This window comes from Pseudomonas vanderleydeniana, assembly GCF_014268755.2.
GTDB lineage: Bacteria > Pseudomonadota > Gammaproteobacteria > Pseudomonadales > Pseudomonadaceae > Aquipseudomonas > Aquipseudomonas vanderleydeniana.
This window is the reverse complement of sequence record NZ_CP077093.1, coordinates 1151233-1265425: the sequence shown is the minus strand read 5'-3', so window position 1 is coordinate 1265425 and position 114193 is coordinate 1151233. Positions and strand designations below refer to the sequence as shown.

Here is a 114193-nt window from a genome sequence, read left to right as displayed (position 1 = left end):
ACAACACACCGGACAGTCCTCGATATAGGTCTGGTCGCCGCCGGAAAGATCCAGCACGGCCTCGGACTCTTCACCACAGTAGGGGCATGAGTAGTACTCAGTTTCCAGCATCGCGGCCTCCGAAGGTGACTTGTGCGTATAATTGCCGGTCTATTTGCAAGGCCGATTTTTGTCCGAGCCTTATTTTTCCAATCGGGCTTTGTTATTTATCACTCAACCCTCTACTTACCCTAGCCGTTTCCAACAAGAGAGCATGATGGGCGAATTCGATGCCATCCGACCCTACGACGACTCCGAGGTGCCAGCCGTGCTGGCCCGGCTGCTCGGCGACAAGGCGTTTCTGGATATTCTCACGCACTTCCGTTTCCCGCGCCTGGTCGGCGCCTTCGGCTGGCTGCTCAGGCCGCTGATCGCCTACCGGTTGCGCCGTGAGTTCGCCGACGTGAAATGCGTGGCGACCCTGCAGGACAAGATCGAGGTCTACGTCGACAACACCATCGAGCGGGCCACCGACGGCGTGACCTATACCGGCGTCGAGCAGTTCAAGTCCGGCACCGCCTACCTGTTCCTGGCCAACCACCGTGACATCGTGATGGACCCGGCCTTCGTCAACTACGCCGTCTACCACGCCGGCCTGCCGACGCCGCGCATCGCCATCGGCGACAACCTGCTGCAGAAGCCGTTCGTCAGCGACCTGATGCGCCTGAACAAGAGTTTCATCGTGCACCGCTCGATCAGCGGGCGGCGGGAAAAGATGGCGGCCTACCAGTTGCTGTCGGCCTATATCAACCACTCGATCCGCAACGACTGCCAGTCGATCTGGATCGCCCAGGCCGAAGGCCGGGCCAAGGACGGTGACGACCGCACCGAATCGGCCATCCTGAAAATGTTCCACATGAGCCGCAAGGACGAGCCGTTCGCCGAGGTCATCCAGTCGCTGAACCTCACCCCGGTGTCGATCAGCTACGAATACGACCCCTGCGACCTGGCCAAGGCCCGCGAGCTGTACATCCGCGCGACCACCGGCAGCTACAGCAAGGCACCGGGCGAGGATGACGTGAGCATTGCCAAGGGCATCACCGGCTACAAGGGCCGGGTGCATGTGAACTTTGCCGCGCCGCTGAGCGGGGTCTTCGAGGACACCAAGGTACTGGCACAGGAAATGGACCGGCAGATCCTCGGCGGCTACCGGCTGTTCCCGGTGCACTACCTGGCCTACGCGCAATGGAGCGAAGCCGATCCGCAACTGCAGGTGCCAAAGGCCGCCGAACTGTTCCCGGCCGAGGAACTGGGCAAGGCCCAGGAGCAATGGCAGAGCCGCCTGGACGCCTGCCCGGCCGAGCACCAACCGTATCTGGTGCAGCAATATGCAACCCCGGTTCGCAACCAGTACCGGGTGAAGGCCGGGCTGCCGCTGTAATGGCGTAGTCCCACAGTGGTGGCAGGGCTTGCCGGCCTATTCGCGGGCAAGCCCGCTCCCACAGGCCAGCCGGTTGGCTGCAGGCGGTACTCCGACAATTGGCCAAAGGTGGCCATTCACCGGAAAGCCATGCCCAGGCAAGGGTAGGCTCTACAACCGGGTGCTGATCCAGGACACCAGCAGCGCCACCGCCAGGCACGCGAAGCCGAACCGGTAGAAGAACCGGTTCGCTCGCACCACCCGTGAGTCGAGCAACAGCAGCGGCTGATCGATCGACCGCCCTTCACTCTGCATCTCCAGCTGTTCCAGCGCCCGCTGCTCGCGGCGGCGTGTGAGCTGCAACAGCCACGCCCCCGGACAGGCCACCAGCAAGGCAAACAGGTTGAGCCACTTGGCCGGATGACCGGCGAATGCGCTCCAGATCAGTTGCAACGACATCATGAACCCTCAGGTAACCCGCGCCTTTACGAACACCCGACAAACGGCGGGTAGCCGTCGCCGCGCACTCAGGTATGGGAACACCCGTGCGTTACAGTTTCCTGTGTCCGGCTTCATACAATTTACGGATTAATTTGCGCTGTCACCTGAACGTCACCTTAACAGGCCACCCTGTCGCCCTCGATTATTCACGGAGCTTGTCATGCTGCACGCCAACAACCAGGATCGCCTGTACCTGATCGCTCCCAGCGAGGAACAGGAAGCCCTGGTCGACGCCATGTCGTTCAACGTCCAGGACCGCCACTGGCTGGTCTATTGCGCCCTCGGTGGCCATCAGCATGCCGACCTGCCGGAAGCCGACCTGACGACCGGTGTAAGCCTGCTGGACTTTCATATCGAAGCCGCCTGACGAACGGCAGGCCATGACCAGACACGCAATAAAAAGCCCGGCTTCGACAGCCGGGCTTTTTCGTTACCGCACCAGGTTACTGGCTCAGCAGGCGACCGATGCTCGGGTCCTTGAAGACCCGGGTCAACGCGTCGCTCAGCACGTCGCTGATCAGCTTGGTGTTGGTCTGCTCGTTCGGCGCCATGCCGAAGCGCTGGTTCAGCGATGCGCCGTACTGGCCGCTGTAGCGCTGGTTGGCGTTGGTCACGTCGGAACGGAAGTTCGCACCGATGGTGGCCTCGGTCACGTAGGTGGTGTCCTTCGGCGACTGGTAGGTCAGGTCCGACAGGGTCACCGTCAGGGTCGGGGCGTTCATCGCATTCGGCGTCGGGGTGAAGCCCAGCAGACGGACAGCGGCTTCGGCCTGGGCCTGCAGCCTTGGCACCAGGTCGGCGCCCTGGACGGTAATGGCGCTGGTTTCAGGGTAGAGGCCACCACGGGTCCCCAGTACCGGCGAGCGACGACCGTCGACCACCCTAACGACCACTTGCTGACCATGTCCCACCGGGGCGAGCTGGGTAGTGAGCGTGGGTTGCGGGCTAAGCTGCTGAGGACTGTTGGCACAGCCGACCAGGGTCAGGCTGGTCACAGTGATCAAACCGAACAACAGGCGTTGCAACATGCGCATCTCTCCAAGGACTAGGCACAATCAGGCCGTCAGTATAGCCGCGCACGTGCGCCGCTAACCAGACATCGCCCCGCAACGCGCCCGGACAGGGCATCCCGGGCGCTCGTGTCACATTTAATTCACCGTCCTTACACGAGCACGTAACCGCCCTCCCCCAGCATCACAACCATAACGGGACAACCGGTAACGTGATGATGGAATTCCTCTGGCAGCTGTTCTTCCCCCGCAAGCCCAAGCGCAGCTTCGCCCGGCTCGGCGCCGACGGCCGCTGCCAGGCCTTCAAGCAGTGCGACCTGCCTCCGTCGGGTGACGGCTGGGTCGAAGTCGAGGAAATCCGCCTGGCCTGGATGCACCAGCCACTGCCTGCCAGTGCCCGTGTCAGCCCCCGCACGCAGCACTCGCGGCGGGCCCTGCCGTTGACCATCTGACCAGATGGCTAATAAAAGTCATTCAACAGGGTCATTTCTGCGCATTTCTTGGTTACAATCTCCCCCCGATTATAAGGACGTCTCCTGATCGGGCCTCGCAGTACCGCCGATGCACCTGCATTGGTCCCCCGCACCGCCCACAGAGAGCCGCCCACACAGATCGAGTGAAGTCGGCGTGCTTGCTGCTGCACCTGCAACCCACCGTTTTACCGAATCTGCCAGAGCTGCCTTTGTGCTCGTTCACTGAGCTGTTTGCCCGTACGCCAGCCCCTTTCAGGCCGGCATTTGCTTCGCGGGCCCGGTGATAGGCCGCGGCAGCCCTTTTTTGAGGTTCACGTCTTCAAAAGAGCGTGAAAAAACGGGTATTCACTACTTCACGAGAGTGTGGCGAGCAAATGAAAAGTTTTGCCTCTGGAAATGCACCATCAACGTCGCTAGCGACTCGATCAAACAGGACCCGATATTCCCAGGCAGGGGCTTGAGCCTGTCCGACTACGGATTTGGTTGCACGAACGGATGCCCTCGACCATAAGTCGAATTGCCGGAGGTTGCCTGAAATGCGTTCATACGCACCTCAAGCCCACCGACAGCGTCCGCTGAAGTTGCAAAGAATTGCGAAAAATCGGACATGGCGAACCTGGCCATGAGTGACACCGGGCTGAAGTTGCCCTGTCAATTCCTGGCGGCCATGCCGTCAATGTGGTGCTGCAGATTTTGGAGACGCGTTAATGGCGCATAACGAAGCAGTTGATGTGGTCCTGGTTGGGGCTGGCATCATGAGTGCGACCCTCGCGGTGCTGCTCAAGGAGCTCGACCCCGCGATCAAGCTGGAAGTCGTCGAGCTGATGGACTCCGGTGCCGCCGAGAGTTCCAACCCGTGGAACAACGCCGGGACCGGCCACGCCGGGCTGTGCGAGCTGAACTACACGCCACAGGCTGCCGACGGTTCCGTCGACATCAAGAAAGCCGTGCACATCAACAGCCAGTTCGAGGTGTCCAAGCAGTTCTGGGCCTACCTGGCCAAGAAAGACACCTTCGGCTCGTGCAAGTCGTTCATCAGCCCGGTGCCGCACCTGAGCTTCGTCCAGGGCGAGAAGGACATCGGCTTCCTGAAGAAGCGTTTCGAGGTGCTGCACCAGCACCACGCCTTCGCCGAGATGGAATACACCGAAGACCGGGCGAAGATGGCCGAATGGATGCCATTGATGATGCCGGGCCGTCCGGTCGACCAGCCGATCGCCGCGACCCGCGTGCTCAAGGGCACCGACGTGAACTTCGGCGCGCTGACCAACCAGTTGCTCAACCACCTGACCAGCGCCCCGGGCACCCAGGTCAAGTACTGCAAGCGCGTGACCGGCCTCAAGCGTAATGGCAACGGCTGGACCGTGAGCATCAAGGACGTGAACAGCGGCAGCAGCCGTGAAGTCGACGCCAAGTTCGTCTTCCTCGGTGCCGGTGGCGCTGCATTGCCCCTGCTGCAGGCTTCGGGTATCGAGGAAGGCAAGGGCTTCGGCGGCTTCCCGGTCAGCGGCCAGTGGCTGCGTTGCGACAACCCGGAAGTGGTCAAGCATCACCAGGCCAAGGTCTACAGCCAGGCGGCCGTGGGCTCGCCACCGATGTCCGTGCCGCACCTGGACACCCGCGTGGTCGATGGCAAGAAGTCCCTGCTGTTCGGACCCTACGCCGGCTTCACCACCAAGTTCCTCAAGCACGGTTCGCTGTTCGACCTGCCGGGCTCGATCCGTGCCGGCAACATCGGCCCGATGCTGGCCGTGGCCCGGGACAACATGGACCTGACCAAGTACCTGATCAGCGAAGTGCGCCAGTCGATGGAACAGCGCCTGGACTCCCTGCGCCGCTTCTACCCTGAGGCGAAAGCCGAGGACTGGCGCCTGGAAGTGGCCGGCCAGCGGGTGCAGATCATCAAGAAGGACCCGAAAAAGGGGGGCGTGCTGCAGTTCGGTACCGAACTGGTTGCAGCCGGCGACGGCTCGCTGGCCGCCCTGCTCGGCGCCTCGCCAGGTGCCTCGGTGACCGTCTCGATCATGCTGGAACTGATCGAACGCTGCTTCGCCGACAAGGCCAAGGGTGAGTGGGCCGCCAAGCTCCAGGAAATCTTCCCGGCACGGGAGAAGGCCCTGGCTACCGATGCGGCGCTGTATCGCCAGATCAATGCCCAGAACAACATCAGCCTGGAGCTGGTGGAGCCGAGCAGCGAGACCGAAAGCTACGCCTGAGGTCTTCGCAGCATGAAAAACGCCCCGGCCTGTTGAGGTCCGGGGCGTTTTTTTTCGGCTGTGGAAAACTCAGCCGCGAGCGTTGTTGATCAGCTCGATGTAGTCCGGCGCGTTGCGCTGGTCCTGGATCAGGGCGACGAAGTCCTGGCCATGCTCGTCCTTGCCGTCGAGGTCGTAGCCGGCTTCCTTGAAGAACACCAGGAAACGCTCGAAATCATCGATGCGCAGGCCGCGGTAGGCCTTGATCAGCTTGTGCAGGGACGGCGAAGTCGCATCGGCCGGTTCGAAGTCGAGGAACAACTTGATCTGCGCATCGCCGATCTCGTCACCAATCACCTGTTTCTTGTCTTTGCGCATTACCGGCTCCAGCCACAGATATTACACGGGGCGGGCAGTTTACCCCCGCATCTGCTCCGGTCTCAACGAGTACGAACTGATCCGGTATGCAGGTCGGCCCAGATATGACCGTTGGCGTAGCTCAGGAACTGGCAGTACACCGTATCGTTACGCAAAAGGTCCATGACCACCCGGTACTGGGTCAGCGGGTAATACAGGTTGAGGGTCTTGCTCGCCTCGTCGAACATCGGCTTTTTCAGGCTCTTGCTCTCGCCGTCGAAGCTGATCAGCACCTGGCTGACGGTGGCCCCCTTACTCAGCGGCTTGCCCTTGAGGCGCACCAGCAGCGGCGAGGTCACCGGGATCGGCTGCTGGTTGGACTGGCGCTGGCTGCCGATCACCACCGAATACTCGGTGACCTGCAGCAGCTGTTGCTGCTCGGGCTCGGCGCTGCGCAGCGACAGGTCATCCGGCGGCAGGTACTGCGCGTGCAGGGGCGGGCTCGGCGCGGCATCGACGGTCAGGGGCAGTCCGGCGAACATCAACAATGTCGCGGCATGGCGGATCGAAACGGGCATGGCAGGCTCCAGGGCGCTTGGCAGGGCACTCTAGCACAGAGCAAGGCGCTTGCTCGGCAACAAAGACTGTGCTCCAAAGCCTGCGCCGGGCGTCTAGCTGCTTGTAGTCCCGCAACCCCGCGGGAAGTGACTGCGAGCCCGAGCATGCAAGCGCTGTTGAACGAAATCCTCGATGAAGTGCGTCCCCTGATCGGCCAGGGCAAGGTGGCCAATTACATCCCGGCGCTGGCCGATGTGCCGGCCAACCAATTGGGCGTCGCCGTCTACGGCAACGACGGCGAGCTGTACTACGCCGGCGATGCGCAGACGCCCTTCTCGATCCAGAGTATTTCCAAGGTGTTCAGCCTGGTCCAGGCGATCAACCACTCCGGCGAAGCGATCTGGGAGCGCCTGGGTCACGAACCGTCCGGCCAACCGTTCAACTCGCTGGTGCAGCTGGAGTTCGAACGCGGACGTCCGCGCAACCCCTTCATCAATGCCGGGGCCCTGGTGATCTGCGACATCAACCAGTCGCGCTTCGCCGCCCCGACCCTGTCGATGCGCGACTTCGTGCGACGCCTGTCCGGCAACATGCAGGTGATGGTCGACGGCAAGGTCGCCGATTCGGAATACCAGCATCGCGCCCGTAACGCGGCAATGGCCTACCTGATGCAGTCGTTCGGCAACTTTCACAACGATGTGGAGACGGTGCTGCGCAGCTATTTCAGCCATTGCGCCCTGCGCATGAATTGCATCGACCTGGCCCGCGCCTTCGGCTTCCTGGCCAACGACGGCTTCTGCAAGCACAGCGGCGAGCAGGTCCTGACACCGCGCCAGACGCAGCAGGTCAACTCGATCATGGCGACCAGCGGGTTGTACGATGAGGCCGGCAATTTTGCCTACCGGGTCGGCCTGCCGGGCAAGAGCGGCGTGGGGGGCGGGATTGTCGCGGTGGTCCCGGGACGGTTCACCATCTGCGTGTGGTCGCCCGAGCTGAACAGCGCCGGCAACTCGCTGGTGGGGATGGCGGCACTGGAACTGCTGAGCCAGCGGATCGGCTGGTCGGTGTTCTGATCCAGGGCCGTGCGCGATGCACGGCCCTGGCTGGCCGGGCCGGTTACTGGGCGCCCTGCTTGTCGATCAGGGCGGCCAGGGCCTCGTACTCCTGCGCGGTCAGGTCGGTCAGCGGGGTACGCACCGGGCCTGCGTCGTAGCCGGCGATCTTCGCACCGGCCTTGACGATGCTCACGGCATAGCCGGCCTTGCGGTTACGGATGTCCAGGTACGGCAGGAAGAAGTCATCGATGATCTTGCTGACGGTGGCATGGTCATCGCGGGCAATGGCGTTGTAGAAGTCCATCGCGGTTTTCGGGATGAAGTTGAACACCGCCGACGAGTAGACCGGTACGCCCAGGGCCTTGTAGGCCGCCGCATAGACTTCAGCGGTCGGCAGGCCGCCCAGGTAGCTGAAACGATCACCCAGGCGGCGACGAATCGACACCATCAGCTCGATATCACCCAGGCCATCCTTGTAGCCGATCAGGTTAGGGCAGCGCTCGGCCAGCTTTTCCAGCAGGTCGGCGTTCAGGCGGCAGACGTTGCGGTTGTACACCACCACGCCGATTTTCACCGATTTGCACACGGCCTCGACGTGGGCGGCCACGCCGTCCTGGCTGGCTTCGGTCAGGTAGTGCGGCAGCAGCAGCAGGCCCTTGGCGCCCAGGCGCTCGGCTTCCTGTGCATATTCGATGGCCTGGCGGGTGGAGCCACCGACACCGGCGAGGATCGGTACGCTGCCCGAGCAGGTGTCGACCGCGGTTTTCACCACTTCGGAGTATTCACTGGCCGCCAGGGAGAAGAACTCACCGGTACCGCCCGCAGCGAACAGGGCCGTTGCACCGTACGGCGCCAGCCATTCCAGGCGCTTGATATAGCCAGCGCGATGGAAGTCGCCCTGGGCATTGAAATCGGTAACCGGGAAAGACAGCAGTCCGGAGGAGAGGATGGACTTCAGTTCTTGTGGATTCATTCTTCGAACACCCTGGAAAGCACGTTGTGATGAAAACGACGCGACGGCATCGCCAAGTCGTACGTCATCGTACAACTTAAATTATAAAGGTCAACTGCTATCGGTCAGGCGATCTCACAGACTTTTCAGTCCTTGACGTAGGAATTATTCCATCTATGATCAGATTTAACTGTACAAATATACAGTTAAATTGAACAAAACGATGACATATCAAGGAGCTAGAAATGTCAGCCATTGAACGCACGCAGCAGCAGAACCTGCTGCACGACGGCAAGCTGATTGCCGCACTGGACGACCTGTTCAACGAACAGGGCATTACCCTCCCCGGCGACGGCAGCCACATCGTCCTGCTCGCCGAAGGACATCACACCGTCAAGTACCACCGCCCCGAACACTTGCCGAGCGGGCCAGGTAGCGGGCTCAAGGCGTCGCCACAGGTTCGCTTCGAAGGCGGTGAACACACCGCGATCGGCGACGGCACCCTGCTGCGTTTCGCCGAGAACGCCCCGGCCATTCCCGCCTGGCAGGTGCAATTGCATCTGAACAACGGCCTGGCCCTGACCTACGGCCAGGTGATTGCCCTGGGCGGCGACTTCTACGGCATTCCGGATCGGCCAATCGCCGACGGCGGCACCCCGCAGGAACGCCAGGCACGCTTTCGTGCAGCCTTCGACTCGCTGGCCGTACTGCCTGCCTCGCGCGAAGAGGCACAGAAAATCCTGCAAGTGATGAAGACCGAAATCAACGCCGCCAACCAGGCGATCAGGGACGGCCGGCAACCACACGAAGCCTACGATGAACTCGGCGATACCCTGTCGGGCGAATGGAACAGGATCACGGGTGGCGGCAGCATTGCCTCGCCCCTCTTCCCGCTGGGCCGCTACCTGAAGCTGGCCGCCAGCAACTGGGACCACTTCGGCGAATGGGCCCTGCTCGCCTACCAGGCCGGGCATGCGGTGGCGTTGCAGCAGGCCCTGGTGGCCCGCCAGAGCGGCAAGGACCAGGACCTGGAACTGGCCTATGCGATGAACGCCTTTGCCGACCACTTCCTCACCGACCTGTTCTCCGCCGGGCACCTGCGCGTCCCCCGCAAGCAACTGGCCGACAGCGTCACCCCGAGTGACGTCGGCTCGCTGATCTCGCGGTTCATGCACGACGAGGACAGCCAATACGGTCTGAAAGTCGGCAACGCCCGGGGTGAACAGTGGAACTGCTACGGCGACAAGCGTTACTTCGACACCCTCGACAACAGCAACCGTCATCAGGTCAAGCAAGCGGTACAACAGTCGGCGGACGAGGTATTCGCGGCCTATCTCAGCGGAGTCGTCACGCCACTGGAAAGCTATGCCGCCCTGCGCTCGGTGCCGGACCTGGTCAAGGTCGCAGACGGCCAGGACCGGCTGAACTTCGCGCCACTGTTCGCCCTCAAGGGCAAGACCGTGCTGCGGCGCCAGGACGTCAATGACCTCAATGATCGCCATCAAAGCGATAGCTGGTGGGGCTGGAGTACCTATCTGCTGCTCAAGGACTACAAGCCGAACAAACCCGCCGGCTACCTGAACCCGCCCGGCGTGGCCCCGACGATCCAGGCCGATGGCTGGCAGAGCCATACCGCCAGTGAACCGAACTGGTTGCCAGGCAATGCGGTGCGCTACGCCTTCAGCCACGGCAAGGGGCTGGATGAATCCTACACCGGTCCCTGGACCGCCTATGCCGAGCTGACCGATCGTTTCCAACCGACCCTGAACGTGCCGTTCGATGCCGCCGTCGGCGCAACGGCACGCAACGTGTTCCGCCAGTTCCGCGGTGGCTCGCCCGAACTGATCGGCACACTGGGCAACCCGGCCACGACCTTTATCGACAACCATCAATGACAAGGAGATCAGCGATGACCTTTACCGCAAGATTCGAACTGGCGTCCGGCCAGTCGCTCAAGGATATGCCGCTGGAACTGCTGGCCGACGGCGTGGCCGTCGCCCGGGCAAAGGCGGATGAAACCGGGAAAGTGCTGTTCGAGGTGTCAGCGACAGCCACACGCTGGGCGATACGGGTGGATCGGACGATCCTGGGGGCCTAGGCAGCCAGTTGAAAGGCGTTATCGTTTTTTCGCGGGCAAGCCCTGCTCCTACAGGTTGCTGTGATCATGGGAGCAGGGCTTGCCCGCAAAAAAGATAACGCAAGCCTGCTAGTGGCCTATGTGGCTAATTCGCATACTCAACTTCGAGTCCAAGGGTTTGGGTATCCGAACTAACCGTACAGGCCACTAGTTCTGCGCCTCGGCCTCTTCGTGGGCCTGGCGCAACCGCTCGCGGCTGTTGGTCAGGTGCAGGCGCATCGCCGCCCGTGCCGCATCGGAGTCCTGGCGGGCGATCGCTTCGTAGATTTCCTCGTGCTCGCGGCCCAGCCGGTTCATGTAGTGTTGCTGGTCGTCATGGGCCAGGCGCGCGGAGTTCAGGCGGGTCCGCGGGATGATGCTGGTACCCAGGTGGGTCATGATGTCGGTGAAATAGCGGTTGCCGGTAGCCAGGGCGATCTGCAGGTGGAACTGGAAATCCGAGGCCACCGCATCGCTGGCATGGGACACGCTGTCGTTCAGCGCATCCAGTGCCGCGCGCATCGCTTCCAGTTGCTCGGGCGAACGCCGCTGCGCTGCGAGACCGGCCGATTCCACTTCCAGGCTGATACGCAGCTCGAGGATCGCCAGCACATCGCGCAGGGTCACCACCGTGGCCGGGTCGATCCGGAAACCGCTCGGGCTCGGCGTGTCCAGGACGAAAGTGCCGATACCGTGGCGGGTTTCCACCTGCCCCGCCGCCTGCAGGCGGGAAATGGCCTCGCGCACCACCGTGCGGCTGACCCCATGGGCATCCATGATCGCCGACTCGGTAGGCAGCTTGTCGCCGCGCTTGAGTTGACCATCACGGATCTGCTCGGTCAGGACCGTGACCAATTCCTGGGCAAGACTGCGGCGCTTACGAGGTGCGCGGAGCGCGGCGCTCTGGTTTTCCATATCGAACATCTATCTCGGCTGAACGGCTGAGCCCCATCATAGCTCAACCAGGTTGTACGATCACCGTCTGACTATGCGCCGACGGGCTCTTGAGTGACCAGATGTCCCTGTTCGATACGCAAATGCCGCGGATGGAACTTGTTCAGGCTGCTGCGGTGGCCAACGCTGACAATACTCAGGCCGGGGATCTGGTCGATCAATGCCTGGTACAACGCCGCTTCGTCTTCCTCGTCCATGGCCGCCGTGGCTTCATCGAGGAACAGCCATTGCGGGGCATACAGCAGTGCCCGGGCGAAAGCCAGGCGTTGTTGCTCTCCCGGCGACAACATCCGCTGCCAATGATTGCTCTCATCCAGCCGGCCGGCAAGATGCGTCAGGCGGCAGGTCTGCAGCACCTCCTGATAACGCGGGTCCGGATAAGCATCGCCGGACTGTGGATAACTCATCACCTCGCGCAGGCTGCCAATCGGCAGGTAGGGTTTCTGCGGCAGGAACAGCGAACGTGCCGCCGGCAGGCGGATGCTGCCGGAACCTCGTGGCCAGAGCTTGCCCATGGCCCGCAGCAGGGTGCTCTTGCCGCTGCCGGACCGCCCGCTGAGCATCAGCCGTTCGCCCGCAGCCACCGTCATGCTGGCACCGGCCAGCAGGTGCCGGCCATCCGCCAGGTCCAGCGCCAGGTTGCTCACCTGCAGGGTATCGCCCTGGGCCTGCACGTCGATTGCCGCGACGCGTTCCTCGTTGTCGAGCATGGCTTGGCGGAAACTCAACAGACGATCACAAGTGGCTTTCCAAACGGCGATGTTCGAATAGGCGTCGATGAACCAGCTGAAGTTTTCCTGCACGTTGCCAAAGGCCGAGTTGATCTGCATCAGCTCGCCCAGCTGGATCTTGCCGGCGAAGTAGCGTGGCGCGGCAACGATGAAGGGGAAGATGATCGCGATCTGCGCGTAGCCGGCCGTGAAGAACGTCAGCCGCTTGGTCACCCGCATCAGCGCCCAGTAGTTCGACCAGACCTTGCCGAAGCGGCTGCCCAGGCGTTGTTTCTCGTTCGGTTCGCCATCGTACAGCGCGATGCTTTCGGCGTTCTCGCGCACTCGCACCAGGGAGAAACGCAGGTCGGCCTCGAAGCGCTGTTGCTGGTTGTTCAGCGGGATCAGGTTGCTGCCGATCACCCGCGTCAGCCAACTGCCGACGGCCGCGTAGAGAAAGGCGCACCAGAACATGTAGCCGGGAATGGTGAGGCCGAAGACCTCGATGCTGCCCGAGACGCCCCAGAGGATGATCGAGAACGACACCAGGCTGACCACCGTGCGGAACAATCCCAGGGTCAGGGTCAAGGTGTCGCTGGTGAAGTTGTTGAGGTCTTCGCTCAGCCGCTGGTCCGGGTTGTCGGTGTGTCCGCCCGACTCCATCTGGTAGTAGTTCTTGTGCTCGAGCCAGCGCTTGAAATGCTGCTCGGTCAGCCAGCGGCGCCAACTGATGGTCAGCATCTGGGTCAGGTACAGGCGGTAGACCGCACCCAGGATGGCGACGGCGGCAATCACGCCGAAATACAGGATCAGGTGCCAGAAGGCCTCGCTGTTCTTTTCCTGCAGCGCGTTGTAGAAATCCTTGTACCAACTGTTGAGCCAGACCGAGATGCCGACGCTGAACAGCGTCAGCACGACCACGCTGATCAGCAGCAGCCAGGCCTTGCCCTTCTCTTCGCTGCGCCAGTAAGGCGAGGCCAGCTGCCAGACCCTACGAAAGAAATGCCCTTTTACTGCATCGTTGACCGCGGAATATTCAGCGTTCTTAGTCATTCTAAGGCTCGGTTGGCGTAAGAAATTTCACCAACCGATCATAGATGATTCGCCCATGCAGGCGTGCAGATTGAAAGGGTTCCGTTCAGCGCCAGTTCAGCGGCGCACCGGCCGCTTCTGCAACTTGCGCTGCAAGGTCCGCCGGTGCATGCCCAGCGCACGGGCGGTCGCGGAGATATTGCCTTCGTGCTCGGTCAGTACGCGCTGGATGTGCTCCCACTGCAGGCGGTCCACCGACATCGGGTTTTCCGGCACCAGGGTGTCGAGGTCGGCGTGCTCGGACAGCAGCGCCGCCAGCACATCGTCGGCATCCGCCGGCTTGCACAGGTAGTTGCAGGCACCGCGCTTGATCGCCTCGACGGCAGTGGCGATGCTGGAATAGCCGGTCAGGATCAGCACGCGCATCTCCGGGTCCAGCTCCAGCAGCTTGGGCAGCAGCACCAGGCCGGAATCGCCGTCCATCTTCAGGTCCAGGGCGGCGTAGTCCGGCACGTCCTGCTGGGCCAGGATCAGCCCCTCTTCGGCGGAACCGGCGATGCTGACGCGGAAACCGCGGCGGCTCATGGCCCGCGCCATCACACGGGTAAAGGTGGCGTCGTCGTCCACCAGCAACAGGTGCGGCAGTTCCTCGCCTTCGACCTGGATCTCGTCACTCATGCTTCGTCTCCTCGGGCAACACGGGGCAGGCGCAGCTCGGTGAGCGTGCCACCTTCCTCATGACTGTAGAGTTTCACCGAGCCGCCGGCGCGTGTCACGCTGGCCTTGCTCAAGAACAGGCCGAGGCCGAAGCCTTTGCCCTTGGTGGTAAAGAACGGTTTGCCGATCTGCTCGGCAATGGCCAGCGGCACACCGGCGCCGTGGTCGCGAATACTGATGGTGAAGTTCTCCTCGTCCCAGTCGAGTCGCACCTCCAGGCCCTCGGGGCAGGCGTCGGCCGCGTTGTTCAACAGGTTGAGCAGGGCCTGGGTCAGGTCCGGCGGCGGCGCCAGGCGCGGCACCTCGCCCTGGCCGAGGCGCTGGAAGCGATAACTGGCTTCCGGACGCATCAGGTGCCAGCGGTTCAGCGCCTCGTCGAGCCAGACAGTGACGTCCTGCATCTCGACCGCCAGGCGGCGATTGGCCTCGGCCGCGCGCACCAGTTGCTGCAGGGTTTCCTTGCACAGCTTGACCTGATCCTGGAGCACGCTCAGGTCATCCTGGAGCAACGGGTCCGGGTGGTCCTGGCGCATTTCCTTGAGCAGCACGCTCATGGTCGCCAGCGGCGTGCCCAGTTCGTGGGCGGCACCCGCGGCCTGGGTGGCCACGGCCAGCAGTTGCTGGTCGCGCAGCCCTTCCTCGCGGCGCAGGGCGCGCAGTTCTTCCTGGCGCCGCAGTTCCTCGGCCATTTTCGCGGCGAAGAAGGTGATCACTGCGGCCGCCAGGGCGAAGCTCAGCCACATGCCGTAGATCTGCAACTTCTCACGCGAGATCGGCAGGGTTTCCAGCGGGTAGAACTGCACCAGCAGCAGGGTGTACAGCGCCAGCGCGACACCGGAGAGCGCCAGCGAGAAACGCCAGGGCAAGGTCACTGCGGCGATGGTCAGCGGTACCAGGTAGTAGGAAACGAAGGGGTTGGTCGACCCCCCGGAGAAGTACAGCAGGGCACTGTGGATGAACAGGTCGCAGGCCAGTTGCACGGCGTATTCGAGCTCGGTGACCGGCCAGGTGGTGCGCAGGCGCACCACGGTGAAGGCACACAGCACCGCCGAGCAGGCCAGCGTGGTCCACAGCTGCAGCCAGGGCAGCGGCAGCAGTTCGAAGCCGTAGGCGATGCCTACCGAACCGGCCTGGGCAGCCAGCACCAGGATACGGATGAACGTCAGGCGCCAGAGGTTCTGGCGAGTCGCGGACAGCAATTGAAAGGGGGCGAGCATGAGCTCTCCTGATGAGCGCTCCAGGCGGACCCGGCAAGTATACCCAAGCCGGGCACCCGGCTGGGAAAAGTGCGGCAAACGGCCACATCTCCCGACAACATCGGCTTACATATGTATCGAAGTTGTAATTGGGTGAAACCGACGATAACCGCTAGAGTCTCATGGGTTCACGCGACCTCGCCCGCCGATCATCGCGTCCCGTACCCCAAGGAGTTTCTATGCAACGGTTCACTCGCAGCGCCACCCTGCTCGCCCTCAGCACCGCCACCCTGGCCAGCCTGCCGGCGTTGGCTGCCGATGAGCTTCATTACAACCAGGTCTCCCTGCGTGCCGAAGCCAGCCAGGAAGTGGCGCGCGACCTGATGATCGTCACCCTCTACACCGAGGCGCAGAACGCCGACCCGGCGAAGCTCGCCGCGCAGATCACCACCACCCTGAACAAGGCTCTCGGCGAGGCCCGTGAAGTGAAGGCCGTGACCCTGCGCCAGGGCTCGCGCAACAGCTACCCGATCTACGACAGCAAGACCCAGAAGATCACCGGCTGGCAGGAGCGCGCCGAACTGCGCCTGGAAAGTGCCGACTTCGCCGCCCTGTCCAAGCTGACCGGCGACCTGATGCAGACCCTGAAGATGGACAGCATGAACTTCACCATCTCCAACACGGCGCGCAAGACCAGCGAGGACGCCCTGCTCAAGGATGCGGTCAACGCGTTCAAGGCCCGCGCCCAGATCGCCACCGAGGCGCTCGGCGGCAAGAGCTACAAGATCGTCAACCTGAACCTCAACAGCGGCGGTTATCCACAGCCCTACGCCCGTGCGCCGATGATGATGAAGGCGGCCGCGATGGATTCCGCACCGGCACCGGAAGTCGAAGCCGGTACCAGTGAGGTGAAGATGAGCGCCGACGGCGTGATCGAAGTCCTGCAATAAGCCTGGAGAAAGCCCCTCCAGGTGCTTTCTAAGCGGCCCGCAACGGCGGTAACCTCGGTGACCGCCGTTTTTTTTTGCCCGTTGAAAAGCACTCCCAGGGGATTCCATGGAAAGAACCGTATTCAAACCGCTGCTCCTTGCTGCCGGCCTGCTGGCCTGCGCACCACTGGCCCAGGCCGCCAGCACCCTGGTCTACTGCTCGGAGGCCAGCCCGGCCGGTTTCGACCCCAGCCAGTACACCAGCGGTACCGACTTCGACGCCTCGGCGGAAACCGTGTTCAACCGCCTGACCCAGTTCAAGCGCGGCGGCACCGAAGTCGAGCCCGGCCTCGCCACGAGCTGGGAGGTTTCCCCGGATGGCCTGGCCTACACCTTCCACCTGCGCCAGGGCGTGAAATTCCATACCACCGACTATTTCACCCCGAGCCGCGACTTCGACGCCGACGACGTGCTGTTCACCTTCAATCGCCTGCTCGACAAGGACATGCCGTTCCGCAAGGCCTACCCTTCCGAGTCGCCGTACTTCACCGACATGGGCCTGGACACCACGATCAAGAGCATCGAGAAACTCGACGGCAACACCGTGCGCTTCAACCTGAACAATGTCGATGCGGCCTTCGTCCAGAACCTGGCGATGAGCTTCGCCTCCATCCAGTCCGCCGAATACGCCGGCAAGCTGCTCAAGGAAGGCAAGGCCGAAGAACTCAACCAGAAACCGGTGGGCACCGGGCCGTTCGTGTTCAAGCGCTACCAGAAGGATGCGCAGATCCGCTACAGCGCCAACAAGGCCTACTGGAAACCCGAGGACGTCAAGCTCGACAACCTGGTCTTCGCCATCACCCCGGATGCCGCCGCCCGCCTGCAGAAGCTCAAGGCCGGTGAATGCCAGGTCAGCGGCTACCCGCGCCCGGCCGACATCGAGGTGATGAAGCAGGACCCGAACCTGCAGGTGCTGCAACAGGCCGGCTTCAACCTGGGCTTCCTGGCCTACAACGTGACCCACAAACCGCTGGACCAGCTCAAGGTCCGCCAGGCACTGGACATGGCGATCGACAAGCCGGCGATCATCAAGGCGGTGTACCAGGGCGCCGGGCAACTGGCACAGAACGCCCTGCCGCCGGCGCAGTGGTCGTTCGACCCGAACATCAAGGATGCGCCCTACGATCCGACCAAGGCCAAGGCGCTGCTCAAGGAAGCCGGCGTCGCGCCCGGCACCAGCATCGACCTGTGGGCAATGACCGTGCAACGCGCCTCGAACCCGAATGCGCGGATGTCGGCACAGATGATCCAGCAGGACTGGGCCAAGGTCGGGATCAAGGCCAACATCGTCAGCTACGAATGGGGCGAGTACATCAAGCGCGCCAAGAATGGCGAGCACGACGTGATGATCTATGGCTGGACCGGCGACAACGGTGACCCGGACAACTGGCTCGGGGTGCTGTACAGCTGCGCGGCGGTCAAGGGCAGCAACTACGCCAAGTGGTGCAACCCGGACTATGACAAGCTGGTCCAGAAGGCCAAGCTGTCCAGCAACCGCGACGAGCGGGTGAAGCTCTACCAGCAGGCGCAGAAGATCCTCAAGGAACAGGTGCCCATCACCCCGATCGCCAACTCGACGGTGTTCCAGCCGCTGCGCAAGGAAGTACGCGACTTCAGGATCAGCCCATTTGGCCTCACGCCGTTCTACGGGGTAAGTCTCGATAAGTAACAGCAACGCCCCAACCGGGTGCGCCAAACGCCCCGGTTGCCCACTTGCAGTGCGCCGCCTGCACCGGAAAAAACCTGTGCAAACGGTCAAATGCGTCAACTTTTACACAATTGCGACATTCGTGTACGTTCGTGCCACACTTTGAGACTTGCGACCTCTCTGCATCTTGCAATGGGTACAGGGCCTGCATAAGTATCCGCAGGTCGACTCACGAGGTCGTCCTCACAACCAAAAATGACAACAAATCATGAGGCCACCAATGCTTAAAAAAGCAGTCATTCCGTTTTTAGTTGGCGCAGGCCTCTTGGCCAGCGCACCGTTCGCCCTCGCAGCGACCAACCTGGTGTACTGCTCCGAAGGGAGCCCGGCCGGTTTCGATCCAGGCCAATACACCGCCGGAACCGACTTCGACGCCTCTGCCGAAACCGTCTTCAACCGTCTGAGCCAGTTCGAACGTGGCGGCACCGCCGTGATTCCTGGCCTGGCAACCAGTTGGGACATTTCGCCCGATGGCCTGACCTACACCTTCCACCTGCGTGAAGGGGTCAAGTTCCACACCACCGATTACTTCAAGCCGACGCGCAATTTCAACGCCGACGACGTGCTGTTCACCTTCAACCGCATGCTCGACAAGGACATGCCGTTCCGCAAGGCCTACCCGACCGAGTTCCCGTACTTCACCGACATGGGGATGGACACCAACATCGCCAAGGTGGAAAAGCTCGACGACCATACCGTCAAGTTCACCCTCAAGACCGTTGATGCCGCCTTCATCCAGAACCTGGCCATGAGCTTCGCCTCCATCCAGTCCGCCGAGTACGCCGACAAGCTGCTCAAGGAAGGCAAGGCCAGCGACATCAACCAGAAGCCGATCGGTACCGGTCCGTTCGTGTTCAAGAGCTACCAGAAGGACTCCAACATCCGCTACACCGGGAACAAGGAGTACTGGAAGCCCGAGGACGTGAAGATCGACAACCTGATCTTCGCCATCACCACCGACGCCTCGGTGCGGATGCAGAAACTCAAGAAGAATGAATGCCAGGTCAGCGTCTACCCACGCCCGGCCGACCTCGCGCCACTCAAGGCCGATCCGAAACTGCAGATGCCGAGCCAGGCTGGCTTCAACCTGGGCTATATCGCCTATAACGTGATGCCGGTCCTCAAGGGCGAGACCGCCGCCAACCCGCTGGCCGACCTGCGCGTTCGCCAGGCGCTGGACATGGCCGTGAACAAGCCGCAGATCATCGAGTCGGTCTACCAGGGCGCCGGCCAGCTGGCCGTCAACGCCATGCCGCCGACCCAGTGGTCCTACGACACCACCATCAAGGATGCCAAGTACGATCCCGAGAAGGCCAAGCAACTGCTCAAGGAAGCGGGCATCAAGGAAGGCACCGAGATCAAGCTGTGGGCCATGCCGGTCCAGCGTCCGTACAACCCGAACGCCAAGCTGATGGCCGAAATGCTCCAGTCCGACTGGAAGAACATCGGCCTGAACGTGAAGATCGTCAGCTACGAGTGGGGTGAATACCTCAAGCGTGCCAAGGCCGGCGAGCAGCAGGCGATGATCATCGGCTGGAGCGGTGACAACGGTGACCCGGACAACTGGCTGAACGTACTGTTCGGTTGCGACGCCATCAACGGCAACAACTTCTCGAAGTACTGCACACCGAAATACGACAGCCTGATGAAGGAAGCCAAGTCGACCTCCGACCAGGCCAAGCGCACCGAGCTGTACAAGCAGGCCCAGCACATCCTCAAGGATGACGTCCCGTATACACCTATCGCGCACTCGACGGTGTATCAGCCCATGAGCGCTACCGTGAAGGACTTCAAGATCAGCCCGTTCGGCTTGAACTCGTTCTACGGCGTCAGCGTCAGCAAGTAAGGTCCCGCAAAGGCGACGTCCCGGTACGTCGCCTTTGCGCTACCCGCCAGAATTGCAGGAATTGCCCTCTCCCTGACCGTCCAACTTCGGAAGGATGAGTCAGAAGCGCAGTTTTTTCCTACAACTCTCTCAGGCTCTACGCATTTACGGCAGTGACTTGGCGCCATAACGTCAGGGCATTACCGACCAATGCCAACGAGCGGCACTGCTGCATTCGACTGACTGGGTTGGTGATGTCTCCATGCCCCAGGACATGGCAATTGCTCACCAACGACAATAAAAATGGATTGGGATCGTCATGCGCCATACCTTCGTTTTATCCGCTTTCATCGGCACCGCCCTGTGGGCTGGAGCCGCTTGTGCCCAGGCTGCCGGCAGCCTGGTGTTCTGCTCCGAGGGCAGCCCGGCCGGGTTCGACACCGCGCAGTACACCGCCGCTACCGACAATGATGCCGCCGAGCCGATCTACAACCGGCTGGTGGAATTCGTCCGGGGCGAGACCTCCGTCGCACCGGCGTTGGCCAAGAGCTGGGATATCTCGCCGGATGGCCTGGTGTACACCTTCCACCTGCGCGAAGGCGTGAAGTTCCACACCACCAAGTACTTCACCCCGCATCGCGACTTCAACGCCGACGACGTGCTGTTCACCTTCAACCGCATGCTCGATGCCGAACACCCGTTCCGCAAGGCCTACCCCACGGAGTTCCCCTACTTCACCGGGATGAGCCTGAACAAGAATATCGCCAAGGTCGAAAAGACCGGGCCGCTGACCGTGGTCATGACGCTCAACAGCGTCGACGCCGCGTTCATCCAGAACCTCGCCATGAGCTTCGCCTCGATCCTTTCCGCCGAATACGCCGAGCAGTTGCTCAAGGCGGGCACTCCGAGCGAGATCAACCAACAGCCGATCGGCACCGGGCCGTACGTGTTCCAGCGTTACCAGAAGGACACGCAGATCCGCTACGCGGCCAACAAGCAGTACTGGGACCCCAGCCAGGTCAAGCTCGACCAGCTGATCTTCGCGATCAATACCGATGCCTCGGTGCGCGTGCAGAAGCTCAAGCGCGATGAGTGCCAGGTCACCCTGCACCCGCGTCCGGCCGACGTCGCCGCGCTCAAGAGCGACCCCAAGCTGCAGGTGATCGAGAAGCCGGGCTTCAACCTCGGCTACATCGCCTACAACGTTCGCCACAAGCCGTTCGACCAGCTCGAGGTACGCCAGGCGCTGGACATGGCGGTGAACAAGCCGAGCATCCTCAACGCGGTCTACCAGGGCGCCGGGCAGTTGGCGGCCAATGCCATGCCGCCGACCCAGTGGTCCTATGACAGCACCGTCAAGGACGCCGCCTACGATCCGGAAAGGGCCAGGGAGCTGCTCAAGGCCGCCGGTGTCAAGGAAGGCACCGAGATCACCCTCTGGGCCATGCCCGTCCAGCGCCCGTACAACCCCAACGCCAAGCTGATGGCCGAGATGCTCCAGGCCGACTGGGCGAAGATCGGTCTCAAGGTGAAGATCGTCAGCTATGAGTGGGGCGAGTACATCAAGCGCACCAAGAATGGCGAACACGATATCAGCCTGATCGGCTGGACCGGCGACAACGGCGACCCGGACAACTGGCTCGGGACGCTCTACAGCTGTGACGCGATTGGCGGCAACAACTACTCCATGTGGTGCGACCCGCAGTACGACAAGCTGATCAAGCAAGCCAAGATCGTCACTGATCGCGAGCAGCGGACAGTGCTCTACAAACAGGCCCAGCAGTTGCTCAAGCAACAGGTGCCGATCACCCCTATCGCCCACTCGACGGTCAACCAGCCGCTGAGCGCCAAGGTGAATGACTTCAAGGTCAGTCCCTTTGGTCGCAACTCGTTCTCGGGCGTCAGTATCGAACAATAAAAAACCGTGACCCGCGCTGGGGGCGAATTTCGCCCTCACGCAATCTTGCAGCCGAAATTCGGCGAACCACTGCCAAGCAAACGTTTGCGACAAGAAAAAAAGAGTTCACCAAAAACAACCGGCATACCTGAAAAAGCCGGTAAGCAAAAAAAGAAACTAAAGGAGCTTTACCTTGAAACTCTCTCAGAAAGCGTTGTTAGCCTTAGCAATCAGTAGTGCCAGCCTGATGGCCCATGCGGAATCGCAGAGTCAGGAGTTCATTCCGACCGGCCTCAACACCAGCAATGCCCAGAGCGAAGCCAAGGGCTTCATCGATGGCCAGAGCCTGGGCGGCACTACCCGTAACTGGTACGCCAACGAACTGAAACGCCGTGATGACCGCTTCTCCTACAAGAAAGGCGGCGACACCCCGACCCCGACCCCACGTCGTATCAACTGGGTCCAGGGCACCATCCTGAACTACACCTCGGGCTTCACCCAGGGCACCGTCGGCGTCAGCACCGAAGTCGCCGCCTACAACGCCATCGCCCTGGACCGTGACCGCAAGGACATGGCCGGTGGTTCCAACCGTACCCTGACCCACAGCGACGGCGATGCCGTCGGCCAGTGGAGCAAGCTGGGCCTGGCCAACGTCAAGTTCCGCGTGTCGAACACCACCCTGACCGCCGGCCGCCAGAACTTCAGCACGCCGATCGTCGACACCATCGGTAACCGTGCGCTGCCTTCCAGCTTCGAAGGCGTGAGCCTGCACAGCGAAGAGCTGAACAACCTGTCCTTCGATGTCGCCACCTTCGATCGCGTATCACCACGGACCGAACAGAGCCTGTCGAAATTCCGCTCCGAGTACACCAACAATGGTGCAGAAACCGACCACGTCAACACCGCCGGCATCAACTACCAGCCTTTCAAGAGCCTGAAGACCAGCCTCTACGGCGCCCACGTCGAAGACTTCTGGAACCAGTACTACTTCGGCGCCACCCACGACCTGGGCGACAGCTCGGTACTGGGCCTGACCACCGGCCTGAACTACTACAAGACCGTCGATACCGGCAAAAAGAAGATGGGCGAAATCGACAACGACACCTACTCCCTGTCGCTCGGCCTGACCCACCAGGCCCACAGCCTGACCTTCTCCTACCAGGCGGTGAACGGCAACGAGTACTTCGACTACCTGCACGAAACCAACGGCATCTACCTGGCCAACTCCCTGCTGTCGGACTTCAACGGCCCGAACGAGAAATCCTTCCAGATCGCCTACGGCCTCAACATGGCCGAGTACGGTGTACCCGGCCTGAAGTTCAACATCTACCAGGCTCGTGGCTGGGGCATCGACGGTACCCACTACACCGGTACCGCCTATGACGTGCGCAACATGAACGGCGAGCACCACTATGAATACGGCATCGGCGCCTCCTACGCGGTACAGAGCGGCCCACTGAAGGCCACCGCCATTCGTGCCACCTACACCACTCACCGGGCCTCGGAGAACCAGGCTGACGGCAACCTCAACGAGTTCCGCCTGGTCACCACCATCCCGTTCAAGATTCTTTGATTGCGGGATCCCGGTAGGTAGCGACGTTGGGGTCGGCTCGACGAATCGGCCCCAGCGACTAATCTGGCTCAATTGATTACGGAGGGTTTATATGAAGATGCTTTCCCTGCGGGCGGCCGTCGCAGCCAGCCTGCTGACCATAGCCGTTGGCGTTTCGGCAAAACCCTTGGTGGTTTGCACGGAAGCCAGCCCGGAAGGTTTCGACCCGGTGCTGTACACCACCGCCGTCACATCCGACGCTGCGGCCGAGACCCTGTTCAACCGCCTGGTGGATTTCAAGCCAGGCACCGCCGAGATCCAGCCGGCCCTGGCCGAAAGCTGGGAAATCAGCCCCGACGGCCTGCAGTACACCTTCCACCTGCGCAAGGGCGTCAAGTTCCACACCACCGATTACTTCAAGCCGACCCGCGAACTCAATGCCGACGATGTGCTCTGGAGCTTCCAGCGCCAGCTGGACCCGAACCATCCCTGGCACAAGCAGTCCACGGTGGGCTTCCCCTACTTTGAAAGCATGGGTTTCCAGGACCTGCTGAAGAACGTCGAGAAAGTCGACGACATGACCGTACGGTTCACCCTGGCCCGTCCCGAAGCGCCCTTCCTGCTCGACCTGGGCATGGCCTTCACCTCGATCCACTCCGCCGAGTATGCAGGCCAGCTGCTCAAGGCCGGCAAGCAGGACGACCTGAACGCCAAGCCGATCGGCACCGGTCCATTCGTGTTCCAGCGTTATGCCAAGGACGCCCAGGTACGCTACAAGGCCAACCCGGACTATTTCCGTGGCAAGCCACCGGCCGAAGTCCTGGTCTTCGCCATCACCCCGGACAACAACACCCGGCTGCAGAAGCTGCGGGCCAATGAGTGCCAGGTCGCGCTGTACCCGAAACCGGATGACGTACCGAGCATCCAGGCCGACGCGAACCTGCAGGTGGTCAGCATGGCGGCCATGGCCACCGGCTACACCGCGATCAACACCGAACACAAGTACCTGAGCGATGTGCGGGTACGCCGCGCCATCGAGCTGGCGCTGGACAAGCAGACCTACGTCGACACCCTCTACGGCAAGGGCAACGCCATCGCCGCGGTCAATCCCTATCCACCGACCCTGCTGGGCTACAACGACAAGCTGAAGAACCCGCCGCAGGACCTGGAGAAGGCCCGCGCCCTGCTCAAGGAGGCCGGCGTGCCCGAAGGCACGGTGTTCACCCTGTACACCCGCAATGGCGGTGGTCCGACCAACCCGAACCCGCAGCTGGGCGCACAGTTGATCCAGTCGGACCTGGCCAAGGTCGGCATCAAGATCGACATCCGCGTCATGGAATGGGCCGAGATGCTCAAGCGCGCGAAAAAGGGCGAGCACGACATGGTGTCCGCCGGCTGGAGCGGCGACAACGGCGATCCGGACAACTTCCTCAGCCCGCTGATGAGTTGCGAAGCCGCCAAAAACGGCGAAAACTACAGCCGTTCATGCAACCCGCAATTCCAGGCGTTGATCGACCAGGCCCGTGCCAGGACGGAACCGGCCGAACGCGCCGCGCTCTACGAGAAAGCCCTGGAAATCCTGCATGACCAGGTGCTTTGGGTCGACCAGGCGCATCCGAAGATGTTTACCGCCATGCGCAAGAACGTAGAGGGTTATCACATTAACCCGCTGTCCACCAATAACTTCGCCACGACCCAGGTGAAGTAGAAAACACGCCGGAAGCGGCCCTACCCGGGGCCGCGACCAGCACGCCTAACCGGCTGATGAGGTACACCACAAGATGTTTAGTTTTATTGCCCGCCGACTGGGGTTACTGATCCCCACGTTTTTCGGCATCACGCTGTTGACCTTCGCGCTGATTCGCATGATCCCAGGCGATCCCGTGGAAGTCATGATGGGCGAGCGCCGGGTCGACCCGCAGATGCACGCCCAGGCGATGGAACGCCTTGGCCTGAACAAGCCGCTCTACGAACAATACATCGACTACGTGGGCAAGCTGGCCCATGGCGATCTCGGTGAATCCCTGCGCACCCGCACCGGTGTCTGGACCGAATTCACCGCGCTGTTCCCGGCCACCCTGGAGCTGTCCATCTCCGCCCTGCTGTTCGCTGGAGTCTTCGGCCTGCTGGCCGGGGTGATCGCGGCCCTCAAGCGCGGCTCGCTGTTCGACCATGGGGTCATGGGCATATCCCTGGCGGGCTACTCGATGCCGATCTTCTGGTGGGGCCTGATCCTGATCATGTTCTTCTCGGTCGCCCTGGGCTGGACCCCGGTTTCCGGGCGGATCGACCTGCTCTACGACATCGAGCCGAAGACCGGCTTCATGCTCATCGACACCCTGCTCAGCGATCAGCCGGACGCATTCTGGGACGCCCTGCACCACATGATCCTGCCGTCCATCGTACTCGGCACCATCCCGCTGGCGGTGATCGCCCGGATGACCCGCTCGTCGATGCTCGAGGTGCTGCGCGAGGACTACATCCGTACCGCCCGCGCCAAGGGCATGTCGCCGGCCCGCGTGGTGTTCGTCCACGGCCTGCGCAACGCGCTGATCCCGGTACTGACCGTGATGGGCCTGCAGGTCGGCACGCTGCTGGCCGGCGCGGTCCTGACCGAAACCATCTTCTCCTGGCCCGGTATCGGCAAATGGCTGATCGAAGCCATCGGCGCCCGGGACTATCCGGTGGTGCAGAACGGCATCCTGCTGATCGCCTGCATCGTGATCCTGGTCAACTTCGTGGTGGACATCCTCTACGGCTTTGCCAACCCACGTATCCGTCACCAGCGCTGAGAGCCTATTCATGAGTACTCCAATCTCCTCAGCAGCAGTCGACCAGAGCCTGCTGTACCCATCACCCTACAAGGAATTCTGGCAGGCCTTCGCCCGCAACAAGGGCGCCGTCGCCGGCCTGCTGTTCATGCTGCTGGTGGTCTTCTGCGCGATCTTCGCCCCGTGGGTGTCACCCCATGACCCGAGCGAGCAGTTCCGCGACTTCCTGCTCACCCCGCCATCCTGGCTCGAAGGCGGCCAGGCGCAGTTCCTGCTGGGCACCGACGAACTCGGTCGCGACCTGCTGTCGCGGCTGATCCAGGGTTCGCGCCTGTCGCTGCTGATCGGCCTGTCCTCGGTGGTGATGTCGCTGATCCCCGGGATCCTGATGGGCCTGCTGGCCGGTTTCTTCCCGCGCGTTCTCGGGCCGACCATCATGCGCCTGATGGACATCATGCTCGCCCTGCCCTCGCTGCTGCTGGCCGTGGCGATCGTCGCCATCCTCGGCCCAGGCCTGATCAACACCGTGATCGCCATCGCCATCGTCTCGCTGCCGTCCTACGTACGCCTGACCCGCGCCGCGGTGATGGGCGAGCTGAACCGCGACTACGTGACCGCCGCACGCCTGGCCGGTGCCGGCCTGCCGCGCCTGATGTTCATCACCGTGCTGCCCAACTGCATGGCGCCCCTGATCGTCCAGGCGACCCTGAGCTTCTCCTCGGCCATCCTCGACGCGGCCGCCCTGGGCTTCCTCGGCCTCGGCGTACAACCGCCGACTCCGGAGTGGGGCACCATGCTGGCCTCGGCCCGCGACTACATCGAACGCGCCTGGTGGGTGGTGAGCCTGCCCGGCCTGACCATTTTGCTCAGCGTGCTGGCAATCAACCTGATGGGCGACGGCCTGCGCGACGCGCTGGACCCGAAACTCAAGAATGCCGCCTGAGGAGATTCCCATGTCACTGCTAGAAATCAAGAATCTCAACGTCCGCTTCGGCGACAAGAACGCTGTGCCGGTGGTCGATGGCCTCGACCTGAGCGTGAACAAGGGCGAGGTCCTGGCGATCGTCGGCGAATCCGGTTCGGGCAAATCCGTGACCATGATGGCGCTGATGGGCCTGATCGATCACCCCGGTATCGTCACCGCCGACGCCCTGCGCTTCGACGGCAAGGACATGCTCACGCTCAACGCCCGGCAGCGCCGGCAGATCGTCGGCAAGGACCTGGCGATGGTGTTCCAGGACCCGATGACCGCGCTGAACCCCAGCTACACCGTGGGTTTCCAGATCGAGGAAGTGCTGCGCCTGCACTTGAAAATGTCCGGCAAGCAGGCCCGCAAGCGTGCTATCGAGCTGCTGGAGAAGGTCGAGATCCCGGGCGCCGCGAGCCGCATGGACGCCTACCCGCACCAGCTGTCCGGTGGCATGAGCCAGCGCGTGGCGATTGCCATGGCGATTGCCGGCGAGCCGAAACTGCTGATCGCCGACGAACCGACCACCGCCCTGGACGTGACCATCCAGGCGCAGATCATGGACCTGCTGATCAACCTGCAGCAGGAACAGAACATGGGCCTGGTACTGATCACCCACGACCTCGCGGTCGTGGCGGAAACCGCCCAGCGGGTCTGCGTGATGTACGCCGGCCAGGCCGTGGAAGTCGGCCAGATCCCCGGCCTGTTCGACATTCCGGCGCACCCCTACAGCGAAGCGCTGCTCAAGGCGATCCCGGAACACAGCCTCGGCGCCGCACGCCTGTCGACCCTGCCCGGCATCGTCCCCGGCCGCTATGACCGGCCGCAGGGCTGCCTGCTGTCGCCGCGCTGCCCGTACGTGCAGGAAAGCTGCCGCCAGCAGCGTCCGAGCCTGGACCCGAAAGCCAATAGCCTTGCCCGTTGCTTCTACCCGCTGAACCAGGAGGTGGCGTAATGGCCGTCGTTCTTACCGCCCGCGACCTCACCCGTCACTACGAAGTCTCCCGTGGCCTGTTCAAGGGCCACGCCACCGTGCGCGCCCTCAATGGCGTGTCCTTCGAGCTCGAAGCCGGCAAGACCCTCGCCGTGGTCGGTGAGTCGGGTTGCGGCAAGTCCACCCTGGCTCGCGCCCTGACCCTGATCGAGGAACCGTCCTCCGGCTCGCTGAAGATCGCCGGTCAGGAAGTCGCCGGGGCCGACAAGGCCCAGCGCAAGCAACTGCGCAAGGACGTGCAGATGGTCTTCCAGAGCCCATACGCCTCGCTCAACCCACGGCAGAAGATCGGTGACCAGCTCGGCGAGCCGCTGCTGATCAACACCAAGCTGTCGGCCGCCGAACGCCGCGAGAAAGTGCAGGCGATGATGAAGCAGGTGGGCCTGCGCCCCGAGCATTACCAGCGCTACCCGCACATGTTCTCCGGTGGCCAGCGCCAGCGGATCGCCCTCGCCCGCGCCATGATGTTGCAACCCAAGGTGTTGGTGGCGGACGAGCCGACCTCGGCCCTCGACGTGTCGATCCAGGCCCAGGTACTGAACCTGTTCATGGACCTGCAGCAGGAGTTCAACACCGCCTACGTGTTCATCTCGCACAACCTGGCGGTGGTGCGCCACGTGGCCGACCAGGTGCTGGTGATGTACCTCGGCCGCCCGGCGGAAATGGGCCCCAAGGAAGACATCTACGAGCGCCCGCTGCACCCCTACACCCAGGCGCTGCTGTCGGCCACCCCGGCCATTCACCCGGACCCGCTGAAGCCGAAGATCAAGATCGCCGGCGAGCTGCCCAACCCGCTCAACCCGCCCAGCGGCTGCGCCTTCCACAAGCGTTGCCCGTACGCCACCGAGCGTTGCGGCACCGAATTGCCGGAGCTGCGCCAGGTGGACACCCGCCAGGTCGCCTGTCACTACGCCGAGCAGTTCCTGTAAGGCGCAAAAAAAGCGCTCTCCAGAACCTGCGAGAGCGCTGAAACCGCTGCACCGGCCCCGGCTTCCAGGTTGCGCATCAACCTGGAAGCCGGGGCCTTTTTCATGACTCAGGTATCGCTGTCACCTTCGTCGCCGTCATCGCCACCCGGCTCCTCGGTAGTGGAATCGTCATCCCCCTTGCTGCCGCCCTGGCCCTCGTCACCCGGTTCGGCGTCGGACTTGGCGAGCATCTGGCCGCTGTCCTGGACACTGTGCATGCCCCAGAAGCCATCGCCCTGGACGGGAGTCGTGGTGGCCCACGCGGCGCTCATACCCAGTGACAGCATCACCATTACCTTGATCAGCAACACCATGCGTTGAAAGATGTTCATCGTCGCTCCTTCCTGTGGCAGGCAAATCGCGAACACTGGCGCCCGAAAACGGCGCCGACCTTGACTGAACCTAGTCCCGGGCGGGCGACTTCGCCATGGTGGCTACATGAAACTTGGTTTCTTCCTTTAGATCGATTGCGACTAACCCTTAGAACAGGTCATCGACCATCATCCAGAACAACGACCGATCCCACGCTTGGCGTCCGCGCTTGTGACGCACAGCGTCACGGGCTGCATTCCCACGCGGAGCGTGGGAACGATCAAAACAGGTCATCGGCCAGCACGCAGAGTAACGATCACCACACGCTTGGCGTCCGCGCTTGTGGCGCAGAGCGGCACGGGCTGCGTTCCCACGCGGAGCGTGGGAACGATCAAAACAGGTCATTGGCCAGCACGCAGAGTAACGATCACCCCACGCTTGGCGTCCGCGCTTGTGGCGCAGAGCGGCACGGGCTGCATTCCCACGCGGAGCGTGGGAACGATCAAAACAGGTCATTGGCCAGCACGCAGAGTAACGATCACTCCACTCTCGGCGTCCGCGCTTGTGGCGCACAGCGGCACGGGCTGCGTTCCCAGGCGGAGCGTGGGAACGATCATTTGTCTGCCCCATAAAAAACCCCGCTGCCAGGCAGCGGGGTTTTCGTTTACCGCGTGTTCGCCAATGGCGAATCAATGATGCTCGCGGGTGGCGCGGAATTTCACGTCCGGCCAGCGCTCTTCCATCAGCGCCAGGTTGACCCGGGTCGGAGCCAGGTAGGTGAGGTGACCACCACCATCCAGGGCCAGGTTTTCCACGGCCTTGTTGCTGAATTCCTCGAGCTTCTTCTTGTCGCTGCAATCGATCCAGCGCGCAGACCACACGGTGATCGGCTCGTAGGAGCACTCGACCTTGTACTCCTCCTTCAGGCGGCTGGCGACCACGTCGAACTGCAGCACACCGACGGCGCCGAGAATGATGTCGTTGCTGCGCTCGGGGAAGAACACCTGGGTCGCACCCTCTTCCGCCAACTGCTGCAGGCCCTGGCGCAATTGCTTGGACTTGAGCGGATCACGCAGGCGTACGCGACGGAACAGTTCCGGGGCGAAGTGCGGAATACCGGTGAAACCCAGCGCCTCGCCTTCGGTGAAGGTGTCACCGATCTGGATGGTGCCGTGGTTGTGCAGGCCGATGATGTCGCCGGAGTAGGCCTCTTCCAGTTGCTCACGCTCGGAGGAGAAGAAGGTCAGCGCATCGCCGATGCGCACGTCCTTGCCGGTGCGCACATGGCGCATCTTCATGCCCTTTTCGTACTTGCCGGAGCAGATGCGCATGAAGGCGATCCGGTCGCGGTGCTTGGGGTCCATGTTCGCCTGGATCTTGAACACGAAACCTGTGAACTTCTCCTCCACCGGCTCCACCGAGCGCTCGTTGGCCACCCGGGCCAGCGGCATCGGCGCCCAGTCGACCACCGCGTCGAGCACGTGGTCGACACCGAAGTTGCCCAGTGCGGTACCGAAGAACACCGGAGTCATCTGGCCGGTCAGGAACTCTTTCTGGTTGAACTCGTGGCAGGCGCCCTGCACCAGCTCCAGTTGTTCGAGGAAGCGATCGTACTCGTCGCCCAGGTGCGCGCGCGCCTCCGGCGAGTCGAGTTTCTCGATGATCTTCACCTCGGTGCGCTCATGGCCGTGACCCGGGGTGTAGACGATGATGTAGTCGCCCGCCAGGTGGTACACGCCCTTGAAGTCGCGATAGCAGCCGATCGGCCAGGTGATCGGCGCCGCCTTGATCTTCAGCACCGCCTCGATCTCGTCGAGCAGTTCGATCGGGTCGCGGATATCGCGGTCGAGCTTGTTGATGAAGCTGACGATCGGCGTGTCGCGCAGGCGGCAGACGTCCATCAGGGCGATGGTCCGCGGCTCTACGCCCTTACCACCGTCGAGCACCATCAACGCCGAGTCCACGGCGGTCAGGGTCCGGTAGGTGTCTTCCGAGAAGTCTTCGTGACCGGGGGTGTCGAGCAGGTTGATCATGTGCTCGCGATACGGGAACTGCATGACCGAGGTGGTAATGGAAATACCACGCTGCTTCTCCATCTCCATCCAGTCGGAGGTGGCATGGCGGTCGGACTTGCGCGACTTCACCGTACCGGCCACCGCAATCGCCTTGCCCATCAGCAAGAGTTTTTCGGTGATGGTGGTTTTACCCGCATCCGGGTGGGAAATGATGGCGAAGGTGCGGCGTTTCGCGACTTCGGCGGCCTGGTTGGTCATGGGAAATCGCCTGACAGGTGATTCAAAAAAGGGCGCAGATTATAGACCAGACTGCAGCCCAGCGGCCACCGCCAGCCCGACCGACGCCCTGCGTCGCCCTTCCCGCGAGATGGCCAAATGCTGCCAATTGCGGAACCTTTTAAACACCGCAGGCGTCCACTCCCCTGTCATGACCTTTCGTCAGGTGTAGAAAAATCAGTCAGTTAGCCTGACGAGGTCGGCGCTCATGGCTTCTCCCGTGGCCGTTTATCGGCCGGGACGAAGCTGCTTTTCGCGGACACTTTTCCGGCAGCCAGGCATGGCGTTGCCTCACGGAAGAGTGTTCGCCGACCGAAAAAAGGAGTCCATCTGTGGCTAATCGCTATGGCAAGGGGCTTACAGGAGGCGTGATCGTGATCGCCCTCCTCGCCCTGTTGATCCACTGGATCGGCATCAGCACGATCGCGCACTACCAGGCCGATCTGTGGTTCTACCTGCAAGCGCACCTCTACCTGGTGCTCGCCTCGATGTTCGCGGCGCTTCTGGTCGGTATTCCCGCCGGCATCCTGCTCAGTCGCCCGGCCATGGCCGCGCGCGCCGAACGCTTCATGCAAGTGTTCAACATCGGCAATACCGTGCCGCCGCTGGCCGTGCTGGCGATCGCCCTGGGGATTCTCGGCATCGGCGCCGGCCCGGCGATCTTCGCGCTGTTCCTCGCCTCGCTGTTGCCGATCGTGCGCAACACCTATGAAGGCCTGAAGAACGTCGAGGCATCGCTCAAGGAGGCCGCCACCGGTATCGGCATGACTCCGCGCCAGGTGCTGTGGAAGGTCGAATTGCCCAACGCCGTACCGATCATCGTCGGCGGCGTGCGAGTGGCCCTGGCGCTCAACGTCGGCACCGCACCGCTGGCCTTCCTGATCGGCGCCAACAGCCTGGGCAGCCTGATCTTCCCCGGTATCGCCCTGAACAACCAGCCGCAGCTGATTCTCGGCGCCGCCTGTACCGCGTTGCTGGCACTGCTGCTCGACGCCCTGGTGACCCTCGCCAGCCGCCTCTGGCTGGAACGCGGGCTGCGCCCGGCCTGAGCAAAGGAAAGAACATGAAAAGACTCTGCATTTTTCTCGCCTGCGCCCTGCTGTTCGCGGGAGCGGCCCAGGCCGCCGACAAACCGCTGATCCGCATCGGCGCCCGGGTATTCACCGAGCAGACCCTGCTCGCCGAGATCACCTCGCAATACCTGCGCAGCAAGGGCTACGACACCCGGGTCACCGGCGGCCTGGGCAGCAACCTGGCCCGCAGCGCCCACGAAAGCGGGCAACTGGACCTGCTCTGGGAATACACCGGCGTCTCGCTGGTGGCCTACAACCATGTGACCGAAAAACTCGACCGCGAACAGTCCTACGCACGGGTCAAGGAACTCGACGCGAAAAAGGGCCTGGTCTGGCTTAGCCCGTCGAAATTTAGCAACACCTACGCCCTGGCCCTGCCGGAGAAGGTGGCCCAGCACTATCCACAGGTCAGCAACATCAGCCAGCTGACCCAGGTACTGGCCAATGAGGCCGACCAGCATCACCTGGTCGCCCTCGACACCGAGTTCGCCAACCGCTCCGACGGCTTGGAAGGCATGGTCAAGCTGTACGGCATGAACCTCGATCGCCGCACCATCCGCCAGATGGACGCCGGGCTGGTCTACACCGCCCTGCGCAACAGCCAGGTGTTCGCCGGCCTGGTCTACACCACCGACGGTCGGCTGAACGCCTTCAAGCTCAAGCTGCTGGAAGACGACAAGCATTACTTCCCGGACTACACCGCCGCACCGGTGGTGCGCCAGGCGGTGCTCGACGCCAACCCGCGGCTGGCCGCCGACCTCAAGCCACTGGCCGCGCTGTTCGACGACGAGACCATGCGCCAGCTCAATGCCCGGGTCGACGTCGACCACGAAAGCCCGGCCGCCGTGGCCGCCGACTTCCTGCGCCAGCACCCTATCGACTGAGGAGAAGACATGGAATTGATCAACGCCTTTTCCCATCTGGACTGGTCACAGGTCCTGCACCTGACCGGGCAGCACATCACCCTGGTCGGCATCGCGGTGACCCTGGCGATCGTCATCGGCGTGCCCCTGGGCGTGCTGATGACCCGCTTCCCGACCCTGGCCGGCCCCCTGCAGGCCAGCGCCACGGTACTGCTGACCATTCCATCGATCGCACTGTTCGGCCTGCTGCTGCCGTTCTACTCGAAATTCGGCCAGGGCCTCGGCCCGCTGCCGGCGATCACTGCGGTGTTCCTCTATTCACTGCTGCCGATCATGCGCAACACCTACCTGGCCCTGACCGGTGTCGAACCGGGCATCCGGGAAGCGGCCCGCGGCATCGGCATGACCTTCGGCCAGCGCCTGCGCATGGTCGAGCTGCCGATCGCCGTGCCGGTGATTCTCGCCGGCGTGCGTACCGCCGTGGTGATGAACATCGGCGTCATGACCATCGCCGCCACCATCGGTGCCGGCGGCCTCGGCGTACTCATCCTCGCGGCCATCAGCCGCAGCGACATGTCGATGCTGCTGGTCGGCGCGGTACTGGTCAGTGTCCTGGCCATCGTCGCCGACCTCCTGCTGCAACGCCTGCAACGCACGTTGACTCCAAAAGGACTCCTGAAATGATCGAACTTCAAGACCTGAGCAAGACCTTTCAAAGCAATGGCAAGGCGGTCAAGGCCGTCGACTCCGTGGGCCTGACCGTCAACGAAGGCGAGATCTGCGTGTTCCTCGGCCCGTCCGGTTGCGGCAAGAGCACCACGCTGAAAATGATCAACCGGCTGATCGTGCCGACCTCGGGCAAGGTGCTGATCAACGGCGAGGACACCACCGAGCTGGATGAAGTGACCCTGCGGCGCAACATCGGCTACGTGATCCAGCAGATCGGCCTGTTCCCGAACATGACCATCGAGGAAAACATCACCGTGGTCCCGCGCCTGCTCGGCTGGGACAAGCACAAATGCCACGAGCGGGCCCGCGAGCTGATGAGCATGATCAAGCTCGAGCCCAAGCAGTACCTGCATCGTTATCCACGGGAACTGTCCGGCGGCCAGCAGCAGCGCATCGGCGTGATCCGCGCGCTGGCGGCAGAGGCCCCGCTGCTGCTGATGGACGAGCCGTTCGGCGCGGTCGACCCGATCAACCGGGAAATGATCCAGAACGAGTTCTTCGAGATGCAGCGGGCGCTGAACAAGACCGTGATCATGGTCAGCCACGACATCGACGAAGCGCTCAAGCTGGGCGACAAGATCGCCATCTTCCGTGGCGGCAAGCTGATCCAGATCGACCACCCGGACACCCTGCTGGCGCACCCGGCGGACGAGTTCGTCAGCAACTTCGTCGGCCAGGACAGCACGCTCAAGCGCCTGCTGCTGGTCAAGGCCGAGGATGCCGCGGACAACGCGCCGTCGGTCAGCCCGCACACTCCGGTGGCCGAGGCATTGGAACTGATGGACGAGCACGACCGCCGCTACGTGGTGGTCACCGACGCCGACAACAGGGCCCTGGGCTACGTCCGTCGTCGCGACCTGCATCGCCAGAACGGTGATTGCGGGCAGTTCCTGCGCGAATTCAACGCCACCGCCGCCTACGACGAACACCTGCGCATCCTGCTGTCGCGCATGTACGAGTTCAACCGGGCATGGCTGCCGGTACTGGATGCCGAGCGGGTATTCCTCGGCGAAGTGACCCAGGAATCGATCGCCGCCTACCTGAGCTCCGGGCGCTCGCGCGGGGCCAAGACCAGCATCGTCTCGCCGGCGGAACTGGTCGAGGCCTGAGCCCGACGGTGTAACGGAGCCTCATTGCAGGAGCCGGCGTGGTGATACAGGCGGGGCTGGACGCAAACCATCGGTCGCTGAAGGGGAACATCAGACTGTCATCCGGGTCGGTTAAATAACTGACTGATCCGGGTCACGCGACGAGCGCGTGCAAAAACGCGACATTTTTAGTTGATCTCAAGCCCCTCAAGTCCTAAAGTTCGCGCCGAACGTCCATGCTGGAAACGATCCATCCGGCTCAAGTACTGACGACGAGACAGCAAGGCCAAGGGAAACTGTTCCGGGCCGTCCGAGAGCGTCGCGAGCGCAGAAAAGGCAAGGCGGGAAGAGGCGAGGAAGCGGAGTTTACTGATGGTAAATGAGCATTCCGAGCCTCTTTCCAACGCAGCCTTTTCCAGCGCAGCAGCTTTCAGGCGGCCCGGATGGCCTTTTTGCTTTCGGCGGCAATGCCTTGGGAAGTAGGCGAACCAAAGTGGGGATACGGAGGACGTTCATTTGCACCCATTGATAACTCACGTTTGCCACTAGGAGTCCCCCACGTATGTCGATCCAGGTCGAAGACTATTTCGCGCGCGATACTTTCAAGAAAATGAAGGCATTCGCCGACAAGCAGGAAACCCCGTTCGTGGTCATCGATACCCAGATGATCGCCCAGGCCTATGATGACCTGCGCGCCGGTTTCGAATTTGCCAAGGTCTACTACGCGGTCAAGGCCAACCCGGCGGTCGAGATCATCGACCTGCTGAACCAGAAGGGTTCGAGCTTCGACATCGCCTCGATCTACGAACTGGATAAAGTGATGGGTCAGGGCGTCAGCGCCGACCGCATCAGCTACGGCAACACCATCAAGAAATCCAAGGACATCCGCTACTTCTACGAGAAGGGCGTGCGCCTGTACGCCACCGACTCGGAAGCCGACCTGCGCAACATCGCCAAGGCCGCCCCGGGCTCGAAAGTCTACGTGCGGATTCTCACCGAAGGCTCGACCACGGCCGACTGGCCCCTGTCGCGCAAGTTCGGCTGCCAGACCGACATGGCCATGGACCTGCTGATCCTCGCCCGTGACCTGGGCCTGGTGCCTTACGGCGTATCCTTCCACGTGGGTTCGCAACAGCGCGACATCAGCGTGTGGGACGCGGCGATCGCCAAGGTCAAGGTGATCTTCGAGCGCCTGAAGGAAGAAGACGGCATCGAGCTCAAGCTGATCAACATGGGTGGCGGCTTCCCGGCCAACTACATCACCCGGACCAACAGCCTGGAAACCTACGCCGAGGAAATCATCCGCTTCCTCAAGGAAGACTTCGGTGACGACCTGCCGGAAATCATCCTGGAGCCGGGCCGTTCGCTGATCGCCAACGCCGGTATCCTGGTCAGTGAAGTGGTGCTGGTAGCCCGCAAGTCCCGTACCGCCGTGGAGCGTTGGGTCTACACCGACGTGGGCAAGTTCTCCGGCCTGATCGAAACCACCGACGAATCGATCAAGTTCCCGATCTGGACCGAGAAGAACGGTGAGGTGGAAGAAGTGGTGATCGCCGGTCCAACCTGCGACAGCGCCGACATCATGTACGAGAACTACAAGTACGGCCTGCCGCTGAACCTGGCCGCCGGTGACCGCCTGTACTGGCTGTCCACCGGTGCCTACACCACCAGCTACAGCGCCGTCGAATTCAACGGTTTCCCACCGCTGAAGTCGTTCTACGTGTAACTGCTGGTATCGGCGTCAACAAAAGGCCCGTGCTCATCACGGGCCTTTTTTGTTCCGGCGCCTCCATGGCGGATCAGCTCGATAGTGAAGTCATGCGTCGCCTGGGTCGATGCTTTCGCGGATAAACCGGGACGCCGGACCGCCGGCTCCCACAGTGTCAGCGTCGTTCACAGGATTCATGCACGACGCGAGCACTTGTGGGAGCCGGATTTATCCGCGAAGAGGCCCCCAAGCCATGCTCACAAGTCGACGGATCGCCTTACGCCTGAAAAGCCTGCAAGGCGGCAAGGTCGTGCTCATCACCGATGGCAGCCGCCCGCTGGTGATAGGCCAGGGCCATGCCCCGGATCGCCGGATCACTCGCGGCCTTTAGCGCCTGGCGACTGACCCGGAGAAACTTCAGGTTGCCGCCCTCCAGCGCCCGCTCCAACCACTGCAGGGCCGACTCGACCTGGCCCTGGTCAGCCAACACCGCCGCATGGCTGAACTGCCCGCGAAAATCCCCCGCCTCGGCCGAACGTCGATACCATTCGTGGGCCGCCGTCAGGTCAGCCGGACAGAACCGTCCATCTTCCAGGTAACGCCCGAGCAGGTTCATCGACTTGGCATGCCCCATCTCCGCCGCCTGCCGATACCCCGCCAGCGCCTGCACCTGGTCCTCGGCCACCCCGCGCCCGGTCGCCAGCAGGTTGGCATGGTTGTACAAACCCCAGTCCAGGCCAGCCTGCGCAGCCATCCGGTAATGCCGGGCAGCCTGCACGGCATCGGCCTCGCAGCCCCAGCCGTGCTCGTGGCAACGCCCGAGCATGTTGCGCGCCATCGCGTGACCGCCATTGGCGGCAATCTCGAACCAGCGCACGGCCAATGCCGGGTCCTGTTCGATGCCTTGCCCCTGCAGGAGAATCTGCCCCAGCAGGGCCTGGGCCTCGACGATCCCCTCGCCGGCAGCCAGCAGGATGGCCTGGGCGGCGCGCACCGGATTGTCCTCCAGCATCGCCCGCAACGACTCGCCATCGAGCACTTCCTGGCGGCGCAACTGAAAGCTCATCGACTAGACCTCCACCCAGCGGCGCAGCAGGTTGTGGTAGGTACCGGTCAGCTGGATCAGCGCCGGGTGATCGGGCACGTCACGGGTCAGGCTCTGGATCGCATTGTCCATGTCGAACAGCAGGGTTCGCTGGCTGTCCTCGCGGACCAGGCTCTGGGTCCAGAAGAACGCCGCATAACGGGCCCCACGGGTCACCGCGTTGACCTTGTGCAGGCTGGTGCCCGGATAGAGCACCAGGTCACCGGCCGGCAGCTTGACCTGCCGCGTACCGTAGGTGTCCTGGATTTCCAACTCACCACCGTCGTAGTCGTCCGGATCGCTGAAGAACAGCGTCGACGACAGGTCCGTGCGGACCCGCTCCGGGTTGCCGCGGGGTTGGCGCACCGCGTTGTCGATGTGGAAGTCGAAACTGCCACCCGCCGTGTAGCAGTTCAGCAACGGCGGGAACACCTTGTGCGGCAGCGCTGCAGACATGAACTGCGGATTTTTCCACAGCCGCTCGAGCATCGCCGCACCGATCTCCTTGGCCAGCGGATGCCCCTCGGACAATTGCAGGTTGTGCTTGGCCTTGGCCGACTGGTAACCCGCAGTAACCTTGCCATCGGCCCAATCGGCCTGCTCCAGCGCCTCGCGAATACGCAGCACTTCGTCGCGGGAGAACACGCCAGGGATGTGCAACAGCATGGAGCGACACCTTAAAGAGAAAGTATCGCAATGGTATTTGATTCTTATTGAAACTGTAAAACGCCGTTCGGCCCGGCAGACGAATGAGAACGTAAAAACCGTAAGGAAAATTTGTAAAGAATGTAAATTAACCGCGAATAGTAATTTATCGCAATTGATACAAATACTTGTTTACCCTATATTCCGCCGCCTCAAAACCTCGGGGAGGGGAATTCTGATGTCACGCCAACAAAGACAAACACCGACCGGTTCACCACGCCTGCTCGCCTCGGCAATCGGCATGGCCATCACGGCCACCTCGGCCGCGCACATGGTCCAGGCGGCAGAAGAGACCGACAGCAAGGCACAGGACAAGGTGCTTTCGCTCGGTGCCACCACCGTGACAGGCGAAGCCCAGGAGTCCACCTCCTACCAGGTCGAAAAGGCCTCCTCGCAGAAATACACCGCGCCCCTGGTCGACACGCCGCGCTCGGTCACCGTCGTGCCGCAGCAGGTGCTGAAGGACACCGCCGCCACCTCGCTGCAGGATGCCCTGCGCACCGTGCCGGGCATCACCTTCGGCGCCGGCGAAGGCGGCAACCCGCAGGGTGACCGCCCCTTCATCCGCGGCTTCGATGCCCAGGGTGATACCTACGTCGACGGCGTACGGGACACCGGCGCGCAATCGCGGGAAATCTTCGACGTCGAGTCGATCGAAGTCAGCAAGGGCCCCAACTCCTCGTTCGGCGGCCGCGGCTCGGCCGGGGGCAGCCTGAACCTGGTCAGCAAGCTGCCCAAGCAGGCCGACTTCACCAACGGCGGTTTCACCTATGGCTCCGACCAGACCCGCCGCTACGTGCTCGACGTGAACCGCCAGTTCCTCGACAGCGCCGCGTTCCGCCTGAACCTGATGAGCCACGAACAGAACGTCGCTGACCGTGACTCGGTCAACTACGACCGTTGGGGTGTCGCGCCCTCGCTGAGCTTCGGTTTGGGTACCGATACCCGCGTCAACCTCAGCTACTACCACATGCAGAGCGATGACCTGCCAGACTCGGGCATTCCCTACGGCTACGGCTCATCGACCGCCACCGCCCACGTCCACGACAAGCCGAACGATGGCGGCGACAGCAGCAACTTCTACGGCCTGAAGGATCGCGACTTCCGCAAGACCCGCACCGATATCAGCACCTTTGCCTTCGAGCATGACCTGAACGATGCGATGACCATCAAGAACACCCTGCGTCACGGCAACACCGGCCAGGACTACATCCTCACCCAGCCGGACGACAGCAAGTTCAACGTGAACCGCTACGGCACCGTCTGGCGTCGCGCCAACACCCTGGTGTCGAACACCGAAACCACCACCAACCAGACCGACCTGTTCGGCAACTTCCGCCTGCTGGACATGAAGCACAGCTACTCGACCGGCGTCGAAATCAGCCGCGAGGAAAGCCAGACCAGCAGCTACAACGTGGCAGGCAACACCGCCAAGGTCTGCAACCCGGGTACGATTCCAAGCTGCACCTCGCTGAGCAACCCGAACCCGAACGATGCCTGGACCGGCGCCATCACCCGCAACTACGCGGGCACCGACACCACCGGCGACACCCGTGCGATCTATGCCTTCGACACCATCGAGCTGGACCCGAAATGGCAGCTCAACGTCGGCCTGCGCTACGACTCGTTCAAGACCGAGGCGAAAAACACCACCACCGGCAAGACCAGCAACGACAGCCATTTCTGGAACTGGCAGAGCGGCCTGGTGTGGAAGCCGGTGGAAAACGGCAGTATCTATGTCTCCTACGCGACCTCCGCCACCCCGCCAGGCGCCATGCTCGGCCAGGGCAGTGACGGCAACCCGTTGACCGCCGGCAACAGCACGCTGCAAAGCGACCTGGAACCGGAAACCACCACCAACTACGAGCTGGGTACCAAGTGGGACGTATTCCACGACCGCCTCTCTCTGACAGCGGCGATCTTCCGCACCGAGAAGGAAAACACCCGGGTCCTGGTGTCGCAGAACATCTATGAGAACGCCGGCGAATCGCGGGTCGATGGCCTGGAGCTGTCGGCCAGCGGCAAGATCACCGACAAGTGGCAAGTGTTCGCCGGCTACAGCTACCTCAAGAGTGAACTGGTCGACGCCGGCCTGACCGGCCGCAACGGTGCCGTCACCGCCGGAGCCGCCCAGGCCAGCGGCAACCAGATGCCGAACACGCCGAAGAACAGCTTCAGCCTGTGGACCACCTACGAGGTCATGCCCAAGCTGACCATCGGCGGCGGTGCCTTCTACGTCGACCAGGTCTACGGCGATACCGGCAACACTGTCTACGTACCGTCCTACACCCGTTACGACGCCATGGCCGCCTACAAGCTGACCAAGAACATCGACCTGCAGCTCAACGTGCAGAACCTGACCAACGAGACCTACTACGACAAGGCCTTCTCGACCCACTTCGCCAACCAGGCGCCCGGCCGTACCGCCTTGCTGACCACCAACTTCCACTTCTAGGTTGTTGCGTAGCCGAAAGCCCCGCCCATCGACATGAGCGGGGCTTTCGTGCGTCAGGTCCGTTGTAGCGCTGTGTATCGTAATGTTTGTAAAAAGCTAACAAATATGAATTCGTCGCATTCGCACACACGGCATAATAGGTGCCGTGAAGAATCGGTTTGATTGAGCAAGGCGGTCATCGTGTTGAAAAAAACACTGTTCCAGCTGCATTGGCTGTTCGGCATCACTGCCGGGCTGGTGCTGGCCTTCATGGGCATTACCGGTGCCATGGTGTCCTTCCAGGACGAACTGCTGCGCCTGCTCAACCCCTCGGTGCTGCAGGTCGAGGTCCCCGATCATCCCGCCCTGCCGCCGGCCGAGCTGGTGCGCAAGCTCGAGGCCAACGAAGGCAAGAGCGTTGCGATGCTGTGGGTCGAACCCCATGGCGATCAGGCAGGACGGGTGTTCTTCACCGCCCCACCGGGGGAGCGCCGGGGCCAGTTGCGCTACTTCGATCCCTATACCGGCGAGTACCAGGGCGACGTGGTCGGCCAGGACTTCTTCAACCTGACGCTGCAACTGCATCGCATCCTGGCCATGGGCGACACCGGTCGCCAGATCACCGGTGCCTGCACCCTGATGCTGGTGTTCTTCTGCCTGTCCGGGCTGTACCTGCGCTGGCCGCGCAAGGCCCTCGACTGGCGCGCCTGGCTGACCCTCGACTGGGCGAAAAAGGGCCGGGCCTTCAACTGGGATCTGCACTCGGTGGCCGGCACCTGGTGCCTGGTGTTCTACCTGCTGTCGGCATTGACCGGGTTGTCCTGGTCCTACGAGTGGTACTCCAACGGCCTGAACAAGCTGCTGGCCGACTCCCCGGCCCAGCAGCGCCGGGGCAACCGTGGCCCGGCACCGGCAGGTCCGGCCCCCACCGCCGACTACGACGCAATCTGGGCCAGCATCCAGAAGGCTGCAGGCCCGGGCCTGACGGCCTACAACATCCGCATGCCACCCGTGGCCGGGCAGCCGGCGACCGTGTTCTACATGCTGCAGGACTCGCCTCATGATCGCGCCCTGAACCAGATCATCCTCGACCCGGCCACCGGCAAGATCCGCGAGCACTTCCCCTACGCCGACAAGAGCCTCAAGGCACAGTTGCTGACCAGCATCTACGCGTTGCATGTCGGCAGCTATTTCGGCCTCACCGGGCGGATCCTGCTGACGGTTTCCAGCCTGACCATGCCGCTGTTCTTCGTCACCGGCTGGCTGCTTTACCTGGATCGTCGGCGCAAGAAACAGGCGGTGAAAAAAGCCCGCGAGGGCCTCGGCCAGAACAATGGCGAGACCTCGGGCTGGCTGGTGGGTTTTGCCAGCCAGAGCGGTTTCGCCGAACAGTTGGCCTGGCAGACCGCCGGCCAATTGCAGGCCGCCGGCCTGCCGGTACAGGTCCAGCCGCTGGCGCAACTGGACGAACGCCAGCTGCGCGAGGCGCGCCATGCCCTGTTCGTCGTCAGCACCTTCGGTGACGGCGAGGCGCCGGACAGCGCCCGCGGCTTCGAACGCAGGGTGCTTGGCCAGGCGCTGGCCCTCGAGGGTCTGAACTACTCGGTGCTGGCCCTCGGTGACCGCCAGTACCCGAACTTCTGCGGCTTCGCCCGCCGCCTGCACCATTGGCTCGAGACCCGTGGTGGCCAGACCCTGTTCGCCCCGGTGGAAGTCGACAGCGGCGACCCGTACGCACTGCGCTACTGGCAGCAGCAACTCAGCCAGGTCACCGGTGGTGCACCGGTGGCGAGCTGGGAAGCACCACGCTTCGACAACTGGACCTTGAACCGGCGCGAACTGCTCAACCCGGGCAGCAGCGGCTCCGCTGTCTACCTGCTCGGCCTGAGCGCCCCGGCACCGAGTACCTGGCAAGCCGGTGATCTGGTGGAAATCCTGCCGCGCCAGAGCAGTGCGGCCGTCGAGCAGTTCCTCAGTGGCCTCGGCCTGGACGCGAGCAGCCCGGTGCAGGTCGACGGCCTGTCGGAGACCCTCGCCCAGGCCCTGGCCGGCCGCCAACTACCGGACAACCGCGGCCACCTGGTCGGCCTGCATGCCCAGGCCCTGGTCGACGCGCTGGTCCCGCTGGCCCAACGTGAATACTCGATTGCCTCGATCGCCAGCGACGGCGAACTGGAACTGCTGGTGCGCCAGGAACGGCACGCCGATGGCAGCCTCGGCCTCGGTTCCGGCTGGCTGACCGAGCACGCAGGCCTGGGGGCAGCCATCAGCCTGCGGCTGCGGCGCAACAGCGTCTTCCATTTGCCGGACGAGCCCTGCCCACTGATCCTGCTGGGCAACGGTACGGGCCTGGCCGGCCTGCGCAGCCTGCTCAAGGCGCGCATCGCCGACGGCCAGCAGCGCAACTGGCTGTTGTTTGGCGAACGCAATCAAGCCCACGACTTCTACTGCCGGGAGGAGTTGCAGGGCTGGCTGACCAACGGCGACATCGCCCGCCTGGACCTGGCGTTCTCTCGCGACCAGCCGGCCAAGGTCTACGTGCAGGATCGCCTGCGCGAGGCTGCGGACGAACTGCACCGCTGGCTCGCCGACGGCGCGGCCATCTACATCTGCGGCAGCCTGCAGGGAATGGCCTCCGGCGTCGACCAGACGCTGGTGGACCTGCTCGGTGCCGACGTGGTCGAACGACTGATCGAGCAGGGACGCTATCGCCGGGATGTCTATTGAAGGGCCCCTTCCCTTCATGCGGGTGCCGCCAGAGACGCCCTATGCAGACTCTGGCGGCAGGCATTTCGACACTTGTCGTGGGTTCTGCGGAACGTCGGTCGTAGCTGACGTCCCAATCGCTGGACAGCGAGCAGGGGGTGTCCTGCTTGAGCCTTTTTGATAAGCCCAGCCTGCATTACACCCCTTAAATACACGGCCCTGTCGTACGTTCGGCGCGACAAAGACAAGGTCAGTCAGGATGCACAGCATTACATCAGCAACGAGTCTTCCGTTTGTGAGCAATACCGGCAAGTTGGCAAGAAGGGGAGCCAACAGATTGGAGAATGAAGTACGGTCCGTCTTCAACCGGCCTGGGTTAATGAAAGCCGCCCCCTCGGGCTTCCCTGCCCCCAGTCGAAACGACTCCCCCGCGAAAACAGGCGAACGCCCCTGGCTGCAGCGCCCGGCAACGCTCCGGCAAAGCCCTGCGAGCGAAAAACCGAGCCCCCACCTCAACGCAATCGTCGCAAGGGCAATCGCCAACCTGAAAGACAAGATAAACCCGAAAGATCCAGACAATCGCAAAGAGTTGGTTGGAGCCTGCTTTACGCTGATCCATGACAACTGTGAGAAATTCATCGACAAGAAACAGATGCCCGCGGACCAGGCACTCAGGTTCAAGTACGAACTGGGTCGCCTGGCCTGGGCCACGGGCATGCCGGGAGAACCGAACCGGCAGGGTGTCTTTGTTCCCAAGGGGGCGGGCAGCGGCGCCAACCCGCTGCTAAATCCCTTGAAAGACCTATTGCACAGGGAACACCCGGATATCCTCAGCGACAAGCGCTCACGCGAAACAACTTTTGATCTGGCCGAAAAAAAGATAACCGCGTTTGTAGAGGCCTACATGACAGGAGAGGAGTGCCAGCAACTGCGAGGCCTGCAACGTGGAAGGGCTGCCCTCGAAGAACAGTGGCAGAGCAATCCCCCCGCGGCCTATGCCACCGTCAGGCCACATCAACTGCGCCACACCCGTACGTTCCTGCAATAGAGGCACGCCAGGCCAGCAGCGCAAACCCATGATGTTTTTTGTGCGCCCCTTGCAGCCGGTTTCAAACCGGTTGCAGTTTCTGCTCGAACACCGCCACGCCATCCAGATCCCGCAGCACCACGCTCATCTCGCCGCTCTGGCCATCGATGTTCACCTCGCCAAAGAACTGGAACCCGGCGAAGGGTGAACTGTTCTGCACCGCCGGCGCCTTCTCGAACACCACCCGGGGACCGAAGGTCTTGTCCAGCACGTTGGGCCCGAAACTGCCGGCGTTCAGCGGTCCGGCGACGAATTCCCAGAACGGGTCGAAGTCCTGGAATGCGGCGCGATCCGGATGGTAGTGGTGCGCAGCACAGTAGTGCACATCAGCGGTCAGCCAGACCGTATTGTGTACCCTCTGCGCCCGCAGGTAGCCGAGCAGCTCGGCAACTTCCAGCTCGCGTCCCTGGGCCGGGCCCGGGTCGCCGTTGGCGATCGCTTCCCAGCGCGGCACCCCGGGGCTGACCTCGCCGTCGGGCACACCCAGGCCGATCGGCATGTCGGCGGCGATGACCTTCCATTGCGCCTGCGAGCCCTTGAGTTCGCGCTTGAGCCAGTCCAGTTGCTCGCGGCCGAGAAAGGCCTTTTCCCCACCCAGGTTGTCGTCGTTCGGGCCACGGTAGCTGCGCATGTCGAGCACGAACACATCGAGCATCGGTCCATAGCTGAGCTTGCGATAAATCCGCCCGCCACCATCGGCCTGCTGCCGGCGCAGCGGCGCGTATTCCAGCCAGGCCTGGCGCGCATGGCCGACCAGGCTGTGGATATCCTTGCTTTTGTAGCGCTCGTCCAGCTGCTTGCTCGGCGACCAGTTGTTGGTCACCTCGTGGTCGTCCCACTGCCAGATCTGCGGCACCTCGGCGTTGAACCGGCGCAGGTTGTCGTCCATCAGGTTGTAGCGGTAGTTACCGCGGAATTCGTCGAGGGTTTCGGCGACCTTGCTCTTGGCCTCGGTGGTGATGTTGCGCCAGACCCGTCCGCTTTCCGTAGTGATCTGCGCCGGGATCGGGCCGTCGGCGTAGATGGTGTCGCCGCTGTGGATAAAAAAGTCCGGCAGGCGCAGGCGCATGGCCTCGTAGATACGCATGCCACCGATATCCGGGTTGATGCCGAAGCCTTGGCCGACGGTATCGCCGCTCCAGACGAAGCGGATGTCACGACGCTGTTGCGGCACGCTGCGCAGGTGGCCGAACCAGGGTTCGCTGGAGACGCCGGTCTGGGCGTCCTCGAAGCGCACGCGGTAGAAAATCGCCTGGTCGACCGGCAGGCCCGTCAGCTCGACCCGGGCGGTGAAATCGGTACGGGCATCGGCCAGCGCCGAGACGAATCGCCGTGGGTTGCTGAAAACGCTGCGGGTGTCCCACTCCACCACCATGCGCGCCGGGCGGTCGGTGCGGCTCCAGACGATCGCCTTGTCGCCCTGCAGGTCACCGGACTGCACGCCGTCGGTCAGCTGTGGACGGTCCTTGACCGAGGCGATCACCGCCGGGGCCAGGCCAGGCAGCAGAATACCGGCGCCCACGGCCTGCACGACACGTCGACGTCCGAGATTGAAATCGCTCATGGTGAACTCCCTGAAAAAAGCCAAACGCTGAACTTAGCTTCAGGGAATGAAAGAGGTGTGACAGCAGACCGGAGGCGTATGCCGTGAACCAGCCCCAATGACAAACCAGCTCTCTAGCTGAACCGGCCCTTGTGCTGAACCGGCCCTTGTGGCGAGCGGGCTTGCCCGCGCTGGGGCGCCGAGCGCCCCCAACGCCTGTTGTCGCGGTGCATCAGGAAGAAGGGCGGTGCCTGGACTGCGGCTGCGGTGCAGCCGAACGCGGGCAAGCCCGCTCGCCACAAGGTATCGCCTCTCTTTCATGAGGCGGCACGCCAGGTCAGGCCTGCGCCGGCTCCGCCACCAGCTCCACCGCTTCCGGCCGTTTCAGCAAGGCATAGACCACCGCCGTCAACAGGCTGCCGGCGATGATCGCCAACAGGTACAACAGCGCATGGTTGATCGCATTCGGGATCAGCATCACGAACAGTCCGCCGTGCGGCGCCATCAGCTTGCAGCCGAAATACATCGACAGGGCCCCGGTCAGCGCACCTCCGGCGATGCTCGCGGGAATCACCCGCAGCGGGTCCTTGGCGGCGAACGGAATCGCTCCCTCCGAGATGAAGCACAAGCCCAGCACGAACGCCGCCTTGCCCGCCTCGCGCTCACTCTGGGCGAACTTGCGCCTGGCAAGCAACGTGGCGATCCCAAGGCCAATCGGTGGCACCATGCCGGCCGCCATGGTCGCCGCCATCGGTGCATAACTCTGCGACGCCAGCAGCCCGACCGAGAACGCATAGGCCGCCTTGTTGATCGGGCCCCCGAGGTCGACGCACATCATCCCGCCAAGCAGCACACCGAGCAGAATGGCGTTGGTCGTGCCCATGCTGTCGAGGAAATGCGTCAGCCCTTCGAGCATCCCGGCCACCGGCTTGCCGACCACGTAGATCATCACCAGTCCGGTGAACAGGCTCGCCAGCAACGGAATGATCAGGATCGGCTTCAACGCCTCCAGGCTGGCAGGCAACCGGGCGTAACGATTGATCGCCTTGGCGCTGTAGCCGGCGAGGAAACCGGCGACGATACCGCCGATGAAACCAGCACCGAGCGTACTCGCCAGCAGGCCACCGATCATCCCCGGCGCCAGGCCCGGACGGTCGGCAATCGAGTAGGCGATGTAGCCGGCCAGCAGCGGCACCATCAGCTTGAACGCGCTCTCGCCGCCGATCTGCATCAGCGCGGCGGCCAGGGTACCGGGCTCCTTGAAGGCGGTGATGCCGAACACGAACGACAGGGCGATCAGCAGGCCACCCGCCACCACCATTGGCAGCATGAACGAAACACCGGTGAGCAGGTGCTTGTAGACGCCGGTTTTCTCCTGCCTGGCCGGTGCCTGGCTGGCCCCCGCGGCCGCCGTCTCCGGCTTGCCCTCGGCGAGGGCCTTGTTCAGCGTGGCATCCGGCTGCTTGAGGGCGATGCCGGTGCCGCAACGGTAGATCTTCTTGCCGGCGAAACGCTCGGTGGCGACTTCGATATCGGCCGCCAGCAGCACCACGTCGGCCTCGGCGATGGCCTGGGCACTCAGCGGGTTGCGCGCACCGACCGAGCCCTGGGTTTCCACCTGCAGTTCGTAGCCGAGCCGCTTGGCCGCCTGTTGCAGGGCTTCCGCCGCCATGAAGGTGTGGGCGACGCCAGTCGGACAGGCCGTCACCGCCACCAACCGCGCGGGCCGCTGACCGGGTAAAACGGTTTCGACCGTCGGCTCGGGGGCAACCTGCAACCTGGCTTCTTCGGCGCCGCGACTGAGCAGGCCTTCGACATCCTGCAGCGCCTGGGCCGGCGGGATCTGGTAGACCCGCTTGCCGACAAAGCGCGACATATCCACAGGGACGCTGTTGACCAGCAGTACCCATTCGGCCGCCGCGAGAGTGGCCGCCGTCAGTTGGCGCTCCGGGTGACGCGGATCGTGGACTTCGACGCTGGTGCTCCAACCCAGGCGCAAGGCCGCCGCTTCCAGCAGGCGGGCACAGAGCACGCTGGTGACCATGCCATTCGGGCAGGCGGTAACAATGGCTACGTTCATCACAATCCCTCTTATTGTTCTGCCAGGGCGCGCACGCTGACGCCCTGCTCGAGCTGCGCCAGTTGCACCCGGTCGCCGATACCGAAGCCGACCTGGGTCACCGCCTGCGCGGCGATCGCGGTGGCGGTGCGCAGGGTCTGCTCGGCCGAATGGCCGCTGAGCAGGCCATGGAGCATGCCGGCCAGCAATGAATCACCGGCACCGACGGTGCTCGCCACAACCACCTTCGGCGGCTGTGCATGCAGGGCTTGAGCCGCGCCGAACCAGTTGACGCCATCGGCGCCCTGGGACACCACCACGTGCTCGACACCCTGGATCTGCAGGCTGGCGGCGGCTTCAGCTTGCGCCTCGGCAGTCTCCACCGGGCGCTGCAGAACCTCGGCAAGTTCTTCGGTATTGGGTTTGACCAGCCACGGCGCCGCCGCCAACCCGGCCTGCAAGGCTTCGCCGCTGGTGTCCAGGGCGACTTTCAACCCCAGTTGCTTGAAACGCAGCAGCAGGGCCTGCAGCCATTGGGGGCTGATGCCCCGGGGCAGGCTGCCGGCGACCACCACCGCGTCATGGCCGGGAGCAATCCGCGCCACGGTCTCCAGCAACGCCTGCTGGGCCTGCGCATCGACTTCCGGGCCTGGGCCGTTCAGATCCGTGACGCGGCCATCCTGCTCGGCGATCTTGATATTGCTGCGGGTTTCCCCGGGCACCCGCACGAATGCATCGACGAAACCACGCCGGGCGAACAGCGCCTCGAACGGCTGCCGGTTGTCCACACCGAGAAAGCCGCTCACCGTCAGTTGATGCCCGAGATCCGCCAGCACCTGGGCGACGTTCACGCCCTTGCCGGCGGCGTGGGTCAGCATCGACACGCTACGATTGACCTGGCCGGGCTCCAGCCGTGCCAACTGCACGGTCAGGTCCAGCGCCGGGTTCAGGGTCAGGGTCAGAATCCGCGCCATTACACCGCCTCCACCAGAGCACGCACTTCATCGGCGCTGCCCACGGCCAACGCCGAGCGGGCCAGGGCCTGGGCCGCCGGCAGGGCCAGCTCGCGCACCCGTGCCTTGACCTCGGGAATGCTGCGCGCGGCCACACTCAATTCGTCGACCCCGAGGCCAACCAGCACCGGCACCGCCAGCGGGTCGGCCGCCAGCTCGCCACACACCCCCACCCACTTGCCATGGGCATGGGCGGCACGCACGGTGATGTCGATCAGTTGCAACACCGCCGGGTGCAGGCCATCGGCCTGGGCCGACAGCGTCGGATGCCCCCGGTCGATGGCCAGGGTGTACTGGGTCAGGTCGTTGGTGCCGACACTGAAGAAGTCCACCTCGGCGGCCAGCACCGGCGCCAGCAGCGCGGCCGACGGCACCTCGATCATGATCCCCAGTTGCAGGTCGGCCACCGGGATTTCCCGGCGCAGGCGCTCGGTCATGTCCCGGGCCTGGCGCCACTCGGCAACGCTGCCGACCATCGGGAACATGATCCGCAGCGGCCGGTTGTCGGCGGCACGCAACAGCGCGCGCAACTGGCTTTCCATGATCTGCGGGCGCTGCAGGGTCAGGCGGATGCCGCGCACGCCGAGGAACGGGTTTTCCTCCTTGGCGATCGGCCAGTAGGGCAGCGGCTTGTCGCCGCCGACATCGAGGGTGCGCACCACCAGTGGTCGGCCAGCAAGGCCGTCGAGCACACGGCGATATTCGGCTTCCTGGGTGGCCTCATCCGGCGCTTGCGGATGGGCCATGAAGATCAGCTCGGTGCGCAGCAGGCCGATGCCTTCGGCGCCCTGCTCCACCGCACTGGCAACCCCGGCGCTCTCACCGATGTTGGCAAAGACTTCCACTGCGTGACCGTCGGCGGTCAGCGCCGGCTGGTGACGTTGTTCGGCGGCCTGGTGCAGGCGCTGCTCGCGGGTATCGCGCTCCTGTAGCGCACGCTGCAAGACGGCGGCGTCCGGCGCGACATGCAGCCGCCCGCGCAGGGCATCGAGCAGCAATGTGGTGCCCGGTGCCAACAGCAGCACTTCGGCCCCCGCGCCGACCAGTGCCGGAATGCCCAGGGCCCGGGCGACGATGGCACTGTGAGCGGTGGCGCCCCCCCGGGCGGTGAGGATACCGGCGACCCGTGCCGGGTCGAGGCGCGCGACGTCCGATGGGCCGACCTCGTCCATCACCAGCACATAGGGCTCGTCCGGCTCGGCCAGGGTCTGCACGCCGCACAACTGTGCGAGCACGCGCCGACCGATGTCACGCAGGTCCGCCGCGCGCTCGGCCAGCAGGACATCCTGCAGGGATTCCTGCTGGCGCGCCGCCGCCTCGATCACCGCCATCCAGCCGGCCTCGGCGCTTTCGCCGAGCTTGAGGCGGCTGTCGACTTCATCGGTCAGTTCCGGGTCGTCGAGCATCTCCTGGTGGGTGATGAAAATCTCGCGAATCGCCTTGGCCTTGCTGCGCTGGATCAGCGTTTCGATATCCTTGCGCACCTCGCCCAGGGCCTCTTGCAGGCGCTGGCGCTCGACAGCGGCGGACTGGCCGCGCAATGGGTAGTCGAAGGCCTGGGCGACCTGGACATGAGCCGGGCCGACGGCGATGCCCGGTGCGGCGGCGATCGCCTGGAGCTGGCTGCCGGCGGTCGGCGCGGCCAACACCACCGGTGGATCTTCCACCGGCGCACTGACGGGCGCGACCTCCGGCAACGGCTCGACTTCTTCGCCCAGGCCCTCTTCCACGGCGGCGACCAGGGCCGGCAACGCATCGGCGGCAATGCTCGGCTCGGCGATGAACTCCAGCACCTGGCCGCGGCGCGCGCCGAGGCTGAGCAGCTTGCTCAGGCTCTTTACCGAGACGGCGCTGCCCGGCGCATCGACGATGCGCACACGGATATCGCCCTCGAAGCTCTTCGCCAGTTGCGCGAGCTCCTTGGCCGGACGGGCGTGCAGGCCGTGAGCGTTGGCCAGGGTAATACGTGCGCTCGGCCAATCGGCCGGCAGCTCGCCACCCAGCACTTCCAGCACCGCGCGGCTGCTGGTGGCGCGGCCCAACTCATGACCACGGCCTTCGATCAGCAGCGCGCAGAGACGTTCGAGCAGGGCCTGGTGAGCCTCGCCGAGACTGGCGAGACAGAACAGGCCGTGCAGCGGTTGGCCAAGGTAACGGATCGGTTTTTCCGGGGTGACGAACGCCAGGCCCGGGCGCTTGACCGTCTGCTCGCTGTGCAGCCACCACAGGCCATCACCCAGTGGCAGGGCCTCGACCTGCTGCAGCACGGCGGCGAAGCCGTTGCTCACGCAGTCGGCCTGGCGCAGCAGGCGGGCACCGCGCCAGACCAGTTCCTCGAAGTCCTCGGCGACCACGCCGAGGCCGATCATCTGTGCATCCAGCGCCAGTTCCTGAGGAGCGCCCTGCAACAGCTTCAACAGTGCTTCGGCGCTGCTGGCGCGGCGCAGGGCCTGGCCCAGGTCGGTCTCGCCGAGGGCACGGGTGAGCAGTTGCAGCAGGCGCAGGTGTTCGTCGGACTTCGCCGCAATACCGATCGCCAGGTAGACGATCTGGCCGTCGCCCCAATCCACGCCCTCGGGGAACTGCAGCAGGCGCACGCCGGTGACGTGCACCAGGTCGCGGGTTTGCGGCGTGCCGTGGGGGATGGCGATGCCCTGGCCGAGAAAGGTCGAGCCTTGTGCTTCACGGGCCTGCAGGCCGGACAGATAACCCTCGGCGACCAGGCCGTCGGCCACCAGTGAGTCAGCGAGCAATTGCAGGGCGGCAGACTTGTCCACGGCCGACTGGCCCATGGAAATCTGCTCTACGGTAAGCTCAAGCATGCCTTTCTCCTATTCAGCGTCCACGGCTGGGCGCTAGGTATTGTTTTGAATACATCAGCTTAGGCTGACCGGCCGGACGAGGTGAAACGGTATTTGGGCAGAACCGTGACACGGGCCGTAATCGCCTTTAAATACGTTTGCTGAAACGTTTAACCTAAAAGTTCTCACACGTTACTCGATTATTGTCCTACGTAGAAGCCCTGCCGGTCGGTGAGATTGCGTGAGGGTCAGGAAAGAGGGGGTGCTGAGCAAGGCTTGGGGGCCTCTTCGCGGGCGAGCCGCGCTCCTGCAGGGGGCGTGTCGAGCGCACAATGGACGTACGACTCGGTTCTGTAGGAGCGTGGCTTGCCCGCGAAGAGGCCCTTGAGGCCGACAAAGGCTTAGCCAGCGAGCCCAGCTCCCAAAGGCCGCTACCCTCCTGAGGTTCTAGCCGTTGCCGTCCCCTGCGGGGGATGTGGCCGAACCCGCCAGCAGCGCATCCACCACCGCCCTGGCCATTTCCACCGAATGCAGCATGCCCCAGAACAGCGTGCGCTCCACCGGGTTGGCATGCAGGCCGATTTCGTCGCCGTTCAGCTCGGCGACCGCCAGCAATTGCGAGACATAGCTCAGCGCATCGTGGGCAGTGACACCGGGCTGGATGACAAACAACGAAGCTTTGAGGGGATCGGTGTGGTCGACGGTTCTGGAGAGGGTCAATGCAAGGGAGTCCAGCAATCGGGCGGCATCACGTCGCGGCTGCGCAGGGTCACTGGAAACGGTAGGTGGATCAGGGGTGATTTTCTTCACCATGGTAGATCTCCGAGCTCATGAGAGGGGATCACCACACTGGCTGCGAAACAAGGGTGGCGAACTGTACGCAGGTTCGCAGACCGGTGAGCTTGGAAACCGGCAGGCATAAGCCTCCTGCGCACAGCCCGCCATAACGCAGACATGAAAAAGCCGCTTACGCGGCGCTGTGCGCCAGCTCACTACCGGGCTGCGAAACCCGCATCGCTGATTTGGCAGCGACCTCGGAAATGTAGACACGGCACTGAACGCACTCAATATTCTCCCATGCCAAAAACACGTAGGAAATATAAGTTCTTTTTGAAAGCTGTTTCTCCGCATTACCAGCCCCCATCCAGCCATGGACACCGGATGCCGGGCCTGATGACCGCCCCCCTGTGGCGAGCGGGCTTGCCCGCGCTGGGTCGCGCAGCGGCCCCAAAACCGCCCACCCGGTCTATCAGGCACAACACAGTGGCAGGTTTTGCGGCCGCTGCGCAGCCGAGCGTGGGCATGCCCACTCGCCACAGCCTCGCCCGATTCCTGCACCATGGAGCCGCCGATGAGGCTCCGGGGGCCTCAGACCTGTTCCCCTGCAACCCATGCCGCAGCTCCTTCCCAGTGTCATGGCTCGAAAATAGGATACGATCAACGAACATGCAGCCATGAGCTACAGCTAACAAGGAATCATCCGCTTGAAACTCAGTGATATTGCCCAACTGGCCGGTGTCTCCGTCACCACCGCCAGTTACGTCATCAACGGCAAGGCCGAGCAACAGCGCATCAGCAACAGTACCGTGGAGCGGGTACGGGCGGTGGTCGAACAATACGGCTTCACCCCCAACCCCCAGGCGGCCGGGCTGCGCAGCCGCAGGACGCACACCCTCGGCTTCATCCTGCCGGACCTGGAAAACCCCAGCTACGCGCGCATTGCCAAGCTGCTGGAGCAAGGTGCCCGCGCCCGCGGCTACCAACTGCTGATTGCCAGCTCCGACGATGACCCGCAGAGCGAACTCGAGCTGCTGCAACTGTTCCGCGCCCGGCGCTGCGATGCCCTGTTCGTCGCCAGCTGCCTGCCAGGCGAGGACGACAGCTATCGCCAACTGCAGGAACGCGGCCTGCCGATCATCGCCATCGACCGGGAGATGCAGCCCGAGCATTTCTGCTCGGTGGTCAGCGATGACCACCAGGCCAGCCTGCAACTGACCCGCAGCCTGCTGCAACCCAAGCCCCGGCATATCGCCCTGATCGGCGCCCGCGCCGAATTGAGCATCAGCCAGCAGCGGGCCGGCGGTTTCCAGCAAGCGCTCGACGGTTTCGCCGGCGAAGTGCTGATCGAGCACGGCGAGGCCTTCAGCCGCGAGTGCGGCCGGGAGCTGATGGATACGCTGGTCAAGCGCCTGGGCCATCTGCCCGACGCACTGGTCACCACCTCCTACGTGCTGCTGCAGGGCGTGTTCGATGCCTTGCAGGCGCAGCCGCTCAATCCGCAACCACTGCGCCTGGGCACGTTCGGTGACACGCAGTTGCTGGACTTCCTGCCGCTGCCGGTCAACGCCATGGCCCAGCAACACCAGTTGATCGCGGACAAGGCCCTGCAACTGGCCCTGGCCGCCATCGAGGAGAAGAACTACCAACCCGGCGTCCAGGCGATCGCCCGGACCTTCAAGCAGCGCATCCGCGAGGCTTGAACATGGAGCTGATCGACACCCACACCCACCTCGACTTCCCCGACTTCGATGCCGACCGTGGCGAACTGCTTGAGCGCAGCCGCGCCCTCGGCGTCGGGCGGATGGTGGTGCTGGGCGTCTATCGGGACAATTGGCAACGGGTCTGGGAGCTGGTGCAGGGCGACCCGCAATTGTATGCCGCATTGGGCCTGCACCCGGTGTACCTGGACGACCATCGCCCGAGCGATGTGAACGATCTGCGCGACTGGCTCGACCGCCTGGCCGGCCACCCGCAATTGTGCGCCGTGGGCGAATTCGGCCTGGACTACTTCCTCCCGCAACTCGATCGCGAGCGCCAGCAGGGACTGTTCGAGGCGCAACTGCAGTTGGCCGCGGACTTCAGCCTGCCCGCCCTGCTCCACGTGCGGCGCAGCCATGCCGCGACCATCGCCACGCTCAAGCGCTTTCGCCTGGCCCGCGGCGGCATCATTCACGCCTTCGCCGGCAGCCGCGAAGAGGCTCGGGAATACATCAAGCTGGGCTTCAAGCTGGGGCTCGGTGGTGCTGGAACCTGGCCGCAGGCGCTACGCCTGAGCAAGGTGATCGCCGACCTGCCACTGGAAGCGGTGGTGCTGGAAACCGACTCGCCGGACATGGCCCCGGTGATGTTCCCCGGCATGCGCAACAGCCCGGAACATCTGCCGGCCATCTGCCGAGCCCTCGCCGAACTCATGTCCGTCAGCCCCGAAACGCTGGCCGCCGCCAGCACCGCCAACGCCTGTGCGTTGTTCAACTGGTCAGCGAATCCGACCTGACGACGGGCTGCAGGATCAGGGTCAGCCGCTGCCGGTAGCGGGCGTAGCGCAGGGTGGCGAAATACAGCAGCAGTGCCAGCAGGGAAAAGTTGAGCTGCTCGACCACGCTGATCAGGCCGATCCACTCGCAGACCAGGGCGACCAGCAGCGAGGTGCCGATCAGGACGATCATGCTGGCCTTGAGCATCGACAGCGAGTCGAGCGCCCTGAAACGCTTGAGCTGCTGCGGGCAATTGAGTTGCACGGCCTTGTTGCAGCAACCACAGGCAAAGCTTTCATTGATGGCGATCGCATTCAGGTGCCAGGCACTGAGGGGGAATGTGCCGTTGCAGTGGGCACACACCCCGTTGATGCCGATGAGCGTCTCCTTCAAACCTGTTCCTCCCTAGTGGCCGGTGAAGCTGGGTAAACGAATGTTCGCTCATCCTGAGCAGAAAGGTCGGCCGCTAAAGAAAACAGGATTTTGGCTACACGCCAAGCAATCAAGTACTACAGACTGTTCCAATACTCATACCCGGAAGGCGCCAATCAGCTGTTTCAGCTCCACGACCTGGGCCGACAGTTGCCGGCTGGCGCTTTCGGTCTGGTGTGCACCATCGGCGGTGCGCTCGCCGGCGCGGTTGATCTCGACGATGTTCTGGTCGATGTCGTGGGCCACGGCGGTCTGCTGCTCGACGGCGGCGGCGATCTGCTGGTTCTGGTCGACGATCATGCCCACCGCTCCCAGGATATTTTCCAGGGCACGCTGGACCTTTTCCGATTGCCCCACCGTACCACCCGCCATCTGGTGGCTGGCGCCCATGGCCTTGACCGCCGCACCGACGCCACCGTGCAGCTTGCCGATCATCTGCTCGATCTCCTCGGTCGACTGCTGGGTGCGCTTGGCCAGGGTGCGGACTTCGTCGGCCACGACGGCGAAGCCGCGCCCCTGCTCACCGGCACGCGCCGCCTCGATCGCGGCATTCAGGGCCAGCAGGTTGGTCTGCTCGGCAATGCTCTTGATCACCTCGAGGATCTGGCTGATCGCCTGGCTGTCGCTCGCCAGCTGATTGATGACCTGCACCGACTGGTCGATCTCGCCGGCCAACTGGGCGATGCAACCCTGCTGGGACTCCACCAGCGCCCGGCCATTGAGGGTTTCGTCGTTGACACTATGGGCACTGCTGACCGCCGCCGCCGCGCTGCGCGCCACCTCCTGGGCGGTGGCCGACATCTGGTTCATGGCGGTGGCGACCTGCTCGATCTGGCTGCGCTGCCCGGCGACCGCCTGGTTGCTGCGGGCGGACACCGACTCGACCTGCCCGGCCTGGCGCTCGACCTCGCCGACCGTCTGCCCGACCCGCTCGATCAGGTCGTGGATCTTCGCCACGGTGCCGTTGAACACCGCGCCCAGCTCGCCCAGCTCATCGCGACTGTGGGCGACGAAGTTGACCGTCATGTCGCCCGCCGCGACCTTGTCCATCATCTGCCCGAGGCGGCGCAGTGTGGTGCGGGTCGAAGCGTAGAAACCGCCATAGAGATAGACGATCGACAGGAACACCACCGCCAGGGCCACCACCAGCAGGAGCATCTGCAGGCGCTTCTGCTCCAGGCGCTGCTGCAGTTCCTGGGCGAAATACGCCAGGGTCGCGTCATTGAGCTGATAGGTCTTGGCCATGACCGTGCTGACCTGTTCATAGAACGCCGGCCACGGCGCCTCCAGGGTCTCGGCCATCACCACCTGCTCCTCGAACAACTCGCTGGCCTTTTTCAGCGAGGCCTGGCTGGCGTTGGCCAGTGAATCGAGCGCCGCATGGGCGTTGCGGCTGCCGCCCAGGGCGTCCTGCAGCTTGAGGGCGTATTCGGCCTGCAGCTTCTCGATCTGCTGCAGCAGCTCGTCGAAGCGGGTGCTCGAGGATGAATTGAGAAAGCCCTGGCCGAGGGAATAGGCACCCATGGCGCGGCCTTCGCCGAGGGTCTGGGTGACTTGCGGGGTAACGCTGGTGACCAGCTCGCTCAGTTGGCGCAGGTCGCCCTGGGCGTCGCGGCTGAGGCCGGACTGGCTGGCGACGATCTTGCCGAAGATCTGCGCCTTGCCCAGCAGCTTGTCGATCAGTGCGCTCTTGCTCTGCAAGGAGGTCTCGGCTTGCTGGGCCTTGAAGGCGGCGATCAGCTCATCGCGCTTGGCGGTGAACAGTGCCAGTTGCTCAGGGTCGCCGGTTACCGCGCTCAGCCCTTGCAGCCGGGCAAGCACGCTCTGTTCAAGTTGGCTGATTCGCCCTTCCAGATCGCCGGCCTTGCCGGACTGGCCGAGTACGGCATTGATCTGCACCTGGTTGTTCAGGGTTTCCAGGTCACGTCGCAGGGCCAGGCTGCTGCCGAGCAGGTCCAGGCTCTGCAGCTCGACCTGGGTGGCGGAAAATTCGCGGTAGGAATCGCGCACCAGGTAGAAGTTGGTCACCAGCATCGGCGCGAAGAACAGCACGCTGATCAGGCTGAACTTCTTCCCGAAGCTCAGGCGATTCATCAGGGCGACGGCGGGAAATAGCAAACTCTTCACTAGAACGCTCCCTTTCCTATTATTTTTATAGTGGCGGCAGGGGCACAGGCATATAGCCAGTATCCGCAGCTACTGCCTGTATAACGTAATTTGAAAGAGAGTTTTGTAACTTAAGGTTAACCGGACCCGAGCAGGCAACCCATCGGGACGGTGGTGACCATGGGGTCGCCGTCGCGCGGGGCCGACGCCTCGAAAGCGCCAGACCCGGGGACACGGGTTTCTAGCGGATCAGCAACGTCCACAAGGCGAACCCGGCGTACCACAGCAGTGCCGCCCGCAGCAGCAGCTCCCAGAGGCTGTCCAGGCTGGAGACGCCATCGGACCCCTCTGCCGAAGCCGGCACTTCACCAGCGACGCGCCCGACCTTTTCGATCAGTTGCCGCGCGGTGATGTCCCAGTTGAGCAGTTCATGCAGCATGATCCGGCTGACCGCCACGAAGTTGCCGACCAGGGCCAGGCTCGCCGCCAGCAGCCGCACCGGCAGCCAGTCGAAGGCATGGCGCAGCAGGGTGGCACGCTCGACCAGCGCCGGGTTCTGGCTGCGCTCGACCGCCAGGGCCAGCAAGCGGTAGCTCAGGGCCGCCACCGGACCGAGCAGGAAATACCAGAAGATCACCACGAAGAAGCTCTGGTAGGCCTGCCACAGCAGGTAGCCCTGGACCTTCTCCAGCAGTTCCTCGCCGTTGTCGGCACAACTCAGGTTCATGTCACGCCGGGCGACATGCACGCCGGCCTGCAGGTCTCCACGACGCCAGGCATCACGGAACGGCCCCAGTGCCGCCAGCAGGTCGCCACGGCCCAGGCTGTAGACCACCACCAGCAGGTGTACCGGCAGGGCCAGCAGCCCATAGGCCACCGGTTGCAGCACCATCAACAGCAAACCGAGCAGAACCACCGGCAGCAGCACCAGCAGCCCCAGGATCAGCCAGGGCCGTTGCCCCCAGCGCGGGCTGGCCTCAAGCCGGGCCAGTTCGCCCAGCCAGGCGCCATCACGCTGGACACGCTGGCGCAAGGCCGAGAACTTCTCGATCCACACCGCCAGCAGCAGCACCAGAAAACTCATTGCGACTCTCCTTTTTCCAGCAGGGCGGCGCGCAGGCGCCCCCAGTCAAAACCCTCGCCCGGATCGGTCTTGCGTCCCGGGGCAATGTCGCTGTGGCCGCAGATCCGTTGCGGGGTGATGCCCGGGTACTGCGCCATCAACTGGCGAGTCAGGGCAATCAGCGAATGGTACTGCGCCTCGGTGAACGGCAGATCATCGGTGCCCTCCAGCTCGATGCCCAGGGAAAAATCATTACAGGTTTCACGCCCCTCGAAGCTCGACACACCGGCATGCCAGGCGCGTTCCAGACAGGAGACAAACTGCGTGACCTTGCCGTCACGTTCAATCAGAAAATGCGCAGACACGCGTAGGTGGGCGATACCGTCGAAGTAAGGGTGTTCCGTAATGTCCAGGCGATTCTGGAAGAACTCCTGGACCTTGCCGGTACCGAACTGCCCCGGCGGCAGGCTGATGTTGTGGATCACCAAGAGGGAAACTTCCCCTTCGGGGCGCTCGTTGAAGTTGGGCGACGGGCAGTGAACGACGGCCTGGCACCAACCCGTGGCGGGATCCAGCTGCATACAGATTCCTTCGAGGATGAAAGCGACTGCCTCAGTATGCCGTGAGAGCAGCCCCGATGGGCAGCAGCCGCGCAGAAAAACCTCAGCGTTTCTTCAGCCGCCGCAGATTGCCGATGACCGACGCCAGGGCGCGGTCGAACAGCAGCGTGTCGTCCAGCAACCGCACCGCGCCACGGCGGAACTCGACGGCCAGGCCCTGGGCGGTCCGCTCCAGCACCTTCATGCCGGTGCGGTTGACGAAGATGTACTTGCCGGTCGGATCGACGATCGCCGCCAGCTTGCACCGCTGGCTGTTCTCCTCGTCCTCGCGGAACTCGACCCAGTGGCCGATCCGCAACTGCCGAACCCACGACAGGCCGACATCGTTTTCCGGCAACTCCACCCTCCGCTCCTCGCGGCTGCCCTCATCAGCGGCACTGAGGACGATTTCCTCCAGCACCTCGACCATCGCCGGCTGCTGCGCTTCGCTCCTGGCCGGCTCGACACTCTGCTTGGCCAGGCGCTGGAACACCTGGACGTGCAGGCTTTCCAACTGGCTGAAGAACTCGCTGGTGGCGAATGGATCGAACGCCGCGCTGGCCAGGCCGTCACGCAGGGCCTTGAGCAGGCCGGGTACCAGCTCCAGCAGGCGTGGCCGCGCGTCGGCCAGCCCCTGGGGATCGGCGCTCCAGATCAGGTCGTCCATGGTCTGCAGGCCGGCCTGCCATTCGGTGGACTGCTCGCCGTGCTTGAGCCAGATGAGCAGCAGCACCTTGCTCCAGGCTTCCTGCAGCAACTGCACCACGACCTCAGGCAGGGTCTTGCCCAACAGCCGCTCGTTCAAGACCGCCTGGACCCGCTGCCGTGCCTGTTCGGCCTTGGCCCGACCCTCCTCGGCATCCCGGGTCCGCTGTTCGAGCAGTTCGCTGCGGCGGCGCTCATCGCTGGTGAAGACGAGGAAATCCGTGAGCAGCTCGGAAAAGATCGCCGGATCGTCGACGAAGTCGTTCAGCAGCCGCTGCACGATCTGCTCGATGCGCAGGTACAAGGCGTCACGCTGGTAGTCATCGCGGGCGCCCCAACCCATGGAGGCCGAGGCGATTTCGTTCAGCAGGCGGCGGGCCGGATGGCTGCCCCGGCTGAAAAAGCTCTTGTCCAGTACCGCCACCTTCAGCATCGGGATCTGCAGGCGGCCGATCAGCGCCTTGAGGCAGTCCGGCAGGTTGCGGTCGTCGAGGATGAATTCGAAGAGCATCGCGATCAGGTTGATCACGTCCTCGTCCATCCCGCCGACCACGCGCGACTTGCCGCTCTTGACGCTGACCCGGGTCAGCAGTTGCTCCAGCTGGTTGCGCAGGTCGAAATCGTCCGTCGCCGCCTGGGTCGGCACGTACTGCTGCAGGTGCGACAGCAGCCGCAACAGGTCGCGGGTGGAAATCGGCTGGATCTCGGAGCCGGCATCGAGCTTGGGGGCGACAGTGCCGCGTACATGCTGCAGCAGGTCCTGCAGCGCCGAGAACACTTCCTGGACACTGGCATCGAGGGTCGCGGTCCCCGGCCGCTGCGCTCCCGACTCATCCTGGCGTTGCCGCGCGTTCGCGGCCGGACGATCGGAGGAGCGCCGCGCCGGAATCGCCTTGAGCTCCGGCAGCACGCCGGTGGCGATCAGCAGCTGGTTGGCGTCCGCGTACAGGTGATCGGTATCGCGCAGGACATACTTTTCGAACAGCTTGAGGATGATCAGCTTGACCTTGATCTCCACCCCCAGGTCGCGCCCGGCCTCGAGGAAATACTCGCAGAGCATCGCCGGGCCCATGGGGTTGCTCTGGTCATCGAGGCGGCGGGTGACCAGCGCATTCAGGCGTGCGGTCAGCTGGCCGAGGGCCAGGCCATCGCGGCTGAGGACCTTGGCGACCATGGCGTCCAGGGCGACGGTCCGCTCCAGCTCATCGTTCGGCACCAAGGCCAGTTTGTCGTAGGCCATCGGCGTGGCGAGGGCCACCTCGTGGACATCGTACTGGCCCAGGGCAGCGAAGGCGTCGGCGAAGCGCTCATGGAAGCCGCGCTCAATGTGCTTGCGCTTGAGCCGCAGATCGCGCATGGCTTCGAAGAAGGTGTTCTGGTCAACGTTGTTCAGGGCCTTGTCAGCCATCTCGAACAGCGTGTCGTCGGCATTGTCGAACAGGGCCTGCAGCGCCTGGCGCAGCTGCTGCGCGGCCTTATCGCGCACCTGGAGCAGAACCACGGGCAAACGGGCGAGCGGCGACGGCGTCGCTCGTTCATCGGTAGCCTTGTGCAAAGGCACTACCTTCCCGTCGTTGTGCATCCAAGCCTCCCTCTGCGGTTCGTTGATCCAGCGTGAACAATCGGTGGGTACGTGGTCGCTGGCGACCCGCTCCCGGTAGCAGCCCAAGGCCACTATCGGCTATCGATAATCGGGGAATCACAGAGACGTCAAAGCTATGACGTCAATTACAAGTCATATTATCTTGCAAAAGATGTCACTTTTGCTAGCGAACTCTGCAACTCGTTTTTCACCTTGTCGCTGGTAGACCATCGCAGACGCAAAAAAGCTCACGCAAAACGACAAAATGTCGGTTTGCCAGCCTTGGGACGATGGGTGCGCCTTGGGTTGGGCGATGCCAGGGCCCTATAATCGAGGGACTTTGTTTGTGGAGCCCGTTATGCCGAATCTACGTCTCGCCGACCTCACCGCCGAAATCGAAGCCAACGTGCGCCGTGCGTTACTCGAAGACGTCGGCAGCGGCGACATCACCGCACAACTGATCCCCGCCGAACGGCTGGCCAAGGCCACCATCATCACCCGTGACGCGGCGACCATTGCCGGCACCGCCTGGGTCGATGCCGTGTTCCGCCAGCTCGACCCACGGGTCGCGGTGCATTGGCAGGTGCGCGACGGCGAGCGGGTCAGCCCGAACCAGGCGCTGTTCCACCTCGAGGGCCCGGCGCGCTCGCTGCTCACCGGCGAACGCAGCGCGCTGAACTTCCTGCAGATGCTCTCGGGCGTCGCCACCCACGCGCGCTACTACGCCGACCTGGTGGCCGACACCTCGGTCAGGCTGCTCGATACCCGCAAGACCCTGCCCGGCCTGCGCCTGGCGCAGAAGTACGCGGTAACCTGCGGCGGCTGCCACAACCATCGCATCGGCCTCTACGATGCCTTCCTGATCAAGGAAAACCACATCGCCGCCTGCGGCGGCATCGCCCAGGCCATCAGCGCCGCGCACAAGATCGCCCCCGGCAAGCCGGTGGAGATCGAGGTGGAAAGCCTGGATGAGCTGAAGGAAGCGCTGGCGGCCGGCGCCGACATCATCATGCTCGACGAGTTGAGCCTGGACGACATGCGCGAAGCCGTACGCCTGAACGCCGGCAAGGCCAAGCTGGAAGCCAGCGGCGGCATCAACGAAAGCACCCTGCGGCCGATTGCCGAGACCGGCGTGGACTACATCTCCATCGGTGCGATGACCAAGGACGTGAAGGCAGTGGACCTGTCGATGCGCCTGAGTCTCTGACGCCCGCCCAGCCCGCTGGCTTCACCCGACCTGTGGGAGCCGGCTTGCTGGTGATAGCGTTCTGACAGTCAACAACATGGTTGACTGAACTGGCGCAATCGCCAGCAAGCGGAGCGCCGCCCGGCCGTCTCCCACAATGACCGCGCCAGACTCGGAGGACCGCGCCCCTCTGTAGGCGCGTGGCTTGCCCGCGAATAGGCCCTCAAGTCTTGCCCACAACCATAGAGTCTCCCACAAGAGCGGGTTCGGTGTAGCCCACAGGTAGGAGAGCGGCACTGAGCCTCAATGCAACTGAAAGTGCCGCGCCTCATGCTCCAGCAACCACTGCTTGGCCGCCAGCCCGCCCCCGAAACCGGTGAGCGTGCCGTTGCTGCCGATCACCCGATGACAGGGCACGATCACCGGCACCGGATTGCGCCCATTGGCCGCGCCCACCGCCCGTGAGGCCTTGGGCCGATTGATCTGCTGACAGATCTGCCCATAGCTGGTGATGCCGCCGTAGGGGATCGTCACCAGCGCGTCCCACACCTCGCGTTGAAACTCGGTTCCGCGCATGTTGAGCTTGAGGTCGAACGCCAGCCGCTCACCGGCGAAATACTCCTCCAGTTGCCGTCGCACCAAGGCAAGTTTTTCCGGCGCATGCAGCCAGCCGTCCAGCGGCGTCTGCGGCCGGTAGTCCAGCTCGAAGCGCAGCTCGCGCAATCCATCGTCATCGGCAACCAGCATCATCGGCCCGATGGGCGAAGGGATCACGTCGTAGTAGATCTGGCTTGTGGTCATTTCCGGCTCCTGCGTATCAATTCCGACTCCACCGCCTGGCGCCACAGGTACATGACCGAATAGGCCCGCCAGGGGCGCCAGTCTTCGGCCATGGCCTGCAGGGCCCGGGTACTGAGTGGCGGACCCTCCGCCACCACCTCCCGCCGCAGGATCAGGTCCGCGGCGGGGAACGCATCCGGGTGACTGAGCACCCGCATGGCAATGTAATGGGCCGTCCAGTCGCCGATGCCCGGCAAGGCGACCCAGCTCCGAACGAAATCCTCCAGGCGCTGCTCGGCCCGAAAATTCACTCGCCCTTCCATCAGCGCCCGGGCAATGCCCTGGATGGTCGCGGTTCGGGCACGGATGACGCCGATCGACCCCAGGTCGGCGTCGAGCAGTTGCTCCGGCCTCGGGAACAACCGATCCAGCCCTGGCGCTGGCGGCACTTCGAGTACGCTGCCGAAGTGGGTCACCAGGCGCGCGGCCAGGGTGCGCGCCGCCGCGACGCTGACCTGCTGCCCCAGCACCGCCCGCACCGCCACCTCGAAGCCGTCCCAGCCACCGGGCAACCGCTGGCCGGGATAACGCTCGACCAGCGGCGCCAGCACCGGGCTCGCGCCCAGGGTCGCGGCAATCGCCTGTGGATCGGCATCCAGGTCGAACACCCGCCGAATCCGCGTCACCACCGGCAACATCTGCGCCGGTGGCACGTTGAACAGCTCCAGCTTCAAGGCATGCGCCCCACCGGGCCAGGCGCTGACCTGCAACCAGCTAGGCGACTCGGGATTGCCGAAGACCCGGCGATAGCGGCCCTCCCCGACCACTTCGATACCCGGCAGGGCCCGGCCGGCGAGAAAACCGAGCAAGGCCTCGAAGTCGTAGGGCGGCCGATAGCCCAGACGCAGGACCAGCGAATTGTCGGCGGTCGTCCGAGGCGTGCGTCGCAATTCCCGAGGCGCAACATGGTTGGCCTCGGCAAACGCCGAATTGAACCGCCGCAGGCTCTGGAAACCCGAGGCCAGCGCCACTTCGGTGATCGGCAGGGCGGTTTCGGTCAGCAACTGCTTGGCGAACAGCAGGCGCTGGGTCGCATGCACCGCCATCGGCGGCGCGCCGAGGTGCTGGACGAACAGCCGGCGCAACTGCCGCCCGCCGACATCCAGGCGCGCGGCCAGCTCGTCGAGCGAGTGCTCGGCGAGAAAACCCTCGTGGATCAGCTTCAGGGCCCGGGCTACCTGGTGCTCGCCGTGCAGCCAGACGCTGTTGCCTGGCGCCAGTTCCGGGCGGCAACGCAGGCAGGGCCGGAAGCCCAACGCCTCGGCGGCGGCGGCGCTGGGGTAGTACTGCACGTTCTCGACCTTGGGCGGTCGCGCGGGGCAGACCGGCCGGCAGTAGATGCGGGTGCTGAGCACGGCGGTGAAGAACACCCCGTCGAACCGCGCATCGCGGCTCAGGCGGGCCTTCTCGCAGATCTCGGCAGGGGGAAATGGCACGGCGTTTGTCCTGTTCATGGGCGCAGGTTAGCACCGGGCATGGAGGCGTACTCGCCATTTTCGGACAGCAATGACCAGGACTGTCGCAGAATATTCCAGGCAATAAAAAACCGGCCTGGTGGGGCCGGTTTTGGGGGATGGTGCCGGAGATAGGAATCGAACCTACGACCTTCGCGTTACGAGTGCGCTGCTCTACCGACTGAGCTACACCGGCGTGGCGCTAACGCTAGCATCGGGCGACGAACGGAGCAAGCTAATCGGGCTTGATCGCGATTACGCCTTGTGCCCAGAAGCGCGGCTGGAGATGACCACCATATTGTTGCTGGTAGAGCTTGTTGCGCTCCTCCAGGTGCGGCACGTCGCGGATGACCACGTAGACCAGGAACAGCACGGCGGCGGTGCTGATGCCCATCCAGGACCAGTGGATGAGCGCATTGGGTTTGGCGGGTTCGCTTTTCCAGACGTGAATGCCCATCAGCCAGCCGACCACCAGGGACAGCCACAGCTGGGAGTACGGCATGACGATCACGCCGTCGACCATGGATTGAGTCAGCGCGCCGATCAGGCTGGCGAACAGGCAGACACGCAGCAGGTCGACCGGATCGTTGGAGTCGGCGCGTTCGCGGACCAGGCGGAAAGTGGCCCAGAGTCCACGGCCGACCAGCCACATCACCAGCAGGGTGGAGGGGATGCCCCACTCGCAGGCCCACTGCAGGATGGCCTGGTGCGGGTGGGCGGCGATGGGGTTGTGGATATCGGCGAAGTGCATGGGGCCGAAGCCGAGCCAGGGGCGTTCGCGGATCATGTCCCAGGCTTGTTGCCAGAGGGGGCCACGGCCGGAGAGGGAGGTGGTGAGGCGGTCGCTGGCAGCGTTGGTGACCTCGATGCCGAGATAGCCGGTTAGTACGTTGAACAAGAGCCAGTAGAGGGTGATGCCGAGAGCGACGGCAAGGAGTTGCCAGGCGATCCAACGTTTGCCGGAGTGGCCGGCGATGAACAGCACGCAAGCTGCTGCCCCCATTCCTAGCCAGCTGCCGCGAGTTCCACCGGTTATACAGATCAACCACCAGAGGGCCAGGAGTGAGAAGACCAATACACGGGTAGAGCGCTGAGCGTGGGATAGCAGCAACGGAAGCGTCAGCAACGGCAGGGTGAAGGTTTGGAACTGACCGTAGAAGCGTTTGTTGGAGAAGCCTGCAATCAGGCGATCAGTATCCAAGACCGCAGGAGCAGTCATAAAAACATCAAGCCCGACAACCAGAAATTGAAAGGTCTTGATAGCGCAAAGCAATACAAGGAACAGCAACAAGGCTCTGTCACCCTCCTCACTCAAGGTAACCCTTGCCACGGAAAAAGCCAATGCCGCGAGGCATAAACCAACAGCCAAGGACAGCTCGACAAGGCCCCATTGCGGCTGGCGTGCCCCCAATGAAGAGCAGAGCCCCAGCAGGGTCATGAGGGAACAAGCAGTGCCAGATAGGCCGTCAAGCCTCCTCGCTGCAATCAGAGGAGTCAAAGACGCCATAAACCCCAGCGCCGTCAGCAAGACGAGAGCCTGAATAGAGCGCTGCCAGTCATGCCCACTGACTGGAAGAGAAATCGATACAGCCATCAGAACAAGACAGGCCAGCAGGTAAATTTTTCCTTTCAAAATGAGTGCACTATCAATAAATGAATTGGAACCAAAAAGCAGAGCAACGGCTATTACTGCTTTGGCACGTGACTTGCTGAGGATCCAGAAAAGCGCCAAACGTCAAAAAACAGAATCCATCAAGAGGTAGTACCCATGAACGCGATGCAAAAGGGCTTTACGCTGATTGAACTAATGATCGTTGTGGCGATCATTGGCATTTTGGCAGCTGTTGCGCTACCGGCCTATCAGAACTACACGAGAAAGGCAGCATACACCGAAGTTGTAGCAGCTATGGATCCGGTCAAAACAGCAATCACCATCTGTTTTCAACAAACGTCTGCTATTGGACAGTGCAACACTGCGGCGCTCTTGAATATCACGCTACCGACCAACCAAGCGGGCGGGGCCCTGAACACCATTGCCGTCTCGGCAGCAGGTGTAATCACCGCAACCCCCAACGCCTACAAGGGGATCGCTGCGGCCGATACCTGCACTCTCACACCAGATGCAAACTTTCAATACTGGACTTACGGTGGGAACTGTGTGACCAATGGGTATGTCAAAAACTAACGTAACCTAAGTGGTATCTGGCAAAACCCTGGAGTTAAGAGCCGCCGTAAGTACTTCGCTACGGCGGTTTTTCATGTCCCCAAAAAATATCGCAGTGTTTTATCAAGCAGACGGTAGCGTGCTACGCCACGACAAAAAATGACATTTTTTGTCACCCCCACGGTCAAATTTGGCACCGCCGCCCGACTAGGCTATAAGACTCCAAGTGTATGTGCCTGGTGCTCCAATGAACGATATCGCCCTTTCCGGCCTGGCCAAGCAACTGGTCGCGGCCGAGCTGATTACCGACAAGAACGCCCAGCAGGCGTTTCAGCAAGCCCAACGCAATCGGATCTCACTGGTCAGCTATCTGGTACAGAACAAGTTGGTAAAAAGCCGCCAGGTCGCAGAGGTCGCCTCCGAGCATTTCGGTGTTGCCCTGCTCGACCTGAGCTGTCTCGACAAGGAGAGCCAACCTAAGGGCTTGGTCAGCGAGAAGCTGATCCGCCAGCACCACGTCCTGCCCCTGTGGCGTCGAGGCAACAAGCTGTTTGTCGGCATCTCGGACCCGAGCAACCATCAGGCGATCACCGATATCCAGTTCAGCACCGGCCTGAACACCGAAGCCATCCTGGTCGAGGATGACAAGCTTACCGATGCCATCGACAAGTTCTTCGACAACCACGTATCAGGCATCGACGACATCGGCGATATCGACCTGGACGGCCTGGACATCGAGTCGGTCGACGATAAGAAGCACGAAGCCATTGCCGGTCAGGACGCGGATGACGCGCCAGTGGTGCGCTTCGTCAACAAGATGTTGCTGGATGCCATCAAGGGCGGCTCCTCCGACCTGCACTTCGAACCTTATGAAAAGATCTATCGTGTGCGCCTACGTACCGACGGTATGCTGAAGGAAGTCGCCCGGCCACCCATTCACCTGTCTGGTCGGATCGCAGCACGCCTGAAAGTGATGGCCAGCATGGATATTTCCGAGCGCCGAAAACCCCAGGACGGCCGCATCAAGATGCGGATTTCGAAGACCAAGGCCATCGACTTCCGGGTCAACACCCTGCCGACCCTGTGGGGCGAAAAGATCGTGATGCGGATCCTCGACCCTTCCAGCGCACAGATGGGTATCGATGCGCTGGGTTACGAGCCAGACCAGAAAGAGCTCTACCTCTCAGCCCTGAAACAGCCTCAGGGCATGATTCTGGTCACCGGCCCCACTGGTTCCGGCAAGACCGTCTCGCTGTATACCGGCCTGAATATTCTCAACACCGTGGACATCAATATCTCCACCGCCGAAGACCCGGTGGAGATCAACATGGAAGGCATCAACCAGGTCAACGTCAATCCGAAACAGGGCCTGGACTTCGCCCAGGCCCTGCGCTCGTTCCTGCGCCAGGACCCGGACGTGATCATGGTTGGTGAGATCCGCGACCTGGAAACCGCCGAAATCGCGATCAAGGCGGCCCAGACCGGCCACATGGTGCTGTCGACCCTGCACACCAACAGCGCCGCGGAAACACTGACTCGCCTGCAGAACATGGGCATTCCCGGCTTCAACATCGCCACTTCGGTCAGCCTGATCATCGCCCAGCGTCTGGCACGCAAGCTGTGCTCGCACTGCAAGAAGGAAATGGATATACCCGAGGAAGCCCTGATCAAGGAGGGATTCCCATCGGAACAGATCGGCCGGTTCAAGATCTACGAACCGGTCGGCTGCGACCAATGCAATGGTGGCTACAAAGGTCGTATCGGTATCTACGAGGTGGTGAAGAACACTTCCGCACTTCAGCGCCTGATCATGGCCGAGGGCAATTCGATTGAAATCGATGAGCAGATGCGCAAGGACGGTTTCAACGACCTGCGGACCTCAGGCTTGCGCAAGGCCATGCAGGGACTGACCAGCCTGGAAGAAATCAACCGGGTGACCAAGGATTAAGCCATGGCAACGAAAGGGGCAAAAGTCAGTGTTTACGCCTGGGAGGGTACCGACAAGAAAGGTACGAAGATGACCGGCGAGCTGAGCGGTCACAACCCGGCGCTGATCAAGGCCCAACTGCGTAAACAAGGAATAAACCCGGGCCGGGTACGAAAAAAGGGCGTTTCGATATTCAGCAAGGGTAAACGCATCAAGCCGCTCGATATCGCCCTGTTCACTCGTCAGATGGCAACCATGATGAAGGCTGGAGTGCCGTTACTACAGTCCTTCGATATCATTTCAGAAGGCTTCGACAACCCGAACATTCGCAAGCTGGTGGACGAGATCAAACAGGAAGTGGCTGCCGGCAACAGCTTCGCTACGTCGCTGCGCAAGAAACCGGAGTACTTTGACGAGCTCTATTGCAACCTGGTCGATGCAGGCGAACAGGCCGGTGCCCTGGAAAGCCTGCTGTCGCGGGTGGCCACCTACAAGGAAAAAACCGAGGCACTCAAGGCCAAGATCAAGAAGGCCATGACCTACCCCATCGCGGTGATCCTGGTGGCGATTGTCGTGTCCGGCATTCTGCTGATCAAGGTGGTGCCACAGTTCCAGACTATTTTCGCCAGTTTTGGCGCGGAGCTGCCCGCTTTCACCCTGATGGTGATTGGGCTTTCGCAAATCCTCCAGGACTGGTGGCTGATTGTTATCGGTGGCCTGGTGGCGGCAGGCTTCGCCCTCAAGCGCACCTATAAAAAATCGGAGAAATTTCGCGATGGGCTTGACCGTGCCCTGCTGAAACTTCCCATCATCGGGCAGTTGCTCTACAAATCCGCCGTGGCCCGCTTCGCTCGAACGCTGTCGACTACTTTTGCCGCAGGCGTGCCCCTGGTAGAAGCTCTGGACTCCGTGGCTGGAGCTACCGGTAACGTCGTCTTCAGAAATGCGGTCAATCGCGTGAAGCAGGATGTTTCCACGGGCATGCAGCTGAACTTTTCCATGCGCGCGACCGGTGTTTTCCCCAGCATGGCCGTCCAGATGACATCTATCGGCGAAGAATCCGGAGCCCTCGACGACATGCTCGACAAGGTCGCGACCTACTACGAAACCGAGGTCGACAACAGCGTCGACAGCCTCACCAGCCTGATGGAGCCGCTGATCATGGCCGTCCTCGGCGTCATCGTCGGCGGCCTGGTGATCGCCATGTACCTGCCCATTTTCAAGCTTGGCCAAGTGGTCTAACCGATGTCCCTACCCGATTTCCTGGCCAGCAGCCCGCTGGCCTTCGTTTTTTTCGCGCTCGTTCTCGGCCTGGTCGTCGGCAGTTTCCTCAATGTCGTGATCTGGCGGCTGCCGAAAATGCTCGAACGCGACTGGCGCGCTCAAGCCCATGAAGTACTAGGCCTGCCGCAAACCGAACCCTCCACGACCTATAACCTGCTGCTACCCCATTCCCACTGCCCACACTGCAACCACCCGATCCGCGCCTGGGAAAACCTGCCACTGCTCAGCTACGCCCTGCTGCGCGGCAAATGCTCCAGCTGCAAGACGCCGATCAGCAAACGCTACCCGCTGACCGAACTGGCCTGCGGCCTACTTTCGGCATTCATCGCCTGGCACTTCGGTTTCGGCTGGCCTGCCGGGCTGATGCTGGTGCTGACCTGGGGGCTGCTGGCGATGAGCCTGATCGACGCCGACCACCAGATACTCCCGGACGCCCTGGTGCTGCCGCTGCTTTGGCTGGGCCTGATCGCCAACCACTTCGCAATCTTCACGTCCCTGGGTGACGCCCTCTGGGGCGCTGTTGCCGGCTACCTGAGCCTCTGGTCGGTGTATTGGGTGTTCAAGCTGCTGACCGGAAAGGAAGGCATGGGCCACGGCGACTTCAAGCTGCTGGCGATGCTCGGCGCCTGGGGTGGCTGGCAGATCCTGCCCTTGACGATCCTGCTGTCCTCACTGGTCGGCGCCCTGCTCGGGCTGATTCTGCTGCGCCTGCGCAACGCACAGACCTCGACGCCGATCCCCTTCGGCCCCTATCTGGCAATTGCCGGCTGGATTGCATTGCTCTGGGGTGGTCAAATAACCACTTCCTATCTGCACTTTGCCGGTTTCTGAATGACCACACCCGCTTCAAAACCCTGGATTCTCGGCCTCACCGGCGGCATCGGCAGCGGCAAGAGCGCTGCCGCCCAGCACTTCATCGATCTGGGCATCCATGCCGTGGATGCCGACCACGCCGCCCGCTGGGTGGTGGAGCCCGGTCGCCCGGCGCTACTGAAGATCGCCGAACACTTTGGCCCGGGCGTGCTGCAGGTCGACGGCCAACTGGACCGCACCGCGTTGCGCAAGCTGATCTTCGAGGACGCCGAGCAGCGGCGCTGGCTGGAAGCGCTACTGCACCCGCTGATCGCCGCCGAGATCGCCAGCCACCTGGCCCAGGCCCAGTCGCCCTATGCGATCCTGGTGTCGCCGCTACTGATCGAATCCGGCCAGTACGCCACAACCCGGCGCGTGCTGGTCATCGATGCGCCGCAAGCGCTGCAGATCGAGCGCACCCTGCAGCGTGACCAGACGAGCGAGGCACAGGTGCAGGCCATTCTCAAGGCCCAGGCCACGCGCGAGGAACGCCTGAAATACGCCGACGACGTGCTGGTCAACGACCGCGACCGCGCCTGGCTGCACAGCGAAGTCGAGCGTCTGCACAACTTTTACCTGACTTTACAAGGAGGCCGAACATGAGCCAGCCCCTGACCGTCGAATGCCCTACCTGCGGAGCGCCCGTGGAGTGGAAAGCGACCAACATCAACCGCCCCTTCTGCTCCGACCGCTGCAAACTGATCGACCTGGGCGCCTGGGCGGCGGAAGAGCACAAGATCCCGGTCGCCCCGGACGCCGAGGACGAACTGTTCTCCGAAGAGCTGTCGCCACGTACCCACTGAGTCACACGGGATCAGGGCCGCATGAAGCCGTAGTCCTGATCGTCATCAAGGTTCTCGGCGAGAAACTGCAGCTCGTCGGCCAGGTCCTCGGCACTGCGCAACGCCTTGCTCTGCTGCACCACCGCGCTGAGCAGGGCACGCAGCCCCAGCCCCGGTTCGAATCCCGCCAGCTGCGCGGCCTCCACGCTGGCCCGCACTTCCTGACGCGCCCACTCGTACACACTCATCACTGCGCCCCTCCCCGGGTGTTTTTCCGAGCATGAGCGTCATGCGGATCGGCTTACTTGATGCAGATCAACGAGAGTTCCCGGGCGGCTCGTTGTCCTTCCACGGCGCCGACAGGTAGCGTGTGCGGTTGAAGGTTTCCAGCCATTCGGGGCAGAACACCACCAGCGCACTGATCACCGTGCCGTTGATGAACGCCTCGGGAAAGAGGATCAGCCACAGGTAACCGATGAAGTCTTCCAGCCACTCCGGCATCGCGAAGCGCCCGTCGAACCACAGCAACGCCAGGCTCGCCAGCAGGCACAGCAAGGCTGCCAGGGCCGCAGCGAAGAACCCCGAACAGAAGATGTAGACGAAGGGATTGCGTGGCTGGGCACGCTCCACCAGCACCGCACAGGCCTCGGTGACCAACACTGGCAACAGGATCAGCAACGTGCCATTGACGCCCAAGGCTGCCAGGTCCTGCCGCCCCAACAGCACCAATCCGAGTTGCGCGACCAGTGCACCGACAATCGCCAACGGCCAGTCGAGCAGCAAGGTGACCGCGGTCAGGCCAATGAAGTGATAGGACACGCCACTGTCGAAGTCACGACGCAGCAACCAGAGCAGGAACAGGGCGAACACGGTACCGAACAACAGGTGCTGACGACGACTGTCGGTGAACAGCTCGACCCACGGCGAACGCCAGACCGCCCACAGCACCACCGGCAGATAGATCAGCCAGCCAATGACCAGGCTGGCAGGCGACAGCAATTGCGCACCGATCATAAGCACCTCTGCGTCACACCTGGAACTCCCTGCCCGGATAAGCCCTACAGTCTACACGGGCAATACGCAGACAGCCCGGAGAAAGTCCCCGGGCCACTTCCTGCTGTCACGATTTCAACGCTAAGCTTGGGCCATGGACGACTCAGACTTCTTACGCTTGCTGACCATCCAGGCCGAGCAAGCCAACACGTTTCTCTCCAATGCCCGCAAATGGGAGCGTGAGCGTTGGGTCTGCCAGCGCCTGCTGCAAGGGCTGAACGTCCCCTACCACAACGATGATTTCCACCCTGCCGGCCAGGAACCACCGGACGTGCTGTTTCGCGAGGCACGCTTCGAAGTGTTCTTCGTGCTCGACGAAGGTCGACGCCTGAACGACGAATGGCGCGAGGAACTGCAACGCCGGCGCAGTGCGTTTTCCCTGAGCCAACTGGTGCGTCGCGAAGCCAAGCCCAGGCGCATTCCCGCTTCCGAGCTGCTGCTGCGCCTGGCACCGACCCTGCGCAAGAAGGCCCACAACTACAAGGAGCGCGGCCTGGACCTGAGCGAACTGGACATCATCGCCTTCGCCAGCCTCAAGCGCGAAGTCCTTGACCTCAACAGTCACTTCCCGCCCCCCACCGAGTATCTGCGCCAGGGCTGGCGCTCGTTGTCACTGGTGGGACCGACCTTCGCCCGGGTGCTGTTCGCCCACCCCGATGCGCCCGACTTCCTGCGTGGCAACCTGGGGCGCAGCATCGTCTTCGACGTAGGCATCAGCCTGTAATTTCATGACGAGATTGCCGACGGGGCGATACAAAGCGTTATCATCCACCTTATTCGCTCACCCATGAGAAGCTTCTCTTGGCGGCTATGCTCAAATGAACGCTGCAGGGTTTCAGGGAGTGGGGGCATAAGGAGACTCGGTGTCGTCCCGGCTGTCTGTTCGCTGATGAATCCGGCTCCCACAGGGGCGTGCGACACAAATCCTGTGGGAGCCGGATTCATCCGCGAACGGGATATCAATGCCCCCTCCAACCCACATGTAGCGTTTGCACATTCGGCAACGTCTATCTGAAGAGACCTTCTTTATGAGCAGCCGCCTGAACCCGGAAGACCAGAAACATGTCGACGAGTACCTGCAACTCTCCCAGCACCAAGTCGAGCGCCGGCCCTTTCGGCCGTGGATGCTCCTGGTCGTGGTGCTCGTCGCGGTGATCGGCCTGGGCCTGCTGAGCCGCCTCCTGAGTTATCTGGCGCTATGAGCTGCCTCGCGCTCGCCCGGATAACGCAGGCACAGATTTCCTTTAGCCTTGCGAGATATCCCCATGACCCATCGTATCGTGATCGTTGGCGGCGGCGCCGGCGGCCTGGAGTTGGCGACCCGCCTGGGTAAGACCCTGGGTAAGCGCGGCAGTGCCAGCATCGTGCTGGTCGACGCGAACCTGACCCACATCTGGAAGCCCCTGCTGCACGAAGTGGCCGCCGGCTCCCTGAACTCTTCGGAAGACGAACTCAACTATGTCGCCCAGGCGAAATGGAACCACTTCGAGTTCCAGTTGGGCCGCATGAGCGGGCTCGATCGCGCCGAGAAAAAGATCCAGCTGGCGGCCACCTACGACGAAAACGGCGTGGAACTGCTGCCGGCCCGCGAACTGGCCTATGACACCCTGGTGATCGCCGTCGGCAGTACCACCAACGATTTCGGCACCCAGGGCGCGGCGCAGCATTGCCTGTTCCTCGACACCCGCAAGCAGGCCGAGCGCTTCCACCAGCAGTTGCTCAACCACTACCTGCGCGCCCATGCCGGGCAGAACGACGCGCCGGAACAGATGATCAGCGTCGCCATCGTCGGCGCCGGCGCCACCGGTGTGGAACTGGCTGCCGAACTGCATAACGCCGCCCATGAACTGGCGGCCTATGGCCTGGACCGGATCAAACCGGAAAACATGCACATCACCGTGATCGAGGCCGGCCCAAGGGTGCTGCCAGCCCTGCCAGAGCGGATCAGCGGACCGGTGCACAAGACCCTGGAAAAACTCGGCGTGCGGGTGATGACCAACGCAGCGGTCAGCGAAGTGACCAACGAGAGCCTGATCACCGCCGATGGCCAGGTGATTCCGGCCAGCCTGAAAGTCTGGGCCGCCGGTATCCGCGCGCCTGGCTTCCTGAAGGACATCGATGGTCTGGAGACCAACCGGATCAACCAGCTCCAGGTTCTGCCAACACTGCAGACCACTCGCGATGAAAACATCTTCGCCTTCGGCGACTGCGCGGCCTGCCCGCAGCCGGATAGCGACCGCAATGTACCGCCACGCGCGCAGGCGGCCCACCAGCAGGCGTCGCTGCTGGCCAAATCGCTGAAACAACGGGTCGAGGGCAAGGCCGGTGCGCTGCCGGAGTATCGCTACACCGACTATGGTTCGCTGATTTCGCTGTCGCGTTTCTCGGCCGTGGGTAACCTGATGGGTAACCTGACCGGTAGCGTGATGCTGGAAGGTTGGCTGGCGCGGATGTTCTACGTGTCGCTGTACCGCATGCACCAGATGGCGCTGTACGGCACATTCCGTACGTTGATGCTGATGCTGGGAAGTCGGATTGGGCGCGGGACCGATCCGCGGTTGAAGTTGCACTGATCGAGCAGCGTGTCGGCGGGGCGGCCTTGCAACTGTCCTCGCCGGCAATGGCTCATGCCCGCAAGCAGCATGAAAAAAACAACTGTAAAACTCGCGAATACGATAGGCCCGGCATTCGGCGCGCGCAGGCTTTGGGGGCGCTTTGCACCCCAGCGCAGGCAAGCCTGCTCACCACATGGGGCTTGCGCGCCATAGTGGGATTTACCTGTCAGTTAGCTGGGAGAAGTTATTCAGGACAGTTCTCCTGAGAAACCCCAGAAGCTGCAAACCCTATTCAGGATGGAATACGCAGGCAAAAAAAAGCACCCTTGCGGGTGCTTTTTTCTGAATATGGTCGGGGTAAGGGGATTCGAACTCCTGACATCCTGCTCCCAAAGCAGGCGCGCTACCGGACTGCGCTATACCCCGGTAAAAAAAAGGCACCTTCAAGAGGCGCCTTCTGCGATCAGCGCTTTTGGCCTCTGATCTTAAGATTCGATTCCAGCGAACTGGTCTCAAAAATGGTGGGTCGTGTAGGATTCGAACCTACGACCAATTGGTTAAAAGCCAACTGCTCTACCAACTGAGCTAACGACCCAAATATGGTCGGGGTAAGGGGATTCGAACTCCTGACATCCTGCTCCCAAAGCAGGCGCGCTACCGGACTGCGCTATACCCCGGTTTGAAATTGGCTCCGTGACCAGGACTCGAACCTGGGACCCAATGATTAACAGTCATTTGCTCTACCGACTGAGCTATCACGGAACGACACATTTCAAGCTACAACTTTAACGCTTCGCCTCCATCTCTGGAAGCTTACCCTTCGCCGCTTTCGCATTTCTGCGTTTGCGTCTCTGAGGCGCGTCATTTTACAACCTTTTAACTCTCTGTCAACCCCTAAATTGCTTTCAAGACACTGAATTTGCAATCTTTTTTCTGGAATTCCCTTTGCGGGGAAGTTCCGGGGATGACTGTGTTGCGGGGCGCACTTTACAAGCCTTTTTCATTGATTTCAACGCCTTGGCGAAAAAAAAGGCCTCGCGATGCGAGGCCCCTTTCCTTTCAGTGCCGCAATCACTCAGGCAAAGACGATCTCGTCGTTCTCCACCCGCCCGGTGATGCTGGTCCCCGGCACGAATCGCCCCGACAGGATCAGCTGGGCCAACGGGTTCTCGATCCAGCGCTGGATCGCCCGCTTCAGCGGCCGTGCGCCATAGACCGGGTCGTAACCCACGGCGATCAGCTTGTCCAACGCCTCGTCGCTCAACGTCAGCGTCAGCTCGCGCTCGGCCAGGCGACCACGCAGGCGACCCAGTTGGATCTCGGTGATACCGGCGATCTGGTCACGGGCCAGCGGCTCGAAGATCACTACTTCATCGACCCGGTTGATGAACTCCGGCCGGAAGTGGCTGCCCAGGGCATCCATGACTGCCGCCCGCTGCGCCTCGCGATCACCCACCAGTTCCTGGATCTGCATCGAACCGAGGTTCGAGGTCATCACCACCACGGTGTTGCGGAAGTCCACCGTACGGCCGTGGCTGTCGGTCAGGCGGCCATCCTCCAGCACTTGCAGCAGGATGTTGAACACGTCCGGATGCGCCTTCTCGACCTCGTCCAGCAGGATCACCGAATACGGCTTGCGACGCACGGCCTCGGTCAGGTAGCCGCCCTCTTCATAACCGACATAGCCCGGAGGCGCACCGATCAGGCGAGCCACGGAGTGTTTCTCCATGAACTCGGACATGTCGATCCGCACCATGGCCTCCTCGGTGTCGAACAGGAATTCGGCCAGGGCCTTGCACAGCTCGGTCTTGCCCACCCCGGTCGGACCGAGGAACATGAACGAGCCGCTCGGGCGATTCGGGTCGGACAAGCCGGCACGAGAGCGCCGTACCGCGTTGGCCACCGCGACCACGGCCTCGCTCTGGCCGATGACGCGCTGGTGCAACAGGCTCTCCATCTTCAGCAGCTTCTCGCGCTCGCCTTCGAGCATCTTCGACACCGGAATACCGGTCCACTTCGACACCACCTCGGCAATCTCTTCCTCGGTGACCTTGCTGCGCAGCAGCTGGTTCTCGCTGTGGCCATGCTGGTCGACCATCTGCAGACTGCGCTCCAGGTCCGGGATCACCCCGTACTGCAGCTCGGCCATGCGGTTGAGGTCGCCTTTGCGGCGTGCCGCCTCCAGTTCCTGGCGCGACTGTTCGATTTTCTGCTGGATCTGTGCAGAGCCCTGCACCTCGGCCTTTTCCGAGGTCCAGACGTCTTCCAGGTCGGAATACTCACGCTCCAGCCGGGCGATGTCTTCCTGGAGCTTGTCCAGACGCTTGATCGCCGCCTCGTCGTCCTCCTTCTTCAGGGCCTGGGCCTCGACCTTGAGCTGGATCAGGCGCCGCTCCAGGCGGTCGAGCACTTCCGGCTTGGAGTCGATTTCCATGCGGATGCGGCTGGCGGCCTCATCGATCAGGTCGATGGCCTTGTCCGGCAACTGCCGGTCGGTGATGTAGCGGTGGCTGAGCTTGGCCGCCGCGATGATCGCGCCATCGGTGATCGCCACCTTATGGTGCACCTCATAACGTTCCTTCAGGCCGCGCAGGATGGCAATGGTGTCCTCCTCGCTCGGCTCATCCACCAGCACCTTCTGGAAGCGACGCTCGAGCGCGGCGTCCTTCTCTATATATTGACGGTACTCGTTGAGGGTGGTCGCGCCGACGCAATGCAGCTCGCCACGCGCCAGGGCCGGCTTGAGCATGTTGCCCGCATCCATCGAGCCCTCGCCCTTGCCGGCGCCGACCATGGTGTGCAGTTCGTCTATGAACAGGATGATCTGCCCTTCCTGCTTCGACAGCTCATTGAGCAGTGCCTTGAGGCGCTCCTCGAACTCGCCGCGGTACTTGGCCCCGGCGATCAGCGCACCCATGTCCAGCGACAGCAGGCGCTTGCCCTTGAGACCATCGGGCACCTCGCCATTGATGATGCGCTGGGCCAGGCCCTCGGCAATGGCAGTCTTGCCCACGCCAGGCTCGCCGATGAGCACCGGGTTGTTCTTGGTTCGCCGTTGCAGCACCTGGATCGTGCGGCGAATCTCGTCGTCACGACCAATCACCGGGTCGAGCTTGCCGTCCTCGGCACGCTTGGTCAGGTCGACGGTGTACTTGTCCAGGGCCTGGCGCGATTCCTCGACGTTGGCGTCATTGACCGCCGCGCCACCGCGCAGGTTGTTGATCGCGTTCTCCAGGGCCTTTTTGCTCACGCCCTGGCCCAGCAGCAATTTGCCGAGCTTGCTGTTCTCGTCCATGGCGGCGAGCAGCACCAGCTCGCTGGAGATGAATTGGTCGCCCTTCTGCTGGGCCAGGCGGTCGGCCTGGTTCAACAGGCGCGCCAGGTCCTGCGACATATTGACGTCGCCGGTGGGATTCTGGATTTTCGGCAGTTTGTCGAGCTCCTTGCTCAACTCCTTGCGCAGGCTGTTGACCTCGAAGCCAACCTGCATCAACAGGGGCTTGATCGAACCACCCTGCTGTTCCAGCAACGCCTGCAGCAGGTGGGTCGGTTCGATGGCCGGATGATCCAGGCCAACGGCCAGGGATTGGGCATCGGACAAGGCCAACTGCAACTTGCTGGTTAATCGGTCTATACGCATTAGTCACCTTCCTTTTGAGCAGGCCGGAGCGATGGACACACCTGAATAGAGAAGCCTGCCAGATGCACCTATAGATACGGGCGATTCTGGGAGTTTCAAGCGTCGGGCGATTGACGCAGGTCAGGAAAGTCTAGTCGGCCAGCCAGATCAGGGAGGCAAAACGACCGGTGCGCGGACTGCGCCGGTAGGAATAGAAGCGCGGGTCGGACACCGTGCAGAAGCCGCCGCCATGGACCGCGGTGATTCCCCGTGCGGCCAGGCGCAGGCGTGCCAGGGCATAGATATCGGCCATGAAACGCCCGGCGTTGCGGCTCGGGACGAAGGCCTCGACGGTTTCCGGATGTGTGGCGATAAAGGCCTCGCGCACTTCCGCGCCGACCTCGAAAGCCTGGGGACCGATCGCCGGGCCAAGCCAGACCAGTATTTCCGAAGGCGCCACACCGAGGCTGTCGACCGCTGCCTCCAGCACACCGGCTGCCAGGCCACGCCAGCCGGCATGGGCGGCCGCCACACGGGTACCGGCACGATCGCAGAACAGGGCGGGAAGACAATCGGCGGTCATCGCCGTACAGGCCACTCCCGGCGTCATCGTCCAACTGCCGTCGGCCTCGGCAGTCACCCCGGGATCAGCCTCGACCACCACCACGCCATGCACCTGGCGCAACCAGGCCGGACGGATGGAGAAGGTGGAATTGAGGCGTCGGCGGTTTTCCGCGACCGCGGCCGGGTCGTCCTCGACATGGTCGCCCAGGTTCAGGCTGTCAAACGGCGCCTGGCTGACGCCGCCCGCCCGAGTGGTCACGCAGGTCCTGACCCGCGCCGGCGCAGGCCAGTCCGGAATCAGGAAATCGTTCACCCGACGAACGCCTCGCGGTCCTGCTTGAGCAGCGACAGCAACCAGACGAAATCGTCCGGCAACGGCGACTCCCAGCTCATGCGCTTGCCGGTGGTCGGATGGTCAAGTTCCAGGAAACGCGCGTGCAGGGCCTGGCGCGGGAAGTTCTTCAGCGATTCGACCATGGTCGCGCTGGCGGCCGGCGGAATGCGGAAACGGCCGGCATAGACAGGATCGCCGACCAACGGGAAGTTGATGTGCGACATGTGCACGCGGATCTGGTGGGTCCGCCCGGTTTCCAGCTTGACCCGGACATGGGTATGGGAGCGGAAACGCTCGAGTACCCGGTAATGGCTGACAGCCGGCTTGCCGCCTTCCATCACGGCCATGCGCTGGCGCTGCTGGCCGTGCCGGCCGATCGGCGCGTTGATCTTGCCGCCGGCGGTGACCACGCCGATCACGATGCATTCATAGATGCGGCTGACGGTCCGGCTCTGCAGTTGGGCGACCAGTTGGGTCTGCGCCTGGATGGTCTTGGCCACCACCATCAGGCCGGTGGTGTCCTTGTCCAGCCGGTGCACGATACCGGCGCGGGGCACGTTGATGATGTCCGGCACGTGGTGCAGCAGGGCGTTGAGCAGCGTGCCGTCGGCATGCCCGGCCGCCGGGTGCACCACCAGGCCTGCCGGCTTGTTGATGACCAGGATATCGTCATCTTCATAGACGATATCGAGCTCGATGTCCTGGGCCACCCACTCGCCCTGGGCCTCCTGCTCGGCGGTCAGCTCGAGAACGGAGCCGCCATGGACGATATCGCGCGGGCGGATCACCGCGCCATCCACCGTCAGGCGGCCGTCCTTGATCCAGGTGGATAGGCGCGAGCGCGAGTGCTCGGTAAACAGTTGGGCGGCGACTTGATCGAGGCGTTGACCGCCCAGTTCGGACGGCACCTCTGCGCGAAGTTCAATTTTATCGGACATGCTCGGACTGGGCGTCGGCACAGCCTTTGGTTTCGGCTGCGCGCTTGTGGTTAAATACGGCGTCTTTTGCCCCGAGGCTTTCAACGGGGCGTTCATCATAACAGGACGGCACCGCCCAAGACAGCGGCCGTCATAGGGACGCAAGCCGCCATGCAAGTGAAACACCTGCTGCTGATCGCCATCCTCGCACTGACCGCTGCTTGCTCGTCGAAGGAAGTCGTTGACGAAAACCTGAGCGAAGTGGAGCTGTACCAGCAGGCACAGGCCGACCTGGACAACAACAGCTATACCGCCGCCACCGCCAAGCTCAAGGCCCTGGAGTCGCGTTATCCGTTCGGACGCTATGCCGACCAGGCACAGCTCGAGCTGATCTACGCCAACTACAAGAACTCCGAGCCGGAAGCCGCCAAGTCCGCCGCCGAGCGCTTCATTCGCCTGCACCCACAACACCCGAACGTGGACTACGCCTACTACCTCAAGGGCCTGACCTCGTTCGACCAGGACGTCGGCCTGCTGGCGCGCTTCCTGCCGCTGGACATGACCAAGCGTGACCCGGGTGCCGCCCGCGACTCCTACAACGAGTTCGCCCAGCTGACCAGCCGCTACCCGAACAGCCGCTACGCGCCGGACGCCAAGCAGCGCATGATCTACCTGCGCAACCTGTTGGCGGCCTACGAAATCCACGTGGCCGACTACTACCTGACCCGCCAGGCCTACGTCGCCGCCGCCAACCGTGGCCGCTATGTGGTGGAAAACTTCCAGGAAACCCCTTCGGTCGGCGACGGCCTGGCGGTGATGGTCGAGTCGTACCAGCGCCTGCACCTGGACGAACTGGCCGCCAGCAGCCTGGAAGTGCTGAAAGCCAACTACCCGAACCACCCGAGCCTGGTCGATGGCCAGTTCGTGCCACGCGTTGCCGAGGCGGACAACCGCTCCTGGCTGAGCAAGGCCACTCTCGGCCTGATCGAGTCGCGTCCACCACTGCCGCCGGGAGAAACCCGCGCCAACCAGGACGTGATGAAACAGTTCCAGGATGCCAAGGACGCAATCCCGGCCGACCTGAAGCCGACCGAGGGCGATGCTGCCCAGGAAGAGCAGCATGAAGCCACTGGCAACAACAGCGACCGTTCGTGGTTCAGCTACATGACCTTTGGTCTGTTCGACTGAGTCAGGGTTGCCTGCAAAAAAGAGCCTCTCGGGGCTCTTTTTTTTGCCTTGGGACCAGGCAACCGCGATTGCACTGGGCTCACGCCAAGAGCTTGGCTAAACTGCCGGATTATTCGTCAAAAAGCGTACTGCCATGGTTCGTCTACTGTTCTGGATTGCCCTGATCGCCGCTGCCGTATGGTTCTGGCGCAAGTTCAAGCGAGCCGAAACCGCCAGCCACCCCAGCGACGAGCCGAATGCCGCGCCCATGGTGCGCTGTGCCCATTGTGGCGTGCACCTGCCCCGTGACCGGGCCCTGAGCCAGCAGCAACAGTGGTACTGCAGCCAGGCCCACCTCGAGCAAGGTCAGGGCCCACGTGCCCACTGAGACCTTCAGTCTCGGTGGAGCCCAGGCGCAGCGCCTGCTGCGACTCTATAACCTCTATCGCTTGAGCATCGGCATCGCCCTGGTCCTGCTGATTTCCAGCCGGCTGGACGACAAGTTGCTGGAGCTGACCGACGGCGAGCTGTTTCGCACCGGCAGCTGGATCTACCTGATCCTGAACATCCTGGTGGTGGTGCTGCTGGAGAACCCCAGGCGCCAGGCCCAGGTCTTCAGCCTCGCGCTGGCCGATGCGGTGATGCTGTCCGGCCTGTTCTATGCGGCCGGTGGCCCGCCGAGCGGTATCGGCAACCTGCTGATCGCTTCGGTCGCCATCAGCAACGTGCTGCTGCGCAGCCGTATGGGTCTGCTGATTGCAGCCATTTCGGCCAGCGGCATCATCTACCTGACCTTCTACCTGAGCTTCAGCCGCCCGGCGGCCGCCAACTACTATGTCCAGGCCGGGCTGCTCGGCGTTCTGTGCTTTGCCGCCTCGTTCCTGGTTCAGGGGCTGACCCGCCTGCTGGACGTCAGCGAGACCCTGGCCGAGCAGCGCGCCAGCGACGTGACCAAGCTGGAAAAGCTCAACGCCCTGATCCTGCAACGCATGCACACCGGCATCCTGGTGCTGGACGCCGAGCACCGCGTGCAACTGGCCAACCAGAGCGTCCTGACGCTGCTGGGCCAGGAGCACCTGCTCGGACGACTGCTCGAGAACCATTCTCCCGAGCTGATCGCCAGCCTGCGGCTGTGGCAAAGCAACCCGACACTGCGCCCGCAAAGCCTGAAAGTCGCCGGCAGCAGCACCGTCCTGCAGCCCAGCTTCATCGCCCTGCAACGCGGCGAACGACAGCAGACACTGGTTTTCCTCGAAGATCAGTCGAAAATCGCCCAACAGGCCCAACAACTCAAGCTCGCCGCACTGGGCCGGCTGACCGCCGGGATCGCCCACGAGATCCGCAACCCACTGGGCGCCATCAGCCATGCCGCCCAGTTGCTGCTGGAGTCGGAGGAACTGCACGGTCCCGATCGGCGTCTCACGCAAATCATCCAGGACCAGTCCAAGCGCATGAATCTGGTGATCGAGAACGTGCTGCAGCTGTCGCGACGACGCCAGGCCGAGCCCCAGGTGCTTGACCTGAGCCCCTGGCTGCAAGCCTTTGTCCGGGATTGGCGCGAGAGAGCTGCCCCCAACCAGCAACTGCATCTGCGGATAGAGTACGACTGGCTGAAAACCCACGCCGACCCGCAACAGATGAGCCAGGTGCTGAACAACCTGCTGGAAAACGGCCTGCGCTACAGCGCCCAGCTACATGAGCAGGCCGAGGTCTGGCTGACACTGTCGCGCGAGCACAGGAATGACCTGCCGACGCTGGAGATCCTGGACAATGGCCCCGGCGTCGCACCGGAGCAGCTGCAGCATCTGTTCGAGCCTTTCTTCACCACCGAAAGCCAGGGTACGGGCCTGGGCCTGTACCTGTCCCGCGAGTTATGTGAAAGCAACCAGGCCCGCCTAGACTATTCAAGGCGCCAAGGCGGCAGTTGCTTTCGCATCACCTTCGCTCACATACGCAAACAGAGTTGAACATGAGCCCACGGCAAAAGATCCTGATCGTCGATGATGAACCGGATATCCGCGAACTCCTGGAAATAACTCTAGGCCGGATGAAACTCGATACCCAGAGCGCCCGCAATGTCGGTGAAGCCCGCGACAAGCTCGCCCGGGACGACTTCGACCTGTGCCTGACGGACATGCGCCTGCCGGACGGCACCGGCCTGGAACTGGTCCAGCACATCCAACAGCGCCATCCCCAGGTGCCAGTGGCGATGATCACGGCCTACGGCAGCCTCGATACCGCGATCAACGCACTCAAGTCAGGCGCCTTCGACTTTCTCACCAAACCGGTGGATCTGGCCCGCTTGCGCGAACTGGTCGCCAGCGCCCTGCGGCTGCCAGTGGCCGGACAGAAACCGGCGACCATCGACACGCGCCTGCTCGGCGACTCACTGCCGATGCGCGCGCTGCGCAAGCAGGTCGACAAGCTGGCCCGCAGCCAGGCACCGGTGTACATCAGCGGCGAGTCGGGGAGTGGCAAGGAACTGGTGGCACGCCTGATCCACGAGCAGGGCCCGCGTGCCGAGCGGCCGTTCGTGCCGGTCAACTGCGGCGCGATCCCCTCGGAACTGATGGAGAGCGAGTTTTTCGGCCACCGCAAGGGCAGCTTCAGTGGCGCGGTCGAGGACAAGCCCGGACTGTTCCAGGCCGCCAACGGCGGTACCCTGTTTCTCGACGAAGTGGCCGATCTGCCGCTGGCCATGCAGGTCAAGCTGCTGCGGGCGATCCAGGAAAAGGCCGTGCGCAGCGTGGGCGGGCAACAGGAGGAAGTGGTGGACGTGCGCATCCTCTGCGCCACCCACAAGGACCTCAACGCCGAAGTCAGTGCCGAACGCTTTCGCCAGGATCTGTATTACCGGCTGAATGTCATCGAACTGCGCGTGCCGGCCTTGCGTGAGCGCCGGGATGATATCGAGCCGCTGGCAACCCATGTGCTCAAGCGCCTGGCGGCCAGCAGCGGACAACCCGCGGCCAGGCTGCACCCACAGGCCCTGGACACCCTCAAGGGCTACCGCTTTCCCGGAAACGTGCGGGAACTGGAGAACATGCTCGAGCGGGCCTATACCCTGTGTGAAAACGACCAGATCGAAGCCAGTGACCTGCGCCTGGCAGAAACGCCATGCAAGACGGCCGAAGCAGGTGAACCGAGCCTGGCGCAGATCGACAACCTGGAGGACTACCTGGAGAGCATCGAGCGCAAGCTGATCCTCCAGGCCCTGGAGGAGACACGCTGGAACCGTACGGCGGCGGCCCAGCGGCTGAGCCTGTCATTCCGCTCGATGCGCTATCGCCTGAAGAAGCTGGGGCTGGACTGAGCGCCCCCACTCACTCTCCACCTGGCACCTGCCTTGTGGGAGCCGGCTTGCTGGCGATGAGGCCCTAAAAACCAATGAAGAGCCCGGGCCTTGGATGAGTGTCTGGTCGCGATCGCCAGCAAGCCGGCTCCTACTGAAGGCGTCCGGCAGGCGCGTAAGGCGCCGGATCGATGATCGGCTCACGTCCCAGCAACAGGTCGGCAAACAGCTGGCAGGACGCTGGCGCAAGCACCAAGCCATTGCGATAGTGACCACAGTTGAGCCAAAGCCCCTCGAACCCCGGAACCGGCCCGATGAAGGGAATCCCCTCCGGCGAACCTGGGCGCAACCCGGCCCAGTGGGCGACCGGCTCGACACCCGCCAGCGCCGGAATCAACTCCACCGCCGACGCCTTGAGGCTGTCCAGTGCAGGCAGGGTCGGCGTCTTGTCGAAACCTTCGTGTTCCAGGGTACTGCCAATCAGGATATGCCCGTCGCGCCGCGGGATCGCGTAACGGCCCTTGGCCAGGATCATGCTCGGCAGGAAGTCGGCCGCACACTTGTAGAGGATCATCTGGCCCTTGACCGGTTCGACCGGCAGTTCCAGCGCGAGGCTCTTCAGCAGCTCGCCACTCCAGGCACCGGCGGCCAGCACGACCTGATCGGCGCGCAGCTCACCCGCCGATGTGTGTACACCGACCACTTTCGCCCCCTCGCGAATGAAGTCGCCAACTTCGCACTGCTCGTGGATCGTGACATTGGGCAGCGCCTGCAGGGCCGCCTTGAGCGACTTCACCAGCCTCGGGTTACGCACGTTGGCGACATGCGCCATGTGGATCGCCCGGGAGTAGCCATCGCCCATTACCGGGACCGCATCACGAACTGCCGAGATGTCCACGCGGCTCAGCGGGCGCTGCTCGCGCTGGGCCCACGCCAGGGCTTGAGCCTCGTCATCGAGATCCAGCCAGTAAAGGCCGGTGACATGGACTTCCGGGTCGACACCGGTGCTGGCGAACAGGCGCTCGCCCAGCTGTGGATAAAAATCCTGCGACCAGTGCGCCAGCGCCGTGACGGCGGCACTGTAGCGCCATGGATACAGCGGCGAGACGATCCCGCCCCCGGCCCAGGAGGACTCCCGGCCCAGGCCTGCACGATCGATCAGGGTCACTCGCTCGACATGCGCCGCCAGATTGAAGGCGGTCAACAAGCCAATCACGCCGCCCCCCACGATTATCACTTGTTGCTGCCTGCTCATCTGTCGATCCAAACCTGTAGGGAGCGTGCTCAGCCACTCCTGAAAAAAGTCAGCGCCCCCAACAGTCCTTTGTCGTCACACCTGAGCTGGCGCCCGGGTTGCTGCGTGCACCCGTCTGGGTAATGGTGAACCCCCCACACTTGTCGCCCACCATCATCGAGCCCGCCGCCGCCGTCGCCGCCAGGGTGAAATCCTGAGCGTTCAAGGTAGCGGCGATGGAGTAGTAAGCGTTCCCGGTGGAGACACTGGCATTGGAGTAAAAGCCGTTCCTCGAATAGTAACGCTCCAGATTCTGCGCCTGCTCCGAAAGCAATCCGGCAATCTCCGTGCGGTGGGTACGCTTCGAGTACTCGATATAACTGGGATACGCCACCGCCGCAAGAATACCGACAATGGCCACGACAATCATGAGTTCGATCAAGGTGAAGCCTTTGGCTACCTGCTTCATACACGGTCTTCCCTATTGGATTTGTCGCCACATGATCCGCCGGCTGCCACCACCGCCCTTTTCGGCCATGGACGTGGTGCCACCGCTGGAGTCACTGAAAATTTTAGTCTGGGTGCCCGTCCCCCCCATGATACCGGTCAGATTCGGGATGGCAGAGAAGTTGAAACCACTCGAACGCAGGTCATTGCTGTCGACAACACCATCGCCGTTGGTGTCGAGCACGGCATAACTGAGCATTTTCCCGGTGAACGCGTCCAGCTCGACCACCCGACCGGTACCGAAGCTGGCACAGGGGTCGGTGGTATCGACCGCGGCGGTGGTGAAAATGATCCGCCCCAGGGTCGTGCGCGCCGGGTAGATCACCCGCTCCCCCGTGGCGACATTGTTGTAGATCAAGGGCAGGTACCAACCGCTTTGTGCCGGGTACACCACCGGGTTTTCGCTGGTGGTGATGAACTGGACACCATTGGAAGTGAACACGCCAGTGATCGACTGCGCCACCAGGCTGCTGACGGTGATCCTGCCTGCCCCGCCATCGGCATCCCATACCCCGTAGAAAGCCTGCAGATCCTTGCTCAACTTGTCTGAAGTCTCGTTGAATTTCCCGGTACCGAAAAACACCATCTTGCCGTTGAGCGGATGATCGATCAGCAACGGCTGCGCAGTGATGGGCTGGGTGGTACCACCGGGAGCGGTGAACAGGGGCGACCCCGCAAAGGCCAGCCCCCAGCTGTTGATGGTGGTGGAGCTCAGGTCGAACTTCCACATCCGCCCCTTGAGGTCGCCGCCATAGGCCGCCTGTACCACGTTCTGGGCATTCACTTTCAGCTTGACCGAAGACAGGCCATTGGTGGTTTCGGTACTGTCGACCACGATCTTCCTGATCAGCGAACCGTCCCGGATATCGACGATGTACAGCGCCGCCACTCCGGAGTTGCTGCCGTAGCCATTGGCGATGAATGCCGCCCAGCGACCATCGGGCAGCCGCGCAACCTCGGGCTTGGCGTAGGCGTAGCCGATATCGTTCAACGGATTGCTGGTATCGGCGGCGTCGGGAGCCCTCAGTTCCCAGAGGGCGTTATAGACGTTCCCCAGCGTGGCATCGAAAAGCTGGACGGCAAAGAATGCCTTGCCGCCTGCCCCTACTCCGCCCAGTGCCACGGTTTTCCAGGCGCTGTTGTTGAACTGAGCATCGTATACACCAACCTGGCCATCGTTGAGGAACTTGTGGCTGGTGCCGTTGATATAGGCCGGATCGGCAATGAAGTGCAACGACGGCAGCACGCTACTGGGCATGTAGGCATAGACCCGCGCACCGGTGCTCGCATTGATCACACTCATGAAACCGTCGTTGCCGTTGACCACCAGGCTGCTGTTCATCCCGGAGGCCTTGGTGTTCAGGTAGGTGCTGTAACTGCTATCGCCCACCAGGTCGGAAGCCGTCTGCTCCGTCGGCAAGGCCACCACCAACGGCGAGTTGATGATGTCGCCGAGCAGCACTGTACGCGTTTTCAGCCCGGTCTTGCCGGTGCCCTTGCTCCACTCGACAAGGTCGTTGCCGACGATCCCGGTGGGCAGGTTCTGGTTGAGCGCGGTCCGTTGTGTCGTGGAGAAGTTGTTGAACGCCAGAGCGACCACCGCATTGCTCGTGGTATTCCATGATTGATAGAGGGGCGCGGTCGAGCTGGGCCTGATGGTGTTGTCGGTGCTCCAGTTCAACGCGGCGGTATTGACCGTGCCGTTGGTATTGAAACCGTAAGACCTGATCGTACCGCGCCAATCCAGCGGGTCGTAGCCGGTCTGGAAGTAGCTGGCGCTCGTGGACGCGGTGCCCGAGATGGCCGAACCACCACCCCCGGAGCCCGCCTTGGAGGTGATGTCACTGAAAGCGGCGGAGAGTGCCGTGTTCAATCCGGCGCTGTCGATCGCCTGGTAGTACTTGCCCTGCCCATAGCTGGCGGCATCGGAGAGCATCTGGTTGGCCGCCGTGAATCCAACCGTGTAGGTACTCATGTTCTGTTTCGGAAAATCGGCGTTGTCCCAACTCTTGCCCGCCGCGTCGGTTCCGGATGAACGCATGTCAATGTCGTAGGCGAACTTGGCGATATCGTCGAGGTAAAGGCTATCGCCCTCGTTGTCCCCTCCGGTGGGGTTGTTCCCGTCATTGTTTTTTCCATCCCAGTTGGGCAGCTTGCTGGCCCCCTGGGCCAGGGGGTCGTTCGACGGGAACGTTCGATCGTAGGTCGGCAACCCGTCGGTTATGACCACGCCATAGTTCTTCTGGCAGCGGTACTGGATGGGGCTGGTGTAGGTGCTCGGCGAGGTATTGTAGTAAGGCGCCATGCCTCGAAAGTAGCGGGTGATCTCGTAGTAGGTTTCCGCCAATGGCGTGTTGGCAATGGCACTCAGGCCATTGATGGAACTGATCAGTGAGTTGTAGTTGGTGTTCGCCTGGGTCTGGGTCACGGAACCGCTGACCGGCGACAGGTCGGCGACCGAACGGACAATATAGCCACCAGGACCGGGATCGTAGTAGGACGGCGGATTGAAAGTCGCCAGGCCTATACGTAGCGAGCGGTTCTGCGTCACCAGCGTCTTGGAGACTTCCCGCGCAACGTTGATGCGATAGTCGTTGGGAACCAGCGTACCCGTGGTGAAGTCGGTGTTCACCCCGTTGGCCTTTCTCAGCAGATAGGCCAGGTAGGCCGTCGAATAACGGGTGTTGCCGCCCCCCACCGGATCAGGCAGGCGCAGGCAGACAGGTGCCTGGAGAAGCCCCCTGTAGAAACCATACCAGTTGCCACTCAGTGAGCAGCCACCACGATAGAGATTGCCGACGAAGATGTTGGTATCGGCTGCATCCAGCGTTTGCGCCCCCAGGCAGAGAAAGTCCGAGTTGCAGTTCGCGACACTCCCCCAGCTCGCGCCGGGGTCGAAGTCGGTGGCCCAGATGATACTGTTCATGCTGCCGGAATCGTCGACCAGCAGCATGACATTGGGGGCGACGGCCGCCGCGCTCAAGAGGGGCGCGTCCGCAGGCGTGAAGGCGAAGGCCGGTACCGCGAGATACAGTCCGAGCACTGCCCCGGTCACGCCGCCCAGGCAACGGCGGAGCCAACTTTCGCGTGGCCTAGTACTTGGCATAGATGCTCTCCAGAACCGTACGCGAATTGCCCGAGATGGCGACTGCGGTCACCCGGTACAAGGTGGCCGAGGTATTGCTCGGCACATTGACCGCCGTCAGGGACGTACCGATATTCTGCACGCCATAGAATCCGCCCCCTGCCGCGATCCAGATCACTCCCGATGAGGAATCCGTCTGAGCGGACACCAGGGTCGCGGACTCGGGCGGCGGCGCACATCGCACGGTGGTGGTACAGACCGCCAGCGAATAGTTGCTCTGTTGAACCGCATTCTCCCCCATCCGCAAGGCGGCCTCGGCGGTCTGAAAAGAGGTGTTGCGCAAGGTCACGCTGCCCGCCATTTTCTCCTGCAACGTTGCGCTTTGCATCGAGGAAATGCCGATCAAGGTCAGCAGCAAAAGAAAGACCAGGCTGACCAGCAAGGCCATGCCTTCCTGCTGCTTATGGCCCAAACCGGACTGCCCCTGCCTTGATGGATTCATGCTTGCACCTACTGCAGCCGGTTTCGCAAGGCGGCAACCGCCGTGAATGTCTGGTTCCTGACCCGACTGTTCGGGTCTGAAAGGGTGATGCTCAGGCGTACGCTGCGAATGGTCGCAGGGTTGCTGGGGTTGCTGTCGTAGCTGAACACGGCGGTGTCGGTGGCACTGGCGGCTACGCCAAACTTCACGTCGAACGCGGCAACGTTGTTGACCAGCGCCGCCCCGCTCCCGGCGCCCGTGCCTGTCAGCAGCAACAGCTGGCTGCCGGAATAGGTGTAGGTCAGCTTGCGGATGGGAAACGCCTGCTGCCCAGTGGCGGCGACCGCCGCTCCGGTATAGGCCGTGGCACTGGTGCGACAATCGGAAGTGATCGTCCAGGTTGGAACGCCGCCACCGGTACCGATATCGGCCGTCACCAGGACCAGCGACTTGCTGGCATTGTTCCAGGAAATCGGGGTAGCGGCGTTCGTGGCAAAGTTGGCGGGACTGCTCCCGTCGACGATCGCCGAGGTGGTGAGGCAGCCGAACATCCCCACCATGCGTATTTCCTGAAGCATCTTGCTCAGGATGAAGCGTGCGTCCTCCTGCATGCCGGCGGCCGCGCTCTGGCTGGCGTAGGTATTTTTGGCGGACACGAATATCTGGCTGATCCCCGCCACGATCACCAGGCCGAGGACCAGGGCGATCATCAGCTCGATCAGGCCGAAGCCCTGGGACGACCTGTTCATGGTGTCACCACGGGGTCGGTCCCTACCCGGCTGGTCAGGACGAAGGTGCGGGTCGGCGCATTCGCCGTCGTCGCGTCATCGGCGCGCTTGTCCCCCCAGCCGATGGTAATAGTCACCACGCGATTGTTCACCACGATGCTGCCGCTTCCGTCCGTCGCGGCAAAATTATTGATGTTGTTCTTGAAGTCGTAGAGGTCGACGTCACGCGCCGCAGTGGAACCCGCGGTCGCCGTTATGCCCTGCAGGCTGCTCACGGCATAGCTCGCGTCCGGATTCGCGCGGATTCGATCAAGCATGTCGTAGGCGATGAAGCTGGCCTGGCTGGTCATCATCGAACTGTCGGTGTACTTCAGCGCATTGAGCTGGATAGCCGCCGCCCCCAACAGCCCCACGGCGAGAATCAGCATCGAGACCATCACTTCGATCAGGGTCAGGCCGGCCTGTCTCCCAGCGGTGACTTGTGGCATCAGCAGCTCCCCAGGACAATCCTGCCGTTCGGGCAGACATTCACGGTACGACTCTCCGCCCCGAGGGTGTACACAAAGGTGGCAGCAGCGGACACCGCGCCCAGGTTGTTGAAGTCCAGGCTGCTGACTCCGGCTGTCACGTTCAACGTGGCACCACTGCTCATCAGCGGGATGACCTGATAGTAGTTGGTGCGGCCTGCCGCATCATCGGCCACCGACATCACCACCAATTGGCTGGTCCAGGCGCTATTGGCCACCTGGGGACGGATACGGGTGCTGATCCCCCGGTCGATGGCTTCCAGGCGCGCGTAACTGAGCCCACGCATCAGATCATTGATCTCGGTGTCAGCCTTGGATCTGTCACTGGAACTCTTGTACGACGGCAGTGCGATCGCCGCGAGGATCGCGAAGACCGCGACGGCGACCATCAACTCAACCAGCGTAAATCCCTTGTTACCACTGTCCATTGCGTATCCCTCAAGTCCCTCGACTATAACTGGCTCTACCACCTGAAACCTTCGTCGCCGGGATGTACGGTTGTTTTCTCGGGATCAACGCGAAATCGGTTCCCGGCGCTCTCCAGGGAGGGAGAGTCCATGCATCAACGAGGCTTGAGTCTGCTGGAACTGCTGCTCGCACTGGTAGTTATAGCCATATTGGCAAGACTGGCAGGGCCATCACTCAGCGAGCGGGTCGCGTCACAACGCCGTCAGTTGTCCGCCGAACAGCTCGCCCTGGGCCTGCAAACGGCCCGAACCGAGGCGATCCTGCGCAACCACGCCGTGGTTATCCATGCGATAAACGATGACTGGAGCCAGGGCTGGCGCATCATTCTCGACCTGAGCGGCCAAGGGCCTGGAGACAGCAGCAATCCAATCCTGATCGAACGGCAGGACAGTGCTCACGGACCGATTGTCGGCAACCAGCACGTCAGAAGTTTCGTGCGTTTCTCATCGATCGGCGCCCCGACCAACGATGGCGTGGCAGGAGGCACCCTGCATGTCTGCGCAGGACACAAGCCACTGAGCCAGCACCGTGTGGTGCTGGCCAGGACAGGCCGGATCAGGCTTGAGGCGGGCGAAAAGCAGGAGGCACTCTGTGGCGCCCCTGATTCAGGACAGCGTGCGAACGCGTAGTTCCTTGGGCATCGAGAAGGTGATGTTCTCCTCGCGGCCCGCCAGTTCGTCGGCACCGGTTGCCCCCCAGGCCTGCAACTGCTGGATCACGCCGCGAACCAGCACTTCCGGCGCCGAGGCCCCGGCGGTGATACCGATCCGCTCGACGCCATCGAACCAGCTACGCTGCATGTCCTCGGCACCGTCGATCAGGTAGGCCGGGGTCGCCATGCGCTCGGCCAGCTCGCGCAGGCGGTTGGAGTTGGAGCTGTTCGGGCTGCCCACCACCAACACCACGTCGCATTCGTCGGCCAGTTGCTTGACCGCATCCTGGCGGTTCTGCGTGGCGTAGCAGATGTCATCCTTGCGCGGCCCGCCGATGGCCGGGAAGCGTGTGCGCAAGGCATCGATGACGCGACTGGTGTCGTCCATCGACAAGGTGGTCTGGGTGACGAAGGCCAGTTTCTCGGGATTGCGCACCTGCAGGGCGGCGACGTCTTTCTCGTCCTCCACCAGGTAGATGGCGCCACCATTGCTGGCGTCGTACTGGCCCATGGTGCCTTCCACTTCCGGGTGCCCGGCGTGGCCGATCAGGATGCACTCACGGCCGTCACGGCTGTAGCGCGCCACTTCGATATGCACCTTGGTGACCAGCGGGCAGGTGGCATCGAAGACCTTCAGGCCACGCCCGGCCGCTTCGCTGCGCACGGCCTGGGAGACACCGTGGGCGCTGAAGATGACGATGACGTCGTCCGGCACCTGGTCCAGCTCCTCGACGAAGATGGCGCCACGGGCGCGCAGGTCTTCGACGACGAATTTGTTGTGCACCACTTCGTGACGCACATAGATCGGCGGACCGAAGACCTCCAGGGCCCGGTTGACGATTTCGATCGCCCGGTCCACGCCGGCGCAGAAGCCACGGGGGTTGGCGAGTTTGATTTGCATGCTGTGCCTCGTGTCTTGCGCGCAGGGGTTGGATCATTCCGGCCGCTTGCGCGGCCTATACACAATAGTGTTTCAGGCCAGCGCCTTGACCTCGATGATTTCCACATCGAAGGTCAGGACCTTGCCGGCCAGCGGGTGGTTGAAGTCGACGGTCACCTGGGCGTCGTCGAACGCCTTGACCACACCCGGCAGCTCGGTATTGGCGGCATCGTTGAAGATCACCAGCAGGCCTTCCGACAGCTCCATGTCCTGGAACTGCGAGCGTGGCATGACTTGCACGTTCTGTGGGTTGGGCTGACCAAAGGCATTCTCCACCGGGATGGTCAGGCTGCGCTTGTCGCCGGCCTTGAAGCCGAACAGCGCGGCCTCGAAACCGGGCAGCAGGTTGCCGTCACCGACCTTGAAGGTCGCCGGTGCCTTGTCGAAAGTGCTGTCGACCGTGTCGCCGTTTTCCAGGCGCAAGGCGAAATGCAGGGTGACCTGGGTGTTCTGACCGATCCGTTGCTCAGCCACTGCGTGTTCAGTCATGAACGGGTTCTCCGGACTTTTTGCTCTTGAACATGTCCAGCGCCAGCATCACCGCGCCCACGGTGATGGCGCTGTCGGCGAAATTGAACGCCGGGAAGTACCAGCGGTTCTGCCAGTGGACGAGGATGAAGTCGATGACATGGCCCAGGGCCATGCGATCGTAGAGGTTGCCCAACGCCCCGCCCAACACCAGCGACAGGGCGATGGCCAGCCAGGTCTCGTTGCGCCCCAGGCGCTTGAGCCAGACCACCAGCACCGCGCTGACCACCACCGCGATCAGGGCGAACAGCCAGCGCTGCCAGCCCGAGCTTTCGGCCAGGAAGCTGAAGGCCGCACCGGTGTTGTAGGCCAGGGTCCAGCTGAAGTAGTCAGGAATGATCACGATCTGCTGGTACAGGGTCAGCGAGCTTTCGAAGTGGAGCTTGCTGGCCTGGTCGATGACCAGGACCAGCACGCTCAACCACAGCCAGCCCAGGCGGCCGAAACGGCCGGCACTGGCATTAGGCATAGTGACGTACCTCGCCTTCGCCACTGATGTTGTCGACGCACCGGCCGCAGATTTCCGGATGCTCCGGGTTCACCCCGACATCCTCGCGGCAGTGCCAGCAACGGGCGCACTTGGCATGACCGGACTTGACCACCTTGAGTTTCAGGCCTGGTACCTCGGTGACCACCGCATCCGCCGGTGCCAGCGCCAGTGGCGCAACGGTCGCGGTGGAGGTGATCAGCACGAAGCGCAGTTCGTTGCTCAGCTTGTCCAGGTCGGCGACCAGCGCTTCTTCGGCGAACAGGGTCACTTCAGCCTGCAGGTTGCCACCGACCGCTTTCGCGGCGCGCTGCACTTCCAGTTCCTTGTTCACCGCGACCTTGACCGCCATGACCCGTTCCCAGTACTCGCGACCCAGCTCGAAGCCTTCCGGCAGCTCGCTGAGGCCTTCGTACCAGGTATTGAGCATGACCGACTCGTTGCGCTCGCCCGGCAGGTACTGCCACAGCTCGTCGGCGGTGAAGGCCAGGATCGGCGCGATCCAGCGCACCAGCGCCTCGGAGATGTGGAACAGCGCGGTCTGGCAGGAACGCCGGGCCTTGCTGTTGGCGCCGGTGGTGTACTGGCGGTCCTTGATGATGTCGAGGTAGAAGCCGCCCAGCTCCTGCACACAGAAGTTGTGCACCTTGGAGTAGACGTTCCAGAAGCGGTACTCGCCGTAGTGCACTTCCAGCTCGCGCTGCAGCAGCAGCGTGCGGTCCACGGCCCAACGGTCCAGGGCGAGCATGTCCTCGGCCGGAACGATATCGGTGGCCGGGTTGAAGCCCGTCAGGTTGGAGAGCAGGAAGCGCGCGGTGTTGCGGATACGCCGGTAGGCGTCGGCGCTGCGCTGCAGGATCTGGTCGGAAACGGCCATCTCGCCCGAATAGTCGGTCGAGGCGACCCACAGGCGCATGATGTCGGCACCCAGGGTATCGTTGACCTTCTGTGGCGCGATCACGTTGCCCAGGGACTTGGACATCTTGCGGCCGGCCTCGTCCACGGTGAAACCGTGGGTCAGCAGCTCGCGATACGGCGCATGGTTGTCGATGGCGCAGCCGGTCAGCAGGGACGAGTGGAACCAGCCGCGGTGCTGGTCCGAACCTTCCAGGTAGAGGTCGGCACGCGGGCCGTCCTCGTGACCGACCGGGTGCGAGCCACGCAGCACGTGCCAGTGGGTGGTGCCCGAATCGAACCAGACGTCCAGGGTGTCGCTGATCTTGTCGTACTGCGCAGCCTCGTCACCGAGCAGCTCGGCGGCGTCCAGCTTGAACCAGGCCTCGATACCTTCCTGCTCGACGCGCTGGGCCACCTGCTCCATCAGTTCGACGGTGCGCGGGTGCAGCTCGCCGCTTTCCTTGTTCAGGAAGAACGGAATCGGTACGCCCCAGTTGCGCTGGCGGGAGATGCACCAGTCCGGACGGTTGGCGATCATCGAGTGCAGGCGTGCCTGGCCCCAGGCCGGTACGAACTGGGTGTCCTCGATGGCCTTGAGCGAACGCTCGCGCAGGGTGCCACCGGATACTGGCGCCTTGTCCATGCCGATGAACCACTGCGCGGTGGCACGGTAGATCAGCGGGGTCTTGTGGCGCCAGCAGTGCATGTAGCTGTGGCTGATGGTTTCGGTGTGCAGCAGCGCACCGACTTCGGCCAGCTTGTCGACGATCGCCGGGTTGGCCTTGAAGATGAACTGACCGCCGAAGAACTCCAGGGAGTCGACATACACGCCGTTGCTCTGCACCGGCGTGAGGATGTCGTCATTGCTCATGCCGTAGTGCTTGCAGCTCTTGAAGTCGTCCTCGCCATAGGCGGGTGCGGAGTGGACCACACCGGTACCGGCACCGAGTTCGACGTACTCGGCCAGGTACAGCGGAGAAAGACGATCGTAGAACGGATGGCGGAAGTTGATCAGTTCCAGGGCCTGGCCCTTGGCAACGGCCACCACCGAACCTTCCAGCTTGTAGCGCGCCAGGCAGGATTCGACGAGCTCCTCGGCCAGAATCAGCAGGCGCTCGCCCACATCCACCAGCGCGTAGTTGAACTCCGGATGGACGTTCAGCGCCTGGTTGGCCGGAATGGTCCATGGGGTGGTGGTCCAGATCACGATCGCGGCCGGCTTGCCCAGCGACGGCAGGCCGAACGCGGCGGCCAGCTTGTCCTGGTCGGCGATCGGGAAGGCCACGTCGATGGTCTGGGACTTCTTGTCCTGGTATTCGACCTCGGCTTCGGCCAGGGCCGAACCACAATCGAAGCACCAGTTCACCGGCTTCAGGCCCTTGAACACGAAACCGCCCTTGACGATTTCGGCCAGGGCGCGGATTTCACCGGCCTCGTTCTTGAAGTCCATGGTCTTGTAGGGGTTGGCGAAGTCGCCCAGCACGCCCAGGCGGATGAACTCGGCCTTCTGCCCCTCGACCTGCTCGGCGGCATAGGCGCGGCACAGTTCGCGGGTCTTGTCGGCGCCGAGGTTCTTGCCGTGGGTCACTTCGACCTTGTGCTCGATCGGCAGGCCATGGCAGTCCCAGCCCGGCACATAGGGGGCATCGAAGCCGGCCAGGGTCTTGGAGCGGACGATCATGTCCTTGAGAATCTTGTTCAGCGCATGACCGATGTGAATCGTGCCGTTGGCGTAGGGAGGACCGTCGTGAAGGATGAACTTCGGACGATCCTTGCCAATCTCGCGCAACTTCCCGTACAGGCCAATGCTGTCCCAGCGCTGCAGAATCTGCGGTTCGCGCTGTGGCAGGCCGGCCTTCATCGGGAAGGCGGTGTCCGGGAGGTTAAGCGTGGCTTTGTAGTCGGTCATTTCAGGCTCTTTGTAAGCGGTGAACCCTGCCAATGGGCACGGGCGGCGGCGACGTCCGCATTGATCGCCGTCTTGAGCGCCTCCAGGGAGGCGAATCGCTGCTCATCGCGCAGCTTGTGGTGGAAAACCACCGTCAAACGCCGGTTATACAGATCTCCGGCAAAATCCAGCAGATGCACTTCCAGGTGGGCACTGCCATCACCTGCTACCGTTGGCCGAACGCCAATATTGGCGACGCCTGGCCACGGCTGGCCGTCGATCTCGACACTGGCCAGGTAGACCCCGGTCAATGGCACACGACGACGCTTGAGCTGCACGTTGGCCGTTGGCGTGCCCAGTTGACGCGCCAGCTTCTGTCCATGCAGCACCCGCCCGGCAATCCGGAACGGACGACCGAGCAGGCGCTCGGCCAGGGGGAAATCAGCCGCCGCCAGGGCATTACGCACCTGGGTACTGCTGACCCGCAGGCCATCGAGTTCGACCGTTTGTGCCGCCTCGACGGTAAAGCCACTGGCCTTGCCGGCCTGCAGCAGGAAATCGAAATCGCCGGCGCGGTCGCAGCCGAAGCGGAAGTCATCACCGACCTCCAGGTGCTGCACGCCCAGGCCGTCGACCAGGATGGTGTCGACGAATTCGGTGGCGCTGAGCTTGCTCAGGCGCTGGTTGAATGCCAGGCACAACACCCGGTCGACGCCTTCGCCAGCCAGCAGCTGCAGCTTGTCGCGCAAGCGGGCCAGGCGCGCCGGAGCGGTATCCGGGGCAAAGAACTCGCGCGGCTGCGGTTCGAAAATCACCACGCAGCTGGGCACACCCAGCTCTCGCGCACGCTCGCGCAGCCGGGCCAGGATAGCCTGGTGACCACGATGAACACCGTCAAAGTTGCCAATGGTGGCGACACAGCCCCGGTGCCGGGGACGCAGGTTGTGGAGGCCTCGAACCAGCTGCATAACGCGCTTCTTGCTCATAAAGTGGTCGATTATAACCATACCCGACGGCGCTTAGTACCCGTCATGCGTCGACATCCGTTGCGCCCGTTACATCAGCGACTTGCGGTTGAAGTGCCGCAGGCGCAAGCCCATCAGCAGCAACATGCCGAAGTAGGCCACCACACCGGCCACCACCAGGGCACCCAGGCGCACGAAGCGCTCGAGCATATGCCCCTGGTCCCAGGCCGGCATCACGTGCATCAGCCCCAGCAGCACGGCCGACATCACGCTCACGGCCACCACCAGCTTCAGCAGGTACAGGCCCCAGCCCGCCTGGGCGACGAACAGTTTCTGCCGGCGCAACTGCCAGAACAGCAGGCCGGCATTGAGGCAGGCGCCCCCACTGATGGCCAGGGCCAGGCCGGCATGGGCCAGCGGCCCGACCAGGGCCAGGTTGAGCAACTGGGTGACCGTCAGGGTGAAAATCGCGATTTTCACCGGCGTGCGAATGTTCTGCTGTGCATAAAAGCCCGGCGCCAGCACCTTGATCATGATGATCCCCAGCAGGCCGACCGAATAGGCGATCAACGCACGCTGGGTCATGGACGCATCGAAGGCACTGAATTGGCCGTACTGGAACAGCGAGACCGTCAGCGGCTCGGAGAGGATCGCCAGCGCCAGGGAGCACGGCAGCACCAGCACGAAGCACAGGCGCAGGCCCCAGTCGAGAATCCGCGAATACTCGTGACGGTCCTTGTTGGCGTAGGTCTTGGACAGGATCGGCAGCAGGATCGTGCCGAGCGCCACCCCGAGCACGCCGGACGGCAGTTCCATCAGGCGATCGGCGTAATACATCCACGACACCGACCCCGCCACCAGGAACGAGGCGAAGATCGTGTTGATGATCAGCGAGATCTGGCTGACCGACACTCCGAGAATCGCCGGCAGCATCTGCTTCATCACCCGCCACACGCCACTGTCACGCAGATTGACCCGCGGCAGCACCAGCATGCCGATTTTCTTCAGGTGCGGCAGTTGGTAGAGCAATTGCGCAAGACCGCCGGCCAGCACCGCCCAGCCGAGCGCCATCACCGGCGGATCGAAGTACGGCGTCAGGAACAGGGCGAAGATGATCATGCTGACGTTCAGCAGGGTCGGCACGAACGCCGGCACCGAGAAACGGTTCCAGGTGTTCAGGATGGCCCCGGCCAGGGACGACAGCGAGATCAGCAATATATAAGGAAAGGTCACCCGCAGCAGGTCGGACGTCAGCTTGAACTTCTCCGGCGTGTCGGCGAAGCCCGGCGCGGTCGCCCAGATCACCCAGGGCGCGGCGAGCATCCCGAGCACGGTCACCAGGGCCAGCACCAGGGTCAGCAGGCCACTGACATAGGCGATGAAGGTGCGGGTCGCCTCCTCGCCCTGCTGGCTCTTGTACTCGGCCAGGATCGGCACGAACGCCTGGGAAAAGGCCCCCTCGGCGAAGATCCGCCGCAGCAGGTTGGGCAGCTTGAAGGCGATGAAGAAGGCATCGGTCGCCATCCCGGCACCAAAGGCACGGGCGAGAATGGTGTCACGGACGAAGCCGAGCACCCGGGAAAGCATCGTGATGGAACTGACGGCAGCCAACGACTTGAGCAGATTCATTGAAAAATTATGCGCCCTGGATAAAGAAGCAGGCGCATCTGGCGCCCGGCTGTGCGATACTCCGCGCCGCAACAGCACAGAGCCAAAGCTCGCGAGTTTACAGGTCGTACGCTGGAAAGAAACATCCGGCGCTCCGCATCTACCACTCAGCGGAGCGCGTCGTTCGCCCTTGACAAGACTTCAACTCATCGGCATGATTCGCGGCCTATTTTGTTTGCTATTCCCTAAAAAGTCTTTCGAGGAGCTCGACGGTGGCCAACTCACCTTCCGCCAAAAAACGTGCTAAACAGGCTGAGAAGCGTCGCAGCCACAACGCCAGCCTGCGTTCCATGGTTCGTACCTACATCAAGAACGTAGTGAAAGCCATCGACGCAAAAGACGCAGCCAAAGCACAAGCCGCCTACGTTCTGGCAGTGCCTGTTATCGACCGCATGGCCGACAAGGGCATCATCCACAAGAACAAGGCCGCTCGTCATAAGAGCCGTCTGAATGGCCACATCAAGGCCCTGGCTGTTGCTGCCTAAGCGACCAGCCTGCTAAAAAAACCGACCCAAGGGTCGGTTTTTTATTGCCTGCGATTCCGCCCCCACCCCACGAATGAAACCTTCGGATCGCTAAAGCTTCGCGGGCAAGCCACGCCCCACAAGAAGGCGGCGCACACCTGAATGCGCGCCGCCTTGAATCCTACCGGTTCGGCCAAGGCAGGATAGGGATCGCGGTCACCGCATTCTGCGGACTACCCTCGATCAAGCGATCGCTGTAGACCAGGTACACCAGGGTATTGCGCTTCTTGTCGAGGAACCGCACCACCTGCATGGTCTTGAATACCAGCGAGGTGCGCTCCTTGAAAACCTCCTCACCATCCTTGAGCTCACCACTGAAGCGGATCGGCCCGACCTGGCGACAGGCGATCGAGGCCTCGGCACGATCCTCCGCCAAGCCCAGGCCACCCTTCAGGCCACCGGTCTTGGCCCGTGACAGATAACAGGTCACACCCTCGACCTTCGGATCATCGAACGCCTCGACCACGATCCGGTCATTCGGCCCGACGAACTTGAACACCGTCGACACCTGACCGATTTCCTCGGCCGACGCCAGCAGCGGCAACGCCAGCAGCAAGCCGAACAACCCCTTCGCCAAACCCATGGCCATCTCCCTTGACTCCATCACACCAGAATAAGATTGTCGCGATGAACCAGCTCCGGCTCCGCCATGTAGCCCAGCAGGCCGACAATGGCATCCGATGACTGACCAATGATCTTCTGCGCCTCGAGCGCACTGTAGTTGGCCAGCCCGCGAGCGACCTCACGGCCATCCGGCGCCACGCACACCACCATCTCGCCGCGTCGGAAGCTACCCTGGACCAGCTTGACGCCGACCGGCAGCAGGCTCTTGTGATCTCGCGCCAGCGCATTCACCGCACCCTCGTCGAGCACCAGGGTGCCACGGGTCTGCAGGTGCCCCGCCAACCACTGCTTGCGCGCCGCCAGCATGCCGCGCTCCGGCGACAACAAGGTACCGATGCGCTCGCCCGCCTTGAGGCGATCGAGCACCCGTTCCAACCGCCCGCCCACGATGATCGTGTGCGCCCCGGAACGCGCCGCCAGCCGCGCCGCACGCAGCTTGGTCTGCATGCCACCACGCCCCAGCGCACCCCCGGTACCGCCCGCCACCGCATCCAGCGCCGGATCATCGGCACGCGCCTCATAGATCAACTGGGCATCGGGATTGTTGCGCGGGTCGGCATCGAACATGCCGTCGCGATCCGTCAGAATCACCAGCAAGTCGGCCTCCACCAGGTTGGCCACCAGCGCCGCCAGGGTGTCGTTGTCACCAAAACGGATCTCGTCAGTCACCACGGTGTCGTTCTCGTTGATCACCGGAATGACCTTGAGCTCGACCAGCGTACGCAAGGTGCTACGCGCGTTCAGGTAACGCTTGCGGTCGGACAGGTCGTCGTGGGTCAGCAAGATCTGCGCGGTATGGCGACCATGCTCGGCAAAGCTCGACTCCCAGGCCTGAACCAGCCCCATCTGGCCGATCGCCGCTGCCGCCTGCAACTCATGCATGGCACTCGGTCGGGCCGTCCAGCCAAGCCGGCTCATGCCCGCCGCCACCGCGCCGGACGACACCAGCACCAGCTCCACGCCAGCCTCGTGCAAAGCCACCATCTGCTCAACCCAGACACCCATTGCCGTGCGATCCAGGCCCTTGCCGTCCGCCGTCAGCAGTGCGCTGCCGATCTTCACGACCCAACGCTGCGCACCTGTCACCTTGCTCCGCATGATCTTCCAACCCTTGCCAGCGAGCAGCGCCACCCGGCGCCACCCACGCGATTATGTGATTTACGTATTACGGATACCAAAACGCCGCTCAGGGAGCGGCGTTCTAGTTTACCGAATGAATCAGTCGCGGACGTAAATGATTTCCGGGCCATCTTCATCGTCGACGTCTTCTTCATCCCAATCATCGTCACCGATGTCATGGACGCTCTTGACGCCACTGCGACGCAAGGCACGCTGGTCATCCAGCGCCTGCAACTGGGCCCGCGCCTCGTCCTCGATCCGCTGGTCGAGCTCGCGCAACTCGTCGGCATAGGCCGGGTCGCTGGCCAGGCGATCGAGACGATCCTCCAGGTAACGCATGATGTCGCGCGTCAGGCGCTCGGTGCCCTCACTGGCGATCGCCGAGATCACATAGACCGGACCGGTCCACTGCAGGCGCTCGACCACTTCCTTGACCCGCTCCTCATGCTCTTCCTCAAGGATCTGGTCACACTTGTTCAGCACCAGCCAGCGGTCGCGCTCGACCAGCGATGGACTGAAGCGCGCCAACTCATTGACGATCACCTCGGCGGCATCCGCGGCACTGCTTTCATCCAGCGGCGCCATGTCGACGAGGTGCAGCAGCAGGCGAGTACGCGCCAGGTGCTTGAGGAAGCGAATCCCCAGGCCAGCACCATCCGAAGCCCCTTCGATCAGCCCCGGAATGTCGGCGATGACGAAGCTTTTCCAGCGATCGACACTGACCACACCCAGGTTCGGCACCAGCGTGGTGAACGGATAGTCCGCCACTTTCGGACGAGCGGCGGAAACCGAGCGAATGAAGGTGCTCTTGCCAGCGTTCGGCAAGCCCAGCAGCCCGACGTCAGCCAGCACTTTCATTTCCAACTTGAGATCACGCTGCTCACCCGGCTTGCCCGGCGTGGTCTGGCGTGGCGCACGGTTGGTACTGGACTTGAAGCGGGTGTTACCCAGCCCATGCCAGCCGCCATGAGCCACCAGCAAACGCTGGCCATGCTTGACCAGGTCACCAATCACTTCCTGGGTCGCGGAATCGATGACGGTGGTGCCGACCGGCACGCGCAGGTCCAGGTCATCACCCTTCTTGCCGGTGCAGTCGGTGCTACCACCATTCGAACCACGCTCAGCCTCGAAATGCCGGGTATAGCGGTAGTCCACCAGGGTGTTGAGGTTTTCGTCGGCGATCATGTAGACCGAACCACCATCACCACCGTCACCGCCGTTGGGACCACCCTTCTCGATGAACTTTTCCCGACGGAAGCTCATGCAACCGTTGCCGCCGTCGCCGGCCTTTACCCGAATCGATACTTCATCAACAAACTTCATAACACGCCTCTCGTCACCGGGACGAGCCGATGGAAATCAAGACATAAGACTCTTGCAAAGATGAGCGTAGCGCCACCTATCCACCCGCGAAACCAGCGCACGGCCCACACGAACAGCTTTGCAAGAGACTCACCCCACAAACGAAAAAGCCCCGTCGCAAGACAGGGCTTCTCCAGCATTGCCGCGATTAAGCTGCGACGACGCTCACGTAACGACGACCGAAGGCGCCTTTTACTTCGAACTTGATCACGCCTTCGACTTTAGCGAACAGGGTGTGATCCTTGCCCATGCCAACACCGTAACCGGCGTGGAATTGGGTGCCGCGCTGACGCACGATGATGTTGCCCGCTTTGATAGCCTGGCCGCCGTACATCTTCACGCCAAGTCGTTTGGCTTCTGAGTCGCGACCGTTACGGGTACTACCACCAGCTTTTTTGTGTGCCATGAGTTCAATACTCCAAAAAGGGGATTAGGCGAATTAAGCCTGAATACCGGTGATTTTGATCTCGGTGTACCACTGACGGTGACCCATGCGCTTCATGTGGTGCTTACGACGGCGGAACTTGATGATGCGGACTTTGTCGTGACGGCCTTGGGAAATCACTTCAGCCGAAACGGTAGCGCCAGCAACGACTGGAGCACCGATGTTCACGTCGTCGCCATTGGCAACCAACAGAACGCGATCAAAGGTAACGGATTCGCCAGTGGCGACTTCCAGCTTTTCAATCTTCAGGTATTCACCTGGAGCGACTTTGTACTGCTTGCCGCCGGTAACGATTACTGCGTAAGACATGGTATTTCTCCGATAATCCTGCTCACCCAGCGCTTTAGAGGTAAAGGTATTGGCTGGCATGGCTGCATGGGGCTGGAACGGCCCAAGTGCAATTGCGTAAGGCAGGTGCTGCCCAGGAAGTTCAGGGTGCGCGATTGTACGCAAGCCACAGAATCCTTGCAAGTAGACAGGAGGCGCCGTGAAAGCCTAGCGAGCGAAGAGAAGACAAGGAAAAAGCAGGCGAGGAAGCGGAGTTTAGTGGGCCTAAATGAGCATTCCGAGCCTGCTTTTGACGCAGGGTTATCGAGCGCGGTAGCTTTCACGGTGCCTGGGGCTGCCTTGACAGGCCGTACCCCCCGCCCTAGCATGCCGCGCAACCCTTCTGGAGCGACTCTCGCTGATGCAACCCCAAGCTTTCTACCGCGCGGTGGCGGACGATTTTAGCGCCGTCGACGGCATCATCAAGAAGCAGCTGACTTCCCGGGTGCCACTGGTCTCGAAAATCGGTGACTACATCACCTCGGCCGGCGGCAAGCGCCTGCGTCCTTTATTGGTGCTGCTGTGTGGCAAGGCCCTCGGCCGTGAAGGCGACGACCTGCGCCTGCTGGCGGCGACCATCGAGTTCCTGCACACCGCGACCCTGCTGCACGACGACGTGGTCGACATGTCCGGCATGCGCCGCGGCCGTTCCACCGCCAACGCCATGTGGGGTAACGCGCCCAGCGTGCTGGTCGGCGACTTCCTCTATTCGCGCTCCTTCGAGATGATGGTCGAACTCGGCTCGATGCCGGTGATGAAGATCCTCTCCCAGGCCACCCGTATCATCGCCGAAGGCGAAGTGTTGCAACTGTCCAAGGTTCGCGACGCCAGCACCACCGAGGAAACCTACATGGAGGTCATCCGCGGCAAGACCGCGATGCTCTTCGAGGCCTCGACCCACAGCGCCGCCGCCTTGTGCGCAGCGACGCCGGAACAGGCCGAAGCCCTGCGTACCTTCGGTGACCACCTGGGCGTGGCCTTCCAACTGGTCGACGACCTGCTGGACTACAAGGGCGATGCCGAAACCCTGGGCAAGAACGTCGGCGACGACCTGGCCGAAGGCAAGCCAACCCTGCCGCTGATCTACACCATGCGTGAAGGTACGCCGGAACAGGCCGCCCTGGTACGCCAGGCGATCCAGAAAGGCGGGATCGAGGACCTGGAAAGCATCCGCGTCGCCGTGGAAGCCTCAGGTTCGCTGCAGTACACCGCGCAACTGGCCCGTGACTACGTGGCTCGCGCCATTGCCTGCCTGGAGGCGCTGCCGGCCAGCGAGTACCGTGATGCTCTGGTCGAACTGAGCGAATTCGCCGTCGCCCGCACCCACTAAGGCATAGCCCCACTTGCAGAGGCAGTGGGAGCAGGATTCTGTGAGAAGCGGATTCTGTGGGAGCCAACTGTCCTTTAGCCCATCGCCGACGAGCGGCCAAACAGGCTCTCTGGAATCACGACAGACATCGCGAACCGTGGGAGCCGGATTTATCCGCGAAGCTTTTAGCGGCCTTGAGTGCCTTTCGCGGATAAATCCGGCTCCCACAGGCCTGGACTCCCCCACCCCCAACTGCCCCTGTAGCGGCCTGACTGCCCGCTGTTCGACAAAACCCTATATAATGTGCGCTTTTAGCCTTCCCAGAACCTGAGGAGCCCTAGTGAGCACGTTGCCACCCTGCCCCAAATGCAATTCCGAATTCACCTACGAAGACGGCGTCCAGCTGGTCTGCCCGGAGTGCGCCCATGAGTGGTCCGCCAGCGGCGAGGCCGAAGCGGCCTCCGACGACAGCGTGAAGAAGGATTCCGTGGGCAATATCCTTCAGGACGGCGACACCATCACCGTGATCAAGGACCTCAAGGTCAAGGGCACCTCGCTGGTGGTCAAGGTCGGCACCAAGGTCAAGAACATCCGCCTGTGCGACGGCGATCACGATATCGACTGCAAGATCGACGGCATCGGCCCGATGAAGCTGAAATCGGAATTCGTCAGGAAAGCCTGAGAAACCAGCCACGCTGGCGACAATATCTGTCGCCAGCAGCCTTCCCCGCCCATCAGCAGCGCCTGGCTCTCCCTTCTGCTGCACTCCCCATCCTTGATTTCAAGCAAATCCCCCCACAGAAAAACCAGGAATCTGCCAATAGGCACTTGCTATTCTTTGAATAAGAATTATTCTCATTGAAACCCATCAAGGAGATGAGACCATGACTTATTTGATCGATGCCTGGCTGGACCGCCCACACCCTTACCTGCGTATCCTGCATCGGGAAACGGGTGAAGTCTGTGCGGTGCTTGAGGAAGAGGCGCTGCATGAACTGCAGGACCAGGGTGACCTGGATGTCAGCGGACTGAGCTCCAGCGAACCGCTGGTGCTCAAGGAACTGGTGCGCAACCTGTTCCTGTTCTGTTACGCCCGGGCATTGCGCCCGACGGTAGATATCCACAGCAAGCTGCAGATGTGAACATCACCCATGTCCAGCGATGATCGTTCCCACGCTCCGCGTGGGAACGCAGCCCGTGACGCTCTGCGTCACAAGAGCGGACGCCGAGCGTCCAGAGAGGCATTCCCACGCAGTGCGTGGGAACGATCGGCGCGGAGCGCGGGAACGATCGGAAAAAGTGATCCCGCGAGAGCCAACGCCTGAAAGTTACAGGACGGCCAACAGCTCGACGTCGAATACCAGCACGCTGTGCGGCGGGATGCTGCCAACGCCCTGGGCGCCATAGGCCAGCTCGCTCGGTACGTACAGGCGCCACTTGCTGCCGGCGTTCATCAGTTGCAGCGCTTCGGTCCAACCGGCGATCACGCCACCGACCGGGAACTCGGCTGGCTGGCCACGCTCGTAGGAGCTGTCGAACACGCTACCGTCGATCAGGGTGCCGTGGTAGTGAGTGCGCACGGTGTCTTCACGGGTCGGCTTGGCGCCGTCACCTTGAGTCAGCACTTCGAACTGCAGGCCCGAAGCCAGGGTAGTGATGCCTTCGCGCTTGGCGTTTTCAGCCAGGAATGCCAGGCCGGCACCGGCCGCGGCTTCAGCCTTGGCAGCCGCTTCGGCCTGCATGATTTCACGGATGACCTTGAAGCTGGCGGACAGCTCTTCCTGGCCCACACGGCTTGGCTGGCCGTTGAAGGCGTCGGTCAGGCCGGCCAGGATCGCGTCCAGGCTCACGCCAGGTGGCGGGTTGTCGCGCAGCTGGTCGCCCAGCTGACGGCCGATACCGTAGCTGACGCGGGTTTCGTCGGTGGACAGATTTACTTCGGACATCTTACTGCTCCGCTGTGGGACTGCTCCGGAAAACACCCTGAAAACACGGCATCTTCCCTCACGCCCGGAACCAAAAAGGGCAAGCAGACTAGCACAGAAGCGCCCGCGGTTAGCAGCATTCAAGCCCGGAAACGACACCGCCCGTGCGTTTCACAACGCACGGGCGGCACGAATGGACAGGCTCGCCGAGGCTCAATGCTTGGTCAGCTTGTCCAGATACCCCATGGCGAACGCGGAGATCACGAACGTCATGTGAATGATCACGTACCACTGCAGATGCACCGGATCGACGTTCTTGGCATCCATGAACACGCGCAGCAGATGGATCGAGGAGATGGCCACGATGGACGCCGCCACTTTCATCTTCAACGAGGTGGAATCCATCTTGCCCAGCCAGCTGAGCTTTTCCTTGTCGTCGGAGATATCCAGCTGGGAAACGAAGTTCTCGTAGCCCGACATCATCACCATCACCAGCAGCCCGCCCACCAGCGCCATGTCGATCATCGACAGCAGCACCAGGATCAGCTCGGATTCGGCCATGGAAAACACGTTGGGGATAACGTGAAACACTTCCTGGAAGAACTTCAGGGCCAGGGCCAGCAACCCCAGGGACAAGCCGAAATAGATCGGCGCCAGCAGCCAGCGCGACGCATACATCGCATTTTCGATAAACCGTTCCATGAATCTCACATATCGCCTGAAAATGGCCGCGAGTATACCAGCGCCTCAACCCAAGGGAAAAAGCCTGCTTCATGCAGCTCGTTCAACGCCAGGACAGCTGCGTCACCCCGATTTTCTGCTAGTGTCGGCATCAATGACATCGCGCACGCACTGTGGACAGGAAAACTGAACAATGGATTTGCGACGCCCCCTGGGTTGCCTCGGACTCTCGGTCGCTCTGCTGCTGAACGCTTGCTCGCCCCACGACAAGCCGCCACAAGCCAGCCTGGAAGAAAGGACCGCACAGTTCGAGAAAACCCTGGACACCATCCAGGACCCCAAGCTCAAGGATGCCGTGGCCGACCTCGGTGGCTCGCTGCTGCTCCTTGAACGGGCTCGCCTGCGCCTGCGCGACAAGCCGATCGAGACCGAATACAGCGACGACGCCCTGGCACTGCTCAAGCACTATGAAAGCCCGCAGGCCCTGGCCGAGACCTACATCAACGGCCTGTTCGTGCTGCGCAAGAAATCCAGCTCCGACTACCTGACCGACCTGCAGCCGATCTTCCCGTTCAGCTTCAACTACCCGACCGAGTTCCCCTTCCCCCATGCGCTGGAATGGCAGTCGGTCACGCTGAGCAACAAGCAGGAGATCCCCTTCCAGCCCGAATGGTCGGAAACCGATCCCGGCATCCAGTTGAGCCCCTCCAGCGCCAACATGACCAACCCGGATGACCTGACGGTCACCTACCCCTACATCGAGGGCCTGGAGGTCGAGAACAGCAAGCAGCCGCAACCCGTGACCCTGCACGGCAAGGTCGAGGTGATCGCGCCGCGCAAAGTCGTCACCTTCGAATTGACCGGCAAGGATATCGGCAAGCCCCAGACCCGGGACAACATCAGCCTGACCCTGGTCTCCCTCGACCGGAACAATGCCGAAATCGAGCTGAGCAACAGCGCCCCACAGGCCCCACAACTGGGCGATACCCCGCTGAATCCGTTGATCGCCCAGGCGCGGGACAAGACCGGAAAATTTCTCTCGCGCTCGGGCTCGATCAACGAGAACGCCGCCCAACTCGCCTTCTACCAGAAGCAACTGGACGAAATGCTCAAGCAGAAGAGCTGGAGCGACGAGTTCGAGAAAAAGCTCGAGAACGAGCAGAAAACCTTCGAAGCCAGCCAGCCCACCCGCTACACCCGCGTGTACTTCAACGGCCTGGTCGACAAGCTGGAAATCAGCGTGCTGGACTTCTCCGACGCGGTCGTCAACCGCAAGGACCTGGACCTGCCGGTACGCCAGTTCGACACCGGCAGCGGCAAGGACATCCAGGCGCTGCCCATGCCTGTCGTGGTCTACGACGACCAGGCCGCCAGCTACCTCAAGGATGCCAACCTCGATGCCGAACACCTGAAGAAGAGCGTCAGCATCAGCCAATCGGTCGAGGACGCCAGCGCCGCGCGAATCGAGTTCGACCATCCCAGGACCTTCAACGACGAACTGCTCGGCTCCGCCTTCAACCCTGGCGACAGCCCGGTGACCTTCTTCGCCGAAGACGAACAGGGCAAGCGTGGCGAACCGCTGGAGCTGCCCAAGGAGGCCTTCGAGGTCGACCCGATGGAAGGCTCGATCACCTACGACCTCAACCTGTTTCCGGAAACACCGGCCTATGCCGTCGGCTCGATGCCGCTGTTTCTGGCCACCATCCAGAAAAACACCCTCGACGCCCGCCAGTTGCCCAAGGGCCTGGAACTACGCGGCAACGCCCTGGTGGTCGACCAGAAACAGTTCCCCGCCGAGTCCTGGCGCTTCTATGCCAAGGACGACAGCGGTCACTACCTCAAAGAGATTCTGTCCAGCCGCCACGACGAAAAAACCGGCTCGGCGCCGGTTTACGAGGTGCATTACTTCTACGGCCAGCCGACGCATCTGGAGAGCTACCAGCGCACCGATCTGCAAACCGTCGAATACGGCTTCGAGGTCAAGCTCGACAAGGTCCAGAACAACGAACCGGCCGAGTGATTGCTCAATGCAGTTGCCGGCTGCGCTCGCCGTTGATCTGTCGCAACTGCGCCTGCAGGTGCAGCCGCCAGATCTGCGGCTCCTCGGCCAACTGGTAGCCGTGCAGGGTCAGACTTTCGACGATCGAGTCGAGGATGGACTCCGCGACGAAGGGGCCATGGAACGGGCCCTGGGACTTGATCGCGGAGGGTTGCTCACCGGCCATTCCGGCGGCGAACAGGAGGGTCCACATGCCGTTGTCCCCGGCAAGTGGGCGAATGACACATTCGATGCGGGTGACCAGACCCAGGCATTGACGGGTGAGACACAGGCTGCGCGACATGACGGCGACCCTCGGTAGATCCTGTCTTCAGACCCCCGATGGAGCCTGCATCGTTCCAGTGACTACAGTGGATGTCCTTGCCCAGAGAATAGAATAAATCCAGGCAGCACAAGGGCCTGGAGGACAAACGGACACCTTTTCAAAAAACGTCAAACTCTTGACCTCCAGGCGGGAGCCAGCGAACCGGCCCCCGCAAGGGGCATCAGGACGGCTTGACCTCGACCAGCGCCTGCTCGGCAGCCTCCTTCTCGGCTTCCTTGAGATCATCCTCGCTGATCATCTCGGCAATCACCCGCAGCCGCTCCACCACCCGTGCATTGACGCTGCCTTCCGGGAACTGGCCTTCGGCGTCCGGCTCACCGGCAGGCTCGCCGACCAGCAGGCTCAGCGCCTCGTCAGCCTGGCGCACCGCATACACATGGAACAACCCCGCCCGTACCGCCTGCAAGACCTTCTCGTCGAGCATCAGCGTCGCGACGTTGGCCTGCGGGATGATCGCGCCCTGCTCACCGGTCAGGCCACGGGCTTCGCAGAGTCGGAAAAAGCCCTCGATCTTCTCGTTGACCCCACCGACCGCCTGCACCTCGCCGAACTGGTTGATCGACCCGGTAATGGCGAAGCACTGCTTGAGCGGGGTCTTCGACAGGGCCGAGATCAACGTACAGGCCTCGCCAAGGGACGCGCTGTCGCCGTCGACATAACCGTAGGACTGCTCGAGAGCGATACTCGCGGAAATCGCCAGCGGGAACTCCTGGGCATACCGGCTACCCAGGTAGCCGGTGAGAATCATTACCCCTTTGGAGTGGATCGGCTGGCCAAGGTTCACCTCGCGCTCGATGTCGACGATGCCGCTACCGCCCGGGTAGACCGTGGCGGAAATCCGCGCCGGCACGCCGAATGCCGAGTCACCGACCTCCAGCACCGTCAGGCCGTTGCACTTGCCCACCGCCGCGCCGGCGGTATCGATCAGGATGATACCCGCCAGCATGTCGTCGAGAATCCGCGCCGACACCCGGCCGGTACGCGTGGCCTTGGCCTTCAGGGCGCGCTCGATATGACCGGCATCGGTGCGCTCGTCACCGGCCAGGTGGCGGATGAAGTCCGCCTCGCTGACCAGTTGGAACAGGTCGCCAATGCGCGCCGACAACCGCCCCTGGTGCTCGGCGAGCCGTGCGCTGTAGGTCGCCAGGCGTGCGACGGCATCGGCGGTCAAGGGCGCCATGCCCTCCTCCGAAGTGCGCGTCTTGAGCAACTGGGCGAACTGCTCCAGGCTCTCGTCGACCATCGGGATGTCTTCGTCGAAGTCCACCAGGACGCGGAACATCTCCTGGAAGTCCGGATCCAGGTCCTGCAGGGTGTAGTACAGGTGGCGCGCACCGATGATGATGACCTTGAGCTGCAACGGGATCACCTGTGGCGTCAGGGTCACCGTGGCCAGGCGCCCCAGTTCGCCCAGCGGCGATTCCATCTTCAGCTTGCGCGACTGCAAGGCCCGCTTGAGCGCGTCCCAGACAAACGGCTCGCTGAGCATCTTCTCGGCTTCAAGGATCAGGAAGCCGCCATTGGCCCGGTGCAGCGCACCCGGCCGCAGTTGCCGGTAGGTGGTGTACAGCGCGCCCTGGTCGGTGCTGTATTCGATCCGGCCAAACAGGTTGTCGTAGGTCGGATGCGGTTCGAACACCACCGGTGCTCCACCGCTGGACGGATGGCCGACCACCAGGCTCGGGGCGTACTGCTCCTCGAGCAGCTTGCGCGCCACGGCGTCGGTCTTGCTGTCGTCCACCAACTGCTCGACCACGGTCCGCAGCAGGTTGACCTGCATGGCTTGCAGATAGCCGCAGACGGCGGCGTTTTCCGCGTACTTTTCCGACAAAGGCGCCAGCAGCGGCTGCAGGGCCAGCGTGATGGTTTCCTCGTTCAACTGACGCAGCTGATTGCTCGACTCGCGTTTCCATTGCGGCAGGCTGGCCAGCTCCTCGTTGAGACGCTCCTCGAGTTCGGCGATGTCGGTGTGAAAACGCTCGCGCTCGGCCTCCGGCAACTGGGAAAACTCCGCCTCGTCGAGCGCCTTGCCGTCGCTCATCGGAGTGAAGGCGATATTGCTGCTGTCACGATACAGGGCGACTTCCTTCTCCAGCGCCAGGCGCTCGATCACATCCAGGGCGCGGTCATAACGCTGGTTGAAGGAACGGTCGATGCCGCTCTTTTTCTGCTGGTAGGAGGGGTGTTCGAAGACGGCCGGAAAGGTCGCCAGCAGGTTGTCGATCAGGCCTCCGATGTCGCTGATGAATGCACCGGCCTCGCCCGCAGGCAACTCCAGCGCCCGCGGCTCGCGCGGCTCATCGAAATTGTTGACG

At 62.8% G+C, this 114193-nt stretch carries 101 protein-coding genes, 5 tRNA genes and 1 pseudogene (2 of these 107 running past the window's edge); 47 read left to right on the top strand and 60 right to left on the bottom strand.

What is annotated here, in order from left to right; translation table 11 throughout:
• Positions 1–111 carry the 5' portion of a CPXCG motif-containing cysteine-rich protein gene (locus HU752_RS05640; protein WP_186686172.1) on the bottom strand. It extends 72 nt beyond the left edge of the window, so 111 of the gene's 183 nt are visible here — the first part of the coding sequence; it begins with the start codon at positions 109–111; its stop codon lies beyond the left edge, outside the window.
• A 145-nt stretch (positions 112–256) separates the two neighbouring features.
• On the opposite strand from HU752_RS05640, the gene HU752_RS05635 reads away from it, so the two are divergent.
• Entirely contained in the window at positions 257–1420 is a 1164-nt protein-coding gene (locus HU752_RS05635; RefSeq protein ID WP_186686189.1) for a 1-acyl-sn-glycerol-3-phosphate acyltransferase, read from the top strand.
• 150 nt (positions 1421–1570) lie between these two features.
• Here HU752_RS05635 and HU752_RS05630 read toward each other — a convergent pair whose 3' ends face one another.
• Positions 1571–1858, bottom strand: a complete 288-nt coding sequence (locus HU752_RS05630) for a hypothetical protein (protein ID WP_186686386.1) — start codon at positions 1856–1858, stop codon at positions 1571–1573.
• A 202-nt stretch (positions 1859–2060) separates the two neighbouring features.
• Here HU752_RS05630 and HU752_RS05625 point away from each other — a divergent pair, with 202 nt between their 5' ends.
• On the top strand, positions 2061–2267 hold the full coding sequence (locus HU752_RS05625) for a hypothetical protein (RefSeq protein WP_186686192.1): 207 nt from the start codon (positions 2061–2063) through the stop codon (positions 2265–2267).
• 76 nt (positions 2268–2343) lie between these two features.
• Here the strand turns inward: HU752_RS05625 and HU752_RS05620 are convergent, their stop codons facing one another.
• The gene (locus HU752_RS05620) at positions 2344–2928 is read right to left on the bottom strand and encodes a YajG family lipoprotein (protein ID WP_186686195.1); all 585 of its coding nucleotides are present in this window, start codon (positions 2926–2928) and stop codon (positions 2344–2346) included.
• Positions 2929–3128: 200 nt separating this feature from the next.
• Between HU752_RS05620 and HU752_RS05615 the strand changes: the two genes are divergently transcribed.
• Both HU752_RS05615 and mqo read left to right on the top strand, forming a co-directional pair.
• Positions 3129–3362 carry a hypothetical protein gene (locus tag HU752_RS05615; RefSeq protein WP_186686388.1) on the top strand — a complete coding sequence of 78 codons (234 nt, stop codon included), beginning with the start codon at positions 3129–3131 and terminating at the stop codon, positions 3360–3362.
• A 728-nt stretch (positions 3363–4090) separates the two neighbouring features.
• Positions 4091–5599 carry a malate dehydrogenase (quinone) gene (gene mqo, locus HU752_RS05610; protein WP_186686205.1) on the top strand — a complete coding sequence of 503 codons (1509 nt, stop codon included), beginning with the start codon at positions 4091–4093 and terminating at the stop codon, positions 5597–5599.
• Between the two features lie 69 nt (positions 5600–5668).
• Here mqo and HU752_RS05605 read toward each other — a convergent pair whose 3' ends face one another.
• Together HU752_RS05605 and HU752_RS05600 are read right to left on the bottom strand one after the other, a co-directional pair.
• Positions 5669–5956, bottom strand: coding sequence for a PA4642 family protein (locus HU752_RS05605; protein ID WP_186686208.1), 288 nt, complete (start codon positions 5954–5956; stop codon positions 5669–5671).
• A 62-nt stretch (positions 5957–6018) separates the two neighbouring features.
• Positions 6019–6513 (bottom strand): hypothetical protein, encoded by a 495-nt coding sequence (locus HU752_RS05600; RefSeq protein WP_186686210.1) that lies wholly within the window; start codon positions 6511–6513, stop codon positions 6019–6021.
• Positions 6514–6657: 144 nt separating this feature from the next.
• On the opposite strand from HU752_RS05600, the gene glsB reads away from it, so the two are divergent.
• Positions 6658–7566 (top strand): glutaminase B, encoded by a 909-nt coding sequence (gene glsB, locus HU752_RS05595; protein WP_186686212.1) that lies wholly within the window; start codon positions 6658–6660, stop codon positions 7564–7566.
• 43 nt (positions 7567–7609) lie between these two features.
• Here the strand turns inward: glsB and kdgD are convergent, their stop codons facing one another.
• Positions 7610–8521: a 5-dehydro-4-deoxyglucarate dehydratase gene (gene kdgD, locus HU752_RS05590; protein WP_186686214.1), complete on the bottom strand. Its 912-nt coding sequence runs from the start codon at positions 8519–8521 to the stop codon at positions 7610–7612.
• Positions 8522–8745: 224 nt separating this feature from the next.
• Between kdgD and HU752_RS05585 the strand changes: the two genes are divergently transcribed.
• Positions 8746–10395 carry a phospholipase gene (locus HU752_RS05585; RefSeq protein ID WP_186686216.1) on the top strand — a complete coding sequence of 550 codons (1650 nt, stop codon included), beginning with the start codon at positions 8746–8748 and terminating at the stop codon, positions 10393–10395.
• Positions 10396–10409: 14 nt separating this feature from the next.
• Positions 10410–10598 carry a hypothetical protein gene (locus HU752_RS05580; RefSeq protein WP_186686218.1) on the top strand — a complete coding sequence of 63 codons (189 nt, stop codon included), beginning with the start codon at positions 10410–10412 and terminating at the stop codon, positions 10596–10598.
• Positions 10599–10784: 186 nt separating this feature from the next.
• On the opposite strand, the gene HU752_RS05575 is transcribed toward HU752_RS05580, so the two are convergent.
• The 4 genes from HU752_RS05575 to HU752_RS05560 all read right to left on the bottom strand — a co-directional run bounded on the left by HU752_RS05575 (position 10785) and on the right by HU752_RS05560 (position 15246).
• Positions 10785–11531, bottom strand: a complete 747-nt coding sequence (locus HU752_RS05575) for a FadR/GntR family transcriptional regulator (RefSeq protein WP_186686220.1) — start codon at positions 11529–11531, stop codon at positions 10785–10787.
• Between the two features lie 71 nt (positions 11532–11602).
• Entirely contained in the window at positions 11603–13333 is a 1731-nt protein-coding gene (locus HU752_RS05570) for an ABC transporter ATP-binding protein/permease (RefSeq protein WP_186686223.1), read from the bottom strand.
• Between the two features lie 96 nt (positions 13334–13429).
• Complete coding sequence (locus HU752_RS05565) at positions 13430–13990, bottom strand: response regulator transcription factor (RefSeq protein WP_186686225.1); 561 nt, start codon at positions 13988–13990, stop codon at positions 13430–13432.
• Positions 13987–15246: an ATP-binding protein gene (locus HU752_RS05560; protein WP_186686226.1), complete on the bottom strand. Its 1260-nt coding sequence runs from the start codon at positions 15244–15246 to the stop codon at positions 13987–13989. The genes HU752_RS05565 and HU752_RS05560 overlap by 4 nt, the downstream gene beginning before the upstream one ends.
• 218 nt (positions 15247–15464) lie before the next feature.
• Between HU752_RS05560 and HU752_RS05555 the strand changes: the two genes are divergently transcribed.
• The 10 genes from HU752_RS05555 (at position 15465) to HU752_RS05510 (ending at position 28857) form a co-directional block, all read left to right on the top strand.
• Complete coding sequence (locus HU752_RS05555) at positions 15465–16175, top strand: SIMPL domain-containing protein (RefSeq protein WP_186686234.1); 711 nt, start codon at positions 15465–15467, stop codon at positions 16173–16175.
• A 106-nt stretch (positions 16176–16281) separates the two neighbouring features.
• On the top strand, positions 16282–17883 hold the full coding sequence (locus HU752_RS05550) for an ABC transporter substrate-binding protein (RefSeq protein WP_186686236.1): 1602 nt from the start codon (positions 16282–16284) through the stop codon (positions 17881–17883).
• A 259-nt stretch (positions 17884–18142) separates the two neighbouring features.
• Positions 18143–19768 carry an ABC transporter substrate-binding protein gene (locus tag HU752_RS05545; protein WP_189656752.1) on the top strand — a complete coding sequence of 542 codons (1626 nt, stop codon included), beginning with the start codon at positions 18143–18145 and terminating at the stop codon, positions 19766–19768.
• A gap of 298 nt (positions 19769–20066) precedes the next feature.
• On the top strand, positions 20067–21665 hold the full coding sequence (locus HU752_RS05540; RefSeq protein ID WP_186686238.1) for an ABC transporter substrate-binding protein: 1599 nt from the start codon (positions 20067–20069) through the stop codon (positions 21663–21665).
• 172 nt (positions 21666–21837) lie between these two features.
• Positions 21838–23217, top strand: coding sequence for an OprD family porin (locus HU752_RS05535; RefSeq protein ID WP_186686240.1), 1380 nt, complete (start codon positions 21838–21840; stop codon positions 23215–23217).
• A 91-nt stretch (positions 23218–23308) separates the two neighbouring features.
• Positions 23309–24904 (top strand): ABC transporter substrate-binding protein, encoded by a 1596-nt coding sequence (locus tag HU752_RS05530; protein WP_186686242.1) that lies wholly within the window; start codon positions 23309–23311, stop codon positions 24902–24904.
• A 73-nt stretch (positions 24905–24977) separates the two neighbouring features.
• Positions 24978–25988, top strand: coding sequence for an ABC transporter permease subunit (locus HU752_RS05525; protein WP_186686245.1), 1011 nt, complete (start codon positions 24978–24980; stop codon positions 25986–25988).
• Between the two features lie 10 nt (positions 25989–25998).
• Positions 25999–26910 (top strand): ABC transporter permease subunit, encoded by a 912-nt coding sequence (locus tag HU752_RS05520; RefSeq protein ID WP_186686247.1) that lies wholly within the window; start codon positions 25999–26001, stop codon positions 26908–26910.
• A gap of 10 nt (positions 26911–26920) precedes the next feature.
• Complete coding sequence (locus HU752_RS05515) at positions 26921–27889, top strand: ABC transporter ATP-binding protein (RefSeq protein ID WP_186686257.1); 969 nt, start codon at positions 26921–26923, stop codon at positions 27887–27889.
• The gene (locus HU752_RS05510; protein ID WP_186686259.1) at positions 27889–28857 is read left to right on the top strand and encodes a peptide ABC transporter ATP-binding protein; all 969 of its coding nucleotides are present in this window, start codon (positions 27889–27891) and stop codon (positions 28855–28857) included. The genes HU752_RS05515 and HU752_RS05510 overlap by 1 nt, the downstream gene beginning before the upstream one ends.
• 107 nt (positions 28858–28964) lie before the next feature.
• Here the strand turns inward: HU752_RS05510 and HU752_RS05505 are convergent, their stop codons facing one another.
• A complete protein-coding gene (locus HU752_RS05505; protein WP_186686262.1) occupies positions 28965–29228 on the bottom strand; it encodes a hypothetical protein in 264 nt (87 codons plus the stop codon).
• A 669-nt stretch (positions 29229–29897) separates the two neighbouring features.
• A complete protein-coding gene (locus tag HU752_RS05500) occupies positions 29898–31481 on the bottom strand; it encodes a peptide chain release factor 3 (RefSeq protein ID WP_186686264.1) in 1584 nt (527 codons plus the stop codon).
• Positions 31482–31831: 350 nt separating this feature from the next.
• Between HU752_RS05500 and HU752_RS05495 the strand changes: the two genes are divergently transcribed.
• The 5 genes from HU752_RS05495 (at position 31832) to HU752_RS05475 (ending at position 36978) form a co-directional block, all read left to right on the top strand.
• Complete coding sequence (locus tag HU752_RS05495; protein ID WP_186686266.1) at positions 31832–32548, top strand: ABC transporter permease; 717 nt, start codon at positions 31832–31834, stop codon at positions 32546–32548.
• Positions 32549–32562: 14 nt separating this feature from the next.
• Positions 32563–33456, top strand: a complete 894-nt coding sequence (locus HU752_RS05490; protein ID WP_186686268.1) for a glycine betaine ABC transporter substrate-binding protein — start codon at positions 32563–32565, stop codon at positions 33454–33456.
• 9 nt (positions 33457–33465) lie between these two features.
• Positions 33466–34119, top strand: a complete 654-nt coding sequence (locus tag HU752_RS05485; protein WP_186686270.1) for an ABC transporter permease — start codon at positions 33466–33468, stop codon at positions 34117–34119.
• Positions 34116–35273 (top strand): osmoprotectant ABC transporter ATP-binding protein OsmV, encoded by a 1158-nt coding sequence (locus HU752_RS05480; protein WP_186686272.1) that lies wholly within the window; start codon positions 34116–34118, stop codon positions 35271–35273. Before HU752_RS05485 ends, HU752_RS05480 begins: the two co-directional genes overlap by 4 nt.
• 541 nt (positions 35274–35814) lie before the next feature.
• Positions 35815–36978 carry a type III PLP-dependent enzyme gene (locus HU752_RS05475; protein WP_186686274.1) on the top strand — a complete coding sequence of 388 codons (1164 nt, stop codon included), beginning with the start codon at positions 35815–35817 and terminating at the stop codon, positions 36976–36978.
• Positions 36979–37237: 259 nt separating this feature from the next.
• Here HU752_RS05475 and HU752_RS05470 read toward each other — a convergent pair whose 3' ends face one another.
• Both HU752_RS05470 and HU752_RS05465 read right to left on the bottom strand, forming a co-directional pair.
• Positions 37238–38026, bottom strand: a complete 789-nt coding sequence (locus tag HU752_RS05470) for a tetratricopeptide repeat protein (protein WP_186686277.1) — start codon at positions 38024–38026, stop codon at positions 37238–37240.
• 3 nt (positions 38027–38029) lie between these two features.
• Positions 38030–38710 carry a Fe2+-dependent dioxygenase gene (locus HU752_RS05465; protein ID WP_186686279.1) on the bottom strand — a complete coding sequence of 227 codons (681 nt, stop codon included), beginning with the start codon at positions 38708–38710 and terminating at the stop codon, positions 38030–38032.
• A 217-nt stretch (positions 38711–38927) separates the two neighbouring features.
• On the opposite strand from HU752_RS05465, the gene HU752_RS05460 reads away from it, so the two are divergent.
• The 3 genes from HU752_RS05460 to HU752_RS05450 all read left to right on the top strand — a co-directional run bounded on the left by HU752_RS05460 (position 38928) and on the right by HU752_RS05450 (position 44937).
• Positions 38928–41204, top strand: a complete 2277-nt coding sequence (locus tag HU752_RS05460; RefSeq protein WP_186686282.1) for a TonB-dependent receptor — start codon at positions 38928–38930, stop codon at positions 41202–41204.
• Positions 41205–41384: 180 nt separating this feature from the next.
• A complete protein-coding gene (locus tag HU752_RS05455) occupies positions 41385–43910 on the top strand; it encodes a sulfite reductase flavoprotein subunit alpha (RefSeq protein WP_186686284.1) in 2526 nt (841 codons plus the stop codon).
• Positions 43911–44184: 274 nt separating this feature from the next.
• Positions 44185–44937, top strand: coding sequence for a hypothetical protein (locus HU752_RS05450; RefSeq protein WP_186686286.1), 753 nt, complete (start codon positions 44185–44187; stop codon positions 44935–44937).
• Positions 44938–44998: 61 nt separating this feature from the next.
• Here the strand turns inward: HU752_RS05450 and HU752_RS05445 are convergent, their stop codons facing one another.
• From HU752_RS05445 to HU752_RS05425, 5 genes are all read right to left on the bottom strand, one after another.
• Positions 44999–46540, bottom strand: coding sequence for an alkaline phosphatase D family protein (locus HU752_RS05445; protein WP_186686288.1), 1542 nt, complete (start codon positions 46538–46540; stop codon positions 44999–45001).
• Positions 46541–46856: 316 nt separating this feature from the next.
• Positions 46857–48599: a PTS fructose-like transporter subunit IIB gene (locus HU752_RS05440; RefSeq protein WP_186686290.1), complete on the bottom strand. Its 1743-nt coding sequence runs from the start codon at positions 48597–48599 to the stop codon at positions 46857–46859.
• Positions 48600–48610: 11 nt separating this feature from the next.
• Entirely contained in the window at positions 48611–49552 is a 942-nt protein-coding gene (pfkB, locus tag HU752_RS05435; protein WP_186686293.1) for a 1-phosphofructokinase, read from the bottom strand.
• Positions 49552–52413, bottom strand: coding sequence for a phosphoenolpyruvate--protein phosphotransferase (gene ptsP, locus HU752_RS05430; RefSeq protein WP_186686296.1), 2862 nt, complete (start codon positions 52411–52413; stop codon positions 49552–49554). The genes pfkB and ptsP overlap by 1 nt, the downstream gene beginning before the upstream one ends.
• Before the next feature lie 426 nt (positions 52414–52839).
• Positions 52840–53205, bottom strand: coding sequence for a hypothetical protein (locus HU752_RS05425; RefSeq protein WP_186686299.1), 366 nt, complete (start codon positions 53203–53205; stop codon positions 52840–52842).
• Positions 53206–53876: 671 nt separating this feature from the next.
• On the opposite strand from HU752_RS05425, the gene cra reads away from it, so the two are divergent.
• Both cra and HU752_RS05415 read left to right on the top strand, forming a co-directional pair.
• Positions 53877–54872, top strand: coding sequence for a catabolite repressor/activator (gene cra, locus HU752_RS05420; RefSeq protein WP_186686301.1), 996 nt, complete (start codon positions 53877–53879; stop codon positions 54870–54872).
• 2 nt (positions 54873–54874) lie between these two features.
• The gene (locus HU752_RS05415; protein WP_186686303.1) at positions 54875–55666 is read left to right on the top strand and encodes a TatD family hydrolase; all 792 of its coding nucleotides are present in this window, start codon (positions 54875–54877) and stop codon (positions 55664–55666) included.
• Here the strand turns inward: HU752_RS05415 and HU752_RS05410 are convergent.
• The 6 genes and pseudogenes from HU752_RS05410 to HU752_RS05390 form a co-directional block, all read right to left on the bottom strand.
• The gene (locus HU752_RS05410) at positions 55641–56039 is read right to left on the bottom strand and encodes a hypothetical protein (RefSeq protein ID WP_189656754.1); all 399 of its coding nucleotides are present in this window, start codon (positions 56037–56039) and stop codon (positions 55641–55643) included. The two genes, HU752_RS05415 and HU752_RS05410, sit on opposite strands and share 26 nt — an antisense overlap.
• Before the next feature lie 135 nt (positions 56040–56174).
• Complete coding sequence (locus tag HU752_RS32050) at positions 56175–56879, bottom strand: methyl-accepting chemotaxis protein (RefSeq protein WP_437182356.1); 705 nt, start codon at positions 56877–56879, stop codon at positions 56175–56177.
• A 153-nt stretch (positions 56880–57032) separates the two neighbouring features.
• Positions 57033–57236: pseudogene (locus HU752_RS32045) on the bottom strand (HAMP domain-containing protein); the annotation flags it as partial.
• Between the two features lie 1189 nt (positions 57237–58425).
• Positions 58426–59268: a regulatory signaling modulator protein AmpE gene (gene ampE / locus HU752_RS05400; RefSeq protein WP_186686307.1), complete on the bottom strand. Its 843-nt coding sequence runs from the start codon at positions 59266–59268 to the stop codon at positions 58426–58428.
• Complete coding sequence (gene ampD, locus HU752_RS05395) at positions 59265–59828, bottom strand: 1,6-anhydro-N-acetylmuramyl-L-alanine amidase AmpD (protein WP_186686309.1); 564 nt, start codon at positions 59826–59828, stop codon at positions 59265–59267. Before ampD ends, ampE begins: the two co-directional genes overlap by 4 nt.
• An 82-nt stretch (positions 59829–59910) precedes the next feature.
• The gene (locus tag HU752_RS05390) at positions 59911–62133 is read right to left on the bottom strand and encodes a DUF1631 domain-containing protein (RefSeq protein WP_186686311.1); all 2223 of its coding nucleotides are present in this window, start codon (positions 62131–62133) and stop codon (positions 59911–59913) included.
• A gap of 358 nt (positions 62134–62491) precedes the next feature.
• On the opposite strand from HU752_RS05390, the gene nadC reads away from it, so the two are divergent.
• Positions 62492–63340, top strand: coding sequence for a carboxylating nicotinate-nucleotide diphosphorylase (gene nadC, locus HU752_RS05385; RefSeq protein WP_186686313.1), 849 nt, complete (start codon positions 62492–62494; stop codon positions 63338–63340).
• Positions 63341–63622: 282 nt separating this feature from the next.
• Here nadC and HU752_RS05380 read toward each other — a convergent pair whose 3' ends face one another.
• From HU752_RS05380 to HU752_RS05365, 4 genes are all read right to left on the bottom strand, one after another.
• A complete protein-coding gene (locus HU752_RS05380) occupies positions 63623–64120 on the bottom strand; it encodes a methylated-DNA--[protein]-cysteine S-methyltransferase (RefSeq protein ID WP_186686316.1) in 498 nt (165 codons plus the stop codon).
• Positions 64117–65613 carry an AlkA N-terminal domain-containing protein gene (locus HU752_RS05375; protein WP_186686318.1) on the bottom strand — a complete coding sequence of 499 codons (1497 nt, stop codon included), beginning with the start codon at positions 65611–65613 and terminating at the stop codon, positions 64117–64119. The genes HU752_RS05380 and HU752_RS05375 overlap by 4 nt, the downstream gene beginning before the upstream one ends.
• A gap of 120 nt (positions 65614–65733) precedes the next feature.
• A tRNA-Thr gene (locus tag HU752_RS05370) sits at positions 65734–65809 on the bottom strand.
• Between the two features lie 39 nt (positions 65810–65848).
• Positions 65849–67207, bottom strand: coding sequence for an O-antigen ligase family protein (locus HU752_RS05365; protein WP_186686395.1), 1359 nt, complete (start codon positions 67205–67207; stop codon positions 65849–65851).
• A 183-nt stretch (positions 67208–67390) separates the two neighbouring features.
• On the opposite strand from HU752_RS05365, the gene HU752_RS05360 reads away from it, so the two are divergent.
• The 6 genes from HU752_RS05360 (at position 67391) to yacG (ending at position 72643) form a co-directional block, all read left to right on the top strand.
• Positions 67391–67798 carry a pilin gene (locus HU752_RS05360; RefSeq protein WP_437182355.1) on the top strand — a complete coding sequence of 136 codons (408 nt, stop codon included), beginning with the start codon at positions 67391–67393 and terminating at the stop codon, positions 67796–67798.
• A gap of 226 nt (positions 67799–68024) precedes the next feature.
• Positions 68025–69725 (top strand): type IV-A pilus assembly ATPase PilB, encoded by a 1701-nt coding sequence (gene pilB, locus HU752_RS05355; RefSeq protein ID WP_186686332.1) that lies wholly within the window; start codon positions 68025–68027, stop codon positions 69723–69725.
• Positions 69726–69728: 3 nt separating this feature from the next.
• Complete coding sequence (locus HU752_RS05350) at positions 69729–70946, top strand: type II secretion system F family protein (RefSeq protein WP_186686335.1); 1218 nt, start codon at positions 69729–69731, stop codon at positions 70944–70946.
• A 3-nt stretch (positions 70947–70949) separates the two neighbouring features.
• Positions 70950–71819, top strand: a complete 870-nt coding sequence (locus tag HU752_RS05345) for a prepilin peptidase (protein ID WP_186686338.1) — start codon at positions 70950–70952, stop codon at positions 71817–71819.
• On the top strand, positions 71820–72443 hold the full coding sequence (gene coaE / locus HU752_RS05340; protein WP_186686341.1) for a dephospho-CoA kinase: 624 nt from the start codon (positions 71820–71822) through the stop codon (positions 72441–72443).
• On the top strand, positions 72440–72643 hold the full coding sequence (yacG, locus tag HU752_RS05335) for a DNA gyrase inhibitor YacG (RefSeq protein ID WP_186686357.1): 204 nt from the start codon (positions 72440–72442) through the stop codon (positions 72641–72643). Before coaE ends, yacG begins: the two co-directional genes overlap by 4 nt.
• 11 nt (positions 72644–72654) lie before the next feature.
• Here yacG and HU752_RS05330 read toward each other — a convergent pair whose 3' ends face one another.
• Positions 72655–72870 (bottom strand): hypothetical protein, encoded by a 216-nt coding sequence (locus HU752_RS05330; protein ID WP_186686360.1) that lies wholly within the window; start codon positions 72868–72870, stop codon positions 72655–72657.
• Positions 72871–72937: 67 nt separating this feature from the next.
• Positions 72938–73636 carry an energy-coupling factor ABC transporter permease gene (locus HU752_RS05325; RefSeq protein ID WP_186686376.1) on the bottom strand — a complete coding sequence of 233 codons (699 nt, stop codon included), beginning with the start codon at positions 73634–73636 and terminating at the stop codon, positions 72938–72940.
• A gap of 133 nt (positions 73637–73769) precedes the next feature.
• On the opposite strand from HU752_RS05325, the gene HU752_RS05320 reads away from it, so the two are divergent.
• From HU752_RS05320 to HU752_RS05310, 3 genes are all read left to right on the top strand, one after another.
• Positions 73770–74399, top strand: a complete 630-nt coding sequence (locus tag HU752_RS05320; protein WP_186686380.1) for a DUF1780 domain-containing protein — start codon at positions 73770–73772, stop codon at positions 74397–74399.
• A gap of 304 nt (positions 74400–74703) precedes the next feature.
• Positions 74704–74877 (top strand): DUF3094 family protein, encoded by a 174-nt coding sequence (locus tag HU752_RS05315; RefSeq protein ID WP_186686382.1) that lies wholly within the window; start codon positions 74704–74706, stop codon positions 74875–74877.
• A gap of 63 nt (positions 74878–74940) precedes the next feature.
• Entirely contained in the window at positions 74941–76248 is a 1308-nt protein-coding gene (locus tag HU752_RS05310) for an NAD(P)/FAD-dependent oxidoreductase (RefSeq protein WP_186686384.1), read from the top strand.
• Between the two features lie 331 nt (positions 76249–76579).
• Here the strand turns inward: HU752_RS05310 and HU752_RS05305 are convergent.
• The 7 genes from HU752_RS05305 to rluD all read right to left on the bottom strand — a co-directional run bounded on the left by HU752_RS05305 (position 76580) and on the right by rluD (position 81685).
• A tRNA-Pro gene (locus HU752_RS05305) sits at positions 76580–76656 on the bottom strand.
• 93 nt (positions 76657–76749) lie between these two features.
• Positions 76750–76825, bottom strand: a tRNA-Lys gene (locus HU752_RS05300).
• Between the two features lie 5 nt (positions 76826–76830).
• Positions 76831–76907, bottom strand: a tRNA-Pro gene (locus HU752_RS05295).
• Between the two features lie 9 nt (positions 76908–76916).
• A tRNA-Asn gene (locus HU752_RS05290) sits at positions 76917–76992 on the bottom strand.
• A gap of 313 nt (positions 76993–77305) precedes the next feature.
• Positions 77306–79870, bottom strand: coding sequence for an ATP-dependent chaperone ClpB (gene clpB / locus HU752_RS05285; RefSeq protein ID WP_186682727.1), 2565 nt, complete (start codon positions 79868–79870; stop codon positions 77306–77308).
• 130 nt (positions 79871–80000) lie between these two features.
• A complete protein-coding gene (gene pgeF, locus HU752_RS05280) occupies positions 80001–80726 on the bottom strand; it encodes a peptidoglycan editing factor PgeF (protein ID WP_186682725.1) in 726 nt (241 codons plus the stop codon).
• Complete coding sequence (rluD, locus tag HU752_RS05275) at positions 80723–81685, bottom strand: 23S rRNA pseudouridine(1911/1915/1917) synthase RluD (protein WP_186682723.1); 963 nt, start codon at positions 81683–81685, stop codon at positions 80723–80725. Before rluD ends, pgeF begins: the two co-directional genes overlap by 4 nt.
• A 150-nt stretch (positions 81686–81835) precedes the next feature.
• Here rluD and HU752_RS05270 point away from each other — a divergent pair, with 150 nt between their 5' ends.
• From HU752_RS05270 to HU752_RS05255, 4 genes are all read left to right on the top strand, one after another.
• Positions 81836–82852 carry an outer membrane protein assembly factor BamD gene (locus HU752_RS05270; protein ID WP_186682721.1) on the top strand — a complete coding sequence of 339 codons (1017 nt, stop codon included), beginning with the start codon at positions 81836–81838 and terminating at the stop codon, positions 82850–82852.
• A gap of 133 nt (positions 82853–82985) precedes the next feature.
• On the top strand, positions 82986–83219 hold the full coding sequence (locus HU752_RS05265) for a PP0621 family protein (protein WP_186682719.1): 234 nt from the start codon (positions 82986–82988) through the stop codon (positions 83217–83219).
• Positions 83209–84798 (top strand): sensor histidine kinase, encoded by a 1590-nt coding sequence (locus HU752_RS05260; protein WP_186682717.1) that lies wholly within the window; start codon positions 83209–83211, stop codon positions 84796–84798. Before HU752_RS05265 ends, HU752_RS05260 begins: the two co-directional genes overlap by 11 nt.
• Positions 84799–84800: 2 nt before the next feature.
• Positions 84801–86144 (top strand): sigma-54-dependent transcriptional regulator, encoded by a 1344-nt coding sequence (locus tag HU752_RS05255; protein ID WP_186682715.1) that lies wholly within the window; start codon positions 84801–84803, stop codon positions 86142–86144.
• A gap of 130 nt (positions 86145–86274) precedes the next feature.
• Here the strand turns inward: HU752_RS05255 and thiO are convergent, their stop codons facing one another.
• The 7 genes from thiO to HU752_RS05220 all read right to left on the bottom strand — a co-directional run bounded on the left by thiO (position 86275) and on the right by HU752_RS05220 (position 93113).
• Complete coding sequence (gene thiO / locus HU752_RS05250; RefSeq protein WP_186682712.1) at positions 86275–87378, bottom strand: glycine oxidase ThiO; 1104 nt, start codon at positions 87376–87378, stop codon at positions 86275–86277.
• A gap of 49 nt (positions 87379–87427) precedes the next feature.
• Positions 87428–87826 carry a type IV pilin protein gene (locus tag HU752_RS05245; protein WP_186682710.1) on the bottom strand — a complete coding sequence of 133 codons (399 nt, stop codon included), beginning with the start codon at positions 87824–87826 and terminating at the stop codon, positions 87428–87430.
• 12 nt (positions 87827–87838) lie between these two features.
• On the bottom strand, positions 87839–90970 hold the full coding sequence (locus tag HU752_RS05240) for a pilus assembly protein (RefSeq protein WP_186682708.1): 3132 nt from the start codon (positions 90968–90970) through the stop codon (positions 87839–87841).
• On the bottom strand, positions 90957–91397 hold the full coding sequence (locus tag HU752_RS05235; protein ID WP_186682706.1) for a pilus assembly PilX family protein: 441 nt from the start codon (positions 91395–91397) through the stop codon (positions 90957–90959). Before HU752_RS05235 ends, HU752_RS05240 begins: the two co-directional genes overlap by 14 nt.
• A gap of 62 nt (positions 91398–91459) precedes the next feature.
• The gene (locus HU752_RS05230) at positions 91460–92179 is read right to left on the bottom strand and encodes a PilW family protein (protein WP_186682704.1); all 720 of its coding nucleotides are present in this window, start codon (positions 92177–92179) and stop codon (positions 91460–91462) included.
• Positions 92176–92646 (bottom strand): type IV pilus modification protein PilV, encoded by a 471-nt coding sequence (gene pilV, locus HU752_RS05225; protein WP_186682702.1) that lies wholly within the window; start codon positions 92644–92646, stop codon positions 92176–92178. The genes HU752_RS05230 and pilV overlap by 4 nt, the downstream gene beginning before the upstream one ends.
• The gene (locus HU752_RS05220; RefSeq protein WP_186682700.1) at positions 92646–93113 is read right to left on the bottom strand and encodes a GspH/FimT family pseudopilin; all 468 of its coding nucleotides are present in this window, start codon (positions 93111–93113) and stop codon (positions 92646–92648) included. Before HU752_RS05220 ends, pilV begins: the two co-directional genes overlap by 1 nt.
• A gap of 129 nt (positions 93114–93242) precedes the next feature.
• Between HU752_RS05220 and HU752_RS05215 the strand changes: the two genes are divergently transcribed.
• On the top strand, positions 93243–93782 hold the full coding sequence (locus tag HU752_RS05215; RefSeq protein ID WP_186682698.1) for a GspH/FimT family pseudopilin: 540 nt from the start codon (positions 93243–93245) through the stop codon (positions 93780–93782).
• Here HU752_RS05215 and ispH read toward each other — a convergent pair.
• The 6 genes from ispH to murJ form a co-directional block, all read right to left on the bottom strand.
• Positions 93759–94706, bottom strand: a complete 948-nt coding sequence (gene ispH / locus HU752_RS05210; RefSeq protein WP_186682697.1) for a 4-hydroxy-3-methylbut-2-enyl diphosphate reductase — start codon at positions 94704–94706, stop codon at positions 93759–93761. The genes HU752_RS05215 and ispH overlap by 24 nt on opposite strands.
• A 72-nt stretch (positions 94707–94778) precedes the next feature.
• A complete protein-coding gene (fkpB, locus tag HU752_RS05205; protein ID WP_186682745.1) occupies positions 94779–95219 on the bottom strand; it encodes an FKBP-type peptidyl-prolyl cis-trans isomerase in 441 nt (146 codons plus the stop codon).
• Positions 95220–95226: 7 nt separating this feature from the next.
• Positions 95227–95742: a signal peptidase II gene (gene lspA, locus HU752_RS05200; protein WP_186682696.1), complete on the bottom strand. Its 516-nt coding sequence runs from the start codon at positions 95740–95742 to the stop codon at positions 95227–95229.
• Entirely contained in the window at positions 95735–98566 is a 2832-nt protein-coding gene (gene ileS, locus HU752_RS05195) for an isoleucine--tRNA ligase (RefSeq protein ID WP_186682695.1), read from the bottom strand. The genes lspA and ileS overlap by 8 nt, the downstream gene beginning before the upstream one ends.
• On the bottom strand, positions 98563–99513 hold the full coding sequence (ribF, locus tag HU752_RS05190) for a bifunctional riboflavin kinase/FAD synthetase (RefSeq protein ID WP_186682694.1): 951 nt from the start codon (positions 99511–99513) through the stop codon (positions 98563–98565). The genes ileS and ribF overlap by 4 nt, the downstream gene beginning before the upstream one ends.
• 87 nt (positions 99514–99600) lie before the next feature.
• Positions 99601–101139 carry a murein biosynthesis integral membrane protein MurJ gene (gene murJ / locus HU752_RS05185; RefSeq protein WP_186682693.1) on the bottom strand — a complete coding sequence of 513 codons (1539 nt, stop codon included), beginning with the start codon at positions 101137–101139 and terminating at the stop codon, positions 99601–99603.
• 251 nt (positions 101140–101390) lie between these two features.
• On the opposite strand from murJ, the gene rpsT reads away from it, so the two are divergent.
• A complete protein-coding gene (rpsT, locus tag HU752_RS05180; protein ID WP_010451812.1) occupies positions 101391–101663 on the top strand; it encodes a 30S ribosomal protein S20 in 273 nt (90 codons plus the stop codon).
• Between the two features lie 160 nt (positions 101664–101823).
• Here the strand turns inward: rpsT and HU752_RS05175 are convergent, their stop codons facing one another.
• The 5 genes from HU752_RS05175 to rplU form a co-directional block, all read right to left on the bottom strand.
• Positions 101824–102285: a CreA family protein gene (locus tag HU752_RS05175; RefSeq protein WP_186682692.1), complete on the bottom strand. Its 462-nt coding sequence runs from the start codon at positions 102283–102285 to the stop codon at positions 101824–101826.
• A gap of 20 nt (positions 102286–102305) precedes the next feature.
• On the bottom strand, positions 102306–103424 hold the full coding sequence (gene proB, locus HU752_RS05170) for a glutamate 5-kinase (RefSeq protein ID WP_186682691.1): 1119 nt from the start codon (positions 103422–103424) through the stop codon (positions 102306–102308).
• Between the two features lie 120 nt (positions 103425–103544).
• The gene (gene cgtA / locus HU752_RS05165) at positions 103545–104768 is read right to left on the bottom strand and encodes an Obg family GTPase CgtA (RefSeq protein WP_186682689.1); all 1224 of its coding nucleotides are present in this window, start codon (positions 104766–104768) and stop codon (positions 103545–103547) included.
• A gap of 187 nt (positions 104769–104955) precedes the next feature.
• On the bottom strand, positions 104956–105213 hold the full coding sequence (gene rpmA / locus HU752_RS05160; RefSeq protein WP_003281574.1) for a 50S ribosomal protein L27: 258 nt from the start codon (positions 105211–105213) through the stop codon (positions 104956–104958).
• 33 nt (positions 105214–105246) lie between these two features.
• Complete coding sequence (rplU, locus tag HU752_RS05155; protein ID WP_186682743.1) at positions 105247–105561, bottom strand: 50S ribosomal protein L21; 315 nt, start codon at positions 105559–105561, stop codon at positions 105247–105249.
• Positions 105562–105940: 379 nt separating this feature from the next.
• Between rplU and HU752_RS05150 the strand changes: the two genes are divergently transcribed.
• The 3 genes from HU752_RS05150 (at position 105941) to HU752_RS05140 (ending at position 108030) form a co-directional block, all read left to right on the top strand.
• Positions 105941–106909: a polyprenyl synthetase family protein gene (locus HU752_RS05150; protein WP_186682687.1), complete on the top strand. Its 969-nt coding sequence runs from the start codon at positions 105941–105943 to the stop codon at positions 106907–106909.
• A 319-nt stretch (positions 106910–107228) separates the two neighbouring features.
• On the top strand, positions 107229–107570 hold the full coding sequence (locus HU752_RS05145) for a zinc ribbon domain-containing protein YjdM (protein ID WP_010451787.1): 342 nt from the start codon (positions 107229–107231) through the stop codon (positions 107568–107570).
• 202 nt (positions 107571–107772) lie between these two features.
• The gene (locus tag HU752_RS05140; RefSeq protein ID WP_186682685.1) at positions 107773–108030 is read left to right on the top strand and encodes a PA4570 family protein; all 258 of its coding nucleotides are present in this window, start codon (positions 107773–107775) and stop codon (positions 108028–108030) included.
• A gap of 186 nt (positions 108031–108216) precedes the next feature.
• Here the strand turns inward: HU752_RS05140 and bamJ are convergent, their stop codons facing one another.
• Positions 108217–108834, bottom strand: coding sequence for a BamJ family beta-barrel-assembly machinery protein (bamJ, locus tag HU752_RS05135; protein ID WP_186682683.1), 618 nt, complete (start codon positions 108832–108834; stop codon positions 108217–108219).
• 192 nt (positions 108835–109026) lie between these two features.
• On the bottom strand, positions 109027–109515 hold the full coding sequence (locus HU752_RS05130) for a TIGR00645 family protein (RefSeq protein ID WP_186682681.1): 489 nt from the start codon (positions 109513–109515) through the stop codon (positions 109027–109029).
• Between the two features lie 172 nt (positions 109516–109687).
• Between HU752_RS05130 and HU752_RS05125 the strand changes: the two genes are divergently transcribed.
• Positions 109688–111514 carry a hypothetical protein gene (locus HU752_RS05125; RefSeq protein WP_186682679.1) on the top strand — a complete coding sequence of 609 codons (1827 nt, stop codon included), beginning with the start codon at positions 109688–109690 and terminating at the stop codon, positions 111512–111514.
• Between the two features lie 4 nt (positions 111515–111518).
• Here HU752_RS05125 and HU752_RS05120 read toward each other — a convergent pair whose 3' ends face one another.
• Together HU752_RS05120 and HU752_RS05115 are read right to left on the bottom strand one after the other, a co-directional pair.
• Complete coding sequence (locus HU752_RS05120; protein WP_054059047.1) at positions 111519–111836, bottom strand: PA4575 family protein; 318 nt, start codon at positions 111834–111836, stop codon at positions 111519–111521.
• 202 nt (positions 111837–112038) lie between these two features.
• Positions 112039–114193, bottom strand: partial view of a Lon protease family protein gene (locus tag HU752_RS05115; RefSeq protein ID WP_186682677.1) — the 3' portion only. It continues 284 nt past the right edge of the window; the window shows 2155 of its 2439 coding nt (coding positions 285–2439); the start codon falls outside the window, past its right edge; its stop codon occupies positions 112039–112041.

Excerpts from the sequence above, each read along its gene's own strand:
- ptsP (WP_186686296.1), bottom strand. The coding sequence starts at position 52,413 with ATGCTTGAGCTTACCGTAGAGCAGATTTCCATGGGCCAGTCGGCCGTG.
- HU752_RS05330 (WP_186686360.1), bottom strand. The coding sequence starts at position 72,870 with ATGAGTGTGTACGAGTGGGCGCGTCAGGAAGTGCGGGCCAGCGTGGAG.
- HU752_RS05580 (WP_186686218.1), top strand. The coding sequence starts at position 10,410 with ATGACCTTTACCGCAAGATTCGAACTGGCGTCCGGCCAGTCGCTCAAG.
- HU752_RS05490 (WP_186686268.1), top strand. The coding sequence starts at position 32,563 with ATGAAAAGACTCTGCATTTTTCTCGCCTGCGCCCTGCTGTTCGCGGGA.
- murJ (WP_186682693.1), bottom strand. The coding sequence starts at position 101,139 with ATGAATCTGCTCAAGTCGTTGGCTGCCGTCAGTTCCATCACGATGCTT.
- pilV (WP_186682702.1), bottom strand. The coding sequence starts at position 92,646 with ATGCCACAAGTCACCGCTGGGAGACAGGCCGGCCTGACCCTGATCGAA.
- HU752_RS05150 (WP_186682687.1), top strand. The coding sequence starts at position 105,941 with ATGCAACCCCAAGCTTTCTACCGCGCGGTGGCGGACGATTTTAGCGCC.
- HU752_RS05265 (WP_186682719.1), top strand. The coding sequence starts at position 82,986 with ATGGTTCGTCTACTGTTCTGGATTGCCCTGATCGCCGCTGCCGTATGG.
- HU752_RS05360 (WP_437182355.1), top strand. The coding sequence starts at position 67,391 with ATGCAAAAGGGCTTTACGCTGATTGAACTAATGATCGTTGTGGCGATC.
- HU752_RS05140 (WP_186682685.1), top strand. The coding sequence starts at position 107,773 with ATGACTTATTTGATCGATGCCTGGCTGGACCGCCCACACCCTTACCTG.
- HU752_RS05500 (WP_186686264.1), bottom strand. The coding sequence starts at position 31,481 with ATGACCAACCAGGCCGCCGAAGTCGCGAAACGCCGCACCTTCGCCATC.
- HU752_RS05270 (WP_186682721.1), top strand. The coding sequence starts at position 81,836 with ATGCAAGTGAAACACCTGCTGCTGATCGCCATCCTCGCACTGACCGCT.
- ispH (WP_186682697.1), bottom strand. The coding sequence starts at position 94,706 with ATGCAAATCAAACTCGCCAACCCCCGTGGCTTCTGCGCCGGCGTGGAC.
- HU752_RS05565 (WP_186686225.1), bottom strand. The coding sequence starts at position 13,990 with ATGAGTGACGAGATCCAGGTCGAAGGCGAGGAACTGCCGCACCTGTTG.
- lspA (WP_186682696.1), bottom strand. The coding sequence starts at position 95,742 with ATGCCTAATGCCAGTGCCGGCCGTTTCGGCCGCCTGGGCTGGCTGTGG.
- HU752_RS05635 (WP_186686189.1), top strand. The coding sequence starts at position 257 with ATGGGCGAATTCGATGCCATCCGACCCTACGACGACTCCGAGGTGCCA.
- ampE (WP_186686307.1), bottom strand. The coding sequence starts at position 59,268 with ATGAGTTTTCTGGTGCTGCTGCTGGCGGTGTGGATCGAGAAGTTCTCG.
- HU752_RS05215 (WP_186682698.1), top strand. The coding sequence starts at position 93,243 with ATGCATCAACGAGGCTTGAGTCTGCTGGAACTGCTGCTCGCACTGGTA.
- clpB (WP_186682727.1), bottom strand. The coding sequence starts at position 79,870 with ATGCGTATAGACCGATTAACCAGCAAGTTGCAGTTGGCCTTGTCCGAT.
- HU752_RS05625 (WP_186686192.1), top strand. The coding sequence starts at position 2,061 with ATGCTGCACGCCAACAACCAGGATCGCCTGTACCTGATCGCTCCCAGC.
- HU752_RS05555 (WP_186686234.1), top strand. The coding sequence starts at position 15,465 with ATGCAACGGTTCACTCGCAGCGCCACCCTGCTCGCCCTCAGCACCGCC.
- HU752_RS05125 (WP_186682679.1), top strand. The coding sequence starts at position 109,688 with ATGGATTTGCGACGCCCCCTGGGTTGCCTCGGACTCTCGGTCGCTCTG.
- HU752_RS05560 (WP_186686226.1), bottom strand. The coding sequence starts at position 15,246 with ATGCTCGCCCCCTTTCAATTGCTGTCCGCGACTCGCCAGAACCTCTGG.
- HU752_RS05425 (WP_186686299.1), bottom strand. The coding sequence starts at position 53,205 with ATGGTGAAGAAAATCACCCCTGATCCACCTACCGTTTCCAGTGACCCT.
- HU752_RS05120 (WP_054059047.1), bottom strand. The coding sequence starts at position 111,836 with ATGTCGCGCAGCCTGTGTCTCACCCGTCAATGCCTGGGTCTGGTCACC.
- HU752_RS05575 (WP_186686220.1), bottom strand. The coding sequence starts at position 11,531 with ATGGAAAACCAGAGCGCCGCGCTCCGCGCACCTCGTAAGCGCCGCAGT.
- HU752_RS05245 (WP_186682710.1), bottom strand. The coding sequence starts at position 87,826 with ATGAAGCAGGTAGCCAAAGGCTTCACCTTGATCGAACTCATGATTGTC.
- HU752_RS05230 (WP_186682704.1), bottom strand. The coding sequence starts at position 92,179 with ATGAACAGGTCGTCCCAGGGCTTCGGCCTGATCGAGCTGATGATCGCC.
- HU752_RS05600 (WP_186686210.1), bottom strand. The coding sequence starts at position 6,513 with ATGCCCGTTTCGATCCGCCATGCCGCGACATTGTTGATGTTCGCCGGA.
- coaE (WP_186686341.1), top strand. The coding sequence starts at position 71,820 with ATGACCACACCCGCTTCAAAACCCTGGATTCTCGGCCTCACCGGCGGC.
- proB (WP_186682691.1), bottom strand. The coding sequence starts at position 103,424 with ATGCGGAGCAAGGTGACAGGTGCGCAGCGTTGGGTCGTGAAGATCGGC.
- ampD (WP_186686309.1), bottom strand. The coding sequence starts at position 59,828 with ATGCAGCTGGATCCCGCCACGGGTTGGTGCCAGGCCGTCGTTCACTGC.
- HU752_RS05615 (WP_186686388.1), top strand. The coding sequence starts at position 3,129 with ATGGAATTCCTCTGGCAGCTGTTCTTCCCCCGCAAGCCCAAGCGCAGC.
- HU752_RS05390 (WP_186686311.1), bottom strand. The coding sequence starts at position 62,133 with ATGCACAACGACGGGAAGGTAGTGCCTTTGCACAAGGCTACCGATGAA.
- HU752_RS05175 (WP_186682692.1), bottom strand. The coding sequence starts at position 102,285 with ATGGGTTTGGCGAAGGGGTTGTTCGGCTTGCTGCTGGCGTTGCCGCTG.
- HU752_RS05315 (WP_186686382.1), top strand. The coding sequence starts at position 74,704 with ATGAGCAGCCGCCTGAACCCGGAAGACCAGAAACATGTCGACGAGTAC.
- HU752_RS05465 (WP_186686279.1), bottom strand. The coding sequence starts at position 38,710 with ATGCTGTTGCACATCCCTGGCGTGTTCTCCCGCGACGAAGTGCTGCGT.
- HU752_RS05540 (WP_186686238.1), top strand. The coding sequence starts at position 20,067 with ATGCGCCATACCTTCGTTTTATCCGCTTTCATCGGCACCGCCCTGTGG.
- HU752_RS05365 (WP_186686395.1), bottom strand. The coding sequence starts at position 67,207 with ATGGCTGTATCGATTTCTCTTCCAGTCAGTGGGCATGACTGGCAGCGC.
- thiO (WP_186682712.1), bottom strand. The coding sequence starts at position 87,378 with ATGAGCAGGCAGCAACAAGTGATAATCGTGGGGGGCGGCGTGATTGGC.
- mqo (WP_186686205.1), top strand. The coding sequence starts at position 4,091 with ATGGCGCATAACGAAGCAGTTGATGTGGTCCTGGTTGGGGCTGGCATC.
- rluD (WP_186682723.1), bottom strand. The coding sequence starts at position 81,685 with ATGTCCGATAAAATTGAACTTCGCGCAGAGGTGCCGTCCGAACTGGGC.
- HU752_RS32050 (WP_437182356.1), bottom strand. The coding sequence starts at position 56,879 with ATGTCGGCCACCGCCCAGGAGGTGGCGCGCAGCGCGGCGGCGGCGGTC.
- HU752_RS05320 (WP_186686380.1), top strand. The coding sequence starts at position 73,770 with ATGGACGACTCAGACTTCTTACGCTTGCTGACCATCCAGGCCGAGCAA.
- rplU (WP_186682743.1), bottom strand. The coding sequence starts at position 105,561 with ATGTCTTACGCAGTAATCGTTACCGGCGGCAAGCAGTACAAAGTCGCT.
- kdgD (WP_186686214.1), bottom strand. The coding sequence starts at position 8,521 with ATGAATCCACAAGAACTGAAGTCCATCCTCTCCTCCGGACTGCTGTCT.
- HU752_RS05525 (WP_186686245.1), top strand. The coding sequence starts at position 24,978 with ATGTTTAGTTTTATTGCCCGCCGACTGGGGTTACTGATCCCCACGTTT.
- HU752_RS05570 (WP_186686223.1), bottom strand. The coding sequence starts at position 13,333 with ATGACTAAGAACGCTGAATATTCCGCGGTCAACGATGCAGTAAAAGGG.
- pilB (WP_186686332.1), top strand. The coding sequence starts at position 68,025 with ATGAACGATATCGCCCTTTCCGGCCTGGCCAAGCAACTGGTCGCGGCC.
- yacG (WP_186686357.1), top strand. The coding sequence starts at position 72,440 with ATGAGCCAGCCCCTGACCGTCGAATGCCCTACCTGCGGAGCGCCCGTG.
- HU752_RS05375 (WP_186686318.1), bottom strand. The coding sequence starts at position 65,613 with ATGAACAGGACAAACGCCGTGCCATTTCCCCCTGCCGAGATCTGCGAG.
- HU752_RS05550 (WP_186686236.1), top strand. The coding sequence starts at position 16,282 with ATGGAAAGAACCGTATTCAAACCGCTGCTCCTTGCTGCCGGCCTGCTG.
- ribF (WP_186682694.1), bottom strand. The coding sequence starts at position 99,513 with ATGCAGCTGGTTCGAGGCCTCCACAACCTGCGTCCCCGGCACCGGGGC.
- HU752_RS05310 (WP_186686384.1), top strand. The coding sequence starts at position 74,941 with ATGACCCATCGTATCGTGATCGTTGGCGGCGGCGCCGGCGGCCTGGAG.
- HU752_RS05235 (WP_186682706.1), bottom strand. The coding sequence starts at position 91,397 with ATGGCCTTGCTGGTCAGCCTGGTCTTTCTTTTGCTGCTGACCTTGATC.
- HU752_RS05545 (WP_189656752.1), top strand. The coding sequence starts at position 18,143 with ATGCTTAAAAAAGCAGTCATTCCGTTTTTAGTTGGCGCAGGCCTCTTG.
- HU752_RS05585 (WP_186686216.1), top strand. The coding sequence starts at position 8,746 with ATGTCAGCCATTGAACGCACGCAGCAGCAGAACCTGCTGCACGACGGC.
- nadC (WP_186686313.1), top strand. The coding sequence starts at position 62,492 with ATGCCGAATCTACGTCTCGCCGACCTCACCGCCGAAATCGAAGCCAAC.
- rpmA (WP_003281574.1), bottom strand. The coding sequence starts at position 105,213 with ATGGCACACAAAAAAGCTGGTGGTAGTACCCGTAACGGTCGCGACTCA.
- cgtA (WP_186682689.1), bottom strand. The coding sequence starts at position 104,768 with ATGAAGTTTGTTGATGAAGTATCGATTCGGGTAAAGGCCGGCGACGGC.
- ileS (WP_186682695.1), bottom strand. The coding sequence starts at position 98,566 with ATGACCGACTACAAAGCCACGCTTAACCTCCCGGACACCGCCTTCCCG.
- HU752_RS05515 (WP_186686257.1), top strand. The coding sequence starts at position 26,921 with ATGTCACTGCTAGAAATCAAGAATCTCAACGTCCGCTTCGGCGACAAG.
- HU752_RS05220 (WP_186682700.1), bottom strand. The coding sequence starts at position 93,113 with ATGGACAGTGGTAACAAGGGATTTACGCTGGTTGAGTTGATGGTCGCC.
- HU752_RS05445 (WP_186686288.1), bottom strand. The coding sequence starts at position 46,540 with ATGAGCGATTTCAATCTCGGACGTCGACGTGTCGTGCAGGCCGTGGGC.
- HU752_RS05240 (WP_186682708.1), bottom strand. The coding sequence starts at position 90,970 with ATGCCAAGTACTAGGCCACGCGAAAGTTGGCTCCGCCGTTGCCTGGGC.
- HU752_RS05440 (WP_186686290.1), bottom strand. The coding sequence starts at position 48,599 with ATGAACGTAGCCATTGTTACCGCCTGCCCGAATGGCATGGTCACCAGC.
- HU752_RS05520 (WP_186686247.1), top strand. The coding sequence starts at position 25,999 with ATGAGTACTCCAATCTCCTCAGCAGCAGTCGACCAGAGCCTGCTGTAC.
- HU752_RS05510 (WP_186686259.1), top strand. The coding sequence starts at position 27,889 with ATGGCCGTCGTTCTTACCGCCCGCGACCTCACCCGTCACTACGAAGTC.
- glsB (WP_186686212.1), top strand. The coding sequence starts at position 6,658 with ATGCAAGCGCTGTTGAACGAAATCCTCGATGAAGTGCGTCCCCTGATC.
- HU752_RS05130 (WP_186682681.1), bottom strand. The coding sequence starts at position 109,515 with ATGGAACGGTTTATCGAAAATGCGATGTATGCGTCGCGCTGGCTGCTG.
- HU752_RS05470 (WP_186686277.1), bottom strand. The coding sequence starts at position 38,026 with ATGAGCTTTCAGTTGCGCCGCCAGGAAGTGCTCGATGGCGAGTCGTTG.
- HU752_RS05475 (WP_186686274.1), top strand. The coding sequence starts at position 35,815 with ATGTCGATCCAGGTCGAAGACTATTTCGCGCGCGATACTTTCAAGAAA.
- HU752_RS05460 (WP_186686282.1), top strand. The coding sequence starts at position 38,928 with ATGTCACGCCAACAAAGACAAACACCGACCGGTTCACCACGCCTGCTC.
- HU752_RS05530 (WP_186686242.1), top strand. The coding sequence starts at position 23,309 with ATGAAGATGCTTTCCCTGCGGGCGGCCGTCGCAGCCAGCCTGCTGACC.
- pfkB (WP_186686293.1), bottom strand. The coding sequence starts at position 49,552 with ATGGCGCGGATTCTGACCCTGACCCTGAACCCGGCGCTGGACCTGACC.
- HU752_RS05255 (WP_186682715.1), top strand. The coding sequence starts at position 84,801 with ATGAGCCCACGGCAAAAGATCCTGATCGTCGATGATGAACCGGATATC.
- HU752_RS05485 (WP_186686270.1), top strand. The coding sequence starts at position 33,466 with ATGGAATTGATCAACGCCTTTTCCCATCTGGACTGGTCACAGGTCCTG.
- HU752_RS05350 (WP_186686335.1), top strand. The coding sequence starts at position 69,729 with ATGGCAACGAAAGGGGCAAAAGTCAGTGTTTACGCCTGGGAGGGTACC.
- HU752_RS05325 (WP_186686376.1), bottom strand. The coding sequence starts at position 73,636 with ATGATCGGTGCGCAATTGCTGTCGCCTGCCAGCCTGGTCATTGGCTGG.
- HU752_RS05620 (WP_186686195.1), bottom strand. The coding sequence starts at position 2,928 with ATGTTGCAACGCCTGTTGTTCGGTTTGATCACTGTGACCAGCCTGACC.
- HU752_RS05480 (WP_186686272.1), top strand. The coding sequence starts at position 34,116 with ATGATCGAACTTCAAGACCTGAGCAAGACCTTTCAAAGCAATGGCAAG.
- HU752_RS05505 (WP_186686262.1), bottom strand. The coding sequence starts at position 29,228 with ATGAACATCTTTCAACGCATGGTGTTGCTGATCAAGGTAATGGTGATG.
- HU752_RS05415 (WP_186686303.1), top strand. The coding sequence starts at position 54,875 with ATGGAGCTGATCGACACCCACACCCACCTCGACTTCCCCGACTTCGAT.
- HU752_RS05630 (WP_186686386.1), bottom strand. The coding sequence starts at position 1,858 with ATGTCGTTGCAACTGATCTGGAGCGCATTCGCCGGTCATCCGGCCAAG.
- HU752_RS05380 (WP_186686316.1), bottom strand. The coding sequence starts at position 64,120 with ATGACCACAAGCCAGATCTACTACGACGTGATCCCTTCGCCCATCGGG.
- HU752_RS05605 (WP_186686208.1), bottom strand. The coding sequence starts at position 5,956 with ATGCGCAAAGACAAGAAACAGGTGATTGGTGACGAGATCGGCGATGCG.
- bamJ (WP_186682683.1), bottom strand. The coding sequence starts at position 108,834 with ATGTCCGAAGTAAATCTGTCCACCGACGAAACCCGCGTCAGCTACGGT.
- HU752_RS05345 (WP_186686338.1), top strand. The coding sequence starts at position 70,950 with ATGTCCCTACCCGATTTCCTGGCCAGCAGCCCGCTGGCCTTCGTTTTT.